We start from the raw sequence: 82,567 nt of genomic DNA, 5'->3' as shown, positions 1-82,567 counted from the left end.
CGTTCGCGATGACCGAGCCGAACGTCGCCTCCTCCGACGCCACCAACATCGGCACGTCGATCGTGCGCGACGGCGACGAGTACGTGATCAACGGCCGCAAGTGGTGGATCACCGGGGCGATGAACCCCCACGCGAAGATCTTCGTCGTGATGGGCAAGACCGACCCGGACGCCGAGCGGCACCGGCAGCAGTCGATGATCCTCGTCGAGCGGGACACCCCCGGCGTCGAGATCCACCGCGGCATGCACGTCCTCGGGTACGACGACCGCGAGCACGGCGGTCACGCCGAGCTGACCTTCACCGACGTACGGGTTCCGGCGACCAACCTGATCGGTGGGGAGGGCGACGGGTTCAGCATCGCCCAGGCGCGCCTCGGCCCGGGCCGGATCCACCACTGCATGCGCTCGATCGGGATCGCCGAGCGGGCCGTCGAGCTGATGTGCGCCCGCGCCGAGGAGCGCGTCGCCTTCGGCAGGCCGATCTCCGAGCAGGGCGTGATCCGCGACTGGATAGCGGAGTCCCGGGTGCGCATCGAGCAGTTGAGGCTGCTCGTGCTCAAGACCGCCTGGCTGATGGACACCGTCGGCAACAAGGGCGCGCACGCCGAGATCCAGGCGATCAAGATCGCCACCCCGTCGACCGTGCAGTGGATCCTCGACAAGGCGATCCAGGTCCACGGCGCCGGCGGGCTGTCCCAGGACTTCCTGCTGGCCAACATGTACGCCCACATCCGGACCCTGCGCTTCGCCGACGGCCCGGACGAGGTCCACCGGAACGCCCTCGCCAGGAGCGAGCTGCGGAACCAGGCCGAGAGGCGCGCGTCAATATGAGCTATCCCCTTCGAACCGGCGGTGTCGTGGGAGGACCGGGGACCCCTAACGTGAGCCCATCCTCGACCAGGGGGCTCCGGTGAGTTCACCGTGCCCGCGGAGCGGTCGCTCGCGATGGGTAGGTGGAGTGGTGTGGCATCGATCACCGCCGACACGCTTCCGGTCGAGGTGGGAGCAGCCTGATTCTGATGGGGTCGAGACCCGCATCGGAGTCGAATCAGAGAACGGCCGTCGACGGCAACTGCAGCGAACGGAGAACACTCGTGATTGTCGGAGTCCTCAAGGAGGCGCGGGCAGGTGAGAACCGTGTCTCGGCCACGCCCGCCACGATCGAACCGATCCGCAAACTGGGGTACGACGTGGTCGTCGACTCCGGCGCGGGTGTCGCGGCGGGCTTCACCGACAGCGCCTACGAGGCCGCCGGTGCGACCATCGGCGACGCGACGGCCGCGGACGTGGTCCTCGGGGTCAACGCCCCGAGCCCCGCTCAGCTGGACGGGGTACGGCCCGAGGCGACGGTGATCGCCCTGTTCGCCCCGGCGTTCGACCCCGCGATGGTCGAGGAGCTGGGCCGCCGACCGTTCACGGCGCTGTCGATGGACGCCGTGCCGCGCATCAGCCGGGCGCAGTCGATGGACGTGCTGTCGTCGATGGCGAACATCGCCGGCTACCGGGCCGTGGTCGAAGCGGCGCACACGTTCGGCCGGTTCTTCACCGGCCAGGTGACGGCGGCGGGCAAGGTGCCGCCGGCGAAGGTGCTCGTCGCGGGCGCGGGCGTCGCGGGCCTGGCCGCGATCGGTGCGGCGGGCTCGCTCGGCGCGATCGTACGGGCGACCGACCCCCGGCCCGAGGTGGCCGACCAGGTACGGTCGCTGGGCGGCGAGTACCTGTCGATCGAGTCCCCGGAGGTCGAGGTCTCGAAGACGGGCTACGCCAAGGAGATGGGCGACGACTACAAGGCGCGCGAGGTCGAGCTCTACGCCGCGCAGTGCCGCGAGGTCGACATCGTCATCACCACCGCGCTGATCCCCGGGCGCCCCGCGCCGACGCTGATCACCGCGGAGATGGTGGCGAGCATGAAGCCGGGCTCCGTGATCGTCGACATGGCGGCCGCCAACGGCGGCAACGTCGTGGGCACCGTGAAGGGCGAGAAGGTCGTCACGGAGAACGGCGTGACGATCATCGGCTACACCGACCTGGCGGGCCGGCTGCCGGCCCAGGCCTCCCAGCTGTACGGCACGAACCTGGTCAACCTGCTGAAGCTGATGACGCCCGGCAAGGACGGGCGGCTGATCCTCGACTGGGACGACCCGGTGCAGCGCTCGATCACCGTCGTCCGCGAGGGCGAGTCGGCCTGGCCGCCCCCGCCGGTCCAGGTCTCGGCGGCCCCGGCCCCCGCGCCCGCGGCGGCGGAGACGAAGCCGGCGAAGCCGAAGAAGCAGCCGATGACGCCGGCCCGGCGCTTCGGCGGGGTGGCCGTCGCCGCGCTGGCGCTGTTCCTCGCCGCAGGGTTCGCCCCGGCGGCGCTGCTGCCCCACGTGACCGTCTTCGTGCTCGCGATCGTGATCGGCTACTACGTGATCGGCCATGTGCACCACGCCCTGCACACACCGCTCATGTCGGTGACCAACGCGATCTCCGGGATCATCGTCGTCGGCGCGCTGCTGCAGATCGGGCACTCGAGCACCGCGGTCACGGTGCTGTCGTCCGTGGCGATCCTCCTGGCCAGTATCAATGTCTTCGGCGGCTTCGCGGTGACGCGTCGCATGCTCGCCATGTTCAACCGGAGCTGACATGTCTGCGACCATCGCCGCACAGGCGGCTTACCTCGTTGCCGCGCTGCTGTTCATCCTCGCGCTGGCAGGACTCTCCAAGCACGAGTCCGCACGGCTCGGCAACGCGTTCGGCATGCTCGGCATGGGCGTCGCACTCGTCGCGACGATCGTGCTCGCGATCGACGGCGACATCAGCACCGCCGGCCTCGGGCTGATGGCCGTGGCCATGCTGATCGGCGCGCTGATCGGTCTGCAGCGCGCCCGTGGCGTCGAGATGACCGGCATGCCCGAACTGATCGCGCTGCTGCACTCCTTCGTCGGCCTCGCGGCCGTGCTGGTCAGCTGGAACGGCTTCCTGAACGTCGAGCACGAGCCCCACGGCCACGAGGCCGAGGCCCTGGACGCGCTCGGCACGCTGGGCATCCACCACGCCGAGGTGTTCATCGGCCTGTTCATCGGCGCGGTGACCTTCACCGGCTCCATCGTGGCCTACCTGAAGCTCTCGGCGAAGATCAGCTCCAAGCCGCTCGTGCTGCCGGGCAAGAACGCGCTGAACCTCGGTTCCCTCGGCCTGTTCGTCGCCCTCACGGTGTGGTTCGTGATCACGCCGGAGCTGTGGCTGCTGATCGTCGTGACGGCCTTGGCGCTCGCCCTGGGCTGGCACCTGGTGGCCTCCATCGGCGGCGGCGACATGCCGGTCGTGGTCTCGATGCTCAACAGCTACTCCGGCTGGGCCGCGGCGGCCTCCGGCTTCCTGCTCGGCAACGACCTGCTGATCATCACCGGCGCGCTGGTCGGCTCCTCGGGTGCCTACCTGTCCTACATCATGTGCAAGGCGATGAACCGCTCGTTCATCTCCGTCATCGCCGGCGGCTTCGGCATCGAGGCGCCCTCGGCCTCGGACGTCGACTACGGCGAGCACCACGAGATCACCGCCCAGGCCGCCGCCGAACTCCTCGGCGCGGCCCGCTCGGTGGTCATCACGCCCGGCTACGGCATGGCCGTGGCGCAGGCGCAGTACCCGGTCGCGGAGCTCACCTCGAAGCTGCGGGCGAAGGGCGTCGACGTGCGGTTCGGCATCCACCCGGTCGCCGGCCGCCTGCCCGGCCACATGAACGTCCTTCTCGCCGAGGCCAAGGTGCCGTACGACATCGTGCTCGAGATGGACGAGATCAACGAGGACTTCGCCGACACCGACGTCGTCCTCGTGATCGGCGCCAACGACACGGTCAACCCGGCCGGCGCCGAGGACCCCGGCAGCCCGATCGCCGGCATGCCGGTCCTCACCGTCTGGGAGGCGAACAAGGTCATCGTCTTCAAGCGCTCGATGGCCTCCGGCTACGCGGGCGTGCAGAACCCGCTGTTCTTCCGCGAGAACACCTCCATGCTCTTCGGTGACGCGAAGGACCGGGTCGAGGACATCGTCGGCGCGCTCTGACCCGCGGGCCGGAACCCGTCGGGACCCCTCCTGGGCCGAGCACGGCCCAGGAGGGGTCCCGTCACAGGTCGTCCGGCGTCCCGTCGACGGCCGGACCGCAGCCGTCGGGCAGGTTGGCCACGATGAGCCGCACGGCCTCCTCCACGGTGTCCGGTTCACCGAGCACCGTCTTGTCGGAGTGCCGGAACACGTGGAACCCGCCGGGACGGGGGAACAGAGCGGCGACATCATGGGTCCACGGGTACTGGGTGCACCGGCTGAAGTACAGCGCGCCGTGGCTGACCATGGGGAACAGCTCCCGCAGCTCGGGGCGTGCGTGGGCCGCGCGCGGAATCGCCGGGTCGATGCGCCTCTCGCTCATCCCCAGGACCCTGCGCCACTCCGCGGCCACGATCTCCGCCGCCTCGCGGGGCGCTTCACTCTCCATGTGCTCCACCATCATTTGTTCCTCTTCAGGGCGACGTGCGGGTCGATCTCGGGGATGTCGGGCTTCGGGACCTTGACCTCCTTGTACCCGTCGCCCTCCTCGTCGCGGGTGTACCAGTGGATGTCGTCCCATGACCGCCCGTCCGGGTTCGGCTCGTTGTAGATGTTGAGCTCTCCCTCGTACACGACCACGTTCCGCGCGATCACACTCATCTCCCAGGCGGTTCCGTTACCGTACTCGGGCCGGTTCCCCTCGACGGTCGTGAAGGGAGAGCCCTGCCTGACGGCCGTCTGGAAGGCGTCGACGATGTCGGCCGGCGTGTTCCAGTTGCCCCGTTCCCCCCTGCTGTTCAGCATGCCGTCCAGGGTGACGGACAGCCTGGTGTTCGGGTCGGCGACGGACTGCATCACGTTGGACATCCACACCGGCACCCCGTCCACGACGTTGCCGTACGGGGGGCCGTTGTACGTGTGAGCTCCCGGGTCCGGGTCGTCCCGGCGGCCGCGCAGGTGATCGACGAGGGCCTCGCTGTGGTCCTCGATGCCGAGCACCACGCTGTGCTGGTACTCGCCCCTCCTGCGGTGCGGGCACCCCGTCTCCACGTCCTCCGGTGCGAGACCGAGCGGGTCGATCCACCGGGTCGGGTTCTCCACGTATGCGACGGCGTTCGGGGCCGGCACGAGGCCCAGGGGGTCCGGGGAGACGTAGCGGCCCGAGGCGGGGTCGTAGTGGCGGTGGCGGTTGTAGTGCAGCTCGGACTCGGGGTCGAAGTACTGGCCGGGGAAGCGCAGCGGGGTGTACGCCGTCGCGTCGCGGTTCCACGTGGTGGTGCCCCAGAGGGTGGCGCGGGTGCGCCAGGCGACGCCGCCGGACTCGTCGAGGAGTTCACGGGGAGTACCGACCAGGTCGGTGACGATCGCGAAGAAGCGGCGGTCGACCTCCTCGTCGTCCAGCAGCCGGCGCTCGACCTGGGTGACCGGTGTGGGCCCGTCGTGGTCCCAGGTGAGCACGACGCTCTCCGCCGCGCCCGGCGTCCGGGTCGTCTGCTCGCAGAGGAGGTCGCCGTCCCAGGTGAACAGCGTCTCCTCGAGGACCGTGACTCCGTCGTCCGCGAGACGCCGCTTGGCGACGCGGCGGCCCAGCGCGTCGTACACGTACCGCCAGCGTGTTCCGTCCGGGGTGGTGACCGAGACCAGACGGTCCTCGGCGTCCCAGTCGTAGCGCCAGGTGTCCGGCTTGCGCGAGAGGCGGGCCCTCTGCCGCAGCACCACGCGGCCCTGGGCGTCGTGCTCGTAGCGGATCGCTCCGGCGCGGCCGATGCGGGTGCCGGAGTACTCCCGGGGGCCTTCGGCCGCGCCTGCGCCGGGCCAGGAGGCGTGCGTCTGGTTACCGGCCTCGTCGTAGGCGTACCGCTCGGTCCAGTCCTCGGCCGTGATGCCGGTGACGCGTCCCTCTCCGGTCAGTTCGAGCTGCCGGCGACCGGCCAGACGGTCGTCGACGGCGGTGACGTGACCGTCCGCGCGGTAGGTGTACGAGCGCCGCTGGACGGTCTCTCCGGCGGTCCGCACGTGCTGGCCGGTGAGGCGGCCCATGGCGTCATAGGCGTGCTCGATCGTGAGCGCGTCTCCGAAACGGCGCGAGATCTCCCGGCCGGACGCGTCGAACCCGAAGTCGACCAGATGCCCCGAGGCGTCGAGGCGCGCGGTGGAGTCACCCGTGTACGACCAGCTGCTGACGGCTCCCGACGGCGTGGTGCGGTGGACCCGGCGGCCGGCTTCGTCGTACGTGTGGGTGGTGCTCCGGCCGTCGACCGTCTCGCGCAGCACCCGGCCGGAGACGTCGCGGAGGTACGTCAGCCTGGTGTCGGGGCCCGTGGCACCGACCAGGCGACCTTGGACGTCGTAGGTGAAGCGGGTGACCGCGCCGTCGGCGTCCTTCAGGACGAGACGTCCGTCGACGTCCCGTTCGTAACGGATGGTCTGCCCCGCGCCGTTGGTCCGCGAGGCGAGCCGACCGAGGGCGTCGTGGGTGTAGCTGACGCTCCGTCCGTCGAAGTCGGTCTCGGACGTGAGCAGGCCGGCCTGATCGTAGGTGTAGGACCAGGTGAGTCCTTGCGGGTTCGTGACGCGTGTGACGCGCAGTTCGGTGTCGTGCGCGAACTCGTGGCGTGCTCCGTCCGGTGTCGTCCGGGCGGCCACCAGGTCGAAGTGCGTGTACTCGAAGCGGGTCTCGCCGCCCATGGCGTCGGTGTGCAGGACGCAGTTGCCCTCGCCGTCGTACGCCCAGGACTGGGTGGCCCCGTCGGGATCGGTCCGTCGGGCGAGCCGGCCCTCGACAGTCCATTCCAGTTCGGTGCTGCCGCCCTGCGGGTCGGTGATCCGCACGGGCCGGCCGAAGGCGTCCCGGACGAAGCGCGTGACGCCGCCGTGCTGGCCGCGGACCGCGAGCGGGAGACCCGCCGGGTCGTTCTCCACCCGGTCCACGGGGCCCAGCGAGTCGTCCACCCCGGTGAGACGGCCCCGCGCGTCGTACGTGAGCCGGGTCGTCGTCCCGTTGGGGCGGGTGAACAGGACCGGGTTGCCGTCCTCGTCGTACTCCTGCCGGGAGACCGAACCGTCCGGGCCGGTGACGACCGTGACCTGGTTCAGCTCGTTGTACTCGACACCGGCCGAGCTGCCGTCCGGGTGCGCGACGCCGGTCAGGTTGCCGCGCTCGTCGTAGGTGTACGCGGTGGTCCGCCCGGCCGGGTCGGTGCGGGTCAGCAGCCGGTCGTAGCGATCCCATGTCTGGCGGACGGTGTTGCCCAGCTGGTCCGTCACGGACAGGACCTGCAGGTGGTCGTTGAGGACGTAGAGCCTGGACCCGCCGGTGGAGTCCGTGAAGCGGGTGATCCGGTCGCCGGTGGTGGGGTGGACGTCGTACGCGAATGTCGACGACAGGTAGCCGTCCGGGCCGATCGTGCGGGAGACGCGGCCCTCGGCGTCGTACACGTACCGGAACGTGGAGCCGTTGCGGTCGGTCCACGAGGTGATGCGGCCGTCCGGGTCGTAGGTGAAACGCAACGGAAGATCCGAGGAGTTGACGACCTCGGTGAGCCGGCCCAGCTCGTCGTAACCGTAGCGCATCACCGTCTGCGAGCCCTCGGGCGTACGCAGGGCGAGCTCGCGCAGCCTGCCGTCCTCAGACGCGAGCATCGCCAGATAACCGCCGGAGTGGGACACGGCGGTGGGCGTGCCGTCGCCCCGCCGGCTGATCGTGATCCGGTTGCGCGTGCGGTCCTCGATCGCCGTGAGCCAGTACGCCGATGACTCGTGGTAGGGGCTGCCGGTGAAGGTGCGGGTCACTCCGGTGCGCGGGTCGGTGACGACGTACGAGGTCACCGCGTTGTCCTGGCCGCCGTGACGGAGGGCCAGTCGGGGACCTTCCACAGGAAGGACCGGGTCCGCCGCACCGGGCACGGGGAGCGTGGGGAACCACAGGACCGATCCGTCCTCGCGGGCCCAGAAGGCTCCCTGACCCGAAGGGGCGAGTTCGATCCGCTCGTCGAGCGTCGAGGCCCAACTGGGTCCGAACCAGTGACCGTGACGATACGTCGAAAGGTGGGTGCGCCGCAGGACCAGCGGCAGGACGCCCGCCAGGGACAGGTCGACCTGCTCCAGTGTCATCTCGCCGGAGGCGATGTCGACGGGGTCGCCCTCGCAGGTGCGCTTGCCCATCTCGATGCTCTTGCCCCGCGGGTCGGTCGCACCGTCCTTCAGGGGCTCCGGCTGCTGGCGCATGTCCGTGCCGGATCCCTTGCCGTCGGACCTGCCGCCGGCGCCCTCCTTTCCCTTGCCGTCCCTGCCCGTGCCGTCGTCGTCCTTGCGCTCGCGGGCGAGGCGGTCGCGGGTGGCGTCGTCGTTGTTCTTGTGGTCGGTGGATATCCGCTTGACGGCCTTGGGGAGCGTCTCGCCGATGTGGTCGCCCATGGTCTTGGCGGACTTCACCAGGGCGCCCATGGCCTTCTCGATGACCGGGTCGAGGGCGTCGGCGATGTCGTCGCGGCCCTTGTTGCGGCCCTGGGCCGTCTTGGCCTTGGTGAGCTTGCCGGCGGTCTTGCCGTGGATGCCGGCGCTCACGCCGTTCAGCTTCGTGCCGGCCTGCTCGTGCTCGTCGTGCTCGATGTGGAAGCCCTTGCCCTTGCCGCCACCGCCACCGCCACCGCTTCCGGCGGAGGCGAGGTTCAGGCCTTCCTTGGCACCCTGCACCCCGTCGTGGAAGCCGTCCTTGCCGGCCTGCTTCGTCTGGTCGAGGTCCACGCCGTTCTGGACGCCCAGCGCGTCCATGCTCACCTGGACGACCAGGTCCGCGGCCATGTTCTCCAGCGACGCCACGACCGGCTCGGTCATCACCGAGACGACGTGACCGACCGCCTCTTCCATCGCGGCCGTGATGAGCTTCAGCAGCTGCTTCTTCGTGAAGGCGATCGCACCGGCGCCGAGCAGCGCGGACAGACCACCGGTCACCGGGATCAGCGCCATGGCCAGGCCGGTCTGACCGGCCAGCACCCCCAGCTCGACGAGCGCCTTGCCCTTCATGACCTCGATCGCGCCCGCCGCCATGTCGAGCGCGTCCGCGATGGTCCGGGCCGCGGACACCATGTCCTTCAGGTGCTTGCCCTTGACCTTGGTCCAGTGCTCATTGAGCGCGTCCATCGCCTCGCCGTGCCCCGAGGACAGCAGACGCTCCATGTGGTTGTTGGCGAGCTGGCCGTCGTCGGCGAGGTCGTCCGCGAACTCCCGCAGCGCGTCCGCCATCTCCCGGTAGGCGTCCTCGTCGACATTGGGCCAGTTGACCCCCACCAGGTCCAGAAGCGTGTCCGCCCAGTCCGGCACCGTGACAGCCATGATCGGAAATCCCCCCGTGTGCACGTCTGTTCGCAGAATGCGAGTGCGAATACTGTGTCATGGGAGGCCGCAGCCGATCAACGCGGCCTCCCCTCGCCGGCCGGGGCCCGGGCCTACGACACCAGCCCCCGGCCCTCCAGTTCGGTGAGGCGCACGGTGCACAGGCCGCCGCGCTCGGTCTTCACGTCCGTCACCTTCAGCTGGGTGCCCGGGGTGAGGATGTACTCCTCCTCGCCCGTGAACGCGGAGAACCGCCGGATCCCCACCGCACGCGCCGGCGTCACCTCGAACAGGGTCCGCCGGCCGCGGCTCCCGAGGAAGGCCCGGGCCACGCTCGGCTCGGACGTGCACGACGAGACGCCCCACCACGTCACCGTGCGCCCCAGCGGGTACTGCGACCGCAGGTCGAGTGCCACACCGCGCCACAGCGGCCGCGTCTGCGGCGGCAGCTCGGCGACGGCCGAGAACAGCAGGCGCAGGTACGGCAGGTACGGCACGAGGCGCTCCCGGTCCGGCGACCGCAGCACGGCGTTGATCTCGCGGTAGAACGCCGACTCGCACGTGTACAGGTACAGCGCCGAGATCGCGTCGGCGGACAGACCGCCCGCGGCCCCCGCCTCCGCCGCCTTCGCCTCCGCGAACCGGCTCGACCGCTCCACGTACCGGTCCAGGTTCGCGAGCACCCGCGTCACCGGCTCGACGGCCTTCCGGAAGTCCATCACCGGCGTGTCGAACACCCCGGTGATCGGAGGCAGGACGAGCCCCTCGTCCTTGACGCTCGTCAGCCGCTCCAGATAGAGCTGGTGCAGCTCCATCGTCGACGCGATGAACGCGCCCATGCGCTCCGCGACACCACCGCCGCCGGACCCGCCGGCCCCGGCCGGGGCCTGGTCCCAGCCCCTGGACGGCAGCCAGTCGACCGGCTCGGCCCCCACCGCCGCCAGGGCGCCGTTCACCTGGGCGAAGTGGTCCCCCTCGCAGAAGACGTCCCCCTGCGCCGCCGGATTCACGTGGTCCAGGTGCCGGACCTCGACCCCCGGGTACTTCTTCTCCAGCCGCTGGACCACCCGCTTCAGGCTCCGGGCGTGCGCGCCCCACCAGGCGAACACCACCCCGCGGTCCTCCTCCGCGGCGTCCTGCTTCGCCCGGAGGATCTCCTCGACGATCTGCTCGGCCACGGGCCGCCAGAAGGACGTGTGCTGCTCGGTCGGCACGGCCCCGTCCGCGCTCGCCGTGAGGGACGCGTTCAGCAGCAGCACGCCCTGGGTGAGCATCGCCTGGAACCACTCCGGCGGCTGAACCGTGTCCTCCTTCTTCAACAGCGCCCGGACGTCGGCGATCGGCGTCTTCTTGGCGATGCCGTACTTCCACATCGCAGCCGCCTTGATGAGGCAGCGGATGCTGACCACCCGGCCGAACTGGCTGTCCTTCCAGTCGTGGAAGGTGTTGTCGAACATCGCGATGCCGGTCGCGCTCTCCGCCCGCGGGTACGGGTTCTGCCCGAAGGCGACCACCTTCCACTTGTGCGGCGGATGCGGCTTCAGCGCCTGGAACGTCAGCTCCCGCACCGGAACCACCTCCGGGCTCCGCTTCGGCCCGATGAAGGAGGCGGCCCCCGGCTGCGCCTCGATCACCGGCGCGAGCAGCGGCAGCCACGGCTCACCGCCGCCCGTGAACAGCTCGGCCAGCCCCAACGGATCCGAAGCCGCGGCGGAGGACGTCCCGGCCGGCCCCGACGGCTCCGGTGCCGCGACGGCCGGAGTCTCGGCCGGCTCCGGTGCCGCGGCGGCGGCCGGCTGCTCCGGCACCTTGATCCGCACCCGCTGCGCCGGGCCCGCGCCCTCGATGTCGGCGAGCTGTCCGAGCACCGCGGCCCGCAACCCGTCGTAGTCCGCGAACCCGTGGTCGTGGAAGAGCGTGTACCCCGTCCACATCAGATTGGCGCACACCTGCGCCGGCACCTGACCCGTCCGCGCGCCCATCCCGACGAGCGCCACCGACCGGATGCTGCCGGGCTTCGCCAGGTTCTGCAGGTGCACCGCCTGGAACGCCGCCGCGCACGCCAGCGCCACGTTCATCGTGTCGCTGACGTTCTGCGAGGACTGCCGCATCGTCGGCGTCGAGATCAGATAGCGCGGCACGGCCGCCCCGGACGGGACGCAGACCGCGCTGCCCACCGGCAGGCTCCCGCCGAACCGCTCGCGGATCGCCCGCTGCACCCGCACCTGGACACCGGCGCCGAGGTGCCGCTTGACGACGGCGTCGACCCCTCCGTCCATCCGCCCCTTCGCGTTGGTGGGGGAGACCCACGCGTCGACGTCCACGTCGAGAACGGACCCCCGCCGGATCTCGACCTCGGGCGTGTCCGCGAACGCGGACCGCCAGGCCTTCACCACCTCGTCGTTGACGTCGACGAGAACGACCTTCAACGCACGCTCGACACCCACGAATTCCCCCTGTCAGGCGATCTTCCGAACGATCTCGAAGCTATCGCGCACCACTGACAACGCCCGTGAGCCGTGTCTCATCGCTCCGGTCCGTCTTGCTATGCAACTCGTTGCATAGCAAGATCGGGCGCATGGCGCTCGACCACGCGATCCTCGTGTCCCTGCTCGAGAAGCCCGGATCCGGCTACGAGCTGGCCCGGCGCTTCGAGCGGTCCATCGGATACTTCTGGACCGCCACCCACCAGCAGATCTACCGCGTGCTCAAGCGCATGGAGAGCGACGGCTGGGTGGACGTCCGGGACGTCCCCCAGCAGGGGCGCCCCGACAAGAAGGAGTACTCCGTCGCGGGGCCCGGACGGGCCGCGCTCTCCACGTGGCTGCACGAACCGATCGAGCCCGAGAGCGTCCGGCACGACCTCGCGGTGAAGATCCGGGGAGCCGCCTTCGACGATCCGGCCGCGCTGATCGGCGAGGTCGAGCGGCACAGACGGGCGCACACCGACCGCCTGGAGCACTACCTCGCGGGCGAGGCGCGCGACTTCCCGGCGAGCGGGACCGGGACCGACGGTCCGCTCGACGCCGAACGGGAGCTCCAGCACGTCGTGTTGCGCGGCGGCATCGCGTACGAGCGGATGATGATCGCCTGGCTCGACGACGTCCTCGCCACGCTCGCCCGGTTCGAAGCCGACCACTGAACCGAGCCGTACCCACCCCTCGATACTTGAAAGGCGGACGTCATGGCCGACCCGCTGCTGTTCAACCCGCACACCTACGATCCCGCCCACTTCGACCCGGAGACCCGCCGGCTGCTGCGCGCCACCGTGGACTGGTTCGAGGCGCGCGGCAAGCGACGGATCATCGAGGACTACCGGACCCGGGCCTGGCTCGGCGACTTCCTCGCCTTCGCCGCGGAGGAAGGGCTCTTCGCGACCTTCCTGACGCCGTCCTCCGCCGCCGGCGAGGACGAGGGCGACAAGCGCTGGGACACCGCCCGCATCGCCGCCCTCAACGAGATCCTCGGTTTCTACGGCCTCGACTACTGGTACGCCTGGCAGGTCACCATCCTCGGCCTCGGCCCGGTCTGGCAGAGCGACAACGCCGCCGCCCGCGCCCGCGCCGCCGAACTCCTCGTCCAGGGCGAGGTGTTCGCCTTCGGTCTCTCCGAGAAGTCCCACGGCGCCGACATCTACTCCACCGACATGCTCCTGGAGCCCGACGGCGCGGGCGGCTTCCGTGCCACCGGCTCCAAGTACTACATCGGCAACGGCAACGCCGCCGGGCTCGTCTCCGTCTTCGGCCGCCGCACCGACGTCGAGGGCCCCGACGGCTACGTCTTCTTCGCCGCCGACAGCCGCCACCCGGCGTACCACCTCGTCAAGAACGTCGTCGACTCGTCGAAGTTCGTCAGCGAGTTCCGCCTGGAGGACTACCCCGTCGCCGCCGAGGACGTCCTGCACACCGGGCGCGCCGCCTTCGACGCCGCCCTCAACACCGTCAACGTCGGCAAGTTCAACCTCTGCACCGCCTCCATCGGCATCTGCGAGCACGCGATGTACGAGGCCGTCACCCACGCGCAGAACCGCATCCTGTACGGCCGCCCGGTCACGGCCTTCCCGCACGTGCGGCGCGAACTGACCGACGCGTACGTCCGGCTCGTCGGCATGAAGCTGTTCAGCGACCGCGCCGTCGACTACTTCCGCACCGCCGGTCCCGAGGACCGCCGCTACCTCCTCTTCAACCCGATGACGAAGATGAAGGTGACCACGGAGGGCGAGAAGGTCATCGACCTGATGTGGGACGTGATCGCCGCCAAGGGCTTCGAGAAGGACAACTACTTCGCGGAGGCCGCCGTGGAGATCCGCGGCCTGCCGAAGCTGGAGGGCACGGTCCACGTCAACCTGGCGCTGATCCTGAAGTTCATGCGCAACCACCTCCTCGACCCGGTCGCGTACGAGCCCGTCCCGACCCGTCTGGACGCGGCCGACGACGCGTTCCTCTTCCGGCAGGGCCCGGCGCGGGGCCTCGGCTCGGTCCGCTTCCACGACTGGCGGCCGGCCTACGAGGCGTACGCCCACGTGTCCAACGTGGCCCGCTTCCGCGAACAGGCCGACGCCCTGTGCGAGTTCGTGCTCAAGGCCGCGCCCGACGAGGAGCAGAGCCGCGACCTCGATCTGCTCCTGGCCGTCGGCCAGCTCTTCGCGCTCGTCGTCCACGGGCAGCTGGTCCTGGAGCAGGCGGCCCTGACCGGTCTCGACGAGGACGTGCTCGACGAGCTGTTCGCCGTCCTCGTCCGTGACTTCTCCGCGCACGCGGTCGAGCTGCACGGCAAGGACTCCGCGACCGAGCAGCAGCAGCTCTGGGCGCTCGGTGCCGTCCGGCGCCCCGTCGTGGACGAGGCGCGGTCGGAGCGCGTGTGGCAGCGCGTCGAGGCGCTGTCGGGCGCGTACGAGATGGCGCCCTGACCGGCCTCCCCGGGTGAGGGGCCGTCAGTTCGGGACCTGACGGCCCTTCTCGTCCACGACGACCGTGCCCCAGTAGCGGTCCCACGTGTCGCCGACGTGCTCGGGCGCCTTGCCCGCCGGGTAGCGGACGTAACCCTCCGGCGGCTCCTGGCCGTCGGCCACGCAGTCCTGGCCGTCGGTGTTGCCGACCGCCTTGACCGGGTAGCGGCCGGAGCCGCAGACCCGCTCCTGGCTCGCGCAGCCCATCAGGAGGAGGGCCACCGTCCCCGCGACCGCGAGGCCGGGAAGGACGCGGTGGAGCGCGCGGGGTCGTCGGGTCTGCTGCGTGGTCACTGTCACGGGCCTCTCTCGCTGGTGCACACAGTCTCGGCGAGCCCGAGGTCCCCGTGATGAGTACGCGTACTCAACCGGCCCTGAGCAGGGCGCCGTCCCCGCCGGCCGCCCGCGTCCGGGCGGCGGCCGACGGAGACGGCGGGGGTGCTACGGCTTGGGCAGGGTGCAGCCGGCGCGGTTCAGGTCGATCACGTTGCCGGGACCGACGCAGGGGACGATCGTGTACGTCTCCTGCGCGTAGTTGATGCCCTGGCGGACCGTCACGGCGCCGTTCTCGTCGACCTCGCACGGGTTGTTCACCGTGCAGCTCTGGCCGTCCTCGTTGCCCGTGTTGTTGACGGCGACGACCTTGCCGGTGTTCCGGTCGATGACCGGCGAGCCGGAGGTGCCGCCGATGGTGTTGCAGGTCGAGGTGTAGCGGACCGAGTCCTTCCAGGTCCAGTCGCCCTCCTTGAGGCGGTAGACGAACCCGTCGACGTTGCAGCTGTAGGTCCGCTTCCAGTACCCCGAGACCACCGTGATCGGCGAACCGGCCACCGGGTGCGTGTCGTTGAGGGTGAGGGCGCTGATCCCGTACGTGCTCTGTATCTGCGCGTACGTCTTGGTCAGCTGGTAGATCGAGATGTCCGTGTCGGTCATCGTGCCGTACGCGATCTTGCTCGCGCGCAGGGTGCCGACGCCGGTGCCGGCCGAGTTGAGCAGGGTGAACGAGCGGCTGGAGCGCCGGTCCTTGATGACCTGGCCGGGCCCCGGCATGCCGGTCTCCAGGCAGTGGCCGTTGGAGAGGACGAGCGCGGGGTCGCTCGGCAGGGAGCTCGGGGTGCGGACGACGGAGCCGGAGCAGTTGCTGAGCGCGACCGTTCCCGCGAAGTCGACGGCGGTCACGGCCTGGGTCCGGGGTGCGGAGGCCGGGGCCGGGGCCTGTGCGGCCGTCTCCCGGGGTGCGGAGGCCGCGGCCGGAACCGCTGTCGCGCCTGCCAGGAGCAGGGCGAGCAGGGCGCCGGCGAGAGGCTTCTTCATGTGGGGGTTCCCCTCTGATGGCTGTGCAACCGAAGATCCTTCGGTTGTCATGCACATTCTTTGAAGGGAGAACCCCAACTGGCAAGACCGCGACCCGGGTTGGGGCGAAACGCGTCAGGGCCGCTTCGGAACGGTCCGAAGCGGCCCCGGGGTCTTCGCGGGGATCAGGCGGCCGGCGGCCCCGCGGCGGAAGCCTCCCCGCCCGGGAGGTGCGCGCCGGGGGAGAAGAGGATCTTCACGGCGCCGTCGCGCTTGGCCTGGAACATGTCGTACGCCTCGGGCGCCGCGTCCAGGGGCAGCCGGTGCGTGGCGAAGTCGTCCACGCCCAGGGGATCGTCGTCGGTGAGCAGGGGGAGCAGATCGTCGACCCACCGCAGCACGTTGGCCTGGCCCATGCGGAGCTTGAGCTGCTTGTCGAACATGACGAGCAACGGCATCGGGTCCGCCGCGCCCCCGTACACCCCGGCGAGCGACACGGTCCCGCCGCGGCTCACCAGCTCGACCGCCAGGTGGAGCGCGGACAGACGGTCCACGCCGAAGCGGCGCATCATGCGCCGGGCGAGCCCGTCCGGGAGCAGGGAGACCATCGTGTGCAGCCCCTTGGCGACCGGGGCGCCGTGCGCCTCCATGCCGACCGCGTCGATCACCGCGTCGGGGCCCCGCCCGTCCGTGAGGTCCCGCACCCGGTCGATCAGATCGTCGTCGGACGGGTCCAGGACCCGCACCCCGCGGGCCGCCGCGCGGTCCCGCCGCTCGACCACGGGATCGACGCCGACGACGAGGCCGGCGCCCCGCAGCAGGGCGATCCGCGCGGCCATGTCGCCGATCGGACCGAGGCCCAGGACCGCGACCGAACCGCCCGGCGGGATCTCGGCGTACTCGACGGCCTGCCACGCCGTCGGCAGCACGTCCGAGAGATAGACGAAACGGTCGTCCGGCGGCCCGTCCGGCACCGGGATCGGCAGGGTGTCCCCGAACGGCACGCGCAGGTACTCGGCCTGGGCGCCCGGCACCTGCCCGTACAGCTTCGTGTAGCCGAACAGAGCGGCGCCCGTGTCGTACGCGTGCACCTGCGTGGTCTCGCACTGGGAGTGCAGCCCCCGCGAGCACATCGCGCAGGTGCCGCAGGACACGTTGAACGGCACCACGACCCGCGCGCCAGGCCGCAGCCGCCGCACGTCCGCACCCACCTCCTCCACCACGCCCATCGGCTCGTGCCCGAGGACGTCGCCGGCGTCGAGGAACGGTCCGAGGACCTCGTACAGATGCAGGTCGGAGCCGCACAGCCCGCTCGACGTGATCCGAACGATCACGTCCGTGGGCTTCTGCAGCACGGGGTCCGGCACCTGCTCCACCGAGACCTTCCGCCGACCCTGCCACGTGACGGCCTTCATGGCGGCCACCTTCCCGTCCGTCCGGGACGACGGACGCTCCCCCGTCCCGGAAGCTCGGCGATGTCGCTGCGGCGGCTACCCGGGGCGGGCCGCGCTACTCGCCCGGCGTCCCGGCGGACCATCTCAGCCCGACACCGCCGGACCGAGGACGAAGAGGCCCTCCGTGCCCGTGAGCTCCAGCAACCGCACCAGCTGATGGCTGGGCGCCGCGAGCCTGAGCGTGTGCCCCGAGACCCACGCCCGCTCCCTCGCGGCCAGCAGCGCGTTGAGCCCCGCGGAGTCGCAGAACGACGAGTTCCGGAGGTCGACGACGACCTCGGAGCCGGGGGGCGTCCCCTCGATGGCCTCCATGAGCACGGTGCGCAGCTCCTCCGCGCTGTTGAGGTCCATGTCCCCGATCACACGGACCACGTACGGATCGTCACGGACTGCCATCACAAGCCTCCTCGTACGTCCGGCACCTGCCCGGCACGGCCCGCTTCACGCCTGCCGCGGCCGACCGCGTGGGAGCCCCGCCCCCGCGCGACTCGTACGTATCGGCGAGTGGATCACCCGTCCGTGAGTTCCGCCGCTCCGCCCGCCGGCCGGCCGTCACGCTGGGAGCGAAGGACGACAGGGGACGGGGGAGTGGATGTGACGCGAGAATCGGGATCCCGTGGGGGTCTGGACGAGCGGGCGGTGTTACTGGCGGCGGGGCTCGCTGATCTGGCGGCGAGCACCATCGGCTCGGGCCTCGGGCTCGTACGGGGGCTGCTGAGGCGGTCGGACACCGCGGAGATGGCGGCCGAGGCCGAGCGGGACCTGGAGGCGCGCGGCCGTCTGGTGCTCGACCGGTACGTGTCCCCACCGCCGGCGCACCTGGAGGTTCTCGCCCGGCACGTGCTGGCGCGGCGGGCCGGCGATGACGGCTGAGCGCTGGGAGCCGGCCGCGTTCAAGGCGCGCGTCGACGAGGTGCTGCGGAGCCACGTCGCCCTGGAGGCCGAGGAGCTCACGGCGGTCGACCCGGCCCTGAGCCCGGTGGCGGACCAGCTGGAGGCGGCGGTCGCGGACGGGAAGCGGCTGCGGGCCGCGTTCTGCTACTGGGGTTGGCGCGCGGCCGGACAGCCCGACAGCGACGCGCTGGTGCGGGCGGCGGCGTCCATGGAGCTCGTGCACGCGGCCGCCGTCGTGCACGACGACCTGATCGACGACAGCCCGCTGCGGCACGGCCGGCCCACCGCCCACATGGCCCTGCGCGGCGCGGTGGCACACCATCCGCGGCCCGCCGCGGGAGCCCGGTCGCTCGCGATGCTGGTCGGCGACCTGCTCATGTCGCTCGCCGGGCAGCTCTTCGTCACCAGCGGCCTGCCCGCCGCCTATCTCGGCCGGGCCCGGCCGCTCTGGGCGGCGCTCGCCCGGGACCTCGTCGCGGGGGAGTCCCTGGAGATCCTGCGCACGGGCGCCGCCCCGGACACGGCGGCCTCGCTGAAGGTGATCCGCCACAAGACCGCCAAGTACACCGTCGAGCAGCCCCTGCTGATCGGCGGCGCCCTGGCCGGGGCGGGCGGCCGCCTGCGCGAGGGCTGTTCCGCGTACGGGGTGCCGCTGGGCGAGGCGTTCCAGCTGAGGGACGACCTGCTCGGCCTGTTCGGCGACCCCGGGGCCACCGGCAAGGCCGCCGCCGACGACGTACGCGGACACCGGCCCACGACCCTGCTCGCCGAGACCTGGCGGCTCGCCGGCGCCGAGGAACGCGGACGGCTGCGCGAGCTGCTCGGCCGGCGCGAACCCGACGGGGAGGCCCTGGAGGCCGTACGCGAGGTGATGCGGCGGCTGAAGGCGCCCGACCGGGTCGAGGCCATGATCACCGAGCGGGTCGAGGAGGCCCTCCGCGCCCTCGACGAGCTGAACCTGCCCGCGGTCCCCGCCGCCGCCCTCACCGCCCTGGCGCACTCGGCCGCGGTCCGCCGTTCCTGACGCAGAACAAGGAGCCCTGCCCATGACCCCCACCGAGGCGTCCATGGACGCCCTGCGGCACACCGGCGACGAACTCGCCGACGCCACGGTCGCCACCCTCTTCGAACGCGGGGAGGTCGGCACCTTCAACACCCTCATGCGGTACGTCTCCACCGCCGGCTCCCCCCTGCCGGACGGGCTGCCCGAGGTCGCCCGGGAGTACCTCCACGCCACGAGCGCCCCGCCGTCCTGGGTGGACTGGGGGGAGATGGAGAAGGCCCGGCTGTTCTTCATCGACAACAACGTGCACATCTCGACCGCGCTCTCCTTCGCCTCCATGCCCGCCTGCTACCTCGTCCCGCACGTGGCGAAGCTGCTGTCGGCGACGCACGGTCTGAAGTACCCCTCCAAGCGGATGGCGGAGACCGGCCAGTTCACCGTGTACCTCATGCGGCCCGACGCCTTCGAGGCCGGCGGCCGCTTCGTCCCGGCCGCGCAGAAGGTCCGCCTGCTGCACGCCTCCATCCGCCACCACCTCCGGCGCGAGAACCGCTGGGATATCGAGGCGGCGGGGGTGCCGATCTGTCAGGAGGACATGATCGGCGGGCAGATGTTCTTCTCGATGCTCGTCCTCGACAGCCTGCACCGCCTCGGCATCCACATGTCCTCCGAGGGGGCCGACGCCTACTACTACGCCTGGCGCGTGGTCGGCGCGATGCTGGGCGTCGACCAGGCCGCCGTCCCGAAGACCCTCGACGAGGCCCGCCGCTTCCTCGACCTGTACATGATCCGCCACATGGGACCGTCCCCCGAGGGCGTCCACCTGACCCGGCAGCTCATCGACCTCTACGAGGAGGTCGTCCCCGGCACCTTCTTCGACCCGATCGTCTCCGCGCTCATCCGCCACCTCGTCGGCGACACCTGCGGCGACTGGCTGGAGGTGCCCCGCACGCCCTGGGACACCGTCGTCAAGGCCGTCCCCCACCTCCTCGGCGTCCTGGAGACCATCGAGGACCGCTCCCCGCTCGGCGCCTGGGCCCTGGACCGCCTCGGCCACCTCACCACCGTCCTCGAACTGTCCTCCCTCACCCGCGGCCGCGTCATGCACTACGCCATCCCCGAACACCTCAAGAAGGACTACGGCCTCCCGACGGGACCGCCGCGCACCCGCCGCTGGACCCCGCCGGCCGCCACGGTCTCCCCGTGACGCCCGCCCCGCTGACCACCGGAAACACGGGTGAAGAGCACCCCGGAGGCCTGGTAGATTGTTCTCTGTCGCCACGGGGAAACCCCGGAACGACAATCACCCGTCCGGGTGGCGGAATGGCAGACGCGCTAGCTTGAGGTGCTAGTGCCCTTTATCGGGCGTGGGGGTTCAAGTCCCCCCTCGGACACAAGAAGAGCACCACGTGGTGGTCGGGAACGCTCCCGGCCACCACGTGGTGTTTCCGTGCGTCGTCACATGGCACCGGGGGTGGCCGATGAGTCCGGGTGGTCCGCGCCGAACGGCGGTCGGGGTCCTGGTGGTGCTGAGCCTGGTCGGCGGCTGCGGCGACGTGACCGGGTCGCGGACCGGTACGGCCCCGCGGCAACAGCGGCAGTCCCCGGAGGCGGAGGTCAGGACGGACCGGGAACCGGTGGAGAAGCGGTTCCCGCAGTTCGGGAGGTTCACCGGCGTCGAATGGGCCGCGACCCCCCTCGGGCAGGCGGACTCCCGGGTGCCCGGACCCACCGACGTCCGGCTCTCCGGGGTGGCGACCCTCGCGAGGGCGGACGTCCAGCGGCTCCTGAAGGAGTACGACTGGGTGCCGGCCGGGCAGCCGCCGGCCGTCCTGGGAAGCATCGCGTCCGAGGTGCCCGAGGGCGCGGCGTGGCGGACGAGCGGGGAGTTCACCTCCGAGGTCACCCGTGACGTCTACACCGGATCGTTCCATCTGGATCCCGAAGCAGGGGTCATGGTCTTCGACGCGGTCAATCCGACGGCCGCACAGGGCTCCTGAAAGCGGCGGGCCCGCCGCTTCCCCGCACGTGCTCCACCCGGTGTCCACCCGCCGGCGAAAAATGCTTGGACCGCGCGAGCACCCGCACGGGAGACTCCTTTTGCTCACCTTCGGTACGACAGCACAGGGTTGGGTATGGGATCACCTGAATCGCACGAAGGTCTGCCGAACAAAGGCTCGGTACTCCTCGCAGTCCGCTTCTACGGACGGGAACTGGTCCGCCTCCGATGGCTGACCGCTCCCGCCCTCCTCCTGCCGGCACTCGGCAACATCGGCATCAACTACATCGCCCCCCTCGTCGTCGCCAAGCTCGTCGGCCACATCGCCGGCCACGGCACCGGCGGAGGGATCGGCCCGCTCCTCCCGTACGTCCTCGTCTTCGCCGGCGTCCTGCTGCTCGGAGAGGCCCTGTGGCGCGTCGGGCTGCACTGCCTGAACCGCCTCGACGCACGCGGCATCGAGAACCTGTACGTCATCGGCATGGACGAACTGTTCGCCAAGGACGCCGCGTTCTTCCACGACAACTTCGCCGGATCGCTGACCAAACGGGTCCTCAGCTTCGCCTCCCGCTTCGAGGAGTGCGTCGACACCCTGACCTTCTCGGTCATGGGCAGCTTCGTGCCGCTCGTCTTCGCCTCGGTGGTGCTCTGGCAGTACGACCCGCTGCTCGTGGTCGGACTCCTGCTCCTCATCGCCGTCACGGGCGTCGGCGTGGCACCGCTCATCCGGCGCCGGCAGGCGCTCGTCGCCCAGCGCGAACAGGCGATCGCCCGGGTCTCGGGCCACGTCGCCGACAGCCTGACCAACATGGACACGGTCCGGTCCTTCGGCGCCGAGCGGCGCGAGGCCGCCGAGCACCGCTCCCGCGTCGCGGAGTCCCGGCGGCTCACCCTGCGCTCCTGGGACTACGGCAACCTGCGCATCGACACGCTCGTCGCGCCGATGTCCGTCCTGACGAACGTCCTCGGACTCGTCCTCGCCGTGACCCTCGGCGGGGGAGAGCACGGCGTGGAGGCCGTCATCGTCGCCTTCACGTACTACGCCAACGCCACCCGGATCATGTTCGAGTTCAACCAGATCTACCGGCGCCTGGAAAGCTCGATGACGGAGGCCGCGCAGTTCACCGAGCTCCTCCTCGACAAGCCGACCGTCCTCGACCCGGACACCCCGGAACCCCTCCGGCCCGAGGACGCCGAGGTGCGGTTCGAGAAGGTGACCTTCGCCCACGCGGGCGCCGAGCCGCTCTTCGACGGCCTCGACCTGGAGGTGCCCAGCGGCGCGAAGATCGGATTCGTCGGCCGGTCCGGCGGAGGCAAGACCACCCTCACCCGGCTGCTCCTGCGGATGACCGACATCGACGGCGGCCGGATCACCATCGGCGGCCAGGACATCAGCCGGCTCCGGCAGACCGACCTGCGCAGCATGATCGCGTACGTGCCGCAGGACCCCGCCATGTTCCACCGCACCCTGCGGGAGAACATCGCCTTCGCCCGGCCGGAGGCCACCGAGGCCGAGATCCGGCGCGCGGCCGAGGCGGCGCACGTCACGGAGTTCGCGGACGCCCTCCCCGAGGGCTTCGACACCATGGTCGGCGAGCGGGGCGTGAAGCTGTCCGGCGGCCAGCGCCAGCGGGTCGCCCTCGCCCGGGCGATCCTGCGCGACGCCCCGATCCTGCTGCTCGACGAGGCGACCAGCGCCCTGGACTCCGAGAGCGAGATGCTCGTGCAGGACGCGCTGTGGCGGCTCATGGAGGGGCGGACGGCGCTCGTGGTGGCCCACCGGCTGAGCACGGTGGCCACGATGGACCGGCTCGTCGTCCTCGATCGCGGACGGATCGTCGAGCAGGGCACGCACCAGGAGCTGCTCACCGCCGAGGGCGCCTACGCGAAGCTGTGGCAGCACCAGTCGGGCGGCTTCATCGACGACGCCCCCGCGGCGGCCGGCCTGCGGTGACGCCGGCCCCTCGGGGGTTGTCCACAGGTTGTCCCGGGCGGGGCCGGGGTGTCGGTGCGGACGGCTAGGCTTCACGAATGGTCCTTTCCGACGCCCCGGCCGCCCCGGCCGCTCCTGACGCCTCCGGCGAGCCCTCCGACGCCGCTCGGGTGCTCCACCGTGTCTTCGGCTACAGCTCCTTCCGCGGGGAGCAGCAGGAGATCATCGAGCAGGTCGTCGGCGGCGGCGACGCGCTCGTCCTGATGCCGACGGGCGGCGGCAAGTCGCTCTGCTACCAGATCCCGGCCCTCGTCAGAGCGGGCACGGGCGTCGTGATCTCGCCCCTCATCGCCCTGATGCAGGACCAGGTGGACGCGCTCAGGGCGCTCGGGGTGCGGGCCGGCTTCCTGAACTCGACACAGGACCCGTACGAGCGGCAGGCCGTCGAGCAGGCGTTCCTCGCGGACGAGCTGGACCTGCTCTACCTGGCCCCCGAGCGGCTCCGCACCGAGGGCACCCAGCGGCTCCTCGACCGGGGCACGGTGTCGCTCTTCGCGATCGACGAGGCGCACTGCGTCGCCCAGTGGGGCCACGACTTCCGGCCCGACTACCTCGCCCTCTCCATGCTCCACGAGCGGTGGCCGAAGGTGCCGAGGATCGCGCTGACGGCGACCGCCACCGAGGCCACCCACGCCGAGATCGCGAAGCGGCTGGGCCTTGAGGACGCCCGGCACTTCGTCGCCGGCTTCGACCGGCCGAACATCCAGTACCGCATCGTCCCGAAGAACAACCCGCTCAAGCAGCTCCTGGAGCTGATCAGGACCGAGCACGAGGGGGACGCGGGCGTCGTCTACTGCCTCTCGCGGGCCTCGGTGGAGAAGACGGCGGCCGCCCTCGTGGAGCACGGCATCGACGCCGTCCCGTACCACGCCGGCATGGACGCCCGGACGCGCGCGGCGAACCAGGCCCGCTTCCTGCGGGAGGACGGGGTCGTCGTGGTGGCGACCATCGCCTTCGGCATGGGCATCGACAAGCCGGACGTGCGCTTCGTGGCCCACCTCGACCTGCCCAAGTCGGTCGAGGGCTACTACCAGGAGACCGGCCGCGCCGGCCGCGACGGGGAGCCGGCCACGGCATGGCTGGCGTACGGCCTCCAGGACGTCGTCCAGCAGCGCAAGCTCATCGACGGCTCCGAGGGCGACGAGACGCACCGCCGCTCCCTGGCCATGCACCTGGACGCCATGCTCGCCCTCTGCGAGACGGTCGACTGCCGCCGCGTGCGGCTCCTCGAGTACTTCGGGCAGACCGGCAAGCCCTGCGGCAACTGCGACACCTGCCTGACGCCGGGGGAGTCCTGGGACGGGACCGTCGCCGCGCAGAAGCTGCTGTCCACCGTGTGGCGGCTGGCGAAGGAACGGCGGCAGAAGTTCGGCGCCGGCCAGATCATCGACATCCTCCAGGGCAAGAGGACGGCCAAGGTCATCCAGTTCGACCACGACCAGCTGTCCGTCTTCGGCGTCGGGTCGGACCTGGGCACCGCCGAGTGGCGCGGGGTCGTCCGCCAGCTCCTCGCGCAGCGGCTGCTCGCGGTGGAGGGCGACTACGGGACGCTCGTGCTCACCGAGGACAGCGGCGAGGTCCTCGGCGGACGCCGCCAGGTCCCGATGCGCAAGGAGAAGGCGGCCGCCCCCGCCCGCAAGGAGTCCGGGTCCCGCTCCGGCAAGGGCGCGCGCGTGCCGGTCGACCTGCCCGCGGCCGCCGTGCCGGTCTTCGAGGCCCTCCGTGCCTGGCGGGCCGCGACGGCGCGCGAGCAGGGCGTGCCGGCGTACGTCGTCTTCCACGACGCGACGCTCCGCGAGATCGCGACCCGTCTGCCCGCCACCGTCGAGGAGCTCGGCACCATCGGCGGCGTCGGCGAGGCCAAGCTCGCCAAGTACGCCGAGGGAGTCCTCGCCGCCCTGGCGCAGTCCGGGGGCGCGGGGGCGGACGGTGCGGGTCCCGACGGGGCCACCGCCTCCTCCGGGGCCGCCGGTCCGGCCGCATCCGCGCCTGCGATCCCGGCGCCTGCCGCCGCGGCGGCGTCCGGTGCCGCCCCGGCCGCATCCGTGCCGTCGGCGCGCAGGGCTGAGCCGGACGTGCCGCCGTCCTACGACGAGGAGCCGCCGTGGGACGAGGACGAGCTCGAACCCCCGTGGGACGAGGACGAGTAGCCCGGGGCACCCCGGTCGCCGGAGGCCGGGTCGGAGACGTCCGACCCGGCCTCCGGCCGTTTCCGCTCACTCGGGCTGCGGCGTGAGGCGGCGCAGCCCCCGGCGGTCGTAGTAGTGGGTCATGGCGAAGCCGAACGCCAGGGCCCCCGCCGCGCCGACCGCGATCATGATCCAGCCGCGGGCGAGCCCCGCGTCGGCTTGGGCGTCGAAGTACAGGATGGACCGGACGCCCGCGCTGAGCTGGTGCATCGGCTCGAAGACGCCCAGGAAGCGGTAGAACGCGGGGGTGGCCTCCAGGGGGACGGTCGCCCCGGAGGAGGGGAGGGCCAGCGCGATGAAGACGAACATGGACACGAGCTGGCCGATGCCGCCGAAGGCCGCGTTGATGGCCTGGACGCCCAGGCCGACGGCGACCGTCGCGCAGTAGGAGAAGAGCCACAGCATCGGCAGGTGGTCGGCGTCCATGTCCAGGATTCCGATGGTGGCGACCATGACGAGCGTGGTGGTCAGGAGCGAGATCCCGGCGGTCATCAGCATCTTCAGGACGAGCGTCTGGGTGCGGCTGACGGGAACGGTCGGACGGCGGGTGTGCCAGGGCCCGATCTCGCTGTCGGCGTAGCCGAGCGCGGTGTCGACGCCGCTGTGGATCATGTTGCCGCCGATGAAGCCGCCCAGGACGAGCAGCAGCGTGTAGTAGAAGGCGGTCAGGCCCAGGCCGCTGTGCCGGCCGATCGGATGGCCGACGCGGGTGACGACCGCGACGGGGTCGGACAGGAGCACCTTCGTGGTCGGCACGGCGGAGGCGGCCGAGAGCTGTCTGCCGATGGTCAGCGAGGCCTGGTGGGCCGCGTTCTGGTTGATCTGGGATGCCAGGGACGAGCCCAGGCTGCCGAGGCCGGGGTTGGTGAGCACGGTCAGTGTCGGACGGGCCGTCGCCCGGTTCGTGGTCAGGGCCGCGACGGACGCGGTGAAGTCCGCCGGGACGACCAGGGCGCCGAAGACCTTGCCGGAGGCCAGCGCGTCCTGGGCGGCGGCGCTGTCGAGGCGGCGCCAGTCGACGGTGGTCTTCGAGGAGCCCACCGAGGCGACCGAGTCGGTGATCTGCTTCCCCAGGTTCTCCCGTTGGCCCGGCAGCGGGCGGCCCTCGTCCTCGTCGACCAGGGCGATGGGCAGCCGGTCCAGGTGGTCGCTCGGGCTGAGGATGCCGCCCATGTAGAGGAGCGACAGCAACAGCGACACCAGGGCGCACAGGACGGTCGGTACGAGCCACAGCTTGGCGTGCCGTACGAGTGCGGAGGCGCGGACCTGGGGGCCGGGGGCCGGGTCCGGTCCGGGGTCCGGGTCCGGGGTGTTCGGGGGGAGCGCGGAGGTCATGGGGCCATCGTCGGCGGACGGAGCCGCGATCCGGGCATTTCGGGCGTCGGTACGGGGCGGCGTGTCGGCTCCCGTACGGGGTGGCGTGTCGGCTCCCGTACGGGGCGGCAGATCGGCTTCCGGGCGGAGCGGGCGCGTCGGCGTACCGCCGGTCCCGCTCCGATTGCGGAGCGGTCGGCGTCAGGTTTGAGTGGGGAAGACCCTCTTTCGCCCCTTCAGGAGCTGCCATGTCGATGGCGTTCGGTTCACCCTTCGGTTCGTCGGATCCGTTCAGCGACCTGTTCAACCGGTTCTTCGGCATGTCGCCGGCCTCGTCGCCCCCGGCGGTGCAGCGCGTGCCCATCGGACGGCTGCTGACCGAGTCCTCCCACGAACTGCTGAACACGGCCGCGCGCAAGGCCGGCGAGGACGGCAGCTCCGACCTCGACACCGAACACCTCCTGTGGGCGGCGACCCAGGTCGAGCCGACCCGCCGGCTCCTCTCCCAGGGCGGGGTCAACCCCGACAAGCTCGCCGACCGGCTCGCCGCGGCGGGCCCCGGGGAGTCCGCCGAGCCGTCTGCCGGGCCCGGGATCACCCCGGCGGCCAAGCGGACTCTCGCCGCCGCCCACGCCTACTCGCAGGCGGCCGGCCTCTCGTACATCGGCCCCGAGCACATCCTCAGCGCCCTCCTGCACGACGCCGACTCCGGGGCCTCCCGCTTCCTGCGGCCCGAGGACGTGGACGTGAAGAAGCTGCGCGGCCTCACCGACCGGGCGGCCCGGCCCGCCCGCCCGGAGCAGGGCGCCCCCGCCGCCGCGAAGCAGCCGGCCACGACCCTCGACGAGTACGGCCGGGACCTGACGGAGGAGGCCAGGGCGGGGAAGCTCGACCCCGTCGTCGGCCGGGCCGACGAGATCGAGCAGACCGTCGAGATCCTCTCCCGCCGCTCCAAGAACAACCCCGTGCTCATCGGCGAGCCCGGCGTCGGCAAGACCGCCATCGTGGAGGGCCTCGCGCAGCGCATCGTCGCGGACGAGGTCCCCGACACCCTGAAGGGCAAGCGGGTCGTCTCCCTGGACCTGTCCGGCATGGTGGCCGGAGCGCAGTACCGGGGACAGTTCGAGGAACGCCTCAAGAAGGTCATCGAGGACGTCCAGGAGGCGAGCGGCGACATCATCCTCTTCATCGACGAACTGCACACCGTCGTCGGCGCCGGCGCCACCGGCGAGGGCTCGATGGACGCGGGCAACATGCTCAAACCCGCCCTCGCACGCGGCGAACTGCACGTCGTGGGCGCCACCACCATCGACGAGTACCGCAAGCACATCGAGAAGGACGCCGCCCTCGAACGCCGCTTCCAGCCCGTCCTGATCCCGGAGCCCACCGTCGAGGAGACCGTGCAGATCCTCGAAGGACTCCGGGACGCCTACGAGGCCCACCACCAGGTCCGCTTCGCCGACGGCGCCCTCGCCGCGGCGGCCGAGCTCTCCGACCGCTACATCAGCGACCGCTTCCTGCCCGACAAGGCCATCGACCTGATGGACCAGGCCGGCGCGAGGGTACGGCTCCGCAGCGGCGGCCGCTCCACCGAGGTCGTCAGCCGCGAGGACGAGCTCGCCAAACTGGGGCGCGAGAAGGACCAGGCCGTCGCCCGCGAGGACTTCGAGAAGGCCAAGGAGCTCAAGGAGCAGATGGCCGAGATCGAGGGCGAGCTCGCCGGCATCGAGGAGCGCCGCGAGGGCGTCGTCTCGGTCACGGCCTCCGACATCGCCGACATCGTCTCCCGCCGCACCGGCATCCCCGTCTCGCAGCTCACCGCCAGCGAGAAGGAGAAGCTCCTCAAACTGGAGGAGGAGATGCACGCCCGGATCGTCGGCCAGGACGAGGCGGTCACCGCCGTCTCCGAGGCCGTGCGCCGCAACCGGGCCGGCATGGGCGACCCGAACCGGCCCGTCGGCTCCTTCCTCTTCCTCGGCCCCACCGGCGTCGGCAAGACCGAACTCGCCAAGACCCTCGCCGAGCTGCTCTTCGGCGCCGAGGACCGCATGATCCGCTTCGACATGAGCGAGTTCCAGGAGAAGCACACCGTCGCCCGGCTCGTCGGCGCGCCCCCCGGATACGTCGGCTACGAGGAGGCCGGCCAGCTCACCGAGAAGGTCCGCCGCCAGCCGTACAGCGTCGTGCTCTTCGACGAGGTCGAGAAGGGGCACCCCGACGTCTTCAACACGCTGCTCCAGATCCTCGACGACGGGCGCCTCACGGACGGACAGGGCCGCACGGTCGACTTCCGCCACTGCGTCGTCATCATGACGTCCAACATCGGCGCCCACCGCATCCTCGCCCACGAGGGCGACGCCGCCGAGCTCAAGGACGAGCTGATGGAGGACCTGCGGGGCCGCTTCCTGCCCGAATTCCTCAACCGCATCGACGACATCATCGTTTTCCACAGCCTCACCGAGAAGGACCTGTCGGAGATCCTCGACCACCTCCTCGACCGGAGCAGGCACCGCGTCCACGCCCAGGGCCTGACCCTGGAGGTCACCGAGGCGGCGAAGAAGCTGCTCGTCGCCCACGGCTACCAGCCGGCCTTCGGCGCCCGGCCGCTGCGCCGCACGATCCAGGCGGAGCTCGACAACCGGATCGCCACCCTCCTCCTCGGCGGCGAGGCGGACCCCGGCGACACGATCGTCGCGGACGTCGTCGACGACTCGCTGCACTGCACGGTCCGCAAGCACGAGGAGGCCGGGAGCACCGCGGTGGCCTGACGGCCGCCGCGCGAGAGCCGGGTACGGGGCCGTCCCGAGCGGCCCCGTACCCCCGTCTCACCTCGGTACGGAGTCCCCCGGGAGGCGGTCGAGCGTGCCTCCTCCTGGACTGGCCGGCCCGCCGGGGGTGACCGGACGTCAGGAAGTCGGCTCGATCGTCACCTTGAGGTGCTTCATGATCGGCTGGTCGCTCTGGGTGCTGTAGTCGTCCAGGGCGCACAGCACGTTCATCTCGGGCATGTAGCCGGCCGCGCAGCCGCGCGGGATGTCGTACGGGACGGCGAGGTAGCCGTTCAGATGCCGCCGGCTGCCGTCCCTGGCGGTGCTCGTGATGTCGACGGGGGCCATGTCGGCGATTCCGCGTTCCCGCATGTCGGACCGGTTCATGAAGACGAGGGTGCGGAGGTTCCTGATGCCGCGGTAGCGGTCGTTGTCGGAGTAGATGGTGGTGTTCCACTGGTCGTGGGAGCGCATGGTGCCCAGGGCCAGGGTGCCGGGTTCCGGAACGACGTCCGGCAGGGGCGGGCTCGCGAACTCGGCCTTGCCGGACGGCGTGAGGAAGACCAGCTCGCGGGCGGGCTGCTTGATGCGGAAGCCGAGGGGGAGCCGTACGCGCCGGTTGAAGTCCTCGAAGCCGTCGAGGGCCTTCGCCATGGTGTCCCGGATGCGGTCGTAGTCCTCGACGTACCACTCCCACGGCGTGGCACTGTCGGGCAGTGCGGCGCGCGCCATGCCCGCGATGACGGCCGGCTCGGAGAGCAGGTGCGGCGAGGCGGGCCGCTTCATGCCGATCGACATGTGGACCATGCTCATCGAGTCCTCGACCGAGGTGCTCTGGATCCCCTTGCGCTGGTGGTCCTTCTCGGTCCGGCCGAGGCAGGGCAGGATGAGGGCCCGGCGGCCGTGCACGACGTGGCTGCGGTTCAGCTTGGTGCTGACCTGGACGGTGAGCTCGCACCTGCGCAACGCCTCGTAGGTGTACGGGGTGTCGGGGGCGGCGAGCGCGAAGTTGCCGCCCATGCCGACGAACACCTTCACGTCGCCGTCGTGCATCGCCTTGATGGTGCCGACGGTGTCCAGACCGTGCTCCCGGGGCGGCTCGATCGCGCAGACCTCGGCGAGCCGGTCCAAGAACTCCTCGCTCGGGTGGTGGTCGATGCCGCAGGTGCGGTTGCCCTGGACGTTGCTGTGGCCGCGCACCGGGGAAGGGCCCGCGCCCTCCCGGCCCAGGTTGCCGCGCAGCAGCAGCAGGTTGACGATCTCCCGCACGGTGTCGACGCCGTGCTCGTGCTGGGTGACGCCCAGACACCAGCTGATGATCGAACGGTCGGCCTCGCGGTAGACCCGCGCCGCCTTGAGGACGTCCTCGCGGCTCAGACCGGACTGCGTCTCGATCTCCTCCCACGGGGTCGCCTCGCACGCCGCCCTGTACTCCTCGAAGCCGGTCGTGTGCCGTTCGACGAACTCGCGGTCCAGCGCCTTGGGATCGGTCACCGACTGCTCCAGGATCGCCTTGGCCATCCCGCGGACGAGTGCCATGTCGCCGCCGATGCGGACCTGGAGGTTGAGCGTGGACGTCTTCGTGGCGTGGAAGGTCGCCATGTCCTTGACGTCGTGCGGGATGATCGCCCGCCTGGCGGCGGCCTCGACGAGCGGGTTGACGTGCACGATCTGCGCGCCCCGGGCGTGGGCCCCGGTGAGGGCGGTGAGCATGCGGGGGGCGTTGGAGGCGGCGTTGACGCCCAGGATGAACAGCGCGTCGGCGGTCTCCCAGTCCGCCAGGTCGACGGTCCCCTTGCCGGTGCCGAGGGAGGCCTGCATGGCCCGGCCGCTGGCCTCGTGGCACATGTTCGAGCAGTCGGGAAGGTTGTTGGTGCCCAGCTCGCGGGCCATCAGCTGGTAGAGGAACGTGGCCTCGTTGCCGAGCCGGCCCGAGGTGTAGAACGAGGCCTGGTTCGGGTCCTCCAGCTCGCGCAGGGTGCGGCCGACGAGTGCGAAGGCGTCCTTCCAGCTGATGGGGACGTAGTGGTCCGAGTCGGGGTCGTAGACCATCGGCTCGGTCAGCCGGCCCTGGTTCTCCAGGTCGTAGTCCGTCCATCCCGCCAGCTCGGTCACCGAGTGGGCGGCGAAGAACTCGCGCCCGACCCGCTTGCGGGTCATCTCCCAGGTGACGTGCTTGATGCCGTTCTCACAGATGTCCAGGTGCAGGCCCTTGGTGTCGTCCGGCCAGGCGCACCCGGGGCAGTCGAAGCCCGTGTTCTCGTGGTTCATCTTCATGATCGCGCGCGGGCCGTCCATCGGGAGGGCGCCCTCGCGCGCCATGAACCGGGTCACGCTCTTCGCCGCGCCCCAGCCCGCCGCCGGATGGTGGTACGGACGGAACGCGGGCTCGCCCTCGGGTTCCGGGCCCACCCGGTGCTCCAGGGGTGCTCGCTCGTCCGGGGCGGTGCTCTCGTCCTGGTCGGTGCTCAAGGCGCTTCACCCTCTCGCCCTGCGGACGCATGGGCACGGTGGGACGGAAGGACCCCTTCGGGCAGGCTAAGCCCGCCGCCCGGCGTCGGCCACCTCGCGGCATCCGGTGCTCCGGCGCCCGCCCCCGACGGGCCGCCCGCCGGGCTGCGTACCGGATCATGCGCACCTACGCTGGCGCTGTCCCTTTCCTCCGTTTTTCGTCACCTCTCGTGGGAGCGCCATGGCCGTACCCCAGTACGTCGTCGCCCCGCCCTCGCAGGCGGCCGTCTTCCTGGTGGCCACCGTCAACCCGGGCGGTGAGACCGTGGTCCGTGAGGCGCTCCAGGACCTGACGGGGCTGACCCGTTCGGTGGGGTTCCGCGCCCCCGACTCGTACCTCACCTGCGTCGCCGGCATCGGCTCCGAAGGATGGGACCGGCTCGTCGGGGGACCCCGCCCCCGCGAGCTGCACCCCTTTCCGGCGCTCCGGGGCCCCCGCCACCGCGCCCCGGCCACCCCCGGCGACCTGCTCTTCCATCTGCGCGCCCGGCGCCTGGACCTCTGCTTCGAGCTGGCCAGGCACATCGTGGCCGCCCTGGGCGCCTCCGTGACCGTCGTCGACGAGGTGCACGGCTTCGCGTACTTCGACGACCGCGACCTGCTCGGCTTCGTCGACGGCAGCGAGAACCCCGAGGGCACGACGGCCGCCGACGCGGTCCACATCGGCGACGAGGACCCGGACTTCCGGGGCGGCAGCTACGTGATGGTCCAGAAGTACGTGCACGACATGGCGGCCTGGGACGCGCTCACCGTCGAGCAGCAGGAGCACGTCATCGGGCGCGCCAAGGGCTCCAACATCGAACTGTCCGACGACGCCAAGCCCGCCGACTCGCACGTCACGCTGAACACGATCACCGACGAGAACGGCGTCCAGCAGCAGATCTTCCGCGCCAACATGCCGTTCGGCCAGGTCGGCACCGGCGAGTTCGGCACCTACTTCATCGGCTACGCGCGGACGCCCGCCGTGACCGAGCGGATGCTCCGCAACATGTTCCTCGGCGATCCCCCAGGCACCACGGACCGCATCCTCGACTTCTCCCGGGCCGTGACCGGCGGCCTCTTCTTCGTGCCGAGCGCCGACCTCCTCGACGACCTCCCCGCCCCGCCGGCCGCCGCAGCCCCCGGAGAGACCCTGGGCATCGGCAGCCTGAAAGGAGCCCTCGCCCCATGACGCCTCCCGAGTCCAGCAGCAACCTCCACCGCGAACTCGCCCCGATCACCGCGGCCGCCTGGGCCGAGATCGAGGAGGAGGCCCGCCGCACCTTCCGCCGCAACGTCGCGGGCCGCCGCGTCGTCGACGTCCCCGACCCGGCCGGACCGGAACTCTCGGCCGTCGGCACGGGCCACCTCTCCGACCTGGGGGCGCCCGCCCCCGGCGTCACGGCACGGCTGCGCGAGGCGCGGCCCCTCGTCGAGGTCCGGGTGCCGTTCACCGTCGACCGGGCCGCCGTCGACGACGTCGAGCGCGGCTCCAAGGACTCCGACTGGCAGCCCGTCAAGGACGCGGCCCGCGCGCTGGCGCTCATCGAGGACCGCATGGTCTTCGAGGGGTACGAGGCCGCCGGGGTCGAAGGGCTGCGCGGCCGCAGCTCCAACCCGGTGCTGCGGCTGCCGACCGAGCCCCGCGACTACCCCGACGCGGTCAGCCGGGCCCTCACCGCCCTGCGGCTCGCCGGCGTCGACGGACCGTACGCCCTGCTGCTCGGCGCCGACCCGTACCGGGCGGTCAGCGAGACCTCCGACCACGGCTACCCGATCGCGGCCCACCTCACCCGGATGCTCGACGGCTCCCCCATCTGGGCGCCCGCCCTCGACGGCGGATTCGTCCTCTCCACCCGGGGCGGCGACTTCGAACTGCGCATCGGCCAGGACGTGGCGATCGGCTACACCGCGCACGACGCGGCCGGCGTGGAGCTGTACCTCCAGGAGACGCTGACCTTCCTGGCCTACACGGACGAGGCCGTCGTCGTCCTGGAGCCCTGAGCCGTGGACCGACGACTCCTCGGCGCGGTGCCCCGGCTCGCCGTCTCGGCGCTCGCCGGGGCGGCGGCCGGCGCGGCCGTCAGCGACGCCACCACGGCTCGCGCACGTAGCGGCTCTCCTCGCTGGTGCAGCCGAGGCCGTTGGAGATCTGCCCGGAGTCCAGGTTCCAGCCGACCACGCCGTCGCCCTCGCGGCTCAGCTCGATCAGACGGCTGCTCCCGGTCCGCGCGCCCTCCGTCACCCGGCACTCGACGACGGACGTCCACGCCTGCCCGTCGAGCGCCGAGACGAACGCCAGGAACGGCAGCACGACCACCGTCAGGGACAGCGCCACCCACTGCTCCACACCGGCGGCCCTGCGCAGCCAGGAGGGCGGCCGGTAGCCGGGATCGACGTACCCGGCCCGGTCCTGCTCGTGCCGGTGGTGCGGGCGGCGCCGTCCCGTGCGGTACTCCACGACCACGCCCTGGCGCAGCGCGAAGGCGGCGAGCCCGGTGGCGAGTCCCCACCACGGCCCGAAGAAACAGGCGTCGATGATCCCGACGGCGATCGGGTTGACGAGCGTGAGCGCCGCCCGCCGCACGGCCCGCGCCGTCCCGCCGCCGAGGGGGACCGCCCCGCGGGCGGCGAACAGGGCGAAGACCACCCGGGAGACGACGACGGCGAGGACGGACCCGAGCAGCGGGTCCGTGATCACCATGCCGACGAGGACGTCCGGCCAGTTCGCCGGCTCCATGCCGACCAGCACGTCGCGTACGGCATCGCCGCCGCCGACCGTGTAGGCCAGCTTGGTGACGGGCACCGCGAGGGCCAGCGCCACCAGGACGGTGTGCCCCGGGCCGCCCTTGCGGTCGGCTTCTCGGATCTCCTGACGGCCGGGCCCGGGGGAGGCGGCTTCCGGCACGCCGTCAGCCGAGCGAGAGCACGACCGCGGTCGCCCGGCCCCCGGGTGTCTCGTACGTGACGGTGTCGCCGGCGCTGTGGCCGAGCAGGGCCCGGCCGAGCGGGCTGTCGGCGGTGACCAGGGTCGCGTCCAGGGCGTTCGCGAGCTCGCCGATCTGGACGGTCGACTCGGTGCCGTCCTCGAACCGCACGGTCACGCTGCTGCCCACACCGACCGCGTCGGAGGACGGAGCCGGTGCGACGGAAGCCTCCCGGAGCCGCCCCTCGATCTCCTGGATGTCGGCGTCCAGGCGGTCGAGGTCGTCGGCGCGCTGCAACTCGTCGGCCTGGTCGGCCCGGTCGCCGACCTCGTCGCCGCCACCGTCCCGCAGGGTGGCGGCGACGGCCTCGCGTTCGGTGCGCAGCTCGGCGAGCTCGCGCTCGAGATCCTCGCGGGCGACGGCGCTGATGGGCTCGGGTCCACCGGTCATTGCTGCTCCCGACTCTGCGGCGGCACGAAGGAATGCGATAGGGCATTCAGGACATTTCGCAGGTTATCAGGCAGGTTGTCGGAGGGGTGGGGGACTCGCGTCAGCTCCCGCTCGGGCTCGGCTTGGCCTGGGTCACCGGGATGTCGAAGACGTGGTCCGGGGTCACGATGCGGGTGATGGCCTGGCCGAAGAGCGTGCTCGGTTCGTTGCCGTCGTGCAGCACGTCCGTGTTGAGGAGCACGACCAGGGTGGCCCTGGCCTCCGGCAGGTAGATCGTGAGCGACTCGTAGCCCGGCAGGGAGCCGTTGTGTCCGATCCAGCCCTGGACGTTGAAGATGCCCATGCCGTAGCCCGCTCCGGCGAGACCCGTGGGGTACGTCTTCAGCCGCTCGGCCTGTGTCTTCGGCGTCAGCAGGGTGCCGGTCGCGACCACGCGGGCCCAGGTGCGCAGGTCCTGGAGGTCGGAGATCATCGCGCCGGCCGCCCAGCCCCAGGACGGGTTCCAGTCGGTGGAGTCCTGCAGCTCGCCCGAGGCGGTCTGCACGGTGTAGCCGTGGGCGTGCGGGCTCGGGAAGGCGGCGTCCGTCGGGAAGTACGTGTGCCGCAGCCCCGCCGGCCGGATGACGTTCTCCCTGATGAACCGGTCCAGCGGCGTCCCGCTGACCTTCTCCACCACCAGGCCGAGCAGGATCAGGTTCGTGTTGCAGTAGTCGAACTCGGCGCCCGGCTGGAACTGGACCGGGTGCTTGAACGAGTACGCGAGCAGCTCCTGCGGCGTGAACGGCCGGTCGGGATCGGACGTGAGCGCCTTGTAGAAGCCCTCGTCCGCCGAGTAGTTGAAGAGACCGCTGCGCATCGAGGCGAGGTTGCGCAGGGTGATCCTGTCGCCGTTGGGCACGCCGTCGACGTACTTCGAGATCGGGTCGTCCACGCTCACCTTGCCCTGGTCGACCAGTTCGAGCAGGGCCGTCACCGTGAACGTCTTGGTCTCGCTGCCGATCCGCATGTAGAGACCGGGGTTCATGGGCTGTTTCGTGGCCTTGTCGGCGACGCCGAAGGAGCGGATGTACGTGCCCTTGCCGGGCGCCGAGAGACCGACCGTGACGCCGGGAACGCCCGCCTCCTTCATCACGTCCTGGACCGCCCGGTCCAGACGGGCCGCGACGGCCGGGGTGAGCTCGGGGAAGTCCGACGCCGCCGACGGGGAGGGGGCCGTCGCCACGAAGGCGGCGGGGCCGGGGGGTTCGGCGGCGAAGGCCGCACCCGCGCCGAGCGGGGCGGCGAGGATCCCGAGGGCGGCGAAGACCGCGCAGACGCGCCGGTTCCGTGTGTGCGAGTACCTCACGGCGGGCCTCCTGCCGGCCGGGAACAACACTCCGGTTCCAGGCTAGGTCGGTGCGCACGCCCTCGCATCGCGACCCGGCCCGTCTGTTAGCTTGCCGTTCTCCGCGCCCAGATCGAGAGGAACGAGCACACGCCATGGCCGTCATCCACCACACCACGATGCAGCCCACCAAACTGGAGCTGCTCGCCGCCTGGCTGCCCACCCGCCCCTGGTACGCCGGTGGGTCCGAGGAGCCGAGGCCGGCCAAGGCGGGCGGCTTCCGGCTGGACGACCCCGCCGGCGAGGTGGGCATCGAGTTCATGGCCGTCACCGACGGCGCCGGACCGGACGCGGTCGCCTACCTGGTCCCGATGACCTACCGGGGCGCACCCCTGGAGGGCGCCGAGCACGCCCTCATCGGCACCTCCGAACACGGCGTCCTCGGCACGCGCTGGATCTACGACGGCACCCACGACCCGGTGCTCGTCGCCCAGTTGTACACCCTGATGGCAGGCCGGGCCGAGGCGCAGCACCAGTCCGTCGACGACACGCCCGACCCCACCGTCTCCGCCTCGCTCGCCCCCGCCGGGACCGGCGCGGAGCTCGTACGGGTCACGGACGGCACCGACCACACCGACGTGGAGGTGCGGGAGACCGACGCGGCCGCGCCGCTGACGCTCCGGCTGCGGCGCGTCCTGCGCCCCGGCGCGGACGACGTACCGGGCCGCGGCCGGGTCACGGCGGAGTGGCGCCTGGACGACGGGACCACCGCCCGCGGCGCGTACGCCGTGGCCCTCGCCGAGTAGGGGACGTTCAGACCCAGTTGACCTCCGCCTTGGCGAGCAGCGGGTCCTCCACCAGCTCCCAGAGCGGGACGGCGAAGTTGCCCGTGCGGTAGCGGCCGCCGAAGTGCAGCCCGAGGACCCGGTGGTCGGCGAGGTCGAACACCGGGGAGCCGCTGTTGCCGCCGAGCGTCGAGCAGTCGTGCTTCATCACCAGGCCGCCCGGCGTGAACTCGGTGGCCGCGCCCGGCTGGAGACGCTTCACGTTGTAGACGTCCATGAAGATCCGGCGCATCGACTCGGGCTCGTTGCGCCGGCCGTCCCAGGCCGGGTAGCCGATCACGTACACCGGGCGGCCCGGCAGACTCGCCGGCGCGTCCGCCGCGACCGCGAGCGGCGTCGGCAGGCCGTCCTCGGTCAAGGGCTCGACACGGAGCAGGGCCATGTCGACGTCGGGGTGGACGCCGATGACGTCGGTGATCTCGTACGGCACCGAGGGCCCGGGCGGCTCGCCCTCGACGGGCAGCTCCTCCGCCGGGTCGACCCGCGCCGACATGCCGAACTCCAGCATCCAGCGCTCGCCCTCCAGGCGGCTGAACTCCGCCGCCACGTGACGGTTCGTCATCACCGTGCGCGGGCCGACGAGGAACGCCGTACCGATCCAGTCCAGGCTGGGATGCCCGGTGACCTCGACCCGGCCGACCCGCGCGAACGACTCCCGGATCGCGGGCCGCTGCGGTTCGAGCACCGACCACTCGTCGTGCTGCGGGGCGAAGTCCTGGCGCTGGACCAGGATCGCGGGCCGGCCCTCCAGGAGGACGATCGCCTCCACACCGAAGACCTCGCCCTCGTCGAGCTCGTCCTCGCGGTGCCCGGCCAGCTTCTCCAGACCACTGACCCCCGCCTCCAGGACGCGGGCCCGCTCGTCACGGGCGAAGCGGGAGATCTCGGCCGCCGGCGCCGCGCCGGCGGGCAGTTCGAGCGCGGACTCGGCGATCTCCGCCTCCAGTTCCGCGCGCACCCGCGCGGCCACCTCCCGCAGATCACCGAAGATCCGCTCGGCACCGGTCGCCACCGGCGACACGCTCCGTGGTCCGTTCGGCATGGTCGCTCACCTCGGCTTCGCGTTCGCTTCCCCCCGGACGGGCCGCCCCGACTGGGCCGCCATGACCTCCTCGTACAACTCGGGCCGGGAATCCCGCAGATGGGCCAGGATGCCGCTCATCTGGGTGCCCACGTTCACGAACCGCGTCCGGGCGCCCTGGAACTCGACCTCGTCCACCTTCCGCGTCCCCCGGTGCAGTCCCACGACCGTCCAGTCGTCGAGGCAGACCGGGGAGCCGGAGGAGCCGCCCCGGGTGTCGGTGAAGTACAGGAGGTCGTGCTCGTCCGCCCGGTAGACCAGGTTGTTGCGCAGCGCGACCCGCTTCGGGAGCCCACCCGGGTGCTGGATGATGTTGACCGGGACGCGCTGCCGCTCCCGGACGAGCAGCGGTCGGGTGGCGATCCGGAGCATCGGCCGCTCCTCCTGGCCGGCGGAGAGCCGCACGATCGCGTAGTCGAGCGCCGCGTCCCAGGCCTCGAGCTCGCCGGCCGTCGCCTCCGGCGGGCTCGCCGCGTCCTCGACGAAGTCGAAGCGGGAGCGCGACATCACCGCCTGGAGCCGCAGGTCCTCGTCGCTCACGTACGGCCGGACGCCCGACTCCCACGAACGGGCCATCACCACATGGTGGTTGGTGATCAGCAGCCCGGGGGCGATCATCCAGCCGGTGCCGCCGTGCGGGTACGAGGGAAGGAGCGGCGCACCCGACTCGTACGGCGGGATCCGCAGCAGCGCGACGGAGGCACCGGCCCGGATGCCGGCGCCCAGGAACCCGTACGGCACCGTGTCGTCCTGGAGGACGATCTCCTCCTTCATCTCCCCGGGCATCAGCTCCGCCGGGAGCTCCGCCTCGCCGGTGATCGCGTGGGCCACGGCGTCCAGGGCGCCCTGGAGCACGGCGCGCGGGCCCGGCTCGCGGGTCTGCTCGATCGCGTTGTGCAGCCAGATCTCCAGCGGCACCAGGCCGTCGAGGAGCCGCTCGACCTGGTTCATCGCGTCGAGATCGGCGTGCGTCTGCTCCCGGGGGTCCTCCAGCGGTTCGAGCGTGGCCGTGAAGTAGCCCGGGACGCCCTTGAGCAGCGTCGGGCGCAGGGCCCGGTCGGCGAGCCCCGCCTCCATGGCGGCGTTGCGGACCCGGACCAGCTCCGCCTGCGGCAGGAACGGCACCTTCCGGACCGCGGCCCCGGCGGCGTTCGGCGGCGGCCGGGTCCACAGGCCGGTGCTGCCTCCCTGGCGGGAACGCGCCCACCGGCCGCCGGCTCCTTGGAAGGGACGCGACCACTGGCCGGTGGCGTCCCGGCCGGTGCGGTCCGGCCGGGGGTGCGGGCCGGGCCCCCGCTCCGCGCCGTGCCCGTCGACGTCCCCTCCGGCCGGAGGCGGCGGGGGAGGGCCGGCTCCGAGCGGAGCCGGGCCCGCGTCCATCGCGGAGGCCACCCCCAGCAGCAGGGCCCCGCTGCCGTCCCGCAGCGCGAGCACCTGCCGGGCGACGCCGTCCAGGGTGCCGCGCCCCCGCGCCTCCCGCAGGGCCCGCTCGATCCACTCCAGATCCGGGCGGTCCGCACCGGGGGAGGCCCCGGCCCCGTCCGGGAAGGCCCCGGCCCCGTCCGGGAAGGCCCCGGACCCGGCGGCGGACTCCAGGATGCGGGTCAGCGGCTCGCGCAGGCCGGGCTCGTCGGTGAGGGTGGCGTCGATCCAGCGGGCCAGCTCGGTCACCACCGCCTCCTCGTCCGCCGGGAGCCCCACCAGCCGCAGCGTGTGCTCCAGGAGCCGGGGGTCCGCCCGGTACGCCGCGGCCGCCGCCGTACGGGCCAGGGAGGGCTGCCGGGCCAGGTCCGCGTCCGGCATTCCGCGCAGCGTCCGGGCCAGGCGCTCCTCCGCCGGGGCGGCGTCGACGTCCGCGAGCGCCGCGAGGCGCGACCGGGCGACAAGCACCCCCAGCGACTCGTAGCGCAGCCCGAGGCCCGCGGCGATCTCCTCCGCCTCCTGGAGGTCGCGGTCCGCCTCCGCGAAGTCGCCCGAGTCCTGGGCGAGCCGGGCCGACAGCTGGAGCAGTTCGAGCTGGGTCTCCGCGCACCCGGCCTCCTCCGCCCGGTCCACGGCCCGCTCGGCGCCCTCGCGCGCCTGAGCCGTCCGCCCCGAGCGGGCGAGCGTCTCGGCGAGCAGCGCGTGCAGCCTGCTGCACGGCGTCCACGGCCGCCGCTCCGAAAGCCGCTGGTCCGCGGCCTCCACGTACCCCTGGGTGAGCAGGTCCTCGACCTCGCGCGCCGCGATCCGCTCCCAGTCCTCCTGGTCGGCCTCGGCCATGATCTGGTCCGGCACGTGGCCGCCGATCCGGCCGAGGAGGAACGCCGCCGAGCGGCGCGCCATCTCCCGGTACGTCGAGCCGCCCAGGTAGGGCGCGACGCCCGGCTCCCAACGGGCCTCCACCGTACGGGGGTCCTCGCCGAGCCGGAGCCGGTGGTAGATCTCCTCGGCACGCTCCCGGGGCCCCTCGCGGGCCGCGTAGTACGCGACGGCCCTCCGGTCCACCGCCCGCATCAGATCGGTCCGCGCGCTGTCCGACAGGCGCAGCATGATCGCCCGCAGATCGGTCCGGTGCCGGATGGCCTCCGGTCCCGCCGACTCCATCAGGTCGACCCGGGAGGTGAGCAGCCCGTAGAGCCTGCGGGCCTCGCCGGGGGTGTCGACGTGTAGTCCCGCCGGCCCGGCCAGGACCTCCCGGATCAGGTCGGGGGTGATGGAGCGGAGGGCCAGGCCCGCCTGCACGAGGACCCGGACGTCGTCCTCCGCGATGTGGTTGAGCAGCCGGTCGTACAGCGTGCCCTGGATGAGCATCCGGTCGACCTGGCGGTCGAAGTAGCGTCGCCGGGAGGGCAGTGTGCGCAGCAGTTCGCCGAGCGAGGGGGAGTCGGCGCCCAGGGCGACCGCCGTCCGCGCCGCGAGCTTGAGGCTCAGGGGATGGCCGCCGATCCGGTCGGCGAGGTCCTCGGCGAGCGGTTCGTCGGTCACCCCGGAGGACATCAGCAGGTCCACGGAGGCCTCGTGGTCCAGCTCGGTCAGCTCCATCGTGCGCGGGGTCAGGACCCGGGCCGGGTGGTCGATCGGCGCGCGCCCGGAGACGATGAACCGGAGCCGTGAGTAGGCCGCCCGCAGGGCCGTCCAGACGGCCCACATGCGGGCGATGACGGGCGAGCCCCGGTACTGGGCCTCCTCGAAGGAGTCGACGACCACGACCAGCGGTGGCGGCGCCTCGCCCGGCGCCGGCCGGACGGCCTCGGCGACCAGGGAAGCGACCCGGTGGGCGAGCTCCTGCTCGCGGGCGCTGGCCCGGGCGTGGAAGTCGGACGAGTAGTCGCGGCCGAGCGTCGCCCGGGTGCCGGCCAGCCGGTGGAGCTCGTCGAGCTCGTTGCGTTCGCCGCGCTGGAGCGCCGCCGTCCGCTCGCACTCGTCGGCGAGCTCCTCGAAGGCCGCGCGGTGGGCCGGATGCTGGACGCCCAGCTGCCGGGCCGTCTCGGCGATCACGGTGGCGGGTTCGTGGACGGAGAGCGTCGGGCGCGCGAAGTCGATGTGGGCGAAGGGGAATCCGGTGGGGCCCGCGGCGGCGAGCGCGTCGACGAGGAACCTGGCGAGCAGGGTGCTCTTGCCGATCCCGCCGACGCCGTGCAGGAGGACGGGCGGCTCCGCCGGCTCCTCGGGCAGCGCGATGTAGGCGTGCAGGGCGTCGAGTTCGGCGGTGCGGCCGTGGAAGGTCCCCCGGACGAGCCGGCGCATCGGCTGGAGGAGCCGGGCCCGCTCCAGGCGGCGCTGCACCTCGTCGACCTCGGGCAGTCCGGTCACGCCCGGGACCCGGCTCAGCCAGAGCGTGGCCTGCAGCGCGTCGGAGAGCGCCTCGACCTCGTCGTGGGAGTCGGCGCCCACGACCGCCGCCTCCGCCGGGGGCGGTCCCGCGCCCGTCAGCAGGGCGAGGGCCGTGCGCTCGGGGCCGGGTCCCTCGGCCCGCAGGCCGATGTTGGCCCGGAGGGCGTCCAGGGCGGCGGCGGGACCCGCGAGACCCGCGAGGGCCGCGTCGCGGATCTCGGGCTTGAGCGTCCACACGGTGGCCCCGGGCGCCGGCAGGGCCGTGCAGTCGTCGACGAGCTCCAGGACGGCCCGCCCCGTGGCCTGCTCCTCGCCGGCGAGCCGGAGCCGCGCGGGGTCGAACTCCTGGAGCAGGCAGGCGGCCTCGCGGTAGGACCTGCGCAGACCGGGCAGTGCGGCGGCGGGCGCGGCGAGACCGGTGCGCAGCGCGTCCCGCAGTACGTGACCGGCCTCGCCCGGCGGCGGTGACGTCGGCGGGAGCGCCCGGTGGAGCCGTACGACGTCCTCCACGGCCGTGCACAGCCGCCGCATGTGACCGTCCTCCGTCGAGGGCGACTCGACGGCCCGCAGCACCTCGGCCACGGCCGTCTCCGTGAGCTCGCGGACGGTCTCCTCCTGCCCGGCGGGGGCGGTGTCGGTGAAGAACTCCCGGAAGAACGACCGCAGATCGTGCTCGTCGACGAGGCGGGTCGTGTCCCGGCACTCGTTCTTGCGGATCTCGTACGGGAGTTGGCGCATGGTCGGCGCGTAGCCGAGCAGGACGAGGCGGGGCACGGTCTCGGCGCGGACCGGGGTGTGCTCGTAGATCGCCCGCGCGAGGACGCCGATGCAGTCCCACACGTCCGAGTGCGGGTCGAGCCGGTCGCAGTCGTCGAGGACCAGCCAGAAGCGCTCCTCGGCGGCGGTCGCCCGGGCGACGATCCGGTGCGCGGCGTCCTCGAGGCAGGGCAGTGGATCGTTCAACCGCGTGGAGTCCAGGGGGAGCCGGTCGGCCTCCGGGCCCACCACGAAGGCCGAGAGCCGCTCCATCAGCCGCGCCGCCGTGGACGTCCGGGAGAGCGTGACCCGGACCGGACGGAAGTCGCAGTGCTGGCCCAGGTGGCGGATCAGCTCGTACGTGTAGGAGCGGCCGCTGTCCGGAGGCCCGTCGACGACGAACACCGTCTGCTCCGGGTCGGCCAGGAAGTCCCGGAGCTTCTCGCGCAGCTCGCTCCGGTCCAGGAACACCTCCGTGCCGTGCTTCAGGAGCGTGCTGTGGAAGGGGTCCCGGGGGGAACGGCGCAGCCGCTCGTCCTCCCGCAGCCGCGTCAGCAGGTTCCGGGCCTCGGCGCCCTGCTCGAAGCCGTGCGGATCGTCGATCGCGGCCAGCGCGTCGAGACCCGCGAGCACGGAGAGCAGCCGGCGCTGGTGGGCGATGTCCCGGCGGGACGCGGCGACCACGAGCAGGGCGTTCCGGCCGGGGTCCGGGGTGAGCGGCAGGTCCTCGACGAAGTCGGCCGGAAGGCCCGCGCGCAGCAGCCGGTCCCGCGGCTCGGGGGTGTCGAGGAGATGGTCCCGTACCCAGCCGGCGACGAGCCCCCACTCCGTCTCGGTGAGCGGCATACCGCACCTGCCCGGCGCTCTTCGCGCAGCGCCGGTCGCTCCGGCGCCGGACCTGACGAGATCAGTCGTGACCGGACATGACCGGTCGAGGCCAGACGAACTGGCTGATCCCTCTCATCGTTTCACCGGGCGGGGACGGTCGCAATCGCTGCTCGCGGCCCCGCCGTCGTCAGGGGTGCAGCACCATGTCCCCGTACGACTCCAGGCGCCGCCAGCGCTCCTCCGGGGCGCGGAACACCGGCATCACGTCCACGTCCGGCAGCGGCCCGAACTCCAGCTCGGTGATCTCCGCGACGTCCGAGACGGGCACCTGGTACGTGCGGAACGGCCCCAGCGGCGGCGGTGCGCCGGCCGTCGCCCCCGCCAGGGCCCGCTCCGCGTCCCGGCTGAGGTCGGGGCTCTGGTCGAGGACGTACGCGGCGGCGGCGAGCGCCCCGTCCTGCATGAACGCGGCCACCTTCCAGAACCGCAGCGGCACCTGCAGGCCCCGGTACGGCGGGTCGGAGTCCTGGAGCACCGGACCGGTGAGGACCGTCAGTTTCCGGTCGTACTCGGCGGCGTGGTCGAGCAGGTAGTTCTCCAGGCCCTGCCAGAGCTCCTTGCCCTGGTTGAAGACGTCCGCCTGGGGAGCGGCGTTGGTGAAGTGGAAGGTGTCCGCATTGGCCAGGGCCGCCACGGCGGGGGCGCCCCAGACCGGATCGAGCCGGCGGACCAGATGACCCCGGTCGAGGCTGTTGTTCCGGTAGATCTCGTCGCCGGCCTGCTGCTCCTCCGGCAGCCGGGGGTCGAACTCCCAGACGTCCTCCCGGGGCACGTCCTCCAGGAGGGCACCGCCCTCGATGCAGACCGCGGTCGAGGCCGCGAGCCGCCGGTCGGGCCGGAAGACCACGGTGAAGTGGGTGTACGGCAGGATCACCGTCTCGACCGTCTCCCGGACCGGGAGCGCCAGCGGGACGACGGGGCCGAGGAAGGCCTCGTCGTAGCCGGTGCGGCCGGCGAGGGCGGCACGGCGGGCGTCGGGTCCCGCGACGACGGGCGATGCGGGAGGGGGCGGAGGATCGGAAGGATTCATACGATGTAAGTACCGCGTGGAGGGGGTCGTGCTCGGCGCAGGACCACAGGCCACTCGATCAGCCGCCCCGGCGACACCGGGCCTCCGGCATCCCCCGCCACGGCAGCCCCGCCCCCGGCGTCTCCCTCAGCCCCCGGCGTTCCCCGCCCCCGCTTCTCCCCGCACCCCTGGTTCCCCCGCAGTCCCCGCCCCGGCTCTACCGCCCCTGCTTCTCCCCCGCACCCCTGGTTCCCCGCAGTCCCCGCCCCGGCTCTCCCGCCCCGGCATCCCTCCGCTCCGCACGAGGAGGCACCCCATGGCCACCGGACTCTCCCTGCACGTCGGACTGAACCGGGTCGACCCCGCCCGATACGAGGGCTGGGACGGCACCCTGGTCGCCTGCGAGAACGACGCCCGCGACATGGCACGGCTGGCCAGGACCGCCGGCTTCGCGGCCACCACCCTGCTCACCCCGGAGGGCACGGTCGCCAACGTCACCTCCGTGCTCCGCGACGCCGCCGCCCGCCTCGTCCCCGGCGACATCCTGCTCTTCACCTACTCGGGACACGGCGGCCAGGTCCCCGACGTCACGGGCCCCGACGACGAGCCCGACGCCCTCGACGAGACCCTCGTGTTCTACGACCGCCAGTTCCTCGACGACGAGGTCGCGCAGGCCTTCCGCGCCTTCGCCGACGACGTACGGATCGTCGCCCTCCTCGACTGCTGCCACAGCGGCAGCAGTATCGAACTCCCCGGCGGCGGACCGGACGACAGCACGGGCCGCTACATGCCGGAGCCGCGGCAACAGCAGCTCTACGAGCGCGACCGGTCCTACCTCGAAGAGCTCCAGCGGACCCTGGCGAAGGACGCCCCCGCCGGGGGGACGGGCCACGACGCCCTGCTCGTCTCGGCCTGCCAGGACAACCAGGTCGCCGCCGACGGCGACGTCAACGGCGCCTTCACCGAGGCCCTCCTCCAGGTGTGGGACGGAGGCTCCTTCCGGGGCGACTACCGCACCTTCCACCGGCACGTCCAGCGCCGGCTGCCCCCGACCCAGAGCCCGAACCTCTACCTGACCGGCACCCCGGCCCCGGACTTCCTGGGCCAGCGCCCCTTCACGATCTGAGCGGCCCGAGGGCGAAGGGCCGGAAAACGAACAAAGGCAAGGAGGGACGACCTCTCCTTGCCACTCTCAAGATATAGCGCACCGGGGGCCTTGCGGCAAGGCCCCCGTCGTGCCGCAGAATCTCCGTTCGAAGCAAGGAACTGCGGAAAACGGGGCGTACTGATGATTGATGTGATCGTGGTCGGCGGCGGACCGACCGGTCTGATGCTGGCGAGCGAACTGCGGCTGCACGACGTGCGGGTGGTCGTCCTGGAGAAGCTGGCCGAGCCGACCCGGGAGTCCCGCGGACAGGGTCTGCACGCGCGCAGCGTCGAGATGATGGACCAGCGGGGCCTGCTGGAGCGGTTCACCGCGGTCAGTGAGAAGTTCTCGGTCGGCGGTCTCTTCGGCGGCGTGATGAAGCCGTGGCCGGAGCGGCTCGACACGGCCCACCCGTACGGCCTCGCCACGCCGCAACCGGTCACCGAGCGGCTGTTGAACGAGCGCGCCCTCGAACTCGGCACGGAGATCCGGCGCGGCACCGAGGTGGTCGGGATCGACCAGGACGAGGACGGGGTGACCGTCGAGCTCGCGGACGGCACCGCACTGCGCTCCCGCTACGTCGCCGCGTGCGACGGCGGCCGCAGCACGGTGCGCAAGCTGCTCGGCGTCGGTTTCCCCGGCGAGCCCGCCACCGTCTGGACGCTCCTCGGCGACATGGAGGTGACCGCCGACCCGGAGACGATCGCCTCCGTCGTCGCGGAGGTCCGCAAGACGCAACTGCGGTTCGGCGTACAGCCCTTGGCGGACGGGGTGTGCCGCGTCGGCGTGCCCGCCGACGGCGTGGCCGAGGACCGTGCGGACGCGCCGACCCTCGACGAGTTCAAGAGGCGGCTGCGGGCCGTCGCCGGCACCGACTTCGGCGTGCACTCGCCGCGCTGGCTGTCCCGCTTCGGCGACGCCACCCGGCAGGCCGAGCGCTACCGGGTCGGCCGGGTGTTCCTGGCCGGCGACGCGGCGCACATCCACCCGCCGACCGGCGGCCAGGGCATGAACCTGGGCATCCAGGACGCGTTCAACCTCGGCTGGAAGCTGGCCGCTGCGGTCGCCGGCTGGGCGCCGGAGGGACTGCTCGACACATACGAGGCCGAACGGCACCCCGTCGGTGCCCGTGTCGTGAAGAACACCCGCGCGCAGATGACGCTGCTCGGCACCGACCCCGGCGCGACCGCGCTGCGGGAGCTGTTCTCGGAGCTGATGGACTTCGAGGAGGTCAACCGGTACGTGACCGGCATGATCACCGCCGTCGACGTCCGCTACGACCTCGGCGAGGGCCATGAACTCCTCGGCCGTCGGCTGCGGGACGTGGCGCTGAAGCGGGGGCGGCTGTACGAGCTGACGCACGGCGGTCGCGGGCTGCTGCTCGACCAGACCGGTCGGCTCTCGGTGGAGGGCTGGGCGGACCGCGTCGACCACGTCGTCGACGTCAGCGAGGAACTGGACGCCCCCGCCGTGCTGTTGCGGCCGGACGGCCACGTGGTGTGGGTCGGCGAGGACCAGGAGGACCTCCGCGGCCCCCTGACCGAGTGGTTCGGCGCCCCGACGGCCTGAACCGGGTGACGGCACCCGAGGGGCGGAGCCGGTCTCCCGGACCCCGCACCCCGGGCGCTTCGCCGCGGGCCGGCCCCTTGGGCGGGTGTCGGTCCGCCGGGCGGGGTCCGGGGGCCGGGGGCCGTTCGTGCGAGCTGCGGGACCATGAGGTGCCGGGGGCGGCTTGCCGGGTGCCGGGCCCTGGGTGGGCACCGGTCCGTCGGACGGGACCTGAGGGGCTCGTCCGTGCGGGCGACCGGGCCCCGGGGCGGCCTTGCCGGGTCTGGGCCTCGGGTGGGGGCTGAGGCGCCGTTCGTGCGGGCCGTGGGGCTGCGGGGCGTCCGGCGCGGGCCTGTCGTGGGGTGGGCCTCGGGGGAGTGCGGGGGTGGTCGGCGCTCGGGGGAGGGGCCGGTCGTGCGGGCTGCGGGGTGGCGGGTGCCGGGGGCGGCGTATCGGCGTCGCCCGGAGGCGTCACGGGCGCAGGGCCGTCGCCAGTTGTGCGCGGGAGCGGACGTCGAGCTTCTGGTAGATGCGGGTCAGCCGCGCCTCCACCGTCTTCACGCTCAGGTACAGCTTCGCCGCCGCCTCCTGGTTGCTCGCCCCCTGGCCCACCAGGCGGGCGAGGCGCAGCTCCGCCTCCGTCAGGGAGGAGAGCGCGGGCATCGACTCCTCGACCCCGGCGCCGGTCCCGGCGCCCTCGCCGGCCGGCGTCTCGCTCGCCAGGGCCAGCCACGGAGCCGCCCCGGCCCGCTCGAAGACCGAGGCCGCCTCGTGCAGGGCCGCCTGCGCCGCCGACCGGCGCCGGCGCCGGCGCTCGACCCGCGCCAGGGCGATCAGCACCCGCCCCCGCTCCAGCGGCAGCCCGGCCCGGCCGAAGCTCTCGGCCGTACGGGTGAGCAGCTCGGCCGCCTCGTCCGTCCGCCCCTCCGCCGCCAGGCACAGCGCGTACGCCCGGTCGCAGCCCAGCAGCACCGTGGACCGCCCCAGGCGCTCCGCCACCGGCCGCACCTCCGCCAGGAGCGCCAGCGCCTCGTCGGCCGCGTCCTGGGCGAGCAGCGCCTCGGCCAGCTCCTCGTGCCAGCGCAGCATCGCGGGGTCCACCGTCGACTGGGCGCGCTCGTCGGCCTGCACCCGCCGCAGCGTCTCCAGGGCGGTGGCGACGTCACCGGTGATCAGCTGGACGCGGCCGAGCGCGTACCGGCTGCGGGAGAGGAAGACGCGGTCGCCCTCCTCCTCCGAGGCCTGCACGCTGCGGCGGGCGTAGCTCGCGGCCCGCGCGAAGCTGCCGCCGGCCGTCTCCGCGAGCGCAAGCGTGTACCAGGCGGGGCCGGGGGAGAGGCCCGCCTCCAGGGTGAGCGCGAGCGCCTGCCCCGCGTGCGAGAGCGCGGCCGCGCAGGCGCCCCGACGGGACTCGATCGCGGCCAGCGTGGAGAACAGCTCGATGATGTCCTCCACCGAGCCGCGCCGCTGGACCAGGGGCAGGAGCGCGTTCAGCTCGTCCCGGGCGTCGTTCAGCCGGTCGTCGTAGAGGGCGTGGCGGATCGTCAGGATCTGGGCGGCGTTCCGGATGCCGAGCGGACGCTCGGCCCGCTCCAGACCGCGGGCCTGCGCGAGCACGGTCTCGGCGTCCGGGGTCCCGAGGGCCCGCTCCATCCGCGCCTGCACCGTCAGGGCCTGCGCCGCGAGCCGGGGATCGCCCAACGAGGAGGCCAGCGCGGCCGATTCGACCGCCGCCGCCCGCGAGCGCTCCGGATCGCCGTCCGCCAGCACGTACTTGAGGGAGAGCCGCAGCTGCACGGCGGCCCGCAGGGCGGTGTCCCCCTCGGAGTCCTCCATGGCGTGGACGTACATCTCGTCGAGCCCGGTGAGCCCCTGACCCGCCGTGTCGAGCACGGCGAGCCGCGCCCTGACCCGGTCGGACGGTCCCGCGTCCCGGGCGAGCAGATCGGTGGCGGCCCGCATCGCGAGGTCGGCGCGGGCGGCGTGGACGGCCTCCTCGGCGGCGTCGACGAGCCGCGCGATCCGCCGCGTCCCGTGCCGGCCGGGGGTCGACTCGGCGGCGAGCAGCGCCAGTTCGGCGGCGAGCGCGCTGTTTCCGCGCCGCCGGGCCAGATCGGCGGCGGCCGCGACCTCGGCGGCGAGCTCCTCGTCCGGCCGATCGGTGGCCAGCGCCCGGTGCCGCACCGCCTCGACGGGGTCGTCCACGACCTCCGCGAGGGCCGCGTGCCCGGCGCTCCGCTCGGCCCAGCAGGCGTCGTGCACCAGGGTGGAGGGCAGCAGTCCGGCGGTGAACGTCACCGAGCCGTCCTCGGACAGCGACACCAGGTCGGCCCGCTCGGCGGCGGCGAGGTCCGCCTCCGCGCTGGGCCGCCCGGCCCGCCGCACCAGCGTGGCGGAGGGGCGCAGCGCGAGCGCCGCGAGCAGCAGCGTCTCGCGTACGGCGGGGGGCGCGGCGCCCAGGAGCTGGCGGGCCAGGTCGCGGGCGCGCCCGGAGAGCGTCAGCGCCTCCGCGTGGTGCACCGGGGTCCGCGCGTCGGCGAGGGAGCGGCCGACGGCGAGCGCGAGGCGTGGATTGCCGCCGCTCGCGCGGTGGATGCGGCCGGCCATCCGGGAGGGCAGCCGGTGGTGGATGAGGAGTTCGGCGATCTCGTCGGCCTGCAGCGGCGGGACGCGCAGCACGTCCGCCTCGGACGGCACCCAGAGGTGTGCGGCGTGCGGGTCCTCGGGGCGGTGGCTCTCGCGGTACGGCTCGTGGGCCTCGGCGTACGGCTCGGGGGTCTCCACCGCCACCACCCGCAGCGTGGGCGGGGCCAGGTGGAGGGCGAACCGGAGCAGGTCCGCGCTGTCCGCGTCGATGTGCTGCACCCCGTCGACGACGAGCAGGACGGGGCCGCGGCAGGTCAGGGCGCGCAGGATCCGGGCGATGCCGAGGCGCAGCGCGATCGGGTCCCAGCCGCCGGCGTCGATCGGCGCCTCGCGGCAGAGCATGGCGACGGCGGTGCGCTGGGGGCCTGGCAGCTGGTCGAAGACCCCGGAGGAGAAGATCCCGGCGTTGAGCACGCCGGAGGTGAGGATCCCGGAGGTGAGCGCGCCGGGGTCGAGGGGGCCGGAGACCGGCGCGCCCGCCGCGGCCGGGTCGGCTCCGGACGCGCCGGTCCCTCCGGCCCCGTACGGCTCGGTGGCGGGAGCGTGCGGGGCGGGCGGTTCGGGGCGGCTGGTGCCGAGCCCCGGCCAGGTGACGGTCGCCGCCACCGAGGCCACGAGCGCCGCGGCCGCCGCCCCGGGGATCTCGCGGTCGGACGGCAGGGTCGCGAGCCACAGCACGGTCTCGCCGCGCGCCTCCGCGCGGGCCGCCTCGGCGAGCGCGACCTCGGTCTTGCCGACGCCGGCGGGGCCGGTGAGCAGGGCGCGGCCCCGGGTGTGGAGGGCGCGTTCCAGGCGGGTGAGGAGTTCCCCCCGGCCCACCGGTGCAGGGCTCTGCGGAGCTGTCGTCACTGTCCACCACCTCCGGCCCCTCGGGGCCCGGCCCATGGACCCCGTGCGCAGAGAATACGGAGCGGACCGGCACAGTCCAGGCCTCCTGTCCGGCATACGGACAGGAGGCCTGGGGCGGGCGCGCTCCCACGACGCTCCCACAACGCCAGAACGCGCCAGTGGTGTAGACCACGGGCGCGTCGCTGACCAGCAATGATGCTGATGTGGGGGGTGGTTCAGGGGTGGTGCGGGCGGTGCGTCAGAAAGTGAGGCTCCACGAGTCGATGTAGCCGGTGTCACCCGAGGCCACATCGCGGACCTGGAGCTTCCAGGTGCCGTTGGCGAGCTCGGTCGACGCGTCGACCGTGTAGGTGGTCTGGACGTTGTCGGCGCTGTCCGAGGAGGACGAGGCCTTCAGGTTGCGCACCGTGCCGTCGGGGGCGACCAGGTCGATGACCAGGTCCCCGCGCCAGGTGTGCTTGATGTCCACGCCGACCTTGAGGGTGGCGGGGGCGTTGCCGGCGAGGCCGGTGACGGCGATCGAGGACGACACGGTGGCGTTGTCGGCGATCGTCACGTTCGTCGGGTTGCTGAAGACGGTGCCGGTCGGCGGGGTGGTGTTGAGGACCGAGTCCACGGCCTTCGTCGCGTCGGCGATGCCGGTGCCGCAGCCGCCGGTGCAGGCGCCGGGCAGCGGGCGGGCGGTGTTCTTGATCGCGGACTCGATGTCGGCCGGGGTGAGGGTGCTCTTGGCCGACTTCAGCAGGGCGGCCAGACCGGCGATGTGCGGCGCGGCCATCGAGGTGCCCTGGTAGGGCTTGTACGTCTCGGTCGACTGGGTCGTCAGGCCCGAGTTCAGCGTGGAGTAGATCGCGTTCTCGGGGGTGGTGACGGTGCCGGGCGTGTCGGTGGCGTTGCGGGTCTCGCCGCCGGGCGCGGCCACGTCCACGATGGTGCCGTAGTTGGAGTAGTACGACCGGGCACCGGCGCGGTTGGTCGACGCCACGGTGATGACGCCGGAGCAGTTCGCGGGGGTGAAGCCGGAGGCGTTGGCGTTGCTGTTGCCCGCGGCGACGACGACCGTGGTGCCGCGCGAGACGGCGCCGCTGATCGCGGTCTGGTAGACGCTCGGGCAGGTGGAGCTCGCGCCGCCCAGGCTCATGTTGATGACCTTGGCCGGGTTCGGGTTGGCCGGGATGCCCGGCACGGAGCCGCCGGAGGCCCAGGTGATGGCGTCGGCGATGTCGGAGGACGAGCCGCCGCACTTGCCGAGCACGCGCACGGGCTGGATCTTCGCGTTGTACGCGATGCCCGCGATGCCCTTGGTGTTGTTGGTGACCGCGGCGATGGTGCCGGCCACGTGGGTGCCGTGCCAGGAGGAGCTGGAGGCCTTGGAGCCGGTGCCGCACTCGCCGTCGGTGGCGTTCCAGTCGCCCTCGTCCTTCGCGTCCGCGTCGCGGCCGTTGCCGTCACGGGCGTCGGTCGAGGACGTGATGAAGTCGTACCCGGGGATGACGTTGGACGCCAGGTCCGAGTGGGCCGCGTAGCCGGTGTCGATGACGGCGACGGTGACGCCGGAGCCGGTCGTCTTGTCCCAGGCCGCAGGAACGTTCATGCCACCGGTGGGCTCGAAGAGGTCCCACTGCTTGGCGTAGTCGGTGTCGTTCGGGGTGACCGCCATCGCGTAGGCGCGGATGTCGGGCTCGACCGAGGCGACGGACGGGTCGGCGCGGAACGCGTTCATGACCTCGGTCACGTCCTGCTTGGTCGCCTTGTCGCCCAGGTCGACGAGGGCGCCACCGCCGGCGAGGCGGCGCTCGAAGGAGAGCTTCTCGCCCGTCTTCGCGGCCTTCTCGGCCGTGTCGCTCTTCGCGGCGGCGTTGGAACCGGCCTCGGCGGTCCGGCTCTTGTAGGTGACGATCACCTTCTCGACGGGGGCGTCGGGCAGCGCCCGCATCGCCTGCGAAGCCGGAACCGGCTTCGGGGTGGCAGCGACCGGGGTGGCGGCGAACGCCCCGGAAGTCATGGCAGCGGCGCCGAGGATCGCGGCGCTCGCGACCACGGATATGACTCTCCGCCTGGAACCGTTCAAGGTGTGGCCCTTTCGAGTACGACGTAACTGCGGAGCAGTGGCGGCGGCGCGGGACACACGGGGCGAAGTGGGGTCGCGTCCGAGGTTCCCTGGGCTTGGGGGGCCCGTGCGCCGCCACCGGCGCGACGGCCCGGGTCAAGGCCGCCACCGGCGGACAGCACCCTCCGCATGCACCTGTCACGGTGCGCTCGGGGGATGATATCTGCCGGTGCGGAGGACAGTAGGGAACGGGGGGGTGAACCCGATACGGGGAAAACCCTTGTACCCCCTCAGGGGGCGGCGGGGGTCCGGAGAGGGGAGGGGGTGAAGGGGGTGTTGCGGGGGGGCTGGGATGGAGGCCCGCGGGGAGGGTGCGGAGGGGGCGGAGGGGGCGGAGGGGCTCCTCCGGAGTCCCGGCGCGGGTGCGGGAGGCGGCGCGCGTCGTGGGGGCTCGACGGGGGAGGGGAGGCGCGGAGGCGGTGCCGGAGGTGGAGGCGCTCGGGCGGGGCCGGTTCGTTCGGGATTGGTTCGCTCGGGGTCGGTCCGAGCGGGATCGGCCTGTGCGGGATCGGTCCGTGCGGGGTTGGTTCGCTCAGGGTCGGCCCGAGCGGGATCCATTGCGGCGTTGCGGCGTTGCCGCGTTGCGGCAGGGAGGCTGCCGGCTCGGGGTCGGCTCCTTCCCCTCCCTGCCGGTGCGGAGGACGGCGGGATCAGCCGAGTTCGAGCGTGGTGACGCCGAAGACGCGCTCCCGTGCCACGGGACGGACCGGGCCCGTGTACATCCGGGCCGTCTCGAACGTCGGCTCCAGACCACGGTCCTGGGCCAGCCGGGCCGCCGCCGGATTCGCCTCCGGCATGTCGACCGCGATACGGGCCGCGCCGAACTCCCGCGCCTCGGCGGCGAGGCCGTCGAGCAGGGCCGCCGCGTCCGCCGGGGTATCGGCGAACAGCGGCCCCACCCGGGCCTCGTCCTCGGCGGGACGGACCACGCCGTACCCGGTCAACCGGCCGTCGGTCACGCGGGCCAGCGCCCGATGGCCGGGAGTGGCCAGCCAGGCGCTCAGGAACCGGGGCCGGTCGGCGTGGTGGCAGACGCCGTCGTACGCGGCGAGGGCGGCCGGATCGATCTGCCCGGCGGCCACGACGCCGGCCGCGGGGCGCTCGGGGGCCGGGACCTCGCCCACGTACCGCGCGGTGCGGTAGGCCGTGGTGAAGCCGGAGCGGCGGTAGTTGTCCTGTTGGTCCGGCACCCCGTCGAGCCCGACGGTCCGGCCGCCGGCGTGGGCGAGCGCGGCCCGCCAGGTGGCCAGTCCGTGCCCGAGGCCGCGGAGTTCGGGGCGGACGAGGTAGAAGCCGAGGAAGGCGTAGGAGTCGTCGTAAGTGACGACAGAGATGGCGGAGACGGGCTCCCCGTCGACCCGGCCGAGGAAGAAACCGGCGGGGTCCTGGGCGAAGAAGGCCGGAATGTCGGAGAGTCCGGGATTCCACCCCTCCTCGGCGGCCCAGGACCGCACGATCGTCCAGTCCTGCGGCGTGGCGGACGAGACGGACAGGGAACCGGGGGAGACGGAGGTCATGGGGTGTCCTTCGACGGCCGGGCGGGGAGGCGGGCGGAGGCCCGAGCGGTCGGAACCCGGGCAAAGCGCGCCGAGCATAACGCCGGGCCGGGCCGCCGCGGAGCCTCGCCGATCGATTCCGGCCGCCGACCGGTCCTTGCCCGCCGTGCGGGCCCCGACCTGCCCGTGTGGGCCCGCGCCCGCGGGGCGGTGCCCCACTGCTGCCCCCGTGTGGGCAATCGTCCCGCTGGGGCGGGACGGGTGGGCACACGGGACGGCGCCTCTGCGGGCGCGCTCCGCCTTTCGGGCCTGGACCTGTACCCCGAGCGGCGGCGCACAAAGTGGTGCGGGTTCGGGCGCGGGAGCCTCTGGCGCCGGCAAGGGCGCCGTTCCGTTGTGCCCACCCGTTCCGCCCCAGCGGAACGATTGCCCACAACGGGGGCGGGGGCGGGCGCCGCCCCGGCGGAGCGATTGCCCGCGACAGGGCCAGGGGTCCGCGTTCAGTGGACCAGCCGCAGGCGGGAGGGCGCCACGGCGAGGTGGATCGTCTGGCCCCAGGTCAGTTCGAGGGCATCCGACTCGACCCCGTCGCCGAAGGCGACCAGGCGGTCCGACTCGACGGTGAGCCGCAGGCCCCGCCCCGCGTCCAGGAGGCCTTCGACGCGGGTGGTGCCGGTCGTCGGCGACGGCCAGGCCTCGCGGACGAACCAGGCGAGCCGTGCGTCCGCCGGCGCGGGCAGGGCGAGCGCGCTGGAGCGCTGCTCCCACAGGGAGCGGAGCCAGCCCGTGGCGCCCGTGCCGGTGCCGACCAGGACGCCCGAGGAGGCCTGGGACTCGGGCGGGACGTCCGTACCGTCGAGTCCGAGCGTGTAGCGGGCGGTCTGGTGGCCGGGCGGGCCGACGTAGATCTCGTTCAGCGCGAGGAGCCGCTGCGCGTCGTCGGTGACGGCCTGGACCATCGTCAGCTCGTCGACCGCCGCCCCCGCCCCCGCCGCGTACGGCAGCAGCCGTCGCGCCCGGTCCGGGCGGTGCCGGACCAGGACGCCCGGGTTGCGCCCGGGGTCGGCGTCGATGCCGATGACCGGCTGCCCCGTGAGGTACTTCGCCGTGTTGGCGACGAGCCCGTCCTGCCCGACCACCACGACGACGTCCTCGGGTCCGAACAGGAACCGGTCCAGGTCGGCGCGCTCGACCCGGGTCTGGCGCCACGTCAGCGGGACCGCGCCCGCCACCTCGGCGAGCGCCCGCCGGGCGCGTTCGTGCCGCTCGCGCACCGCGTCGACGGAACGGCCGCGCGCGGAGAGGAAGAACGCGGCCTGCCCGTGCGTGCCGTGCCGGGCGAGCAGCTCCTCGTACTCCGTGGTCCGGTGCACGAGCACCGCGCGCGGCGCGAGGCTCACGGCCGTGCCCCGCCCTCGCCGCCCAGTTTGGCGAGCAGTCCGGTCAGCACGTCGGGGGAGAGCGTCAGGTGCTCGATGTGCGGCAGGTTCTCCGCCGCCCGGGTCACGGCCAGGGCGTGCAGGGTCGCCGGGTCGGCCTCCGCGTGCGCCCGCAGCCACGCGGACTGCGCTCCGGCGCGCGCCTCGCCGACCTCCCGTGCCGCCTCCGCCTCGGCCCGGGCCAGCCGGACCTTCCGCGCGGCCTCGGCCTCGGCCCGTACCGCGTCGGCGGCCGCGTTCTCCTCGGCCTCGCGACGCGCGTTGGTGCCGCGCTGCTCGACGAGTCGCTCCTCCTGCCGGGCGAGCTCGATCTTGCTGGCGAGTTCGTTCTCGGCGATGGCGCGTTCCCGCTCGACGGCGACCGCGCGCCGCTCGTACGTGGCCCGGTCGGCCTCCTGCTGGATCTGCTCACGCGCGGGCGTGCGCAGGGCGCGCTCGACCTCGGGCTCGGGCCGGATCGCGACCACACGGACCGCGACGACCTCGATGCCGGTGTCCGGAAGGCGTGGCTCGGCGGCGAGTCCGGCCGCGATGCGGTCGCGTACGGCCGCCACGCCGTCGACGAGCGCGGCGGCGAGGGTGGTGCGGGCGAGGACGTCGAGGGCGTGCTGCTGGGCGGTCTCGGTGAGGAGGGTGGCGATCTGCTCCAGCGGCGTGCCGCGCCACGCGCCCGTGTCGGGGTCGATGGAGAAGTCGAGCCGGGTGGCCGCCGCGCCGGGGTCGCCGATCCGGTACGTGACGGTGGACTGCACGCTCACGTCCTGGAAGTCCGCCGTGCGGGCGTGGAAGGCCATCGCGAGCTCGCGGTCGTTCACCGGCACCTCGGAGAGGGCGGCGGTGAGCGGCCGGAACCAGAAGCTCAGCCCTTCGCCGTCGTGGACGAGCCTGCCGCGGCGCTGGTGGCGGATGTGGGCGGTGGGCGCGGAGCGCAGATGGCGCCAGCCGGCCCGCCGGGTGATGCCGGCCATGAAAACCCCCTTGTCGTCACACTGACGATAGGTGGCTCGGGTAGTTGTCGTCAAGATGACGCATTCAGGCAGGGCGCGGCTCTTCGGTGAAGGGGCGGCCGGTCCGCGGTCGGCGCGGCCGCCGCCCTCATCCCGCGACCGGCGCCGGCATCGGCTCGCCCTCCGGCGCGCCCAGGCCGGCGGCGCGGGGCGTCTGCCCCGGCCGCCCCTCCGGGGCGACGGGCGGCGCCGGTACGGCCGCGAGCAAGGCTCCCCCGACCGGCGAGACCGGTGAGGCTGGCGGGACCAGTGAGACGGGCGGGACCGATGAGACCGGCAGGACCAGCGGGACCTGTGAGACCTGTGAGGCCGGCGAGACCGGCAGGACCGGTGAGACCGGCAGGACCGGTGAGACCGGCAGGACCGGTGAGGCCGGTGAGGCCGGCGGGACCTGTGAGACCGGCAGGACTGGCGGGACCAGCGAGACTGGCGAGACCGGCTGGACAGGCGAAGCCATCGTGGCCGGCGTGGCCGGCGGTGCCGGCGCGGAGCCCGAAGCCCCGGCCGGCCCGGCCGCCGGAACCGCGGCCGGTCTCGGCCCGGCCGTCGATGCCGGCTCCGCCGTCGCCGCTCCGCCCTTCGTCAGCAGGACCACGCCCCGCGCCGCGACCAGCGACGCGGCGGCCGCGATCAGCCAGCCCCAGACGCCCGCGCGGAAGGTCTCGCCGAGCAGGGCCACGCCGATCACCGCGGCGGCCGCCGGGTTGGAGAGGTTGACGACGGCCAGCGGCGCCGCGAGCCCGCCCCGGTAGGCGGTCTGGGACAGCAGCAGGCCGCCGGTGGCGAAGCCGGAGATCAGCACCGCGAGCAGCGCGGTCTGCCACCAGGTCGGCTCGGTGCCGGGCAGGTCGAGCGCGAGCGCGGCGGTCAGCGTCTGGGTGAGCGCCGAGGCGACGCCCGAGGCGATTCCGGATGCCGTGGCGTGCCCGAGACCGCGCGCGGCCGGGCCGCCGGTCCCGTCCTGCTCGCGCCCGCGCACCCGCCCGGAGGCCAGTACGGAGATCAGGAGCGCGGTCGCCGCGGCGACGACCAGGGACTCGCGCAGGCTGAGCGCCTCGCCGGGGGCCGTGGGCCCGGTCACCGCCACGAGTCCGACGAGCCCGCCCAGGGTCCACAGGGCCCCGCGCCATTCGGTACGGGTCACCCGGCGCCGTGCGCAGTACGCCCCCAGCGGCAGCGCCGCGACGAGCGTCAGCGCGCCGAGCGGCTGGACGAGCGTCAGCGGCCCGTAGTGGAGGGCGGCCACGTGGGCGAGGGCTCCGGCCGCGTTGAGTCCGACCGCCCACCACCACTGCCCGCGCGCGAGCAGGGCGCGCAGTGCGCCGCGCCCGTCGGGAGCGGCGGGGGAGGCGGCGGCGAGCCGGGCCTGGGCGACGGCGGCGAGCGCGTACCCGGCGGCGGAGACGAGGGAGAGGAGCACCGCGAGCGCGGTACCGGCGGCGGGGTTCATCGCAGGGCTCCGACCGGGAGGGGTGCCGCACCGAGCGGGCGGGGGACGGGTGGGGGCGCCGTCGGACGGCCGGGGGCGCGGACGGCGAGCAGCGCGAGGCCGAGGAGGGCGGCGGCGGCGAGCGCGTCGAACCAGTAGTGGTTGGCGGTGCCGACGATGACGAGCAGGGTGAGCAGCGGGTGCAGCAGCCAGAGCGCCCGCCAGTGGGACCGGGTGGCGGCGATCAGGCCGATCGCGACCATGAGGGCCCAGCCGAAGTGCAGGGACGGCATGGCCGCGAACTGGTTCGCCATCGAGTCCGTCTCCGGCGTCGCCCCGTAGACGGAGGGGCCGTAGACGCGGGCCGTGTCGACGAGTCCGGAGGCGGCGAGCATCCGGGGCGGCGCGAGCGGGACCAGGAGGTGCAGCGCGAGCGCGGCGCCGGTGACGAGGGCCAGCACCCGGCGCGACCACAGGTAGTGCGCGGGGCGGCGCCAGTACAGCCAGGCGAGGAAGGCGATGGTGGCCGGGAAGTGCACGGCCGCGTAGTACGTGTTCGCCGCGTGGATCAGCGGTTCGCCGTGCAGGAGCAGTCGCTGGATCGTTCCTTCGCCCGGCAGGTGGATCGCCCGCTCGGCGTCCCAGACGCGGTCGGCGTTCCGGAAGGCGCGGGTCTCGTGGCCGTTGGCGAAGAGCCGGCCGAACTTGTAGACGAGGAAGAGCGCGGTGACGAGCAGGAGCTCGCGCAGGAGCGGCGGCCGGGCGGGCGCGGGCGGCGACGCGGGTACCGGCGCCTGACCGGGATCCGGTCCCGCCGCCGGTTCCGGTTCCGGTTCCGACTTCGGTTCCGAGTCCGGCTCCGGCTCCGACTCGGGAGCGGCTCCCGCCTCCTCCCGGTGCCCGTCGTGCCTGGCGGGGCCGGGGGTGGGGAGCACCCTCGGTCCTGCAGGACGCGGTCCTCGTATCCCGCTTGTCCCGACAGCCATCGTGCGGCCCTCTAATCCGTCAAATCGCCAACAAACGGAGTGAGCCTAGATCCGTTTTCATCGAGACGCAAGCGTCTCGATACGTTTGCGTCTCGATTGTGCGCCCCCTACTCTCGTATGTGCAGAGACAGAGGTGTCCGGGAGGATCGATGTCCACAGAGGCCGCGACCGCCGCAGCCCGTCGCAGCAAGATCACGCCGGAGCGCGAGACGGAGCTCTACGACGCCGTGCTCCGCCTTCTCCGCGAGGGGGGCTACGACTCGGTGACCATGGAGGGCGTCGCCGCCCGCACCAAGTGCGGCAAGGCGACGCTCTACCGGCAGTGGGGCACCAAGGCCCAGCTCGTGACCGCCGCCCTCGCCCAGCGCCGCTGCATCGTCTTCGCCGGCATCGACACCGGCACCCTCGCCGGCGACCTGCGCGAGGCCGCCCGGGTCGCCGCCTCCCGGCGCGAGCGGGACGCCGAGCTCATGGAGGCCGTCGCCCAGGCCTACATCCAGCACCCGGACCTGCGCGCCGCCCTCCGCGAGACCGTCATCGCCCCCGAGGTCGCGGCCCTCGACGCCGTCGTCGCGCGGGCGGTCGAGCGCGGCGAGGTCGACGCCGACAACCCGGCGATCGGATTCGTCGCCCCCTGTTTCATGGGCGTGCTCCGCATCGAGCGGCTCTTCGAGGAGCGGTTCGCGGACGCCTCGACCATGCGTGCCTTCGTCGACTCCGTCCTCCTCCCGGCACTGCGCGTCGAGGGCTGAGACCACGGGCCCGGCGCGTCGCCCGAGGCCCGCCGCGCACCTCGGCCGACGAGGCCCGCCGCGCACGTCGAACGACGAGACGGCCCCCCGCGCCGCGCGTCGGGGGCGGTGGGGCCCGGCTCCGTCCTGCACCCTGGAGCCATGGCCGCCGCACGCACCCCCGCCGTCCGCGTCCGCCGCGTCTACGAGGACCCGTCACCCGACGACGGGGTGCGCGTCCTCGTCGACCGGCTCTGGCCGCGCGGACTCAAGAAGACGGACGCCCACGTCGACGAGTGGCCCAAGGCGCTCACCCCGTCCACCGAACTCCGCCGCTGGTACCACGGCCCCGAAGGCGAGTACGAGGAGTTCTGCCGGCGTTACGAGGCCGAACTCGACGCCCCGGAGGCCGCCGCGGCGCTCGACCGGCTCCGGGACCTCGCCGCCCGGGAGACGGTCACCCTCCTGACGGCCGCGAAGGACCCGTCCGTGAGCCACACCTCCGTACTGCGACGCGAACTGGAGCAGTAGCGAACCGGCGGGCTAACGGCCCCCGGGCCGCAGCCGGGGCGCCTCCGTCGCCGCGTCCACCACCCGGCCTCCGCCCTCCGCCCGCTCGGCCAACTCCCGCGCCCACGTCACGAGACCGGCGACGTCGATCCCGTACGCGTCGGCGGGGACGGGGCCCGCGCCCGTCAGACGGCCGGCGCCCCGGCGCAGCAGCCGGGCGCCGCCCGCCGCGTTGCCGCGGGCCGCGTGCGTCAGACCGACGGCCAGCTGGGCGAGCCCCTGCCACAGGTCCCGCTCCGCCTCCGGGCCGGACTTCCAGGCGTCCTCGAAGACCTCGTGCGCGTGGAAGGGCATCCCGGCGTCGAGCAGCCGCTGCGCCTCGCGCAGGGTCTCGTCGGGTCCGCGCACGACCCCCTCGGGCTGCCGCGGCACCCCCTCCGTCCCGTACGGCAGCGGGCGGCCGAGCCCGTCGCGCGGCCGGGCGCTCCGGGCCCGCCCCGCCTCGTCACGGTCCCTGCCGCCGGCCCCGCCGCGCCCGTCCTGGTCACCCGTTGTCCGGTTCACCCGTCCATTGTCACCCCCCGGACGATCACGAGCGCTAGGCTCGTCGGTCCGGCACTGTTCCGATCCGCGCGGGTGGTGCCGGACGCGTCATGCCAACAGTTCGTGTGTGGGGAGTGAGTCACCGGTGCCGACGGATCCCGAACAGTCGCCGCCCGCAACGCCGTTCGCGCCGGACGTCTCCGACGCGGAGCTGGGCGGTCTGCTCGAACGCGGCCCGGAGCTCGCCGCGGCCGCCCACGCCGTCGACGAACTCGTCGCCGGAGCCAGGGCCGGCGGTCCCGGGCGCGGCGGCATCCTCGTCTACCGGGGCGACGCGGGCATAGGGAAGACCGCGCTCCTCGCCGAGATACACCGCACCGCCCGGGACCGGTGCACCGTCCTGTCCGCCCGGGGCGGCGAGACCCTCACCTCCGTCCCCTTCCACCTCACCCGCCAGCTGCTCCAGCCCGCCCTGGACGGTTTCGGCGCCGACGAGGTGCGGCAGCTCTTCGGCGACCACTTCGACCTGCTGGCCCCGGCCCTCGGGATCGCCCCGCCCTCCTCGGACGCGCCCGCCGACCCGCAGGGCGTGCTGCTCGGCCTCGCCCTGCTCCTGGACCGCCTCGCGGACCGGCTGCGGGACCGGCCCCCGGTGCTGCTCGTGGACGACGTCCACTGGGCCGACGCCGAATCCCTGGCCTGGCTCGACGCCTTCACCCGGACCCGGCACGACGGCCGGCTGCCCGCCCTCGTCGTCCTCGCCCACCGCCCCTTCGTGCGCGAGCCGCAGGGCCCCGGCCCGTCCGCGACGCTCGCCGCGCTCGCGGACCGCGCCGTCCTCACCCTGGGCCTGCACGCCCTCACCTCAGGGGCCACCGCCGCACTCGCCCGGGACGCCCTCGGCGAGCACGCGGACGAGCCGTTCTGCCGCGAACTGTGGACGGTGACCTCCGGCAACCCGTACGAGACGGTCGAGTTGCTCGCCAAGGCCCGCGACCGGATGCTCGAACCCGTCGCCGGCTCCGCCGGCCTCCTCCGCGGCCTCGGCGCCGGGACCCGCGGCGGCGGACTCGTCGCCCGCCTGGAGGAGCTCGGCAGCGGCCCGACCCAGCTCGCCTGGGCGACCGCGGTCCTCGGCACGGACAGCACGCCCGAGTTCCTCGCGTCCCTCACCGGCATGAACGCGAAGCAGGTCGCCGAGCACACCGAACTCCTCCGGGCCGCCAGGATCGTGGCGGCGCCGCCGACGGGCCGGAACGGACTCGCCTCCGTGCCCGTCCCCCCCGCTGGAGTTCACGCATCCGCTCATCGCGACCGCCGTGTACGGCTCCGTGCCCACCGCGCGGCGGACCGCCATGCACGGGCAGGCGGCCTGGGTGCTCTCCCGGGCGGGCCACGGACCGGCCGCCGTCTCCCGCCACCTCCTCGAAGTGCACCCCGACGACGACCAGGACGTCGTGGGCCTGCTGCGGGCCGCCGCCGTCGAGCACCTCGCCGTCGGAGCCCCCGACGCGGCCCGCCGCTGCCTGGAGCGGGCCCTCGTCGAACCGCCCGGCCCCGACACGTACGCCAGGGTCCTGTACGAACTCGGCTGCTCCTCCCTGCTCACCGCGCCCGCCGCCACCGTCGGCCACCTGCGCTCGGCGCTCGACCTGCCCGGCCTCGACGACGAGCTGCGCATCGACGCGACCTTCCGGCTCGTCCAGGCCCTCGCCCACAACAACCAGCTCCAGGAGGCCGCGCGGGCCGCCGCCGTCGAACACGCCCGGACACCGCCCGGCACCGGCCGACGGCGGCTCCAGGCCGCGCACTTCATGTACGAGGGGTTCCAGGCCGCCGAGGCGGACGGCCCGGACCGCTCCCGCCGCCTCGCCGAACTCACCGCGGGCTTCACCGGAGCCGACAACTCCGAGCGGGCCCTCATCACCGTCCGCGGCTTCGACGCGATGATGCGCGGGGAACCCGCCGCCGAGGTCGTACGGCTCTGCGACCTCGCCCTCGTCGACGGCGCACCCGCCCGGGGCCTCAGCTGGACGGATCAGGAGTGGGGCTTCGAGATCCCGTCCCTCACCGGCATCGCGTACGCCTTCGCGGACCGCCCCGACCGGGCCGAGGCCCTCTTCACCGAGGCGGTCCGGGCCTTCGAGATCTCCGGCTGGAGCGGCGCCCACCTCGCCTTCGCCCACACCCTCCTGGGCCTGGTCCACCGGCGCCGGGGCAACCTGCCCACCGCACAGCACCACTTGGAGGAGGGCCTCCGGCTGGCCGACCGCGTCGGCAACGGCCTCCCCGTCCACTGGGACACCGCCTGCCTCCTCGTCGACACCCTCGTCGCCCGGGGCCGTACCGCCGAGGCGCGCGCCGTCGCCGACCAGTACTCCTTCGGCCCGCCCTGGCCGGGCGCGATCGTGCTGCCGGACGGCCCCAGCGTCCTCGGCCGGCTGCTGCTCGCCGAAGGCCGCGTCGAAGAGGCCGTGTCCACCCTGGAAGGCGCCGCCGAGGCCCTGACCGTCCGGGGCCGCCACAACATCGTCTGGGCCCCCTGGCCGCTCGACCTCGCCCGCGCCCTGGCGCCCACCGACCCGGACCGCGCGGCCCGGATCGCCCGGGAGGCCCACGCCCACGCGGAGCGCCTCGGCACGCACACCGCCCTCGGCGAAGCCCTCCGCTGCCTGGCCCTCTTCGCCGACCCGTCCGAGTCCCGCCGCCTCCTGGAGCGGGCCGTCGAGCACCTCGCGGCGTCGCCGTCCCGCTACGAGGAAGCCCGCGCCCGCCTCGACCTCGCGCACGCCACCGGCTCCGCCGACGCCCTCGCCGAAGCCGCCGCCCTGGCCGCCACCTGCGGAGTCGACCCCCTCGCCCCGGAGGCCGTGACAGCCCGTGCGTCATCCCACCCTCCGGAGTGAGGTAATGTTTTCCCTGCACGGCGACGCGGGAGAAACCCCGCGGAGACGCGCACCGGGACGTGGCGCAGCTTGGTAGCGCACTTGACTGGGGGTCAAGGGGTCGCAGGTTCAAATCCTGTCGTCCCGACTCGAAAGAGTCGCAGGTCAGAGGCCGTTTCAGAGAAATCTGAAACGGCCTCTGACCCGTTTCGGGGGCCAGTTGGGGACCGGGCGGGGGCAGACGGGGGGCATCTCGCCTCGACCGGTCGGCGGGCGGACCGGATCCAGGCGTCCGATGCGCGCACACGACCCGTCCGTCGGCCCTCGGGCGGGAAGGCTCCGCCCTCGGCTTCCACGAACCCGACTGTTCCACAGTCGAGTTGAGCTGTTCTGACCTATGTTCTAGGGGCCCGCAGCCGTGCACGGTTCGCCCAGGAGGTCCGATTGCAGCCCAGACGCATCCGCGCCCTTGCCGGAGCATTCCGCCGCTCCCCTCTGCTCATCGCCTTCGCCCTCGGCTCGCTGCTCGTCGGACTCACCCCCTGGCTGGGAATGGCGAACACGGGACTGGGTGGCCACAGCCCGACGCCCCGGCCGGCGCCGGGGGCCTTCGACCAGCGGACGGCGAAGCAGTCGCCGCACCACGGCGTGGCCCCGGCGAACGCCATGGAGCCCACGGCTCCCGTGCTCGACCGGACCGGATGGACGGCGACGGCCGGCGACGAGGAGACCACCAAGGAGAACGGCCGCGCGGCCAACGTCCTCGACGGCGACGCCGCCACCATCTGGCACAGCAGGTGGTCCGGGACCCCCGCCCCGCTGCCGCACAGCATCACCGTCGACATGCACCGCACGACGGTGGTCTCGGCGCTCGTCTACCAGCCCCGCGCCGTCGGGACCAACGGGCGCGTCGGTGAGTACAGCATCAGCGTGAGCACCGACGGCCGGAGCTGGGGCAGCCCGGTCGCCACCGGCACCCTCGCGGACGACGCCAGTGCCAAGACCCTCGGATTCGCCCCGCAGGGCGCGCGGTTCGTCCGGCTCACCGCCGTCACCGAGGCGGGCAACCGCGGCCCGTGGAGCTCTGCCGCGGAGCTCAACCTCCTCGGCGACCCCGGCACCCCGGCGGCCACCGTCGACCTGCCCCGGACCGGATGGACGGCGACGGCCGGCGACGAGGAGACCGCCAAGGAGAACGGCCGCGCGGCCAACGTCCTCGACGGCGACGCCGCCACCATCTGGCACAGCAGGTGGTCCGGGACCCCCGCCCCGCTGCCGCACAGCATCACCATCGACATGCACCGCCTGGCGGCCGTCTCCGCCCTGGTCTACCAGCCCCGCAAGGACGGCATCAACGGGCGCGTGGGCGCGTACACCATCACCACCAGCACCGACGGCACCACCTTCGGCGCACCGGTCTCCACGGGCACCTGGCGCGACGACGACACCGTCAAGACCGCCACCTTCCTCCGCCCCGGCAGCGCCCGCTACATACGCCTGACCGTGACCCGCGAGGCCGGCAACCGCGGGCCCTGGGCCTCCGCCGCCGAGATACGCCTGAGCGGACCGGCGAACCCGGCCGCCCACGGCTCCTGGAGCCGGATCACCGGCTTCCCCCTGGTGCCGGTGGCCAGCGCCGTCCTGCCGGGCGACAAACTCCTGGCCTGGTCGGCGTACGCGCTCGACCGCTTCGGCGGCAGCAACGGCTACACCCAGACCGCGATCCTGGACCTGAAGACGGGCAGGGTCACCCAGCGCCGCATCGACAACACCGGCCACGACATGTTCTGCCCGGGCATAGCGATGCTTGCCGACGGCCGGGTCCTGGTCACCGGCGGCAGCAACGCGCAGAAGGCGAGCGTCTACGACCCGGCCACCGACGACTGGTCCGCGACCACCGACATGAACATCGCCCGCGGCTACCAGGCCATGACCCTGCTCTCCACCGGCGAGGCCTTCGTCCTCGGCGGATCCTGGAGCGGAGCCACGGGCGACAAGTCCGGCGAGGTCTGGTCCCCGGACACCCGCACCTGGCGCAAGCTCCCCGGCGTCCCCGCCGTCCCGGCGATGACGGCCGACCCCCGCGGCCCCTACCGCGCCGACAACCACATGTGGCTGTACGCCACCTCGAGCGGCAGAGTGCTCCAGCTGGGCCCGAGCAAGCAGATGAACTGGATCACGACCGGCGGGAACGGGAGCATCACCTCCGCCGGCACCCGGGCCGACAGCCAGGACGCCATGACCGGCAACGCCGTCGCGTACGACATCGGCAAGCTGCTCACCCTGGGCGGCTCGCCCGCGTACGAGAACGTGCCCGCCACCCGGCGCGCGTACACCGTGGGCGTCGACGGCGATCAGGCCACGGCCGCGCGCACGGGCGACATGGGCCACGCCCGCGCCTTCGGCAACAGCGTCGTCCTGCCCGACGGCAAGGTCGCCGTGTTCGGCGGACAGACGTACCCCGTGCCGTTCAGCGACGCCACGTCCGTGCTGACCCCCGAACTGTGGGACCCGGCGACCGGACGCTTCACCCCGCTCGCCAGCATGGCCATCCCGCGCAACTACCACAGCGTGGCGAACCTGCTGCCCGACGGCCGCGTCTTCTCCGGCGGCGGCGGACTGTGCGGCGACTGCGCCACCAACCACGCCGACGGAGCCGTGTTCACCCCGCCGTACCTGCTCAACGCGGACGGCTCGCCCAAGCCGCGTCCCGTCATCACCGGCGGCGTGCCGCCCCGGGCCGCCGCCGGCACCTCGCTCACCGTCGCCACCGAAGGGCCGGTGGCCTCCTTCGTCCTGATGCGGGCCGCGGCCGCGACCCACTCCACGGACAACGACCAGCGGCGGGTCCCGCTGGCGTCCACGGCCACGGGGACCGGCACGTACACGGTGTCCATCCCGGCCGACAGGGGCGTGGTCCTGCCGGGCACCTACATGCTCTTCGCCCTGGACGCCCAGGGGGTGCCGAGCACCGCCCGGTTCATCACCGTCTCCTGACGACACGACAGCGGCGTCCGCCCCCGGCCCGGAGCACCTGTCGGGGCCGGGCGCCGCGGCCGGGCGCCGGTTCGGGAGGGCGCGGGGGGCGAGGGGCGCAGCCGGTGGCGGCGGTCAGGCGACGAGGCCGAGCCGCGGGCCGCCCCGGTCGCGCAGTCGTCTGAAGAAGGCCAGCACGCCCGCGGACCCGCCGGCCCAGGTGGCGCTCGACCGGGCGAGACCGGCGTCCGGGAACACGGGCCGGGACCAGGTGCCGCCGCTGCGGCTCAGGATGAGCAGGGCGACCGTCTCGGCCGCGTCCCGGAACTCCTCGGACGCGGACGCCTCCGCGACGTCCACCATCAGGTCGCCCACCCCGGCCAGTCCGCAGCACTGCGTGACCAGCGGCATCCGCGGTGCCAGCGCGGCGCAGGCGCGCGCGGCCCGCCGGGCGAGGTCGAGGTACCCGGGCTCGTCGAGGCGTTCGGCGGCCCGGACGAGCACGGTCCCGATGCCGGCCAGGCCCCGGCACCACGAGCCGTAGCTCCGCGCCGCCCCCGGCGCGGCGGCCGCCGCGATGATGTCCGGCGTCACGGCGGCCAGGCGCGCGGCGGCCTCCTCGGAGCGCCTGATCGCGTCCGGGTCCCCGGTCGCGGCGCCGTACTCCAGCAGGAAACAGACGACGCCCGCCTCGCCGTGCGCGATGCCCTCGCGGAGTGCGGCGCCGCCGGACGTGTCCGAACCGGTCGGGGACAGCCGGGCGGCGCCCGACGCCAGCATCCGGTCACAGTCGGCGGCGACGGCGAGATGCCGGTCCGCGGCGGGTCGGTGACCGGACCGGAGGGCGTGTCGGGCGAGCAGCAGCCGGCCGAGGCCGATTCCGGCGGCTCCCGCGATCAGGTCCGCCTCCGGAGGCCCGCCGTCCGGTGCGCGCTCCGGCAGGACGGGGCACCCGGACCCCGTGTCCGTGCCCGTGCCCGTGCCCGTGTCCGTGTCCGACCCCGGACCCGCTTCCGACCCCGCCTCCGCGAGGAAGAGTTCGACGCCGGTGCGTCCCGTGTAGAAGCCGGGTGGCAGGTTCCTGGACTGCTGTGCCGTCCACCGCGCCAACGCGGCGGCGGCGGAGCGCACATGGGGCCGGTCCGCGTGGTGGAGGAGTTCCAGTCCGAGTCCCGCACTGCCGCCGTAGACGTCGATCGAGGTGGGGACGTTCAGCCGGGCGGCCCGTACCGGGTCCACGATCGCGTGCGCCTCCCCGACGCAGTACGCGGTCGTGTGCTCGATGACCTCGTCCAGCAGGTCGCCGTCGACGCGGGGGCGCGCGGGCCGGCGTGCGGTTCCGGCCGTGCCGGTGCGCAGGCGGTCGGCGGCGGCGGTCCGTACGGCCGGGTCGAAGCTCAGGAGGCCGGTGATCGTCGACCGGATCTCCCGGTGGGCGCGACCGGGCAGTGCCCAGGCCAGGCAGGCCAGGGTCCTGTCCCGGTTGACGCCGTGGTCGGCGTCGACGATCACCGGGTCCAGGCCGGTGGCGGCGAAGAAGAGGGTCGTGCCGAGGGCGTAGTGGTCGTCTGCGGGGGCGGCCGGTCCGGTCGCGGTCAGGACCGGCTCGCTGTATCCGGGGGTCGCTCCTCCCGGGCCGGTGCCGTTCCACTCGCTGATCCCGAAGTCGACCACGTGGCAGTGGCCGGGGCCCGAGGCGTCGAGCACGACGTTGTCGGGCTTGAGGTCGCGGACGACCACGTTCCGGCCGTGGATCGCGTCCAGGACGCGCAGGAGCCGGGAGGCGAGGACGGACAGGGCGCGCGCCGGCCGGGTGTCGTCGTCCCGGTAGGGGCCGCCGCGCAGGACCTCCCGGCGCAGGTTCCGGTCGCCGCAGTCGCTCATCACCAGGTACTCGTCCGACCGGTGGGCGAAGTGGTCCAGGACGCGGGGCACGCCCGTGACGCCGTCGAGCGCGGTGAGGACCGCGCGCTCGTTGCGCAGCCGGTGGCGGGCGTCCGTACCGGATTCGTCCTCGCCGACGAAGGCCCTCGCCTGTTTGACCACCACCGGCCGCCCGAGGGTGCGGTCGACCGCGCGGTAGACGTTGCCCCGGGCCGCGCGCGCGATGCCGGCGGTGACCGTGTAGCGTCCGCCGCCGAAGCCGGGCGCGGACGGCTCGTCACCGGGTCCGGAGCCGGCCGCGAAGGGGTCCTCCGCCCAGGGCGGGCACCGGTAGCGGCCCACGGCCAGGCCGTCGAAGATCCGGCCGTCCGGGCCGGTCATGATGGATTCGAGCCGCCCGCTCCGGCCGGTCCGGTAGTCACCCGTGAAGGGGCCGTACCGGTAGTAGACCGGGGCCCTCGGGTCGACCCGCCGGTCGCTGACGACCCTCGGGCCCTCCCGGTCGCGCAAAACGGCGGCGAGCTCCCGGGCGACCTCGACCACGGCGTCGGCCACGGGATAGACGGTGATCGCCTTGCCGACGGCTCCGGCGTTCACCGCCCCGGAGTTGAGGCGGCGCAGCGTCTCCGGGTCGCGGGCGAACTTCGCGTGGCAGACGTGCCGGGACAGCACCGGGAGGACGAGCCGGGTCACGGCGTCGAGTTCGCCGGGACGCGCCGAGACGTGCAGTTTCCAGCCGTGTTCCATCGCCGGCATCCGCGGATCGTTCAGATACGACCAGGTGTCGTCGGACCAACCGCTGCGGCCGGCGATGGAGACGGCCACCGCTACGCGTTCAGGTCACAGGCGAAGCGGGTGGTGGCGGTCACCCAGGGGTCGGCGAGACACGCGGTGTGTTCGCGGTCGCCGCGGTCGTCGTCCTCGAACGCGATCGCCTCGTCGTCGATCTCCAGCGGACCCGCGTCGCGGATTCCGTCGGCTTCCAGAAGTTCCGGCACGGCTAAGGGCATGTGACGCCTCCATGGTCTTCGTGCGCTGAGGAGCAGGAAACGGCCCGTGCGGGCCGGTGGGCCCGCTGAGCCGGGAACTCGCTGCACAAAGGTAGGGAGGGGGCGAACCCGCTGACAAGGGGACGGAGAGGAAGTGTTCTCCGGACGGGGTCAGGCCTTCGGCACGGTGTTGACGTAGTCGGTGCCGGCGCTGTAGAAGCCGTCCACCGTCTTCTGGACGTCCGCCGGGGAGACGGCCTCGTCGGCCTTGTAGTAGACCCAGTTGACCTTCACGTCCCAGGTGCGCGGGCCGCCGGTGAAGGGGAGGTCGATGAACCAGTTGCTGAAGTGGATGTCCATCTTCTCGCGCGGGACGTACTTGCCGGAGCTGGTGAACAGCTCCTTGCCGTCCAGGGAGTAGGTGACCTTTCCGTCCATGGCGGTGATCACCATGGTGTGCCAGCCCTCGAGCCGCCGGTCGAGCGTGTGGCTGACCCGGTCCAGCGGATCGGCCTTGTACCAGCTGACGTTGTCGAGTCGCGGACCCGCCGTACCCCAGCCGCCGTTCGGCAGGTACTCGAAGTCGAGCTCGCTGTAGTTCTCGGAGGAGTCCGCGGGGGAGATCGGGAAGAAGGTCTGGACGACGTGGTCGCCGTTGCGACCGCTCGTGGGCTTGTCGCTGAGGTGGACCCGGGCGGCGAAGGTCCCCGTGAAGAAGTTCTTGCCGGTGCTCTGCACCTCGACCTGCCGGGTGCCCTGCGCGGTGCCGTCGGTGGAGGACCGCAGTCGCAGAACCCGGCCCCCCTGGGCGGTCGGGTCGGAGGGGAAGCCCGCACCGGCGGCGTCCCAGGTGTCCCGGATCCCCGGCCCGCCCCCGCCGGTACGGATCTCCCAGCCGTGGGAGGCGAGCGAGGGGTCGTCGGCGCCGCTGTAGTGGAAGTCGTCGAACAGGGTCCCCGGCGGTCCGGTCGGGGTCGGCGAGGCGTCCTGCGCGGGCGGGGCGGCGTCGGCACCCCCGCCGGACGCGGCGGGGCCGGCGGAACACGCGGCGAGTACGCACAGGAGGGCGGGGAGCGTGAGCGCGGTCCACGGGCGGCGACGAGAGGTGCGGCGGGGCTGGCTCACACGGGCTCCTTGGGGCGTAGAGGCGGTATGTGGACACGCCCGTTACATGAGGATCAATCGCTGATCACACGAATCGAGGGGTCATCCTAGCGAAGGGTTCAAGCCATCTCGTCTCGTGCGCGAGACCTGTCCGCCCACGGGTCGGAACGTGCCCCTCCGCATACCGATCCGGTTACGACACTCGATCGGATCATGTCAAAAGCGCATATCGCACACCAATCGATGCGGGCCATGCGCTACGGTCCGCTCTACGCTTCAGCGATCTACACACCCTGCACAAAAAGGCCACACAAGATGCGCCATGTCACCACATCCTTCGGGCACGGGCCGGCATACCCGGCGCAGTCAGGCATGGCCGAAAATCGTTTCGAGGAACCTGCTCCGGCACCGGTGTTCGTCGACCAGTCGGGTCTGCGCAGCCGTCTGCTGCGGCGCTTCGGCTGGCCGGTCTCCGTGGTCGGCGCGATCCTGGCGGCCGCCATGGGCGGCAGCCTGATCGGCATGCAGTCGGACGCCCCGGCGATGGGGATACCGCCGAAGCCCTCGTACCTGCCCACCAGGGGACCCTTGTCGCCCTCCTGGCCCTAGGGCACGGGCTGCGACACCCCACCCGAAAAGTTCGGTCACCACGCCGAATGTCGCGACATCCCACGACATGCCGCGACCATCGTGCCGCCCGGAGCAACGCCTGCGGGCGGGCCGAGCGTGCCTGATCGTCCGCACCACCCATCTCCAGGAGCGCCCTTGTCCCGCCACCAGCGTCGTCGGCAGTCCCTGCTGAGGCCGCGCCGACTGGCTGCGCCGCCGCTGCGCTTCTTCATGCCGCTGTCCCTGCTGGCCTGCCTGCTCGCGCTCCTCGTCCTGCGCGGCCTCGCCACCAATGAGGCGTTCCACGACACCCGGATCGCGACCTCGGTCGACAAGACGACCGTGCCGGAGAACCTGCTCAAGGGCGGCCCGCTCATCGACGCGCGCGGCACCAAGAACGAGCACCCGGTGAGTTATCGGATCCCCAACCACACCGTGGTTCTGAGCTTCGACGACGGCCCCTCGCCGGAGTGGACCCCGAAGATCCTGGAGGTGCTCGCGGCCCACGACATCCATGCGGACTTCTTCGTGACCGGCGCGATGACCACGCGCAACCCGGAGCTGATCCGGCAGATCGTCGCGGGCGGCCACGAGATCGGCGTGCACACCTTCACCCACCCCGACCTGGCCTACCAGTCCCACGCCCGGATCAGCTGGGAGCTGGCGCAGACGCAGCTGGCGCTGGCCGGTGTCGCGGGCGTCCACAGCGCGCTGTTCCGTCCGCCGTACTCCTCCGAGGCCTCGGCGCTCGACGACTGGAACTACCCGGTGATCAAGTACGTGGGCGCCCACGGCTACCTCACCGCGTTCATCGACCGCGACACCGACGACTGGAAGCGTCCCGGCGTCGACGAGATCGTCAAGGCGGCGATGCCGCGCAAGCCCGGCGCGGGCGAGCTGATCCTGCTGCACGACGCGGGTGGCGACCGTACCGAGACCATCGCCGCGCTCGAGCAGATCATCGACAAGCTGCAGGGCGAGGGCTACCGCTTCGCCACCATCTCCGAGGCGCTCGGCGCCACCAACGCCACCGTGCCGGTGCACGGCTACCAGCTGTGGGCGGGCAAGAGCTTCATCTGGGCCACCCACGTCGCCGTGCTCACCCTGCCGGTGCTGGTCGGACTGCTTGCCGTCGTCGGCTTCCTCAACTTCGGCCGGTTCGCGCTGATGCTCGTCCTCGCCCCGCTCCACGCCCGGCGCTCCCGGCGGCGGGACGCGTGGGGACCACCCGTCACCGAGCCGGTCACCGTCCTCGTCCCGGCCTACAACGAGCGCGAGTGCATCGCGAACACCCTCAACTCCCTGATCGCCAGTGACCATCCGATCGAAGTGATCGTCATCGACGACGGCTCCACGGACGGCACCGCGGACATCGTCGAGGAGATGAACCTGCCGTTCGTCCGGCTGATCCGCAAGGTCAACGGCGGCAAGTCCAGCGCGCTCAACACCGGCATCGCGGCCGCGTCGCACGACATCATCGTGATGATGGACGGCGACACCGTCTTCGAGCCGTCCACCGTGCGCGAGCTGGTCCAGCCGTTCGGCGACCGGACGATCGGCGCGGTCGCGGGCAACGCCAAGGTCGGCAACCGCGAGAGCCTGATCGGCGCCTGGCAGCACATCGAGTACGTCCTCGGCCACAACCTGGACCGCCGGATGTACGACATGCTCAACGTCATCCCGACCATCCCCGGCGCGGTCGGCGCCTTCCGCAAGGAGGCCCTGCGGCGGGTCGGCGGGATGAGCGACGACACCCTCGCCGAGGACACCGACATCACCATGGCGGTGCTCTGCGACGGCTGGCGGATCGTCTACGCCGAGCGCGCCCGAGCCTGGACCGAGGCCCCCGCCAGCCTCCAGCAGCTCTGGTCCCAGCGGTACCGCTGGAGCTACGGCAGCATGCAGGCGATGTGGAAGCACCGTCGCGCCGTGACCTCCCGGGGCCCGGCCGGGCGCTTCGGCCGGCTCGGGCTGCCGCTCGTCGTGCTGTTCGGCGTGGTCGCCCCGCTGCTCGCGCCGCTGGTCGACATGTTCCTGCTGTACGGCGTGCTGTTCGCGGACGCCCCGATCACCCTCACCAGCTGGGGCGGCTTCATCCTGCTCCAGGCCGCGCTGTCCTGGTACGCCTTCCGGCTCGACGGCGAGAAGCCCCTGCATCTGATCAGCCTGCCGATCCAGCAACTGGTCTACCGGCAGCTGATGTACATCGTCCTGTTGCAGTCCACGATCACGGCGCTGACCGGTGGCCGGCTGCGCTGGCAGAAGCTCCGGCGCACCGGTGAGGTCGCCGCCGCACCCGTGGAGGCCTGACCATGACCGCATCCTTCGGGTTCGGGGGCACCCAGGACACCGTCCAGCTGCGCGTCCCCGCCGCTCTGCGACGTGAGTACCAGCCGGAGCCGGAGCCGGCGCCGTCGGCGCCGTCCCCGCGCAAGGGCGGCCGGGACCGCTATCTCGACCTGCTGCGTGCGCTGGCGCTGGTACGCGTGGTGCTTTACCACAACTTCGGCTGGTTCTGGCTGCCCATCGTCTTCCCGTCGATGGGCGTGATGTTCGCACTGGCCGGTTCGCTGATGGCACGCTCGCTCAGCCGCCCCGCCCTCGGCGTCATCCGGGGCCGTCTGCGCCGACTGCTGCCGCCGATGTGGCTGTTCGGCGCGGTCATGCTCACCCTCGAGATCGCCGACGGCTGGGGGCCTGACGCCGAGGGCCACCCCGACTGGTGGTGGGGCAAGCTGCTGTTCTGGCTCGTGCCGCTGAGCACTCCGCCGTACGCCGAGTCGCTGAACGGTTTCGACCATCTTGTGGGGCACGGCTGGGCGGTGCAGGTCATCGTCCCGCTCTGGTACCTCCGCGCGTACCTCTGGTACGTCCTGCTCTCACCGCTGATGCTGTGGGCGCTGCGGCGGATGCCGGTGGTGACGCTGTCCGTGCCGCTCGCGCTGGCGATCGTCATGAACACGTTCTTCATCGACCAGGAGTTCGTCTACAGCCGGGTCTGGGAGACCGTCAGCGACTTCGCCACCTTCGGCTCCTGCTGGATCCTCGGCATGGCTCACCAGGAGGGCCTGCTCAAGAAGATCCCGCAGTACGTCGTGCCGTCCGTCGCGCCGCTGATCATGGTGGCCGGCTGGTGGTACCTGCAGACCCGACCGGTCGATCCGACCGTGCCCACCGACATCGAGAGCTGGCCCATAGCCCAGGCCCTGTGGTCCTTCGGCTTCGTCGCCCTCCTGCTCCACGTCAGCCCCTCCTGGGAGCAGTGGCCCAGACCGCTGGAGCGCTGGAACGGCCTGGTCAGCCTGCTCAACGCACGCGCCGTCAGCGTCTACCTCTGGCACGAGACCGCGTTGGTGGCCGCCATCCCCCTGATCGACCCCCTCTGGTCCGTCGGCTTCTTCTACGAGCACTGCCAGTGGCTGCTGACCAGCCAGTGGTTCCCGCTGCTGGTGGCGATCCCGCTGATCGGACTGCTGGTGCTGACCTTCGGCTGGATCGAGGACGTGGCCGCCAAGCGCTCACCACGGCTCTTCCCGTACCCGCGCCGCATCCGCGGCAGACGCCGGGCCGGGGTCTGACGCGGGCACGGCCCCTCTATCGTGGTGATCCGCGCCCGTACCGCACGCAGCCCAGGAGCCCCCATGCACCGCTTCGATGTCGAGACGCTGACGGCGGGCCGGTGGCGCAACGGCGGGGGAGCCACCCGGGAGATCGTCTCGTGGCCGGTGGGCGCCGAGGAGTTCCGGTGGCGTGCGAGCGTCGCCGACATCGACCGGGACGGGCCGTTCTCGGCGTTTCCCGAGGTCGACCGGACGCTGACCCTCCTGGCGGGCGACGGCGTGCGGCTGACGGCCACCGGGGTGTTCGACCGGACGGCGCGGGCGGAGGAGCCCCTCGCGTTCCCCGGTGACCTGGAACTGGCCGCCGAGCTGCGGGGCGGCGCGTGCCGGGTCCTCAACATCATGGTGCGGCGCGGCCGCGCGGTGGCCCGGGTGGAGCGGGTCACCGGACCCGTCGTGCCGGCCGGTGGGCACGCCGGGGTCTTCCACGTGCTGCGCGGCCGGTGGCGTACGGACGCCGGGGAGAGCCCGCTGGCCGCCGGTCAGGGCGTGTGGTGGGACGGGAACGACGAGGCGCCGGGCCGAGCGGTCGTGCCGCTCTCGCCCGACGCCGCCGCCCTGTGGGCGGATGTCGTGCCGGTGGGGTGAGTACGGGTCAGCCGACGGGCGCCGTCGACCGGTCGCCGCCGTCGAGGGCGGCCGGGTGCACGGTCTCGGCGGGCGGGTCGGCGGTGCGCCGCACCCACAGCCAGTACAGCGCCGCGGTGACGGTCAGGCCGACGATCCACGAGATGTCGGCGCCGTCGAGCCTCCTGGTGATCGCGCCGGTGTACAGCTTCGTGGCCAGGAACGGGACCTGCACGGCGACGCCCACGACGTAGCAGGTCAGCGCGGTGACGTTCCAGCGTCCGTAGCGGCCGTCCGGGTCGTACAGGGCGGGGATGTCGACGCGCTCGCGGGACACCAGGTAGTAGTCGACCAGGTTGATCGCGCTCCACGGGGTGAACACCATCAGGATCAGCAGCACGAAGTTCTTGAAGTTGTTCAGGAAGTCGGCGCTGGCGGCCAGCGCGATGCCGATCGACACGGCGGTGAAGCCGACGATGTAGGCGGCGCGGGCGGCGGCCGAGATCCGCGAGCGGCCGTCGAAGGCGGTGACGGTCGTCAGGATCGACATGAAGCCGCCGTACGCGTTGAGGCAGTTGACGGTCAGCTTGCCGACCACGATCACCAGGTAGACGAGGAGGGCGAGGGCCGCCGGTCCGGCCAGGTCGCCGAGGAAGCCCACCTGGTCGGGGAGGAAGGCCTTGCCCGCGACGGCCGCGGTGAGCGCCCCGAGGGTCATGGCCCACTGGGAGCCGATCACGGAACCGGCGAACGTGGACCAGAACGTCGCGCGCGTGCTGGTGTCGCGCGGCAGATAGCGCGAGTAGTCGGCGACGTACGGGCCGAAGGTCAGCTGCCAGCCGGCGCCGAGCCCGACGGCGAGCAGGAAGGTCGCCACCTCGAAGCCCTTGTTCCCGACGTGCGCGCCGACGTCGTACTGGGTGAACACCCGCACGAGGAGGTAGCCGAGGCCGAGCACGCCGGCGACGGTGGCGACCCGGCCGGCGGCGTGGATGAGCCGGTAGCCGGTGACGGCGACCACGGCGGTCAGCACGCCGAAGACGAGGATGCCGATCCGTGTGTCGTCGATGTGCAGCAGCTCGGACAGGGCCTGGCCGGCCAGGACGCTGCCGGTCGCGGCGAAGCCCAGGTACATGAGGATCACGAGGAGCAGCGGCAGGACCGCGCCGTGGACGCCGAACTGCGCGCGGCTGGAGATCATCTGCGGCACGCCGAGGCGCGGGCCCTGCGCGGAGTGCAGCGCCATGACGATGCCGCCGAGCACGTTGCCGATCAGCAGCGCCGGTATCGCCCACAGCGCGTCGGCGCCGAAGACGACGGACAGGGCGCCGTCGACGATCGCGGTGATCTGCATGTTGGCGCCGAACCACAGCGTGAACTGGCTGCGCGGCGTGCCGTGGCGCTCGGCGTCGGGGATGACCTCGATGGTGCGCCTCTCCATCGCGAGTCGTTCCCCCGGGGTGTGTTGGACCGGCATGTTGGAGACCTCTCCCGGCAGCGATTCCTGTGGATCCGGACGGACCGCGGCCGTCGACCGGCATCGCGGTGCGCCGAATCTCGCATAGAGGCCAACAGGGATCAATACTCTGAATGAACAATTTCAGCAGGTGGGATGCGACCCCGGCCCCGGCGGGCGGCGCGGGGGCCGGCCCCGTCCTCCCTGCGGGCCCGGGTCACGAGGACGCTCGGCCCCGCTGGGAGGCGATCAGGTCGCGGTACCACGCGAAGCTCGCCCGGGGCGTGCGGCGGCCGGTGGCGAAGTCGACCTCGACCAGGCCGAAACGCTGGTGGTAGCCCTCGGCCCACTCGAAGTTGTCGAGCAGCGACCAGGTGAAGTAGCCGCGCACGTCCACCCCTCGGGCCACGGCGTCCGCGACGGCGGTGAGGTGGCCGGCGAGGTACTCGACCCGCTCCCGGTCGTCCGTGCCGGCCGGCTGCGAGCAGCCGTTCTCGGTGATCCACACCGGCGGAAGGGCGTCGCCGTAACGGTCCGCGAGGCCGGTGAGCAGCTCCGTGAGTCCGTCGGGGACGACCGGCCAGCCGAACGCCGTGCGCCGGTAGGGCTCCTGAGGCTCTGTCAGGTCGAAGGGCAGGCCCGCTGCCGGATCGGCAGGGGCGGTCACCCAGGTCGGGTTGTAGTAGTTGACGCCCAGTCCGTCGAGCGGCGCGGCGATGGTGGCGAGGTCGCCGTCGCGCACCACTCCTCCCCAGCTCGGGTCGCTCATGCCGTAGGCCGACAGGTCGGGGTGGCTCCCGAGGAGGACCGGGTCGTTGAAGAGGCGGTTGTGCAGGACGTCGTACGCCGAGGCCGCCGCGGCGTCCGCGTCCGACCGGGCGTCCGTGCGCAGCCGCACGGGCGTGCAGTTGTTGGCGATCAGCACCGAGGCGTCCGGGACGACGGCCCGCAGCGCCGCGGTCGCGAGGCCGTGGCCGAGCAGCTGGTGGTGCGCGACGGGCAGGGCGTCGAGGAGCAGGGCGCGGCCCGGGGCATGGACGCCGAAGCCGTACCCGAAGGACATGTGCACGAAGGGCTCGTTCAGGGTGATCCACCGCTTCACCCGGTCGCCGAGCCGGTCCGCCGTCACCGCCGCGTACTCGGCGAATCGGTGCGCGGTCTCCCGGTTCAGCCATCCGCCCTCGTCCTCCAGGGCCTGCGGCAGGTCCCAGTGGAAGAGGGTGGGGGTGGGCTCGATCCCGGCGGCGAGCAGCGCGTCGACCAGCCGGTCGTAGAAGTCGAGGCCGCGTGTCTCCACCTTGCCCGCGCCGGTCGGAAGGATGCGCGGCCAGGAGACGGAGAAGCGGTACGCGTCGAGCCCGAGCCGGCGCATCAGCGCCACGTCCTCGTCGAACCGGTGGTAGTGGTCGCAGGCGACGTCGCCGGTGTGGCCGTCGCGGACGGCCCCGGGGCGCCGCACGAAGGTGTCCCAGACCGACGGCCCCTTGCCGTCCTCGTCGGCCGCGCCCTCGATCTGGTACGCGGCGGTGGAGGCGCCCCAGACGAAGCCGGCCGGGAGCCGGGGGAGTCGGGTGGGATCGGTGGGGCTGGTTGTCACGGGCACCTGCCTTCGCTGCCGGCTCGCCGTCCGAGGTGGGCCGCACCGTAACATGAACGCACGTTCACGTTCTATGGATGAAGCGGATCCCCGTCCCGTCCCGGGCTCACCCCTCCTCGGCCGTCAGTCGGCCGCGCAGGTCCTCCCAGTAGCAGTGCAGCATCCGCTTCAGCTCGTCCACGGTCTCCAGGTCCGGCTCGCCGTCGCCCTTGAACACCTCGTGCAGCACGGCGTTGGCGGCCCACACCGCCATCCGCGTCGCCCGTCGCGCCCGCTCGCCGCCGGGCCCGCCGGTCAGGTGCTCGACGATGCGCCGCAGGCCCTCGGCGATCAGCGCGTTGCTCGCCTCGTCGGCGCGGGCGAGCTCGGGACTGAGGTGCCGGCCCGCCCAGAGCGCCATGCCGCCCGGCTGCGACCGGAACAGCTCGGCGCAGACGTCGACCATCGTGCCCACCAGGTCGGTCAGTTCGTCCGCGAGGGCCCGCTCGACGAGCTCGTCGACGGCCGTCCCGAAGGCCTCCAGGTATCGCCGCCCGAGCGCGTCCACCACCGCGCCCTTGTCGGGAAGGAACTGGTAGATGCTGCCGACCGGCACGCCCGCCTCCTCGGCGATCCGCCGCATCGTCAGCGCCTCGTACCCCTCCTGGGAGAGGATCCGGTCGGCCGCGCCGAGGATGGCCTCGACCCGGGCCCGGCTGCGCGCCTGCTGCGGCTGCCTGCGCACGCGCGGCCGCGCCTCCGGCTCCGTCGCTTCCGTCACCCCGCGCTCCCGGTCGTCCGTCGAGGCGCGAACGTAACACGCGACCGTCCGCGCGAAGAGCGGATGGTGACAGGATCTCGCCGTCACGGGGTGGATGACGAACGGAGCGACATGTCCTACGACGGCGCGTACCTGTGGGGCCCGGCGAACTTCTCCGGACGGCCGCCCGGCCGGCTGGTGGGGGAGGGCGTCGCCGTGGGCCTGGTGACCGCCGGCCTGGTCGCGGGCGCCTCGGCGGCGGGGGTGTCCACCGGCTTCCCCACGGCCGGGACGGTCGTCGGTGCGGTGACGGCCCTGGCGTCCGCCGGGTATCTCCTCGCCACGAACGCGGGACGCGCCCTGGTGGGCGCGGTCGTCCTGTTCGGGGTGTTCCTCGCCTGGTGGACACCGGGTCACGCGGCGGAGGCCGTCCTCGCGGCGCGGGGCGTGAGCCGCACGGTGGTGGTCACCGAAGTCCACGTCCACCGCCACGAGGGACGCGACCACGTCGAGAACTCCTGCTCGGTGCGGCTGCCCGACGGCACCCCCGTGCGGGCCGAGGCCTGGCGCACCTGCGATGCCGACGCCCGGCCGGGCCGGCACCTCAGGATGGTCTTCGACCCGGAGGGTGCCGTCCCGCCGACCGACCGGGTTCTTCCCGCCACCGCCGTCGAGGGCTTCGCGGGGCCGGTGGCGGCGAGTCTGGCCCTCGCGGCGCTGTGCTGCGTCGCGGTGATCAGGTCCCAGCCCTGAAGGCCCCGCCTTCTTCTATCGCCAACCCGCGTTGTTCCTAGAATGGTCTCGTGGAGGACATCGACGCGATCGCGGTGCTGCAGGACCCTGTGCGGCGCCGCCTGTACGAGTACGTGGTGGCACAGGGCCGCGAGGTCGGCCGCAACGAGGCCGCCGAGGCGACCGGGGTGGCGCGGACCCTCGCCGCGCACCACCTGGACAGGCTGACCGGGGCCGGGCTGCTCGAGAGCGGCAGTCGCCGTCTGTCGGGGCGGTCGGGGCCGGGGGCCGGCCGTCCCGCCAAGGTGTACACGCGGGCGCGGGGCGAACGGTCGGTGTCGCTGCCCGCCCGTGACTACCGCACCGCCGCCGAACTGCTCGCCGAGGCCGCCGAGCAGGCCGGGCTCGACGCCGGTCTCTGCGCGGCGGCGCGCCGCCGGGGCGAGGCCCTGCGCGGCCCGGCGGGACCCTGCGGGGGCCTCGAAGAGGCCATGGAGACGCTGGCGGCGCGCGGCTACGAGCCGTACCGGGAGGACGCCGAGGGGGAGGCCGTGGGCGCCGTCCGGATGCGCAACTGCCCCTTCCACGCCGTCGCCGAGAGCTTTCCGCCCCTCGTCTGCGGCATGAACCTCGCGCTTCTCGAAGGGCTGCTCGGTACGGAGGGTCCCGTCCGCGCCCGTATGGACGCCCGGCCGGGGGAGTGCTGCGTGGTGGTCGAACCTTCTAAAAACAATGGCGATTGACATAGAAAAGCGGTGCGTGCTGGGATGAGGCCATGACCACGGCCCGGCACTCCGCCCACCTCGCCCAGCTCAACGTCTCCAGGCTCCTCCACCCCCTCGACGACCCGCGCGTGGCGCCGTTCGTCGAGATGCTCGACCCGGTCAACGCCGCCGCCGACGCGGCCCCCGGCTTCGTGTGGCGGCTCGTGGGCGAGGGGGAGGCCGACGCCACCGGTCTGCGTCCGCTGGGCGACGACGTCATCGTCAACCTGTCGGTCTGGGAGACCCAGGAGGCCCTGTGGGACTTCGCCTACCGCAGCGGGCACCTGGAGGTCATGCGGAAGCGCCGTGACTGGTTCCACCGGCACGTCGAGGCGCACCTGGTGCTCTGGTGGGTCCCCGCCGGGCACGTCCCGACCGTCGGCGAGGCCGTCGAACGGCTGGCGGACCTGCGGGCGCACGGCCCGTCCCCGCGCGCCTTCACCTTCGCCTCCTCCTACACCGCCGCCGAGGCCGCCGAGCACACGCGGGACGCGGACCCGGCGGCGGTCTGAGGCGGCCGTCAGCCGAAGTCGGGGATGGGGTGGGCCGGGACCAGGGCGGCCGCGATGCGCTGGGCGATCGTGTGGGCCGAGTGGCCGCCCGGGGCCTTCGGGCCGTTCGTGGTCGAGACCGCGATGGCCAGCCGCCCGGACGGCAGATACGCCTGGGACGCCGAGTACCCGAAGAACAACGGGTGCTGGGACACCCAGTCGCCCAGTACGAGCAGCCCCAGGCCGTAGTGGGTGGCCTCCGTCTGCGCGAGGCAGACCGTCGCCGGACACTTCGCGGTGGCGTGACCCAGACCGACCGTCCCCGGGTTCAGCAGCTCCCGGTAGGACGACGGCGAGAGCAGCCGGCCCGAGCCGATGCCGGCGGCCGAGCTCGCCAGGTCACAGATGTCGGTGGTCTCCACCGCGCCCGGCGCGGTGGTCCACGAGGGGTTCCAGAACGTCGACTCCTCGTACGTCCCGCGGTCGGACGTGAAGGCGTGCAGGACGGGTGCGGGGATGTCGGGCGTGAAACCGTTGCGGGTCTCGCGCAGTCCGAGCGGGCCCAGGACCTCCTGCCGGAGCAGGACGTCGAGGCGCGTGCCGGTGATCTTCTCCAGGGCGGCGCCCAGGAGGACGAAGTTGGCGTGCGAGTAGCTCCAGTTGGTGCCCGGCTCGTACCAGCGCTCCTTGCTCGTCGACAGCCGTACGAGCTCGTCGGCAGTCCACTGGCGGAACGGGTCCGCGGTGACGGCCCGCTGGAATTCCGGCAGCCGGACGTAGTCGACGAGACCGGTGGTGGAGGCGGCCAGCATCCGCAGGGTGATCCGGTCGCCGTCCTTGAGCCCCGGCAGCCAGCGCGCGACGGGGTCGTCGAGGCGCACCACGCCCCGGTCGACCAGCCGCAGCAGCGCCGTGC

At 72.9% G+C, this 82,567-nt stretch carries 56 protein-coding genes, 2 tRNA genes and 2 pseudogenes (1 of these 60 only partly in view); 30 read left to right on the top strand and 30 right to left on the bottom strand.

The window, feature by feature from the left end; genetic code table 11:
• The 3 genes from ABZ318_RS01165 to pntB all read left to right on the top strand — a co-directional run.
• A partial coding sequence (locus ABZ318_RS01165) for an acyl-CoA dehydrogenase family protein (RefSeq protein ID WP_356900388.1) occupies window positions 1-830 on the top strand: 830 nt, incomplete at its 5' end.
• Window positions 831-1,093: 263 nt separating this feature from the next.
• On the top strand, window positions 1,094-2,623 hold the full coding sequence (locus tag ABZ318_RS01160; protein ID WP_356900387.1) for a Re/Si-specific NAD(P)(+) transhydrogenase subunit alpha: 1,530 nt from the start codon (window positions 1,094-1,096) through the stop codon (window positions 2,621-2,623).
• Between the two features lies 1 nt (window position 2,624).
• On the top strand, window positions 2,625-4,043 hold the full coding sequence (gene pntB / locus ABZ318_RS01155) for a Re/Si-specific NAD(P)(+) transhydrogenase subunit beta (RefSeq protein WP_356900386.1): 1,419 nt from the start codon (window positions 2,625-2,627) through the stop codon (window positions 4,041-4,043).
• 61 nt (window positions 4,044-4,104) lie between these two features.
• On the opposite strand, the gene ABZ318_RS01150 is transcribed toward pntB, so the two are convergent.
• From ABZ318_RS01150 to ABZ318_RS01140, 3 genes are all read right to left on the bottom strand, one after another.
• Complete coding sequence (locus ABZ318_RS01150; protein ID WP_356900385.1) at window positions 4,105-4,470, bottom strand: DUF6193 family natural product biosynthesis protein; 366 nt, start codon at window positions 4,468-4,470, stop codon at window positions 4,105-4,107.
• Window positions 4,471-4,481: 11 nt separating this feature from the next.
• Window positions 4,482-9,356 carry an RHS repeat-associated core domain-containing protein gene (locus tag ABZ318_RS01145; RefSeq protein WP_356900384.1) on the bottom strand — a complete coding sequence of 1,625 codons (4,875 nt, stop codon included), beginning with the start codon at window positions 9,354-9,356 and terminating at the stop codon, window positions 4,482-4,484.
• Window positions 9,357-9,469: 113 nt separating this feature from the next.
• Window positions 9,470-11,803 (bottom strand): macro domain-containing protein, encoded by a 2,334-nt coding sequence (locus ABZ318_RS01140; RefSeq protein ID WP_356900383.1) that lies wholly within the window; start codon window positions 11,801-11,803, stop codon window positions 9,470-9,472.
• 131 nt (window positions 11,804-11,934) lie between these two features.
• Between ABZ318_RS01140 and ABZ318_RS01135 the strand changes: the two genes are divergently transcribed.
• A complete protein-coding gene (locus ABZ318_RS01135) occupies window positions 11,935-12,498 on the top strand; it encodes a PadR family transcriptional regulator (RefSeq protein WP_356900382.1) in 564 nt (187 codons plus the stop codon).
• A gap of 42 nt (window positions 12,499-12,540) precedes the next feature.
• Complete coding sequence (locus tag ABZ318_RS01130; protein WP_356900381.1) at window positions 12,541-14,265, top strand: acyl-CoA dehydrogenase family protein; 1,725 nt, start codon at window positions 12,541-12,543, stop codon at window positions 14,263-14,265.
• 24 nt (window positions 14,266-14,289) lie between these two features.
• On the opposite strand, the gene ABZ318_RS01125 is transcribed toward ABZ318_RS01130, so the two are convergent.
• The 4 genes from ABZ318_RS01125 to ABZ318_RS01110 form a co-directional block, all read right to left on the bottom strand.
• Window positions 14,290-14,604 (bottom strand): hypothetical protein, encoded by a 315-nt coding sequence (locus tag ABZ318_RS01125; RefSeq protein WP_356900380.1) that lies wholly within the window; start codon window positions 14,602-14,604, stop codon window positions 14,290-14,292.
• Between the two features lie 141 nt (window positions 14,605-14,745).
• A complete protein-coding gene (locus ABZ318_RS01120) occupies window positions 14,746-15,618 on the bottom strand; it encodes a serine protease (protein WP_356900379.1) in 873 nt (290 codons plus the stop codon).
• Between the two features lie 164 nt (window positions 15,619-15,782).
• A complete protein-coding gene (locus tag ABZ318_RS01115) occupies window positions 15,783-17,012 on the bottom strand; it encodes an alcohol dehydrogenase catalytic domain-containing protein (RefSeq protein WP_356900378.1) in 1,230 nt (409 codons plus the stop codon).
• 123 nt (window positions 17,013-17,135) lie between these two features.
• On the bottom strand, window positions 17,136-17,447 hold the full coding sequence (locus ABZ318_RS01110) for an STAS domain-containing protein (protein ID WP_356900377.1): 312 nt from the start codon (window positions 17,445-17,447) through the stop codon (window positions 17,136-17,138).
• 198 nt (window positions 17,448-17,645) lie between these two features.
• Between ABZ318_RS01110 and ABZ318_RS01105 the strand changes: the two genes are divergently transcribed.
• From ABZ318_RS01105 to recQ, 7 genes are all read left to right on the top strand, one after another.
• A complete protein-coding gene (locus tag ABZ318_RS01105; RefSeq protein WP_356900376.1) occupies window positions 17,646-17,924 on the top strand; it encodes a polyprenyl synthetase in 279 nt (92 codons plus the stop codon).
• A complete protein-coding gene (locus ABZ318_RS01100; RefSeq protein ID WP_356900375.1) occupies window positions 17,914-18,969 on the top strand; it encodes a polyprenyl synthetase family protein in 1,056 nt (351 codons plus the stop codon). Before ABZ318_RS01105 ends, ABZ318_RS01100 begins: the two co-directional genes overlap by 11 nt.
• A gap of 22 nt (window positions 18,970-18,991) precedes the next feature.
• Window positions 18,992-20,155 carry an oxygenase MpaB family protein gene (locus tag ABZ318_RS01095; RefSeq protein ID WP_356900374.1) on the top strand — a complete coding sequence of 388 codons (1,164 nt, stop codon included), beginning with the start codon at window positions 18,992-18,994 and terminating at the stop codon, window positions 20,153-20,155.
• A 102-nt stretch (window positions 20,156-20,257) separates the two neighbouring features.
• Window positions 20,258-20,342: transfer RNA gene (locus tag ABZ318_RS01090), tRNA-Leu, on the top strand.
• Window positions 20,343-20,429: 87 nt separating this feature from the next.
• Window positions 20,430-20,948, top strand: a complete 519-nt coding sequence (locus ABZ318_RS01085) for a hypothetical protein (protein WP_356900373.1) — start codon at window positions 20,430-20,432, stop codon at window positions 20,946-20,948.
• Between the two features lie 135 nt (window positions 20,949-21,083).
• Window positions 21,084-22,901 (top strand): ABC transporter ATP-binding protein, encoded by a 1,818-nt coding sequence (locus ABZ318_RS01080; RefSeq protein WP_356900372.1) that lies wholly within the window; start codon window positions 21,084-21,086, stop codon window positions 22,899-22,901.
• Window positions 22,902-22,978: 77 nt separating this feature from the next.
• Window positions 22,979-25,090: a DNA helicase RecQ gene (gene recQ, locus ABZ318_RS01075; RefSeq protein WP_356900371.1), complete on the top strand. Its 2,112-nt coding sequence runs from the start codon at window positions 22,979-22,981 to the stop codon at window positions 25,088-25,090.
• A gap of 66 nt (window positions 25,091-25,156) precedes the next feature.
• On the opposite strand, the gene ABZ318_RS01070 is transcribed toward recQ, so the two are convergent.
• Window positions 25,157-26,464 (bottom strand): DUF3533 domain-containing protein, encoded by a 1,308-nt coding sequence (locus tag ABZ318_RS01070; RefSeq protein ID WP_356900370.1) that lies wholly within the window; start codon window positions 26,462-26,464, stop codon window positions 25,157-25,159.
• 227 nt (window positions 26,465-26,691) lie between these two features.
• On the opposite strand from ABZ318_RS01070, the gene ABZ318_RS01065 reads away from it, so the two are divergent.
• Entirely contained in the window at window positions 26,692-29,211 is a 2,520-nt protein-coding gene (locus ABZ318_RS01065; RefSeq protein WP_356900369.1) for an ATP-dependent Clp protease ATP-binding subunit, read from the top strand.
• 138 nt (window positions 29,212-29,349) lie between these two features.
• Here ABZ318_RS01065 and ABZ318_RS01060 read toward each other — a convergent pair whose 3' ends face one another.
• Window positions 29,350-31,683: an FdhF/YdeP family oxidoreductase gene (locus ABZ318_RS01060; protein ID WP_356900368.1), complete on the bottom strand. Its 2,334-nt coding sequence runs from the start codon at window positions 31,681-31,683 to the stop codon at window positions 29,350-29,352.
• Window positions 31,684-31,903: 220 nt separating this feature from the next.
• On the opposite strand from ABZ318_RS01060, the gene ABZ318_RS01055 reads away from it, so the two are divergent.
• Both ABZ318_RS01055 and ABZ318_RS01050 read left to right on the top strand, forming a co-directional pair.
• Window positions 31,904-32,893: a Dyp-type peroxidase gene (locus tag ABZ318_RS01055; RefSeq protein WP_356900367.1), complete on the top strand. Its 990-nt coding sequence runs from the start codon at window positions 31,904-31,906 to the stop codon at window positions 32,891-32,893.
• Window positions 32,890-33,705 (top strand): family 1 encapsulin nanocompartment shell protein, encoded by an 816-nt coding sequence (locus ABZ318_RS01050; protein WP_356900366.1) that lies wholly within the window; start codon window positions 32,890-32,892, stop codon window positions 33,703-33,705. Before ABZ318_RS01055 ends, ABZ318_RS01050 begins: the two co-directional genes overlap by 4 nt.
• 79 nt (window positions 33,706-33,784) lie before the next feature.
• Here the strand turns inward: ABZ318_RS01050 and ABZ318_RS01045 are convergent, their stop codons facing one another.
• From ABZ318_RS01045 to ABZ318_RS01035, 3 genes are all read right to left on the bottom strand, one after another.
• A complete protein-coding gene (locus tag ABZ318_RS01045) occupies window positions 33,785-34,609 on the bottom strand; it encodes a hypothetical protein (RefSeq protein ID WP_356900365.1) in 825 nt (274 codons plus the stop codon).
• Between the two features lie 4 nt (window positions 34,610-34,613).
• Entirely contained in the window at window positions 34,614-35,078 is a 465-nt protein-coding gene (locus ABZ318_RS01040; protein ID WP_356900364.1) for a GreA/GreB family elongation factor, read from the bottom strand.
• A gap of 100 nt (window positions 35,079-35,178) precedes the next feature.
• Entirely contained in the window at window positions 35,179-36,423 is a 1,245-nt protein-coding gene (locus ABZ318_RS01035) for a serine hydrolase domain-containing protein (RefSeq protein ID WP_356900363.1), read from the bottom strand.
• Window positions 36,424-36,557: 134 nt separating this feature from the next.
• Here ABZ318_RS01035 and ABZ318_RS01030 point away from each other — a divergent pair, with 134 nt between their 5' ends.
• Window positions 36,558-37,208: a 1,4-alpha-glucan branching protein gene (locus tag ABZ318_RS01030; RefSeq protein WP_356900362.1), complete on the top strand. Its 651-nt coding sequence runs from the start codon at window positions 36,558-36,560 to the stop codon at window positions 37,206-37,208.
• A gap of 7 nt (window positions 37,209-37,215) precedes the next feature.
• Here ABZ318_RS01030 and ABZ318_RS01025 read toward each other — a convergent pair whose 3' ends face one another.
• The 3 genes from ABZ318_RS01025 to ABZ318_RS01015 all read right to left on the bottom strand — a co-directional run bounded on the left by ABZ318_RS01025 (window position 37,216) and on the right by ABZ318_RS01015 (window position 44,818).
• The gene (locus ABZ318_RS01025; protein ID WP_356900361.1) at window positions 37,216-38,289 is read right to left on the bottom strand and encodes a serine protease; all 1,074 of its coding nucleotides are present in this window, start codon (window positions 38,287-38,289) and stop codon (window positions 37,216-37,218) included.
• Window positions 38,290-38,295: 6 nt separating this feature from the next.
• The gene (locus ABZ318_RS01020) at window positions 38,296-43,746 is read right to left on the bottom strand and encodes a trypsin-like peptidase domain-containing protein (protein WP_356900360.1); all 5,451 of its coding nucleotides are present in this window, start codon (window positions 43,744-43,746) and stop codon (window positions 38,296-38,298) included.
• Between the two features lie 169 nt (window positions 43,747-43,915).
• Window positions 43,916-44,818 carry a DNA/RNA non-specific endonuclease gene (locus ABZ318_RS01015; protein ID WP_356900359.1) on the bottom strand — a complete coding sequence of 301 codons (903 nt, stop codon included), beginning with the start codon at window positions 44,816-44,818 and terminating at the stop codon, window positions 43,916-43,918.
• A 295-nt stretch (window positions 44,819-45,113) separates the two neighbouring features.
• Here ABZ318_RS01015 and ABZ318_RS01010 point away from each other — a divergent pair, with 295 nt between their 5' ends.
• Together ABZ318_RS01010 and rox are read left to right on the top strand one after the other, a co-directional pair.
• Window positions 45,114-45,923, top strand: a complete 810-nt coding sequence (locus ABZ318_RS01010) for a caspase family protein (protein ID WP_356900358.1) — start codon at window positions 45,114-45,116, stop codon at window positions 45,921-45,923.
• A 162-nt stretch (window positions 45,924-46,085) separates the two neighbouring features.
• On the top strand, window positions 46,086-47,513 hold the full coding sequence (rox, locus tag ABZ318_RS01005; protein ID WP_356900357.1) for a rifampin monooxygenase: 1,428 nt from the start codon (window positions 46,086-46,088) through the stop codon (window positions 47,511-47,513).
• A gap of 450 nt (window positions 47,514-47,963) precedes the next feature.
• Here rox and ABZ318_RS01000 read toward each other — a convergent pair whose 3' ends face one another.
• The 7 genes and pseudogenes from ABZ318_RS01000 to ABZ318_RS00970 all read right to left on the bottom strand — a co-directional run bounded on the left by ABZ318_RS01000 (window position 47,964) and on the right by ABZ318_RS00970 (window position 59,217).
• A complete protein-coding gene (locus tag ABZ318_RS01000; RefSeq protein WP_356900356.1) occupies window positions 47,964-50,987 on the bottom strand; it encodes a helix-turn-helix transcriptional regulator in 3,024 nt (1,007 codons plus the stop codon).
• A 238-nt stretch (window positions 50,988-51,225) separates the two neighbouring features.
• On the bottom strand, window positions 51,226-52,923 hold the full coding sequence (locus ABZ318_RS00995) for a S8 family serine peptidase (protein ID WP_356900394.1): 1,698 nt from the start codon (window positions 52,921-52,923) through the stop codon (window positions 51,226-51,228).
• A gap of 824 nt (window positions 52,924-53,747) precedes the next feature.
• Complete coding sequence (locus ABZ318_RS00990) at window positions 53,748-54,614, bottom strand: GNAT family N-acetyltransferase (protein WP_356900355.1); 867 nt, start codon at window positions 54,612-54,614, stop codon at window positions 53,748-53,750.
• A 479-nt stretch (window positions 54,615-55,093) separates the two neighbouring features.
• Window positions 55,094-55,993, bottom strand: a complete 900-nt coding sequence (locus tag ABZ318_RS00985) for a hypothetical protein (RefSeq protein WP_356900354.1) — start codon at window positions 55,991-55,993, stop codon at window positions 55,094-55,096.
• The gene (locus ABZ318_RS00980) at window positions 55,990-57,000 is read right to left on the bottom strand and encodes an SPFH domain-containing protein (protein ID WP_356900353.1); all 1,011 of its coding nucleotides are present in this window, start codon (window positions 56,998-57,000) and stop codon (window positions 55,990-55,992) included. Before ABZ318_RS00980 ends, ABZ318_RS00985 begins: the two co-directional genes overlap by 4 nt.
• Before the next feature lie 517 nt (window positions 57,001-57,517).
• Window positions 57,518-58,489 (bottom strand): annotated as a pseudogene (locus ABZ318_RS00975) (DMT family transporter); the annotation flags it as partial.
• On the bottom strand, window positions 58,486-59,217 hold the full coding sequence (locus ABZ318_RS00970; RefSeq protein ID WP_356900393.1) for a phosphatase PAP2 family protein: 732 nt from the start codon (window positions 59,215-59,217) through the stop codon (window positions 58,486-58,488). The gene ABZ318_RS00970 and the pseudogene ABZ318_RS00975, both read right to left, overlap by 4 nt.
• A 386-nt stretch (window positions 59,218-59,603) precedes the next feature.
• Here ABZ318_RS00970 and ABZ318_RS00965 point away from each other — a divergent pair, with 386 nt between their 5' ends.
• Both ABZ318_RS00965 and ABZ318_RS00960 read left to right on the top strand, forming a co-directional pair.
• On the top strand, window positions 59,604-60,206 hold the full coding sequence (locus tag ABZ318_RS00965; protein WP_356900352.1) for a TetR/AcrR family transcriptional regulator: 603 nt from the start codon (window positions 59,604-59,606) through the stop codon (window positions 60,204-60,206).
• A gap of 141 nt (window positions 60,207-60,347) precedes the next feature.
• Complete coding sequence (locus ABZ318_RS00960; protein ID WP_356900351.1) at window positions 60,348-60,716, top strand: DUF488 family protein; 369 nt, start codon at window positions 60,348-60,350, stop codon at window positions 60,714-60,716.
• 12 nt (window positions 60,717-60,728) lie between these two features.
• Here the strand turns inward: ABZ318_RS00960 and ABZ318_RS00955 are convergent, their stop codons facing one another.
• Window positions 60,729-61,259 (bottom strand): DUF309 domain-containing protein, encoded by a 531-nt coding sequence (locus tag ABZ318_RS00955; protein ID WP_356900350.1) that lies wholly within the window; start codon window positions 61,257-61,259, stop codon window positions 60,729-60,731.
• 199 nt (window positions 61,260-61,458) lie between these two features.
• Here ABZ318_RS00955 and ABZ318_RS00950 point away from each other — a divergent pair.
• The 3 genes and pseudogenes from ABZ318_RS00950 to ABZ318_RS00940 all read left to right on the top strand — a co-directional run bounded on the left by ABZ318_RS00950 (window position 61,459) and on the right by ABZ318_RS00940 (window position 67,120).
• Window positions 61,459-64,144: pseudogene (locus ABZ318_RS00950) on the top strand (AAA family ATPase).
• 53 nt (window positions 64,145-64,197) lie between these two features.
• Window positions 64,198-64,271: transfer RNA gene (locus ABZ318_RS00945), tRNA-Pro, on the top strand.
• Window positions 64,272-64,567: 296 nt separating this feature from the next.
• Window positions 64,568-67,120, top strand: coding sequence for a discoidin domain-containing protein (locus ABZ318_RS00940; RefSeq protein WP_356900349.1), 2,553 nt, complete (start codon window positions 64,568-64,570; stop codon window positions 67,118-67,120).
• A 114-nt stretch (window positions 67,121-67,234) separates the two neighbouring features.
• Here the strand turns inward: ABZ318_RS00940 and lanL are convergent, their stop codons facing one another.
• The 3 genes from lanL to ABZ318_RS00925 form a co-directional block, all read right to left on the bottom strand.
• The gene (gene lanL / locus ABZ318_RS00935) at window positions 67,235-69,808 is read right to left on the bottom strand and encodes a class IV lanthionine synthetase LanL (protein ID WP_356900348.1); all 2,574 of its coding nucleotides are present in this window, start codon (window positions 69,806-69,808) and stop codon (window positions 67,235-67,237) included.
• 2 nt (window positions 69,809-69,810) lie between these two features.
• On the bottom strand, window positions 69,811-69,993 hold the full coding sequence (locus tag ABZ318_RS00930) for an SflA family class IV lanthipeptide (RefSeq protein WP_356900347.1): 183 nt from the start codon (window positions 69,991-69,993) through the stop codon (window positions 69,811-69,813).
• Between the two features lie 150 nt (window positions 69,994-70,143).
• Entirely contained in the window at window positions 70,144-71,097 is a 954-nt protein-coding gene (locus ABZ318_RS00925; RefSeq protein WP_356900346.1) for a glycoside hydrolase family 16 protein, read from the bottom strand.
• 351 nt (window positions 71,098-71,448) lie between these two features.
• On the opposite strand from ABZ318_RS00925, the gene ABZ318_RS00920 reads away from it, so the two are divergent.
• The 4 genes from ABZ318_RS00920 to ABZ318_RS00905 all read left to right on the top strand — a co-directional run bounded on the left by ABZ318_RS00920 (window position 71,449) and on the right by ABZ318_RS00905 (window position 75,893).
• Complete coding sequence (locus ABZ318_RS00920) at window positions 71,449-71,685, top strand: hypothetical protein (protein ID WP_356900345.1); 237 nt, start codon at window positions 71,449-71,451, stop codon at window positions 71,683-71,685.
• Window positions 71,686-71,916: 231 nt separating this feature from the next.
• A complete protein-coding gene (locus ABZ318_RS00915) occupies window positions 71,917-73,995 on the top strand; it encodes a glycosyltransferase (protein WP_356900392.1) in 2,079 nt (692 codons plus the stop codon).
• A 2-nt stretch (window positions 73,996-73,997) separates the two neighbouring features.
• Window positions 73,998-75,263 (top strand): acyltransferase, encoded by a 1,266-nt coding sequence (locus ABZ318_RS00910; protein WP_356900344.1) that lies wholly within the window; start codon window positions 73,998-74,000, stop codon window positions 75,261-75,263.
• A 63-nt stretch (window positions 75,264-75,326) separates the two neighbouring features.
• Entirely contained in the window at window positions 75,327-75,893 is a 567-nt protein-coding gene (locus ABZ318_RS00905) for a HutD family protein (RefSeq protein WP_356900343.1), read from the top strand.
• 7 nt (window positions 75,894-75,900) lie between these two features.
• Here the strand turns inward: ABZ318_RS00905 and ABZ318_RS00900 are convergent, their stop codons facing one another.
• The 3 genes from ABZ318_RS00900 to ABZ318_RS00890 all read right to left on the bottom strand — a co-directional run bounded on the left by ABZ318_RS00900 (window position 75,901) and on the right by ABZ318_RS00890 (window position 79,685).
• Window positions 75,901-77,349 (bottom strand): cytosine permease, encoded by a 1,449-nt coding sequence (locus ABZ318_RS00900; RefSeq protein ID WP_356900342.1) that lies wholly within the window; start codon window positions 77,347-77,349, stop codon window positions 75,901-75,903.
• 196 nt (window positions 77,350-77,545) lie between these two features.
• Entirely contained in the window at window positions 77,546-78,931 is a 1,386-nt protein-coding gene (locus ABZ318_RS00895; protein ID WP_356900341.1) for a GH1 family beta-glucosidase, read from the bottom strand.
• Between the two features lie 100 nt (window positions 78,932-79,031).
• Window positions 79,032-79,685, bottom strand: coding sequence for a TetR/AcrR family transcriptional regulator (locus tag ABZ318_RS00890; protein ID WP_356900340.1), 654 nt, complete (start codon window positions 79,683-79,685; stop codon window positions 79,032-79,034).
• 111 nt (window positions 79,686-79,796) lie between these two features.
• Between ABZ318_RS00890 and ABZ318_RS00885 the strand changes: the two genes are divergently transcribed.
• From ABZ318_RS00885 to ABZ318_RS00875, 3 genes are read left to right on the top strand one after another with little or no spacing between them, the layout of a single operon-like run.
• Complete coding sequence (locus tag ABZ318_RS00885; RefSeq protein ID WP_356900339.1) at window positions 79,797-80,417, top strand: hypothetical protein; 621 nt, start codon at window positions 79,797-79,799, stop codon at window positions 80,415-80,417.
• 50 nt (window positions 80,418-80,467) lie between these two features.
• On the top strand, window positions 80,468-81,139 hold the full coding sequence (locus ABZ318_RS00880) for a transcriptional regulator (protein ID WP_356900338.1): 672 nt from the start codon (window positions 80,468-80,470) through the stop codon (window positions 81,137-81,139).
• Between the two features lie 32 nt (window positions 81,140-81,171).
• Window positions 81,172-81,672: a DUF3291 domain-containing protein gene (locus ABZ318_RS00875; RefSeq protein WP_356900337.1), complete on the top strand. Its 501-nt coding sequence runs from the start codon at window positions 81,172-81,174 to the stop codon at window positions 81,670-81,672.
• An 8-nt stretch (window positions 81,673-81,680) separates the two neighbouring features.
• Here ABZ318_RS00875 and ABZ318_RS00870 read toward each other — a convergent pair whose 3' ends face one another.
• On the bottom strand, window positions 81,681-82,567 hold the 3' portion of the coding sequence (locus ABZ318_RS00870; protein ID WP_356900336.1) for a serine hydrolase domain-containing protein. It continues 367 nt past the right edge of the window; the window shows 887 of its 1,254 coding nt (coding positions 368-1,254); the start codon falls outside the window, past its right edge; it ends in the stop codon at window positions 81,681-81,683.

Source organism: Streptomyces sp. NPDC006197, from assembly GCF_040613865.1.
Classification (GTDB): domain Bacteria; phylum Actinomycetota; class Actinomycetes; order Streptomycetales; family Streptomycetaceae; genus Streptomyces.
This window is presented reverse-complemented; position numbering and strand designations above follow the sequence as displayed.

Coding starts and splice junctions, on each gene's coding strand:
- pntB (WP_356900386.1), top strand. CDS start 2,625: ATGTCTGCGACCATCGCCGCACAGGCGGCTTACCTCGTTGCCGCGCTG.
- ABZ318_RS01150 (WP_356900385.1), bottom strand. CDS start 4,470: ATGGAGAGTGAAGCGCCCCGCGAGGCGGCGGAGATCGTGGCCGCGGAG.
- ABZ318_RS01145 (WP_356900384.1), bottom strand. CDS start 9,356: ATGGCTGTCACGGTGCCGGACTGGGCGGACACGCTTCTGGACCTGGTG.
- ABZ318_RS01135 (WP_356900382.1), top strand. CDS start 11,935: ATGGCGCTCGACCACGCGATCCTCGTGTCCCTGCTCGAGAAGCCCGGA.
- ABZ318_RS01130 (WP_356900381.1), top strand. CDS start 12,541: ATGGCCGACCCGCTGCTGTTCAACCCGCACACCTACGATCCCGCCCAC.
- ABZ318_RS01120 (WP_356900379.1), bottom strand. CDS start 15,618: ATGAAGAAGCCTCTCGCCGGCGCCCTGCTCGCCCTGCTCCTGGCAGGC.
- ABZ318_RS01115 (WP_356900378.1), bottom strand. CDS start 17,012: ATGAAGGCCGTCACGTGGCAGGGTCGGCGGAAGGTCTCGGTGGAGCAG.
- ABZ318_RS01110 (WP_356900377.1), bottom strand. CDS start 17,447: ATGGCAGTCCGTGACGATCCGTACGTGGTCCGTGTGATCGGGGACATG.
- ABZ318_RS01100 (WP_356900375.1), top strand. CDS start 17,914: ATGACGGCTGAGCGCTGGGAGCCGGCCGCGTTCAAGGCGCGCGTCGAC.
- ABZ318_RS01095 (WP_356900374.1), top strand. CDS start 18,992: ATGACCCCCACCGAGGCGTCCATGGACGCCCTGCGGCACACCGGCGAC.
- ABZ318_RS01085 (WP_356900373.1), top strand. CDS start 20,430: ATGAGTCCGGGTGGTCCGCGCCGAACGGCGGTCGGGGTCCTGGTGGTG.
- ABZ318_RS01080 (WP_356900372.1), top strand. CDS start 21,084: ATGGGATCACCTGAATCGCACGAAGGTCTGCCGAACAAAGGCTCGGTA.
- recQ (WP_356900371.1), top strand. CDS start 22,979: ATGGTCCTTTCCGACGCCCCGGCCGCCCCGGCCGCTCCTGACGCCTCC.
- ABZ318_RS01070 (WP_356900370.1), bottom strand. CDS start 26,464: ATGACCTCCGCGCTCCCCCCGAACACCCCGGACCCGGACCCCGGACCG.
- ABZ318_RS01065 (WP_356900369.1), top strand. CDS start 26,692: ATGTCGATGGCGTTCGGTTCACCCTTCGGTTCGTCGGATCCGTTCAGC.
- ABZ318_RS01055 (WP_356900367.1), top strand. CDS start 31,904: ATGGCCGTACCCCAGTACGTCGTCGCCCCGCCCTCGCAGGCGGCCGTC.
- ABZ318_RS01050 (WP_356900366.1), top strand. CDS start 32,890: ATGACGCCTCCCGAGTCCAGCAGCAACCTCCACCGCGAACTCGCCCCG.
- ABZ318_RS01040 (WP_356900364.1), bottom strand. CDS start 35,078: ATGACCGGTGGACCCGAGCCCATCAGCGCCGTCGCCCGCGAGGATCTC.
- ABZ318_RS01030 (WP_356900362.1), top strand. CDS start 36,558: ATGGCCGTCATCCACCACACCACGATGCAGCCCACCAAACTGGAGCTG.
- ABZ318_RS01025 (WP_356900361.1), bottom strand. CDS start 38,289: ATGCCGAACGGACCACGGAGCGTGTCGCCGGTGGCGACCGGTGCCGAG.
- ABZ318_RS01020 (WP_356900360.1), bottom strand. CDS start 43,746: ATGCCGCTCACCGAGACGGAGTGGGGGCTCGTCGCCGGCTGGGTACGG.
- ABZ318_RS01015 (WP_356900359.1), bottom strand. CDS start 44,818: ATGAATCCTTCCGATCCTCCGCCCCCTCCCGCATCGCCCGTCGTCGCG.
- ABZ318_RS01010 (WP_356900358.1), top strand. CDS start 45,114: ATGGCCACCGGACTCTCCCTGCACGTCGGACTGAACCGGGTCGACCCC.
- rox (WP_356900357.1), top strand. CDS start 46,086: ATGATTGATGTGATCGTGGTCGGCGGCGGACCGACCGGTCTGATGCTG.
- ABZ318_RS00995 (WP_356900394.1), bottom strand. CDS start 52,923: ATGCGGGCGCTGCCCGACGCCCCCGTCGAGAAGGTGATCGTCACCTAC.
- ABZ318_RS00990 (WP_356900355.1), bottom strand. CDS start 54,614: ATGACCTCCGTCTCCCCCGGTTCCCTGTCCGTCTCGTCCGCCACGCCG.
- ABZ318_RS00980 (WP_356900353.1), bottom strand. CDS start 57,000: ATGGCCGGCATCACCCGGCGGGCCGGCTGGCGCCATCTGCGCTCCGCG.
- ABZ318_RS00965 (WP_356900352.1), top strand. CDS start 59,604: ATGTCCACAGAGGCCGCGACCGCCGCAGCCCGTCGCAGCAAGATCACG.
- ABZ318_RS00960 (WP_356900351.1), top strand. CDS start 60,348: ATGGCCGCCGCACGCACCCCCGCCGTCCGCGTCCGCCGCGTCTACGAG.
- ABZ318_RS00930 (WP_356900347.1), bottom strand. CDS start 69,993: ATGCCCTTAGCCGTGCCGGAACTTCTGGAAGCCGACGGAATCCGCGAC.
- ABZ318_RS00920 (WP_356900345.1), top strand. CDS start 71,449: ATGGCCGAAAATCGTTTCGAGGAACCTGCTCCGGCACCGGTGTTCGTC.
- ABZ318_RS00915 (WP_356900392.1), top strand. CDS start 71,917: ATGCCGCTGTCCCTGCTGGCCTGCCTGCTCGCGCTCCTCGTCCTGCGC.
- ABZ318_RS00910 (WP_356900344.1), top strand. CDS start 73,998: ATGACCGCATCCTTCGGGTTCGGGGGCACCCAGGACACCGTCCAGCTG.
- ABZ318_RS00905 (WP_356900343.1), top strand. CDS start 75,327: ATGCACCGCTTCGATGTCGAGACGCTGACGGCGGGCCGGTGGCGCAAC.
- ABZ318_RS00900 (WP_356900342.1), bottom strand. CDS start 77,349: ATGCCGGTCCAACACACCCCGGGGGAACGACTCGCGATGGAGAGGCGC.
- ABZ318_RS00885 (WP_356900339.1), top strand. CDS start 79,797: ATGTCCTACGACGGCGCGTACCTGTGGGGCCCGGCGAACTTCTCCGGA.
- ABZ318_RS00875 (WP_356900337.1), top strand. CDS start 81,172: ATGACCACGGCCCGGCACTCCGCCCACCTCGCCCAGCTCAACGTCTCC.